Origin of the sequence: Fictibacillus sp. 5RED26 (genome assembly GCF_015903895.1) — a bacterium.
Taxonomy (GTDB): domain Bacteria; phylum Bacillota; class Bacilli; order Bacillales; family Fictibacillaceae; genus Fictibacillus; species Fictibacillus phosphorivorans.
In genome coordinates, this window is record NZ_JACZDU010000005.1 from 1 (window position 1) to 115,343 (window position 115,343).

Genomic DNA, 115,343 nt, shown 5'->3' on the forward strand with positions numbered 1-115,343 from the left:
AGCTCTTTAGCGCCGATGGTAGTTGGGGGTTTCCCCCTGTTAGAGTAGGACGTCGCTAGGCAAAGAAGGTGGGACGAACTTTATGTTCGTTCCATCTTTTTTTTGTTTGTTTAGTAAACAATAAATAAAATAGATCAATAAATTTAATTTAGGTACAAAATAGAACTAAGATGGATTGTCGGAATTTAGCGAATGGCCTTTATTTTTGATTTTAGACTTAATGAGGTTCGTCCCGACTTAATTCGCTCTCATTTAGACTTAATTTTTCTTATTTAGACTTAATTAGGGTCAGGAGATACCCAGTGTGGTATTCTCGGAACGCACGCTTAATGCTTCACTCCCCCCTCAAAACCCTCAAAATAGGAAGAAGATGGCCAGAGCCATCTTCCAACACGCGATATTCTTCAGCAAAAAATGATTGCTGATACTCCTAATAGCACACAAACAGCTAAATCAACACCATCAAACCATGAAAAAGGAAGTTTGGTGGCCACCAAACTTTCAATAGAGATATCCGCCAAACTTCCTACTAAACTCCCCTAAAAACATCAACTGCATTTGCATCAATTCTCCAGTTTCCAACTTGTCCAAAAAGTGTTATCCTTAACGAAGTATTTTTCACCTTGGGAGGCTTGCCATCATGTTAGATAATGCGTTCGTCATGGTTGGGATCATTTTATTGATCAATATTGTATATGTATCGTTTTTTACGATCAGGATGATCCTGACGTTGAAAGGACAAAGGTACTTAGCTGCCTTTATTAGTGTGTTTGAGGTCATTATCTATGTGGTGGGCCTCGGGCTGGTTCTTGATAACTTAAATGAGATTCAAAACTTGATTGCGTATGCGGTTGGTTATGGAATTGGTGTTTTAGTAGGAATGAAGATTGAAGAAAAGCTTGCACTTGGATATACTACTGTTAACGTAATCACGACAAATCTCGAAGGCGGCCTGCCGAACGAGCTTCGCAACAAAGGCTATGGAGTTACAAACTGGCTTGCTGAAGGTCGTGAAGGACAGCGTTTGATGATGGAGATCTTAACATCACGTAAATCAGAAATGAACCTATATAATACGGTTAAGGATTTGGATCCGAAGGCGTTTATTATTTCACATGAACCAAAAGCGTTTCATGGTGGATTTTGGGTTAAGGGTATCAGGAGGTAGCAGATGGAGAAGAAACCTTCTAAAAAGAAGTTTGCTGTTGAAGCAGGAGAAACGATCTCTGATTGTTTGGATCGTATGGCCAAAGAGGGCTATACACCAGTACGACGTATGGAGGAACCCGTTTTCCATGAAGTGAAGCGCAACGGCAGAATGGAACCAGAAGTAAAGGAACAACGAATTGTATTTGAAGGTAAACTCCTTCAATAGTGACCAAAACACGAACATTAAATGTAATATACAACTTAATGTTCGATTTTTGTTGACAAAACAACACAATCATTGCTACAATAAAACCAGAAGAATAAAGCCCTCATATAATTTCGGGGATATGGCCCGTAAGTCTCTACCTGATGACCGTTATTTCATCAGACTATGAGGGAAAGCATCTTTCTGTCTATTTTTATCGGATACGTATGTCCAGTTGGCTGCTTTCTCTCATATTAGGGAGAAGCATACTAACTGGACTTTTTTATATTTTCTGACAATAAGGAGGCTACCATGGCTAAAGTTGGCGTGATCATGGGAAGTGTTTCAGATTGGGAAACAATGAAAGAAGCGTGTGACCTATTAGATGAACTAGAAGTAGCTTACGAGAAGAAGGTGGTTTCGGCACACCGTACACCGGACCTCATGTTTCAATACGCAGAAGAAGCAGAGCATAGAGGGATTGAAGTGATCATTGCGGGAGCAGGCGGAGCAGCTCACTTGCCAGGTATGGTCGCAGCAAAAACGATCCTGCCTGTAATCGGTGTTCCGGTTCAATCCAAAGCGCTAAACGGCATGGATTCACTGTTATCCATCGTTCAGATGCCGAAGGGTGTTCCTGTCGCGACAGTTGCGATCGGGAAAGCGGGTGCAGCGAATGCCGGACTTCTAGCCGCACAGATGGTAGCTGTACATGATGAAGGAGTTAAGCAACGTTTAAAACAACGCCGTGCTACAGCACAACAACTGGCGATCGAAAGTAGTGAGCTTCTTGTTTAAGACGATAAGACCACAACAAACACTAGGTATACTTGGCGGAGGTCAGCTTGGCCGCATGATGGCATTGAGCGCTCGTGAGATGGGATTGAACGTTGTTGTTTTAGAGCCAGGTGAAAACTCACCATGCGGGCAAGTTGCGGATCATCAAATTACAACAGCTTATGACGACCGAGCAGGCATCAAGAAATTGGCGGAACAAAGCGATGTCGTCACATACGAGTTTGAAAACATAGATGCAGAGAGTGCGAACTGGTTGGAAGAGAACGCAAACTTACCCCAAGGAAGCCGCCTCTTAGCAGTCACACAGCACCGTTTGAAAGAGAAAGAGACGCTTCAAAAAGCAGGCGTTCCTGTAGCTCCGTATCGTCCTGTGACCGATCTTCGTTCACTACAACTAGCGGTGGCAGAACTGGGTTACCCTTCTGTACTAAAAACGTGCAGAGGCGGATATGACGGGAAAGGGCAGTTTGTGATCAAGCAAGAAAGTGATCTTGAGATTGCAGCAACACTTTTAGAGAAAGAGACAGATTGTGTGCTGGAAGCTTGGGTTGCTTTTGAAAAAGAAATATCTGTAATCATAACGAGAAGTGTGAGCGGTGAGGTTAAATCGTTTCCGATCGCAGAGAATATACACAAAGAGAATATCCTGCATCAAACGATCGCGCCAGCACGCATCACGAACACAACAGCGGATCAAGCAAAGCTCCTAGCGGGGTCAATCGCAACGGAATTAGAGCTTGTTGGTACGCTTGCGGTAGAGATGTTCGTCGCAAAAGACGGTACGATCTATGTGAACGAACTGGCGCCACGCCCGCATAACTCCGGACATTACACGATCGAGGCGTGTGAGACTTCACAGTTCGATCAGCATGTCCGTGCCGTATGCAACTGGCCACTCGGCAATACCGAATTAATAAAACCAGCCGTGATGATCAATATATTAGGTGAACATCATGAGACTGTGTTACGAGAGATAGGAAATCTAGGAGAAGCGAAACTTCATCTGTACGGAAAGAAAGAAGCGAAAGCGAAACGAAAGATGGGGCATATCACGGTTTTAGGTGATACGATTGAACAGGCACTAGAAAAAGCAGAAAAAGTGTCCGCATTATTTTTAAGTGATAACAAAACGGAGGTAACACAATGATTGAACGCTATACACGCCCTGAAATGGGAGCGATCTGGACGGACGAAAACAAATACCAAGCATGGCTTGAAGTAGAGATTCTAGCTTGTGAAGCTTGGGCAGAGCTAGGTGATATTCCAAAAGAAGACGTAAAGAAGCTTCGTGAAAATGCGTCTTTCGATATTAACCGAATTCTAGAGATTGAAGAAGAAACACGTCACGATGTTGTTGCATTTACGCGAGCGGTATCTGAAACGCTTGGCGAAGAGCGCAAATGGGTGCATTACGGACTAACTTCCACAGATGTTGTAGATACAGCTCTTTCCTACCTACTTAAACAAGCAAACGACATCTTAGCGAAAGATCTAGATCGTTTCGTTGAGATTCTTGCAGAAAAAGCAAAAGAACATAAATATACCGTGATGATGGGTCGTACGCACGGAGTGCATGCTGAACCTACAACGTTCGGATTGAAACTTGCTCTTTGGTACGAAGAGATGAAGCGTAACGTTGAACGCTTCAAGCAAGCGTCTGACACGGTTCGTTTCGGTAAAATCTCTGGAGCCGTTGGAACGTATGCGAACATCGACCCATTCGTTGAAAAATATGTCTGTGAAAAGCTTGGACTAGAAGCTTCGCCGATCTCAACACAAACGTTGCAGCGTGACCGTCACGCGCACTACATGTCAACGTTGGCACTTATCGCAACGAGCATCGAGAAGTTCGCAACAGAAGTTCGCGGTCTACAAAAGAGTGAGACGCGTGAAGTAGAAGAGTTCTTTGCAAAAGGTCAAAAAGGATCTTCAGCAATGCCTCATAAACGTAATCCGATCGGATCTGAAAACATGACTGGTCTTGCTCGTGTAATCCGTGGTTACATGATGACAGCATATGAGAACGTATCTCTATGGCATGAGCGTGATATCTCGCATTCATCAGCTGAGCGCGTGATCTTACCAGATGCAACGATCGCATTGAACTACATGCTGAACCGTTTTGGCAACATCATCAAGAACTTAACCGTGTTCCCAGAAAACATGAAACGCAACATGGAGCGCACTTACGGATTGATCTACTCACAGCGCGTTCTTCTAAAATTGATCGATAAAGGAATGGCACGTGAAGAAGCATACGACACAGTGCAGCCAAAAGCGATGCAAGCATGGGAAGAAGGCGTACAGTTCAGAACATTAGTAGAAGCTGAACAAAAAATTACTGAAAAATTAACACCTGAAGAAATCTCTGAATGCTTTGACTACAGTTATCATCTGTCACACGTAGACACAATCTTCGACAGATTAGGGCTTTAAAGGGTTTTATATAAGAAGAATTGCTTTTAAAAATGGTAAGTTTTTAAATCTTTAGCGTTTGCACATCATTGAAAAGTTGATTGAAGTGAAAGATGCGAGACTCCTGCGGGACGAGTGGGCAGGTGAGACACTCAATGGCGCATAGCGGCGAGGGGCTCACCGCACGCCCCGCGGAAAGCGAGTATCTGAAACGGAAATCAACCTCTTTCAAACTACGAAGATTAAACAAGCTTTTTTGCAGTACTTCAACTAAAAAGAGAGTGATTTATTGAGCTCTCTTTCTCTTTGCCTATTTTAAAAGATTGAATATTGGTAATCTTCATATAACGGAGGGGTCACGATGGAGAAGTTAGAGCAGCTATACGAAGGAAAAGCAAAACGCATCTACCGCACAACAGACGAAGAAGTCGTCTGGGTCAGCTACAAAGATTCAGCAACAGCGTTCAACGGCGAGAAAAAAGCCGAGATCGCAGGAAAAGGAAGACTGAACAACGAGATCTCATCCATCCTTTTTGAACTGCTCAAAGAGAAGGGAATTCACTCACACTTCGTAAAACGAGTATCCGAAACCGAACAGCTCGTGAAGAAGGTGACCATCATCCCCTTAGAAGTGGTTGTTCGTAACATCGCGGCTGGATCGTTATCAAAGCGTACCGGTATTCCTGAAGGACAGATCCTTCCACGCACGATCGTCGAATTTTATTATAAAAACGATGACCTTGGCGATCCGCTTATTACGGAAGAACATATCGACATCATGAACTTGGCAACGCGAGAGCAACTCAGCCAAATTTCAGAACAAGCGATTCAGATTAATGAAGTGCTCACGTCTTATTTTGTTCAAAAGAACGTAAAGCTTGTCGACTTTAAGCTAGAGTTCGGAACAGATGCTAACGGAAACCTTATGCTCGCTGATGAAATTTCTCCTGATACTTGCCGTTTATGGGATGCAGAAACGAACGAAAAACTCGATAAAGATGTATTTCGCCGAGGATTAGGAAGTTTAACAGATGCTTATGAAAAAATACTACAACGTCTAGGAGGCCTATCATGTACAAAGTAAAGGTGTATGTAACATTAAGAGAGAGTGTATTGGATCCACAAGGTAAGGCAGTAATGAGCTCGCTTCACAAAATGGGACAGTCAGAGGTTGAAGATGTACGTATTGGTAAGTATCTGGAGTTAACGCTTCAAAAAGGCGATTACGATCTAGATGAGAAAATCGTGAACATGTGCTCGAAACTTTTATCAAATCCGGTGATTGAAGACTACCGCTACGAGGTGGAGGAGGTTGTCGCACAGTGAAGTTTGCTGTAATCGTTTTTCCGGGATCAAACTGTGACACTGACATGTATCATGCTGTAAAAGATGAGCTCGGCGCTGAAGTTGAGTACGTCTGGCATGACGCAACAAACTTAAATCAATTTGACGGTATTTTATTGCCTGGTGGATTCTCTTATGGAGATTATCTACGCTCTGGCGCTATCGCACAATTTTCGAACGTGATGACAGAAGTGGTTAAAGCAGCACGTGAAGGAAAACCGGTTCTTGGTGTTTGTAACGGATTTCAGATTTTACTAGAAACAGGACTTCTGCCAGGAGCGATGCGCCGTAATGAATCATTGAAATTCATCTGCCAGCCAGAAGAGCTAGTCGTTGAGAACACATCGACGATCTTCACGACTCAGTACGAAAAAGGAGAAGTGATCTCCGTTCCAGTCGCACACGGTGAAGGCAACTATTATTGCGATGAAGAGACGCTGCAACAGCTAAAGGCAAACAACCAGATCGTATTCACGTATAGGAACAATCCGAACGGATCAGTTGAAAATATTGCCGGTATCACGAACGAAGAAGGCAACGTGCTAGGTATGATGCCGCATCCGGAACGCGCGGTTGATGAGCTTTTAGGTAGCAAAGATGGTCTTAAATTATTTCAATCTATTGTGAAGAGCTGGAGGGAACGTTATGTCGCTGCAACATGAACCAACAAGTTCACAAATTAAGAAGCAAAAATTATACCGTGAGATGGGTTTAAGTGATTCAGAGTTTGATCTCGTAGAAAAGATTATCGGCAGATCTCCTAACTGGACAGAAACAGGATTGTTCTCTGTTATGTGGAGTGAGCACTGTTCTTATAAAAATTCAAAGCCTGTTCTAAGCAAGTTCCCTACAAAAGGTGAGCGCGTCCTTCAAGGTCCTGGTGAAGGTGCTGGGATCGTGGATATTGGTGACGGTCAAGCGGTTGTTTTCAAGATTGAATCGCATAACCACCCTTCAGCGATCGAGCCTTACCAAGGAGCTGCAACAGGTGTTGGTGGAATCATCCGTGACGTATTCTCAATGGGAGCGCGTCCGATCGCGATGCTGAACTCGCTTCGTTTTGGAGAGCTAGAGTCTCCGCGTGTGAAGTATTTGTTTGAGCAAGTAGTAGCGGGGATCGCAGGTTATGGGAACTGTATCGGAATTCCGACGGTTGGTGGAGAAGTTCAATTCGATCCATCGTACGAAGGCAATCCACTTGTGAACGCGATGTGCGTCGGTTTGATCGACCATAAAGACATTAAAAAGGGTCAAGCGAAGGGTGCAGGAAACTCTGTGATGTACGTTGGGGCGAAAACAGGCCGTGATGGCATCCACGGTGCAACGTTTGCATCGGAAGAGCTTTCTGAAGCGTCAGAAGAAAAGCGTCCAGCCGTTCAAGTCGGCGATCCTTTTATGGAAAAACTCGTTATGGAAGCGTGCCTAGAGCTAATTCACAATTGTGATGCACTTGTTGGGATACAAGATATGGGTGCTGCTGGTCTTACAAGTTCGTCCGCTGAGATGGCAAGTAAAGCGGGCATGGGAATCGAGATGAACCTTGACCTTATTCCACAGCGTGAAACAGGAATGACAGCTTATGAGATGATGCTTTCCGAATCTCAAGAGCGTATGCTGTTAGTTGTTGAAAAAGGCCGTGAGCATGAAGTGGAAAAGATCTTTGCGAAATGGGATCTTGATTGCGTGACGGTTGGAACGGTTATTGAAGAACAAGTACTGCGTCTGACGCATGGAGGTGAGATCGTAGCAGATGTTCCGGTAGATGCTCTTGCAGAAGATGCTCCAGTTTATCATAAGCCATCAAAAGAACCTACTTATTATGGCGAGTTCCAAGCGCAAGCAGACTACTTCCCAGAGATTACTAGCTTCAAATCTACGTTGCTCTCTCTTTTGAAGCAGCCTACGATCGCGAGCAAAGAGTGGGTTTATAACCAATATGACTATATGGTGCGCACAAATACGGTCGTAGCACCTGGATCCGATGCAGCAGTCGTCCGCATCCGTGGAACGAAAAAAGCGCTAGCGATGACAACTGACTGTAACTCTCGCTATCTCTATTTGGATCCAGAAGTAGGTGGCATGATCGCTGTTGCTGAAGCAGCTCGTAATCTCGTATGTTCAGGAGCGCAGCCTCTTGCGGTTACAGATTGCTTAAACTACGGAAATCCTGAAAAGCCAGAGATCTTCTGGCAGTTAGAGAAATCAGCTGACGGTATGAGTGCGGCATGTAACAAACTCGCAACGCCAGTCATCGGCGGTAACGTATCTCTTTACAACGAAACGAACGGTGTAGCCGTTTACCCGACGCCCGTCATCGGTATGGTCGGGCTTATTGAAGACACGAAGCATATCATGACTCAGAGCTTTAAAGAAGCGGGCGACATCATCTATCTAGTTGGTGAAAGCAAAGCTGAATTTGGTGGAAGTGAACTTCAGAAGATGAAAGAAGGACGCATTTTTGGTAAAGCGCCTCACATCGATCTAGAAGTGGAAGAAACAAGACAGCGTGAGCTTTTAGCGGCGATTCAAAAAGGCTTGATCCAATCTGCGCATGACGTTGCAGAAGGCGGACTATCTGTCGCACTTGCTGAGTCTGTGATGGACGGAAAAGTAGGAGCGAGCGTGACGTTAACAGACGAGCCGATCGGAAGTCTTTTCGGAGAATCTCAATCCCGTTTCTTAGTCACAGTAAAACCTGAACATCAAGATGAGTTCCAACAGCTTGTAAAAGACGCAAAAATCATAGGTTTTGTACGTTCTGAGAGCGGTCTAGCGATCGATAATGAGCAGGGTGAAGAGTTGTTATCCTGCACGCTCCAGGAGATGCAAGACGCCTGGAAAGGAGCTATCCCATGCTTGCTGACATCAAAGGCTTAAACGAAGAATGTGGTGTGTTCGGGATCTGGGGTCACCCAGATGCCGCACAACTCACGTATTACGGTCTGCACAGTTTGCAGCACCGCGGACAAGAAGGAGCAGGTATCGTTGTAACAGACGGTGAGCGCCTGAGAACACATAAAGGAAGCGGACTTGTTAACGATGTGTTCAGCAAAGGGGAGCTCGAAGGATTGATCGGACATGGTGCAATCGGCCATGTTCGGTATTCCACGGCAGGAGGTAATGAGCTTGCGAACGTTCAGCCACTCTTGTTCCGTTCCCAAACAAGTTCACTTGCTCTTGCACATAACGGAAATCTTGTAAATGCCAACGCGCTAAAACATCAGCTGGAATCGCAAGGAAGCATTTTTCAAACCACTTCAGATACTGAAGTGCTTGCTCACCTGATCAAGCGCAGCGGTTATTTTACACTAAAAGAAAAAGTACAAAACGCTTTAACAATGCTAAAAGGTGCGTATGCATTCTTAGTGATGACAGAGAACGAGATGATGGTTGCACTCGATCCGAACGGTTTACGCCCATTGTCACTCGGTATGCTTGGTGATGCGTATGTGGTCGCATCTGAAACGTGTGCGTTCGATGTGGTTGGGGCAACGTACGTGCGTGACGTGCAGCCGGGAGAGCTTTTGATCATTAATGAAGACGGACTAAGAGTTGATACGTTCTCGACTTCTGTTCAACGCTCCATGTGCTCGATGGAATATATTTATTTTTCAAGACCTGACAGCAATATCGAAGGAATCAACGTTCATGCGGCTCGTAAAAGTCTTGGGAAAAAGATGTATGAAGAAGCGCCGATTGAAGCGGATGTTGTAACCGGTGTTCCTGATTCTAGTATCTCTGCTGCGATCGGTTATGCAGAAGCATCCGGTATACCATATGAAATCGGTTTGATTAAAAATCGCTATGTCGGTCGTACGTTCATCCAGCCTTCTCAAGAGCTTCGTGAACTAGGTGTGAAGATGAAGCTTTCACCGGTTCGAGGAATCGTGGAAGGTAAGCGTGTTGTGATGGTCGATGACTCAATCGTACGTGGAACAACGAGCCGTCGAATTGTGAAGATGCTGCGTGCTGCGGGCGCTACAGAAGTTCATGTGCGCATAACAGCGCCACCGATCGCGCATCCATGCTATTACGGCATCGATACGTCCGAACGCGCGGAACTGATCGCATCTAAGCATTCGGTTGATGAGATTCGTGAGATTATTGGTGCTGATTCACTATCGTTTATTTCCGTAGAAGGATTGATGGAAGGCATCGGACGTTCGAATGCTGAACCGAACTGCGGACAATGTTTAGCTTGTTTTACAGGACGATATCCAACAGAAATTTATCCAGATACTGTTTTACCATATGAAAAAGAGCTTGTTTAAAGGGGGAGAAGACGATGGCAGAAGCATATAAGCAAGCAGGCGTGAACATCGAAGCAGGATATGAAGCGGTCGATCGTATCAAGAAGCATGCACAGAGAACGAAGCGTCCGGAAGTATTAGCGGGTCTTGGTGGATTTGGGGCGATGTTCGATCTATCCGGATTCTCACATAAAGAACCGGTGCTCATTTCCGGAACAGACGGAGTAGGTACGAAACTGATGCTTGCGTTCATGGCGGATAAGCATGACACGATCGGTGTAGACGCAGTTGCGATGTGTGTAAACGATATCGTAGCGCAAGGTGCTGAGCCGCTTTATTTCCTGGACTATATTGCTTGCGGCACGCTTCACCCTGAAAAGATTGAACAGATCGTTAGTGGGATCGCGGATGGCTGTGAACAAGCGGGATGTGCGCTCATCGGCGGAGAAACGGCTGAGATGCCTGGCATGTACGACAGTGAAGAGTACGATCTTGCTGGGTTCACAGTCGGAATCGCAGAGAAATCAAAGCTGATTAATGGCGCTGCTATCTCTGAAAACGATGTATTGATCGGTCTTGCTTCAAACGGTCTTCATTCCAACGGCTTTTCACTCGTTCGTAAAGTTTTATTAGAAAACGCCGGTCTTGATCTGAATCAACACATTGAAAGCTTATCTAAAACATTAGGTGAAGAGTTGTTAACACCGACTCGCATCTATGTAAAACCGTTGCTTGAAGTGTTCAATCAGTTTGATGTGAACGGTGTTGCTCATATTACAGGCGGCGGTTTCATCGAAAACATTCCACGTATGCTGCCAGAAGGTCTTGCAGCAGAAGTAGATTATGGATCATGGCCGGTACCTGCAATCTTTGATCTGATCGAAGAAAAAGGAAACCTCACACGTAAAGAGATGTTCACAACGTTTAACATGGGAATTGGAATGGTGCTCTCGGTTTCAGAAGAAAATATGCTCCCGATCATCCGCCTTTTAGAAGAAACAGGCGAGAAGCCTTACATCATCGGTCGCGTGAAAAAAGGTGAAGGCGTGATCTTTGGTGGAGGAAACATCGAATGAGAAAAATAGCTGTATTTGCTTCTGGAAGCGGAAGTAACTTTCAAGCCATCGTAGATGCGGTTGAAGCAGGTGAGCTTCAAGCGGATATCGAGCTTTTAGTATGTGATAAACCGGGGGCAAAGGTGATCGATCGTGCGCGCCATTTTGACATTCCAACATACTCGTTCATGCCTCAAACGTTTGCATCAAAAGCTGATTTTGAAAAAGAAATCGTTTCTGAACTTCAATCCTATGGAGTAGAATTTATCGTTCTTGCAGGATATATGAGGTTGGTTGGTGAGGTATTATTAAAAGCGTATGAAGGTCGTATCATCAATATCCACCCATCTTATCTTCCTGCATTTCCGGGCAAAAATGCGGTCGGACAAGCACTGAAAGCAAACGTTGCCGAAACAGGTGTAACGGTTCATTATGTAGACAGTGGAATGGATACAGGACCTATCATCGAACAAGTAAGAATCCCCGTATTGCCAGGCGATACAGAGGATACCCTGCAGCAGCGCATCCAAAAAGCAGAACACCAATTGTACCCAGCTATCATCAACAAACTATTACAAAAAGACACCGTAGGAGGCATCTTACATTGACGATCAAACGTGCACTCATAAGCGTATCAAATAAAGAAGGATTACTTCATTTTGCAGAAAAACTAGCTCAACACGGCGTAGAGATCATCTCTACAGGCGGAACAAAAAAAGCTTTGCAAGACGCAGGAATTCCTGTAATCGGTATCTCTGAAGTGACTGGTTTTCCTGAGATCATGGACGGACGTGTCAAAACGCTACATCCAAAAATTCATGGCGGTTTACTCGCTGTTCGAGATAATGAGACACACCAAAAAGCGATGCAAGAAAATGAAATCTCTCCAATCGATCTTGTAGTCGTAAACCTTTATCCGTTCAAAGAAACGATCGCCAAAGAAGGAACTACATTCGCTGATGCGATCGAAAATATCGATATCGGCGGACCAAGCATGCTTCGTTCAGCAGCAAAGAATCATGCTTACGTAACGGTCGTTGTCGATCCGGCAGACTATGAGACAGTAGCGGGTGAGCTTGATGGTGCAGGAGCGGTGAGTGAAGAGACGCGCCGCAGACTTGCTGCGAAGACGTTCCGTCATACAGCGGCTTATGATGCGTTAATCGCAGAGTATTTAACAGCAGCTGTAGAAGAGGAGCACCCAGAATCCTACACGGTCACATATGAAAAGAAACAGGATCTTCGATACGGTGAGAACCCACATCAAAAAGCCGCGTTTTATTCGACGCCACTGAAGAACACGCTCTCTTTAACAGACGCTGAACAGCTTCACGGAAAAGAGCTTTCGTACAACAACATTAACGATGCTGATGCAGCACTTTCAATCGTAAAAGAGTTCGTTGATCCAGCCGTTGTTGCGGTTAAACACATGAATCCATGTGGAGTAGGTACAGGCTCAACCATTCTTGAAGCATACAACCGTGCATTTGAAGCAGACCCTGTATCGATCTTTGGTGGCATCATCGCTGCTAACACAGAAATAGATGAAGAAACAGCGCAAAAACTGAGTGAGATTTTTCTAGAGATCATCATCGCTCCATCTTTTACAGAAAAAGCACTAGAGATTTTAACGAAAAAGAAAAACATTCGCCTATTAAAGCTAGATTTTACAGAAGGTAAAGGGATCGCAAAAAAAATCACAACCGTTTCTGGCGGAATGCTCGTTCAAGAGGAAGACGTTTACGGTTTGGATGATGCGAACGTGACGATTCCAACAAAGCGCCAGCCGACTGAGCAAGAGTGGAAAGATCTAAAGCTTGCTTGGAAAGTGGTAAAGCACGTGAAATCTAACGCGATTGTCTTAGCGAAAGACGAAATGACAGTAGGCGTTGGTGCAGGTCAGATGAACCGCGTTGGCGCAGCGAAAATCGCGATCGAGCAAGCGGGGAAACGTGCACAAGGTTCTGCTCTAGGATCAGATGCATTCTTCCCGATGGATGACACTGTAGAAGCAGCGGCACGCGCCGGCGTAACAGCGATCATCCAGCCAGGTGGATCGATCAAGGATGAAGATTCGATTAAAAAAGCAGACGAGCACGGGATCACGATGGTGTTTACAGGCGTAAGACACTTTAAGCATTAATTCTTTACTGAAGGTTGTATAGCTGAAAGTAGTTGATTTCCGCTCCAGGTTGCACGCTTTCCATGGAGCGAACGGTGAGCCTCCTGTCTAGTTGCAGTGACTAGCCCCTCGAGGTCAAAAGGTAAACGGTCAAGAAGTCAAAGTGCGCCTTCCAAGCCCATTTCCCTTTTGCTTGTCGGGGCTGAACGAGTCACTTCCACTTTTCGGACTGCCGCTTTGCGCCCTTAGGAGTCTCCAACTGACCGCTCAAAGATTGTCTCTCTGCTCCTGCGTCTACAAGTTTATGCTAACGAAGTGAACTTCCTCGTCGCATGCCTTGCAAGAAGCTCATCATGTGGCAGGCAGGCAACCTTCCGCTACAATCAACTTGCTAGAGGAAAAAACATAGTAAAAAAAGCAAAAATCTTACAGATAAGAGTCTTTTCTTTTCTTCATTGAAGAGTTGATAGGAGTGCAAGGTGCGAGACTCCTGCGGGACAGGCGGGCGGGTGAGACACTTATACGTGAAACGTACGAATGTGGCTCACCGCCTGCCCCGCGGAAAGCGAGTACCTGGAACGGAGATCAACCACTATCAAGGACATCGTGAAAACACTGTTTAACATTTTAAGTAGGAGGTAGCAACCATGAACGTTCTTGTAATCGGCAAAGGTGGACGTGAACATGCGCTCGTGTGGAAATTTGCCAACAGCCCGAGTGTCACACAAGTGTTTGCTGCACCAGGAAACCCAGGCATGGCTCAACAAGCAACATGCGTTTCCATCAAAGAAACCAACATCGAAGAGCTTGTCACTTTTGCAAAAACAAACGAAATCGGATTAACTTTCGTGGGCCCTGAAGTGCCTCTACTAGAAGGCATCGTAGATCGTTTCACGGAAGAAGGCCTTGTTATCTTCGGTCCATCTAAAGCGGCAGCAGAGATCGAAGGCTCAAAATCGTTCGCGAAGGACCTTATGAAAAAGTACGACATCCCAACAGCTGCATCAGAAACGTTTACGAATCATGATGAAGCTCTAGCTTACGTTCGAGAAAAAGGCGCACCAATCGTGTTGAAAGCGGACGGGCTTGCCGCAGGTAAAGGTGTCATTGTGGCAATGACCTTAGAAGAAGCGGAAGAGGGTCTACATGAGCTGATGGTAGACAAACGCTTTGGTTCGGCGAGCGAAACGGTTGTTGTTGAAGAATTTCTTGAAGGGGAAGAATTTTCATTAATGTCTTTTGTGCACGATGAAATTTTCCTTCCGATGGAGATCGCTCAAGATCATAAACGTGCCTATGATGGGGATAAGGGTCCGAACACAGGTGGGATGGGGGCATATTCACCTGTTCCTCAAATTTCTGACGCTGATATTCAAAAAGCCATCAAAGAAATCGTTCAGCCAACTGTTGCTGCGATGAAAGAAGAAGGAACTCCTTTTACAGGAATTCTTTATGCAGGCTTAATCTTAACAAAGAATGGGCCGAAAGTGATCGAGTTTAACGCACGCTTTGGTGACCCTGAAACACAAGTGATTCTGCCTCGACTAAAAAACGATCTAGCTGATCTGCTTCTCTCTCTTTTAAACGGCAAAAAGCCGGAACTTCAATGGTCTGAAGAATCCGTCCTAGGTGTTGTTCTTGCATCCGAAGGTTACCCTGTTTCGTCTTCAGAAGCTCAAGAAATCAGTGGGCTAGAAAACATTCAAGGTGATTCAAACGTGTTTCACGCGGGTACGAAAAGAGAAGATGAATCTCTTCTAACGGATGGTGGCCGAGTATTATTGGTAGCCTCTAAAGGACGTTCACTAAATGAAGCTCAGGAGAACGTATATAAAGAAATGAAGAAAATCACGTGCGAAGGCTCATTCTATCGCAAAGATATCGGGTTTCGAGCTATTTCGCACGTCTCTTCTTAATAAACACAAACGAGATGGCGATGATTCCGCCAATCAGCAGAATGTAGAGAAAAGCTGTATCCATTAAATATTCGTAACTCATATGGCTAACCTCCTATATGGAATGTTGAAGGCTGAGGGACAATGGTTAATCAAAACCTTGTTCGTCAGCCTTCATTAATTGGATTTGGATGAGACGTGGCCGAGTCCGTGTTCGGAGCTGCGGTTGCCATGGGTTTGGGTGGTTGTATAATAGACAACGGTTTCCACCGCCGCAAGAGCTGCATCCCAATAAAGATGACAAAACCTGCTATCACGTACGTCACATAAGGAACAGCACTTTGTCCGCCATCTGCGACTTCAAACAATCGTCCTCCGATTGAATTTCCTATCGCTTCTCCTATCCCTGTAAAGACGCTTGCTAATCCAAAGAACATGCCAAGAAACTTAGCAGCCGCAAGTTGTGAGATCGATGTATCCAACGTAGGCATGATCAACATCTCGCCTGTGATAAAGATGATACCGGTAAAAACAAAGAAGAATAAAGTGTTCGCAAAATACAAACTTCCAAGAGCTGATCCGATACAGATTGCCCCTATACCAACAGAAGTGAGGGGATGGATGTTTCGGATAATATTTTTGGTAATGAGCGTTTGAGTCAATATGACCGTGATGCTGTTGATGGTCCAGATGATGCTTATATCTTTTCCGTTAGATAACACATTTTCAGCTCGAAGCGGGAGCACGAGTGCAAACTGTACGTAAAGAGCCCAAACAAAGATGGTAGCGATCACAAAAACGAGGAAGGGAATGTTTTTTAACGCTTGTCGATATTCACTCCACTTTACTTTTCGGCAGTTTTCGTCCCCACAGCCTGCAGGCAAGAAGAACCAGCTGATCACACTTGCTCCTAAATAGATAACAGCGGCGGTGATGAAGATTAGTTTTGAACTTCCTGTAAATAAAGCAAAAACAGTCAATCCTGCAATCGCCATTCCTATGTTGGCAAAGATTCCGCGTAATGAAAAAGCAGTAGATCTCATATCTGCTTGAACGAGAGACGAAATAAATGCTTTTGTGGAAGGTGCATTGAGCCCAAGACCAAGCCCGCTGATCGCAGCAGTTAACAATATGAGTGAATAACTTGAAAAATAAGCGAAACCTATCAGCCCGCCAGCCCGTATTAAAGCACCAAGCGCGATGATAAAACGTCTGCCTGTTCGGTCAGCGAATACGCCTCCGACTACACTTCCTACTTGCATGAAGATCGAGATAACAGCGAGAGTAAACCCAATCTGTGCTGCTGTTAGTCCGGTTTCCACTTTTAACAGGATGGGAAGGACAGGCAAGACAAGATACGAGCCAAGATGGGTAATAAAGACAACGACCAATAGACTGAACAGAGGTCTGTTGCCTTTTAATAAAGAATGAGTGGGCATAGTGCTGCCTCCTTCTTATTATGAAGGGTTGAACGGCGAACCTTCTTCCGCGATGTTACCAAGATCCATGTCGTTCATTTCTTTGCTTTTGTGAAGAAGGTCAGTCACTGGGCAGTAGCGAACGATTCCTTCTGCTACTTTCATCGCACCCATTAAAATCATAAGGATGTATGACTCTTTGTAAGGTTTTCTTGTCAGTTTTGCTGTATAAACAGAAAGCAGTGTCAGACCTGCAATAATACGAATCATGCTATTAACTAATCCAATATTTTGTCTCATTGTGATACTCCTTTCAATTTTCACCAATTTGCTTAGCGAATATGGTATTCTTGAAAAAACGAAATTTTCAGAGAGAAGACAGGTGATCCAACATGAACCAACACATTGCTTTTTGGACTAAAGCGCAAATGCGCAAACAAGTGGCCGTCATTCAAGGTGAATTGGCACCGTCGCTTGTCTTAACAAACGCTACTTATTTGAACACAGCTCTAAAAAAATGGGTAAAAGCAAACATATGGATTCTTCAAGACCGCATCGTCTATGTAGGCGAAAAGATGCCTGAACATACAACAGGAACGGAAATCACAGATCTAGAAGGTAAGTTTGTTGTGCCGGGATACATTGAACCTCATTGTCATCCGTTTCAACTTTATAATCCCCAGTCGCTCTCGCGATATGCATTGCAGCGTGGAACGTCTGTATTTTTAGCCGATAACTTTATGCTGCTTTTTGAAATGAATATTTCGAAAGCGCTTTCTTTTATGGAGGACGTGAACGATCTGCCTTCTAATTTCTTTTGGTGGTGCCGTTATGACGCACAAACTGAGCTCTTGGAAGAAGAGAATTATTTTTCGGAAAAAAGCGTGAGACAGCTGCTTGAAAGCCCCTATGTTCTTCAAGGTGGTGAATTAACGAGCTGGCCACGTGTTCTGCATGGCGATGATACGCTTTTGCATTGGATGCTGAAGACGAAGAAAGCGGGTAAGAAGATCGAGGGACATCTGCCAGGAGCTTCTGAGAAAACATTAACCGCGATGACGTTGCTCGGTGTGGATTGTGATCATGAAGCGATGACAGGTACAGAAGTGATGGACCGATTGAATGCTGGGCTTCAAGTATCGCTTCGTTATTCTTCCATTCGTCCTGATCTGCCGAAATTATTGCGTCAGATGAAAGAAGAAGGTATCACGAACTATGAACGAATCTTTATGACGACTGACGGTTCCACACCTGCTTTTTATGAAGAAGGAGTTACTGATAAGATGCTGCAGATCGCACTGGAAGCAGGGCTTGATCCAGTGGATGCGTATATGATGGTCTCTTATAACGTGGCTAGATATTATGGTCTGGATCACCTCTTTGGCATGGTTGCCGCAGGGCGGGTCGCTCATCTGAATATTTTAGATGATGTAACAAATCCGCTGCCTGAATCTGTTTTGGCAAAAGGAAAATGGATGAAACGTGACGGTAAGGATGTTAGTGACGATCGTGACTTTCAATTTGATTGGGAAGGTCATGGCATCAAAAAAAGAGAGATCACATGGGACCTCCAAGACGAGGATTTTCAGTTTTCAGGTCTCGTTGGAATAGAAATGTACAATAGTGTCATCACACGGCCATATAATGTATCGATCAATCCTTTTTCTGAAGAGATTAACGGAGAATCAGACGAGTGTTTCTTAATGCTAATCGATAAAGAAGGAAAGTGGAGAATCAATACAGTCGTAAAGGGTTTTGCGAAAAATCTGTATGGATTTGCGAGCTCGTATTCCAATACGGGAGATCTTTTGATCATCGGAAAAAGCAAAAAAGATATGGCTGTGGCGTTCGAGCGCTTGAAAGAAGTCGGCGGAGGCATCGTTCTTGCAGAGAGAGGCGAGATCGTCGCTGAGATAAAACTTCCTTTAGCGGGAGGAATGTCGAATCTTAGTATAGAAGAACTAGTGGTAGAAGAGAAAAGATTAACGAGTGCATTAAGAGAAAGAGGCTATCAATACGAAGATCCGATCTACTCGCTATTGTTTTTCTCATCCACACACTTGCCATACATCCGCATTACGCAAAGAGGCATTTACGATGTAAAAAAGAAAGGGTTACTCTTTCCTTCGATTATGCGTTAATATAGAAAAGGATTGGGCAAAATAATACGATACAAAGGTAGTGAGCCCAATGAAAAAGTGGTACGTCATCTTGATGTCGATCATGATGGTATTAACGCTGTCTGCATGTAAAGGCGCAAGAGATAAAGTATTAGAAGAAGGTAAAGTAGATAAAGCTGAAGCGACGGATTCAAAAAAAGAGGAGTTTTCTTCTATTTATCCACTCACTGGTTTGGGAACGAATGAAGAGGTAGATCATCGTGCGGTTTCGGTCATGGTGAACAACCATCCGAAAGCACGACCGCAATCTGGACTTCATAAAGCTGATATCGTTTACGAAGTATTAGCTGAGGGAGAACTTACACGCTTCTTGGCAATCTTCCAAAGTGAGATGCCAGAAGTAGTAGGACCGGTTCGAAGCGCGAGAGATTATTACATTGAGCTCTCACGTGGCTACCATGCACTATTCGTGGCACACGGATTCAGTCCTGAAGCGAAAGAGATTCTCGATAGCGGGACGATTGATCACCTGAACGGAATGGAGTACGATGGTGTTCTGTTTAATCGGGCTGATTTTAGAAAAGCGCCTCACAACTCTTACATCACTTATGAAAATATTCAAAAAGGGATGGAGAAGATCGGCGCTGAGCAATCAGATGATCTGGATATGCTTTCATTTTTAACAATTGAGAGTGCTAAAGCTATAGAAGGTACGCCTGCAAACGAGATTCAGATTTCTTATCCAGGTGGGGAAACAGTAGGATTCACGTACTCTATTAAGAAGAAGACGTACGCGAGAAGCAGCAACAATGAACCAACGATAGATCGTGAAACCGAAACACCCATTACGGTTAGCAATGTATTCATTGTTGAAGCGGCACACCGGGTAATCGATGATGCCGGCAGACGAGAGATCAATTTAACGTCAGGCGGAGATGCGATTCTGATTCAGAATGGTGTCGCACAAAACATTTCGTGGAAAAACGAAGATGGAAGAATCGTTCCGGACGGTGGAGCGTTTGTTCCAGGAAAGACATGGATTAACATTGTACCGGGTGGAATGAAAGATTCGGTTAAGATGCAATAAAAAGGAGTGCATGTTTCATGCAAATTGATAAATTACGAGGAAAAGCATTAGATCAGCTTTTTGAATCGGTTTTGTCGCTAAAAGATATGGAAGAATGCTATCGATTCTTTGATGATCTTTGTACGATGAACGAGATTCAATCTTTGGCACAGCGACTTGAAGTGGCGCGCATGCTTCGTGAAGGAAAAACCTATCACAAGATCGAGAGTGAAACAGGAGCGAGCACGGCGACCATCTCGCGTGTAAAACGTTGTTTGAACTTTGGTAACGACGCATACGCGATGGTCCTTGACCGCGTTCATGAAGAGGAAGAAGCGAAATAATGAGCCGAAAACCTGCCTGAGTGGTGGGTTTTTTTGTTCATTTTGAGGGTCGTGCAGCGGGATGAGTTTTGGGTTTGTCGATAAATGTCGAGGATTGTAGACTCGTGGATAAACTGTAAAAACTTTAGGATTCAACGCTAAAACTCGTGGATTGAGCAGCCAAACTCGTGGATTGAGAGCAAAAACTTTAGGATTCAGGCTGAGCACAGTAGTTTTCCTACTCTGTAAACCTCAAATTGTAAGCTTGGCGGCTGCCAAGCACCTATATATACTTAAAATATTGACAGAAATCACATTACAATTTATATTTGTATGTACAAACAACATTAACGATGTAAAAGAGGTGCTAAAATGCCCGAAAAGTATCTAGAAAACTGTTTATATTTTACCGTAAACAAGCTTTCTCGCGTTATTTCCAAAATGGCTGAGGAATCGTTTAGACCAACAGGAATTACACCTACTCATGGCTTTATGATGATGCTCGTAAACGACAAACCGGGAATCTCTCAATCGGAATTAGCAGAAGAACTTCACATGACACCGAGTACGATCACAAGATTCGTGGACAAGCTTGTTGTTAAGGGACTTGCAGAGCGTAAGGTGCAGGGGAAGATGTCACACATCCATCCAACACAAGCTGGAATTGAGATCCAAACAGATCTCGAAAAAGCATGGAAAGATCTTTATCGAACGTACTCCGATCTTTTAGGAGAAGAAGAAGGAAAAGCACTCACAAAAGCAACACATCTAGCAGGAGGGCAGCTCGAATCATAATTGAGCTCTCTTCTTTATCATTTAAGTTGTTTGTACAAGCAAATGTTATTTTATTAGTTTAAGGCTACTTTTCTGCAGCATTTGTTGCTTTTAAATCTTTATATCCTCGTCATTGCAAGTTGATTGTAACGCAAGGTTGCCGACTCCTACGGGACGAGCGGTTAGGTGGAGACTCCTAAAGGTGCATAGCGGCAGGAGGCTCACCGTACGCCCCGTGGAAAGCGAGCGACCTGGAGTGTAAATCAACTAATTACACAAGCTTCAATGCAAACGAAAAACAGCCTAATAAAGGAGACTCACACAAATGAAAAAAACACTCGTCATTATCGCACATCCTCATCTACAGAATTCTACAGTAAATAAAAGATGGGCAGAGAAAATAGAAGAACAAGATCATGTTACGGTTCGAAAACTTTATGACCTGTATCCAGATGGGAAAGTGAACGTTGACGAAGAACAACGTATGCTGTTGCAGCACGATCGAATCGTTCTTCAATTTCCGTTCTATTGGTACAGCTCACCTTCTCTATTAAAAGAATGGCAAGATCAAGTGCTAGCGTTCGGCTGGGCATACGGGCCAGGTGGCGACGCACTTCATGGAAAAGAATTAGTACTGGCGATCTCAACAGGCGGACCAGACTTCTCTTATCAAGCGGGAGGCTACAACCACTATACGATGAGCGAACTGCTTCGTCCGTTCCAAGCGACATCTAATTTAATCGGAACGCGTTATATCACGCCATTCGTCTTCCATAGTGCGATTCGCGCGTCAGAGGAAGCCGTTGAACAAAGCGCGCAGAACTATGTCTCATACGTTTTGAATCCTGAAATTTAATGAAATTCATTTTTCATCAAGCTCATTTGGACTTGGTCGCGGCAGTTTCCGCGAATCCATTCTGCCTGACGGACTACGCCTTCCGCTTGGAAGCCTAGTCGGCGGGCGAGCTTGATGCTTTTTTCATTTTGAACCGCAGCCCGCAGCTCAACGCGATTGAGCATCAACGTGTAATAGGCATACATCAACATTCCTTTTACCGCGCGCTGTGCGATTCCATGACCTTCGAATCCAGACCCTACCCAATAACCTAGCATACCTGACTGGTTGTGCCACTTAATATCATATAGAGCAACAGATCCTGCTACTTGTCCTCGATACCATATAAAAAGAACAACGTCTGTTTGTTCTTTCATCTTTTTGTTCACTGTTTTAATAAACTGCCGCATCTCACCGCTAGATTGAGTATAATCGACCCAGCTGATCCACGGTCCAAGATGTTGACGTGATTTTTCTAACAAACTATAGATGTTTTCGGATTCTTTAACGTCTGCTTGTTTTAGCATGATTTCGTCGTCGATATGCCACATAAGCATAGCTATTCCTCCTAAAAAGCAGTATGAACTTCACAATCTTTCCACATGATGAATCATAGAGTGAGAACCTTATTTTTGTTATAATGCAGAAGTACAGAACTGGCTTGTTAAAATAGCAAGCACGGGTGTTTCTAAACATGAAAGGAAGAACACAATGTTTGATTATCAAAAATGGAAGCATGTGTTTAAGCTAGACCCAGATAAAGAGATCAGTGACAGTGACCTTGAACGGATCTGTGAGAGCGGAACGGACGCTGTTATCGTAGGGGGATCTAGTGGCGTAACGCTTGATAATACGTTAGACCTTATGTCACGTATCCGTAGATATGCGGTTCCTTGTGTGCTTGAAGTATCTAATATCGAATCACTTACACCAGGGTTCGATTTTTACTATATTCCTACCGTATTAAATGCAAAGGATGCTAACTTCATTACGGGGCTTCATACAGAAGCATTAAAAGAATTTGGCGACATCATGAACTGGGAAGAGATTCTTACAGAAGGATATTGCATCTTAAATCCAGATTGTGCGGCTGCTGAACGTTCGAGTGCCGACACAGATCTCTCGGCAGATGATGTTGTAGCATATGCCCGCTTGGCCGAAAAAATGTTTAAGCTTCCGATCTTTTATTTGGAATACAGCGGCACGTATGGTGATGTTGATATCGTTCGCCAAGTAAAAGGAGTACTTGAAAACACGACTCTTTATTATGGAGGCGGCATTCATTCGGCTGAACAAGCAAAAGAGATGTCAGAGTTCGCGGATACAGTTGTCGTTGGGAACGTTATTTATGACAACTTAAATGCTGCGATTGAAACAGTTGAAGCGGTTAAGGGTAAAAGTTGATAAAATCTCAAAAATGAGTAAGAATAAAAATAAGAATATATGTTCGGGCGGTGAATGAAGAATGAGTATGCAACAAATGATTGAAAAGCTATTATCAGGATTGAATCCTGAGCAGAGAGCTGCAGTAAAACATACAGACGGGCCGTTGTTATTGATGGCTGGAGCGGGAAGCGGTAAGACGAGAGTATTAACACATCGTATCGCTTATTTAATGATGGAAAAAGAAGTGGCACCATGGAACATTCTTGCGATCACGTTTACAAATAAAGCAGCACGAGAGATGAAAGAAAGGGTCGCGAAGATTACAGGACCAGTAGCAGAAGAAATCTGGATCTCTACGTTCCACTCCATGTGCGTACGAATTTTACGCCGTGATATCGATCGAATCGGAATCAACCGTAACTTTACGATCTTAGATGCGACAGATCAATTGTCTGTTGTAAAAGCCGTATTGAAAGATCTGAACTATGATCCGAAAAAATACGAACCTCGCGGAATATTAAGCGCGATTTCCTCTTTAAAGAACGAACTAAAAACAGCAGCAGATTTTGCAAAAGTGGCGAACGGGCACTTTGAAGGTGTTGTTCAAGAAGTTTATGAAGGCTATGAAAAGCGACTGCGCAAGAACCAGGCGTTAGATTTTGATGATCTGATCATGACGACGATCCAACTTTTCGCAAAAGTACCTGAAGTACTCGAGTTCTATCAACGCAAGTTTCAATATATTCATGTTGATGAGTATCAAGATACGAACAGAGCGCAGTATATGCTCGTGAAGATGCTTGCTGATCGATTCCGCAACCTTTGTGTTGTAGGGGACTCGGATCAGTCGATCTATGGCTGGCGTGGAGCGGATATCGCAAACATCCTATCGTTTGAAAAAGACTATAACGATGCTGAAGTTATCCTTTTAGAGCAAAACTATCGTTCTACAAAAAAGATTCTTCAAGCAGCTAATAAAGTCATCGAAAACAACATGAACCGTAAGCCAAAGAATCTTTGGACAGATAATACGGATGGAGCTAGCATCACGTATTACCAAGGTGATGATGAGCAAGGTGAGAGCTATTACGTAACAGGTAAGATTCGTGAAGCTGTTTCATCAGGCAAACGTTCGTATAATGACATCGCGATTCTTTACCGTACAAATGCTCAATCTCGTGTAATTGAGGAAGTTTTGATCAAGTCCAACATTCCGTACAATATCGTCGGAGGCACAAAGTTCTATGACAGAAAAGAGATAAAAGACATCTTAGCGTATCTTCGATTAATTTCGAATCCGGACGATGATATTTCTCTTCAGCGTATCGTTAATGTACCGAAGCGCGGGATCGGTGCGTCTTCTATGGATAAAGTGGCACAGTATGCAGCAAACAATGATCTCTCCATGTATCAAGCCCTTCAAGAAGTGGAGCAGATCGGTCTTAGTGCTCGTGCAACGAACTCTTTAAGAGAGTTCTCTGAGTTTGTAACGAACTGGACGCGTCAGCAGGAATTTCTTTCTGTGACCGAACTAACAGAAGAAGTGCTTAGCAAGACGGGCTATCGTGATGCGCTAAAAGCAGAGAAAACGATCGAAGCACAAAGCCGTTTAGAGAACATCGACGAGTTTATTTCAGTTACACAAGACTTTGAAAAGAAACAAGATGATAAATCATTGATCGCCTTCTTAACTGATCTGGCACTTGTTGCAGACATCGATAAGCTCGATGAAGATGCAGCAGATGACAAGCCAAAAGAATCTGTTGTTCTGATGACGCTTCACTCTGCAAAAGGTCTAGAGTTTCCGATGGTCTTCTTGATGGGTCTAGAAGAAGGGGTATTCCCGCATAGCCGTGCTCTTTTTGAAGAAAATGAGATGGAAGAAGAACGTCGTCTGGCGTACGTTGGGATCACACGTGCAGAAGAAGAGTTATTCTTAACGAATGCTAGAATGCGCACCCTTTATGGACGTACGACGACGAATCCGGAATCGCGTTTTATCGCTGAGATTCCAGAAGATCTTATCGAGACAGAAGTAAAAGAAAAGCCATCTGTACCGTGGGGAGCAAGTGCTCGCTCAGGTGGAGGATCAACGCCATCGTTCATGGCACCGAAAAAGAAAATGGTTACACCTGTCTATCAATCTTCTGGTGGGGAGAAACTGGAGTGGAGAGTAGGCGACAAAGTCAAACACCGTAAGTGGGAAACAGGAACGGTTGTAAGTATGCGAGGTTCAGGAGATTCAATGGAACTCGACATCGCGTTTCCACAGCCTGTAGGTGTGAAAAGACTGCTTGCTAAATTTGCCCCGATTGAAAAAGCGTAAGAAAAGAAGGAGTGGAACGGGTTGAACGAAGAACAAGCGAAGGAACGCATCCTGGAACTCCGGGAAATGCTAGAAAAATATAATTACGAATATCATGTACTAGATAAGCCGTCGGTACCTGATGCTGAATATGATCAGCTTATGAAAGAGCTGATTGAACTTGAAAACAATCATCCAGAACTTCATGACGAGCACTCGCCTACCTCACGTGTAGGCGGTGCTGTTTTGGACTTTTTTGAAAAAGTGGACCATACCGTACCGATGCTGAGTCTCGGCAATGCCTTTAATGATCAAGATCTGCGAGATTTTGACCGCCGTGTTAGAGATGGAGTAGGTTCGAACGTATCGTATGTAGCTGAACTTAAAATCGACGGTCTAGCTGTATCCCTCACGTATCAAGATGGTCGTTTTGTTCGTGGAGCTACACGCGGAGACGGCACAATCGGTGAAGATATAACGAATAATTTAAAAACGATCCGGTCTATTCCATTCAAGTTAAAAGAAGATGTGATGCTTGAAGTTCGAGGAGAGGCATTCATGCCGAAAAAATCCTTCCAAAAGCTCAATGCACACCGAGAAGAAGAAGGACAAGAGCTTTTTGCGAATCCACGAAATGCTGCAGCGGGTTCTCTACGTCAACTTGATCCAAAGATTGCAGCGAGCCGTAACCTCGATATTTTTGTTTATGGTGTAGGAAAGCTTGAGGGTCATTCAGTTGATTCGCACGACGAAAGCTTAACGTACTTAAACCACTTAGGTTTTAAAACGAACTCGGAGTGGAAGAAATGCGCGAACATCGATGAAGTGATTGAATATGTGAACAGCTGGCAGGAAAAGCGTTCAGACCTTCCATATGAGATCGATGGGATCGTAATTAAGGTGAACTCTCTGTATCAGCAAGAGGAACTAGGATTTACGGCGAAGAACCCGCGTTGGGCGATTGCCTATAAGTTCCCTGCTGAAGAAGTGGTAACAAAGCTAGAAGGTATCGAGTTGAACGTCGGGCGTACGGGTGTTGTAACACCAACCGCGTTGCTTCAGCCTGTGTTAGTTGCGGGAACGACGGTAAAGCGTGCTTCGTTACATAATGAAGACTTGATTCGTGAAAAAGACATCAAGCTAGGCGACTATGTTGTGGTTAAAAAAGCCGGTGACATCATTCCTGAAGTCGTAAATGTAATCACGGAGCGCCGAACTGGTGATGAGATCGATTTTAATATGCCAACCGAGTGTCCAGAGTGCGACAGCAAGCTAGAGCGTTTGGACGGGGAAGTAGCACTGCGTTGTTTAAACCCGCAATGTCCGGCACAGATTCGAGAAGGATTCATTCACTTTGTATCGCGAAACGCCATGAACATTGATGGACTCGGTGAAAAAGTAGTCGCACAGCTATTCAAAGAAAAATTAATACAAAACTTTGCCGATTTGTTTAAGCTAGAGCGCGAGAAACTGTTAGAATTAGAGCGTATGGGTGAGAAGTCGGTAGATAACTTGCTTGCAGCAATTGAAAAGTCGAAAGAAAATTCATTAGAGCGTCTTCTGTTTGGGCTAGGCATTCGTCACGTTGGAGCGAAAGCGGCGAAGACGATCGCGCAGCGTTTTGAAAATATGGATGGTTTGATGAGTGCTTCTAAAGAAGAGCTTTTAGCTGTTGAAGAGATCGGTGAAAAGATGGCTGACTCTATCCTGCTTTATTTTTCAAAGCCAGAAGTGCACGAACTCGTAGCTGAACTTAAGACCCTAGGCATGAACATGGAATACAAAGGTCCGAAGCTTGTAAAAGTGGAAGATCTTGATACTCCTTTTGCAGGGAAAACAGTCGTGTTAACAGGTAAACTATCTATCTTGACTCGTAATGATGCAAAGGAACAATTGGAACGCTTAGGAGCGAAAGTGACAGGAAGCGTGAGTAAGAATACAGATATGCTGATCGCAGGAGAAGATGCTGGATCTAAGCTTGATAAAGCAAAGACGCTAGGCATTGAGATTTGGGATGAGCAAAAATTGGTGGACGAGCTAAACAAATAAGATTGGCGAGAGCTAACCAACAAACTAGAGGAGTGTCCGTGATGATGAAACGGGTTGGGCTCCTTTTCTTAAGTACTTTACTGCTTTTGACCGGCTGCTGGGGTGGCGATGAGCTGGAAAAAGAAGAAAAGATCGTGCAAGAAAAGGGCAAAAAAGATGAGAAAGCGATTATAACTGGGGAGATTAATACTGGTGAAAAGTACTACCGAAGTATTTTTCCGTTCGAACCAGGTGGTGCTCGTGGTGTAATTCGTTATGGCGTTGATAACCGGCTTGATATCAACGAGTTTGAGATGGGATTAATGCGCATCGCTCAAGACACATTCAGTACAGACAAGTACTTTTTCCAAGAAGGACAATTTCTGAATGAGCCTACGGTTACGAACTGGCTGAAGAGATCAGATGAAGAACCAGGAAAGAGCAAGAGTGAGCTAGACCAAACAGGATTGAATCCTAAGCTAGGTGTAAAAGTTGACGAAGGTGACCCAGGGTTTAAAGATAAGATGCTAGAAGCAAACAAAAACAATCCTAAGTATCTTTCTTATGTTCTTGAACACAATTATCTCGTTCAGAGTGGCGATGGTAAAGTAAAGCTTGGCGGTGTGGTAGTAGGTTTATCCTTTAACTCCACGTACTATTATGACGTTAACCAACAAGGCTTGATCTATCCTGGTGAAGTGAAGCTCCAGCGTGAAAAAGTGAAACAAGAAGCACAGAAAATAGCAGGACAAGTGGCAAGCCGATTGCGCACAGATTCAAAGCTTAAAGATGTGCCGATTGTATTTGCTCTCTATCAAGAAGAAGAACGTGATTCTGTAACGCCTGGAAACTTCTTTGCGTCAGGCGTTGTGAAAAAAGGAAGCAGCTCAGTAAGTTCATGGGAAGACGTAGATGAAGATTATGTGCTGTTCCCTTCAGACTCAGCTTCAAAAAAGAAGCGAAGTGACTACGAAAAGTTTACTTCTTTCAAATCAAAGGTTCAGGAGTATTTCCCTAACTATATCGGGGTAATCGGGAAAGGGTACTATAAAGACGGCAACCTAGAGCGATTGACGCTTGAGATTCCTGTTCAGTTCCGCGGTAAAGCGGAAATCATCTCCTTCACCCAGTTCGTCGCGACGTCCGCACTAGGCGAGCTACCGAACGTGCCGGTAGAAGTATATATCGGGTCAGCGGTTGATCAACCAGAGGCGCTCATCGTGAAGGACGAAACAACACAAGAAGAACCATTCGTGCATATTTATCGTAAATAAGGATTTTAGAAAGCCCACTACCGTTATGGTTAGTGGGCTTTTGTATTTTGTTTCGTTGTAGTAATAACTTTAGCTTTTGAAGGACAAGTTGATAGGAGCGCAAGGTGCGAGACTCCTGGGGGATCAGCGGGACAGGTGAGACCCCGCCAACGCAAAACGGTAGGGTGGCTCACCGCACGCCCCCCGGAAAGCGAGCAACCTGGAGCGGAAATCTACCACTTCCAAAAGCTTCTTTGTTATTTGGAAAAATATACTTCAAGAAGAACATAGAATTCATAATTATTCGCCCATCTCCTACGAAAATCACATAAACTCATACAAAACCTTATTAATCATTCAACATAAAGAAAAAAGATGCACAAAGTGGGCTTATCCCTTGAAAATAAAGAATTCTGACTATTATCAGTTTGTTTGAACAAACCGCTATGTTCATGTAGAATGAACGTGGGAAACCGAATAATGAAAACGCTTTAATAGGAGGGGAATTTATTATGACACGTGAATACCGTCATGAACCATTTATGGATTTTTCAGTTCCTGCAAACAAGGAAGCTTACGAAGCAGGGTTAAAAGTAATTAACTCAAAGCTTGGTACAGAGTTTCCGCTTGTTATCGGCAGTGAAAAGATCACGACAGACGAAAAGATTGTTTCTATAAATCCAGCTAACAAAGAAGAAGTGATTGGATCTGTTTCCAAAGCGACTCAAGATCATGCTGAGCAAGCGATGCAAGCTGCATTAACAGCTTTCGAATCTTGGAAAAAGTGGGATCCTGAACACCGCGCGAACATTTTGTTCCGTGCAGCAGCGATCATCCGCCGCCGTAAATATGAATTCTCCGCTATGCTTACAAAAGAAGCAGGTAAGCCATGGAAAGAAGCTGACGCTGATACAGCTGAAGCGATCGACTTTTTAGAATACTATGCACGCCAAGCGATCAAGCTTAAAGCTGGACAACCAGTTGTAAGCCGTGACGGCGAAATTAATAAATTTAGCTATATCCCACTTGGAGTAGGTATCGTTATCTCTCCATTCAACTTCCCGTTTGCGATCATGGCAGGTACTGCAGCAGCGGCGTTCGTTACAGGTAACACAGTATTGTTGAAACCAGCGAACTCAACGCCAGTTATCGCAGCAATGTTCGTACAAGTGATGGAAGAAGCAGGACTTCCTGCAGGCGTACTTAACTTCGTTCCTGGTAGCGGTGCAGAAATCGGTGACTACCTAGTAGATCACCCGAAAACTCGCTTCGTATCATTCACAGGTTCTCGTGAAGTAGGTTGCCGTATCTATGAGCGCGCAGCAAAAGTACACCCTGGCCAAATCTGGTTGAAGCGTGTAATCGCTGAAATGGGCGGAAAAGACACAGTTGTTGTTGACCGTGATGCTGATCTTGAATTAGCAGCAAGCTCGATCGTTTACTCTGCGTTCGGATTCTCTGGACAAAAATGTTCTGCTGGATCTCGTGCCGTTATCCACCAAGACGTTTACGACGAAGTTTTAGAAAAAGCAGTAGCGCTTACTAAAACATTAACGATGGGTAGCCCTGAAGAAGTTGGCACTTACATGGGGCCGGTAATCGACCAAGCTTCTTTCAACAAGATCATGAAGTACATTGAAATCGGAAAAGAAGAAGGCCGTCTGATGACTGGTGGAGAAGGCGACGACTCTAAAGGTTACTTCATCCAGCCTACAATCTTTGCTGATGTAGATGAAAAAGCTCGTCTGATGCAAGAAGAGATCTTCGGACCAGTTGTAGCGGTATGTAAAGCACGTGACTTCGATCACATGATGGAAATCGCAAACAACACTGATTACGGTCTAACAGGTGCACTTCTTTCTAACAACCGTGAGCACATCGAGCGCGCACGTGAAGAGTTCCACGTAGGTAACTTCTACATCAACCGTGGATGTACAGGTGCAATCGTTGGATACCAGCCTTTCGGCGGATTCAACATGTCTGGTACTGACTCAAAAGCGGGTGGCCCAGACTACCTAACACTTCACATGCAAGCAAAAACAACTTCAGAAACACTATAATTTTTGAAATTGAGCCCTTTCTCGCCTGAGAAAGGGTTTTTTTGTTCTGTGAGAATCTTCGTTTATAAGTCTTCAACAAAATTTATAAGTCTTGAAAAAATTTTATAAGTCTTCAAATTTTTTTATAAGTCCTCAAAAAAATTTATAAGTCTTCACACAACATGCAAACAAAAAAATGGATTGTACACGTCGCTTCAGGAGAAGTTAATCGTATACCGATATGGAAGCAGGTGTGAAGATGTCAAAAGAAAAGAGCAAAAGAAAGTCGATTTGGATGAAACGTTGCCTCATCAAATCAGTTCGCCTGATTTTAAAGGTACAGGTATGAAGATGCAAGCGCCGTTTGTAAACGAGCATGGTGTGGTAATCGGAGATAGCCTTTACGACTCGTCCAATTCTCCTCTCAACAACTGGAGTACAGACACAGATCCAGAAGTGATGGCAGGGGATGAGTGGGTGCATCCGACGAACGATATCGGCTGGAACACGAACATGAACCGCGACCTGATCGAAAAGAAAGCACCCCCGAAAGAAGGCATGCTTCGCCATCCAACGAAAGACTCGAGCTACGGAAAAGATTAAGACATCTGGTTTTTCTTACCGGATGTTTTTTCTTTTATGCTGAGAGCCCACTATAGTAAGATGAGAGTAATGATGAGGGAGGTAACACACATGGCATATTTTGCAGCAATTTTACATATGGAAAAACCAGAGCTCAATCAAGAGTTCCGTCAGGCTCACCTCGACTACCTAGCAGAGCTTGTTGCACAAGATAAAGTTCATCTAAAAGGACCATTCTTAGACGGAGCAGGCGGTATGGTCATTTATAAAGCTGAGTCATTAGACGAGGCGAAACAATTAGCGGAAGAAGATCCTTACGTAAAAGAAGGAGTACGCCGTTTAGAGCTTCATGAGTGGGGAATCTAAAGTATTTAGTATCAATAACGGAAGAATCTACCAAAAAGTAGATTCTTTTTTCTGTTTGAGAGCTATTTATGTGGCGTAAGTGATGCCTTCAAGTGAAAGCGGTGCGATCTTAGGTGGTTACACGCGTCACGACGGTGCTCACAGCACTTTTTCAGGTGGTAACTCGATACTCTCAGATGGAAACAGCCTATTCACCGGTGAACGCGTAAAAAAAATAAAAGCACGTACCGTAAAACGAGCGCACATGCCGCAACTAAACCCACAAATCCCACAAAAATAACTCAATTTCGTGAATGTTCCGTCCTCAAGTTGCTTATACAGCAAGCTTTTTGTTATCATCAGAATAATACTTTTCGTATAGAAAGTCTTGGAGGTGGCGAGCTTGTCTCGAATTTCGAAAGATCAAGTGAAGCACGTGGCGCATTTAGCCAGGTTAGCGGTTACGGAGGAAGAAGCCGAATTGCTGACTGAACAATTAGATAAGATTATCGGGTTTGCTGAAGAACTGAACGAACTCGATACAGATAACGTGGAGCCGACTACACACGTTCTGGAGCTGAAGAATATCCTTCGCAAAGACGAAGTAAGAAATTCTGTTTCAGTGGATGAGGCGATGAAAAATGCGCCTTCAGAAAGAGATGGCCAGTTTAAAGTTCCGAACATTTTGGAGTAGGAGGAAAGACCACGTATGTCGATTTTAGATAAAAAGATCTCAGAACTTCATCAGTTATTACATACAAAAGAATTGAGTGTAACTGACATTGTGGATGCGACGTTTGATCGCATTCATCAAGTAGATGGTAAAGTAAAAGCGTTTTTAACACTTAATGAAGAATACAGCCGAATCAAGGCTAAACAATTAGATGAGAAGCTTGTTTCCGGTGCTGACAGAGGACTGCTCTTTGGTATGCCGATCGGTATCAAAGATAACATCGTAACAAAAGGGATTCGTACAACATGTGCGTCTCGCATTTTAGAGAACTTTGAACCGATCTATGATGCAACCGTTGTGGAACGCTTGAATCAAGCGGACACGATTACGATCGGAAAATTGAACATGGATGAATTTGCGATGGGGTCATCAAACGAGAACTCCGGATTCCATCCAACTCACAACCCGTGGGATCTTTCTTGTGTACCAGGAGGTTCATCCGGCGCGTCTGCAGCATCCGTATCAGCGGGAGAAGTTCTTTTCTCACTAGGTTCTGATACAGGTGGCTCGATACGTCAGCCTGCTGCTTTCTGTGGTGTTGTTGGATTGAAGCCAACTTACGGACTCGTATCTCGTTACGGCTTAGTCGCGTTTGCGTCTTCACTGGATCAAATTGGTCCTGTAACGCGTAACGTCGAAGACAATGCATACTTGCTGCAAGCCATTGCAGGGAACGACCCGATGGATTCAACTTCTGCAAAAGTGGATATCCCAGATTACCTGGCTTCTTTTACAGGTGATGTAAAAGGATTGAAGATTGCGGTTCCAAAAGAATACTTAGGTGAAGGTGTAGAGCCTGGCGTAAAAGAGCGCGTGATGGAAGCTCTAAGAATACTTGAAGGACTTGGAGCGACATGGGAAGAAGTATCTCTGCCGCATTCTCGTTATGCCCTTGCAACGTACTACTTGCTGTCATCATCTGAAGCTTCTGCTAACCTTTCACGCTTTGATGGCGTTCGTTACGGACTGCGTTCAGATAACAGCGAGAACTTGATCGAGATGTACAAGCAGTCTAGAAGCGAAGGCTTTGGTGAGGAAGTAAAACGTCGCATCATGCTTGGAACGTTTGCGTTAAGCTCTGGATACTACGATGCTTATTATAAAAAAGCACAAAAAGTTCGTACGCTGATAAAAGAAGACTTTACGAACATTTTTGAAAAATACGATGTAATCATCGGACCAACAACGCCATCTGCTTCGTTTAAATGTGGATCGATGACGAAAGATCCGTTAACGATGTACATGAACGATATTCTAACGATTCCGGTTAACTTAGCTGGTGTGCCTGCGATCTCTGTCCCTTGTGGATTCTCAGATGGACTGCCGATTGGACTTCAGATCATCGGAAAGCATTTTGATGAGAGCACGATTTATCGCGTAGCACATGCGTTTGAACAAGCAACAGATCATCACACAGAAAAGCCGAAGCTGTAGGGGGTGCAGAAAATGAGCGAATTTGAAACGATAATTGGATTAGAAGTACACGTTGAATTAAAAACGAACACTAAGATTTTCTGCGGCTGTTCTACAAACTTTGGTGCACCGCCGAACACGAATGTATGTCCGATCTGCTTAGGCCATCCTGGCGTGTTGCCTGTAGTGAACCAGCAAGCTGTAGATTTTTCAATGCGTGCCGCACTTGCTCTTAACTGTGAAATCAATAAAGAAACAAAATTTGACCGCAAAAACTACTTTTATCCAGACAATCCGAAAGCTTATCAAGTGTCACAGTTTGATAAGCCGATCGGTGAACACGGCTGGATTGAGATCGAAGTTGGCGGAAAGAAAAAGAAAATCGGTATTACGCGTATCCATATGGAAGAGGATGCAGGTAAGTTGACTCATACAGCAGACGGATCACTTGTCGATTTAAACCGTCAAGGAACGCCGCTTGTAGAGATCGTCTCTGAGCCAGATATTCGTACGCCTGAAGAAGCTTACGCGTATTTAGAAAAGCTTAAAGCGATCATTCAATATACAGGTGTATCTGACTGTAAGATGGAAGAAGGTTCGTTGCGCTGTGACGCGAACATCTCGATCCGTCCGGTTGGTCAAGAGAAGTTCGGAACAAAGGCAGAGCTTAAAAACTTGAACTCGTTTGCTTTCGTACAAAAAGGATTAGAGCATGAAGAGAAGCGTCAGCGTGAAGTGGTTTCAGCTGGAGGAGAGATTCTTCAAGAGACTCGCCGCTATGACGAAGCGACGAAAACGACAATCCTCATGCGTGTAAAAGAAGGATCCGACGACTATCGTTACTTCCCAGAGCCTGATCTAGTATCCATTTTTATCGATGAAGAATGGATGGATCGTGTGAAAGCGGACATTCCAGAACTTCCGGATGCTCGTCAAAAGCGTTATGTCGGTGACTTCGGATTACCTGAATATGACGCAAAAGTATTAACGATGACAAAAGAGATGGCTGATTTCTTTGAAGCGACAATCACAGCTGGTGCAGATGCGAAGCAAGCATCCAACTGGATTATGGGTGAAGTGAGTGCTTACTTAAACAACGAAAATAAAGAGTTAGACCAGACTGCTCTAACTGCTGAAGGTCTTGCTGGCATGATTAAGCTGATCGCAGACGGAACGATCTCTAACAAGATCGCGAAGACGGTCTTCAAAGAGTTGATCGAGAACGGTGGCGACGCAGAGAAAATCGTTAAAGAAAAAGGTCTCGTGCAGATCTCAGACGAAGGAGCAATCCGCGAAATCGTTGTGAAGATCCTTGATGCGAACGAGCAATCTGTTGCGGATTATAAAGATGGAAAAGAAAAAGCAGTCGGATTCCTTGTTGGACAAGTGATGAAAGAAACTAAAGGGAAAGCAAACCCTCCACTTGTAAACAAGCTGATTGTGGAAGAACTTAAAAAGAGATAGATTTTGTATTCAAAAAGGGTAAGGCGACCTAGTCAATTGAGGTTGCCTTACCCTTTAATAGTTTCTTGGAATGAGTTCTTCAGACGGTGGGTGTATCGGGTTACAGTGCAGTTCTAAAACAAATCTACTTTGAATTACTGTATTTCATTCTCAACTTTGACAAGTTGATTGGAGCGTAGGGTGCGAGACTCCTTGGGGATCAGTGGGACATGTGAGACTCTTAAAAGCGCAGAGCGCTAAGAGGCTCACCGCACACCCCCAGGAAAGCGAGCGTCCCGGAGCGTAGATCAACACTTTCAAAGAGTTTTCTCTATACTTCCAGACAATCCTGAATCAAATAACCAATCTGCTTATATGCTGGGTGGTTATTCAGGTTTAAGATTAATCCTTTTACGATTGCAGGACTGAGACTCGGCTCAATCATCTGCTGTTTCAGGAGATTCAATGATTCTTTTAACGTTGAATCATCCACTTCCTCTATCTTTTGCTCTACCATCTCTAGCAGATGTTCTTTTGTTACATGAACATGAAAAGGTTCATTAATCGTGTGGTAAAGCTCTTCTGTGATAAACGTCGTTTCTGAATGTTTGGCGAGTAGTGCTGTTTTTTCCGCAAGTGAGCGACTCAATGTATGAAGATCCAGCGGAACGTTAAAGAACAGAATTAAATGTGAATACGTATGAATAAAGCCTTTTACACAATAGATCAAATCATAACGAGTCTGTGAGATCTCTTCGCTATAAATGCGGTCTAACATGCCTAATATGATGTTATCGATGAGTTTATCATAGTGATGAATCTTTGAGATCAGCTCTTCATTCGGTGTTTTTGATTGTTCTTTTATAAAAATTTTGGCAAAATCAGAATGCTTTTGAAAAGAATGAAACGCAGCTTGATAAAATTCGTATAAAAGATTAGCATCCGTTTCGTGATTTTTGACTACTTGGTCAATATCTGAGATCAAACTCAGCATAAAATGGTCGATCAGACCGTTGATCAGTTCGTCTTTTGATTTAAAAGATAAATAAAATGCACCCTTTGAGATGCCTGCGTGTTCAGTAATTTGTTGGACTGATGTGGCATCAAACCCTTGCTGTGCAAATAGTTCGAGGGCACTCTCCATAATTAGTTGTTTCTTACTCATTGTATCGCTCCTAAGTAATTCATTGACAAATGACCAATCAGTCATTAGTATAAATAATTGAGTTGGATAAGTCAATTAGGGGTTGGTGGATGAATGAAAGGTTTAGTTAATTTTGTCTTAATGAATAAATTAGCTGTATGGCTGCTTACCATTATTATAACAGTCTCAGGTATTTATTCAGGAACACGTATGAATATGGAAACGATTCCGGATGTTTCGATTCCTTACTTGATGGTGATGGACGTTTATCCTGGAGCTACGCCAGAGAAAGTAATGGAAGACGTATCGATGCCGATCGAGAAAGCGGTTGAAGGGCTTGAAGATGTTAAAGCCGTTTATTCAAATTCTTATTCAAACATGTCTAATCTCCAAGTGGAATATGAATACGGGATAGACATGGACGAAGCAAAGCGTGAGCTCCAATCTGCACTAGATGCAGTCGAATTGCCAGAAACAGCTGAGGAACCGACTGTGACAGCAATCAGTATGAATATGATGCCTGTTGCGGCACTTAGTGTAAGTAGTACGAAAGAGGATATCGTTGAATTAACATCAACGGTTGAAGAGATCATTCTTCCTAAGATCGAGAAAATCGATGGTGTGGCATCCGCTAAGATTACGGGTCAGCATATCGAAGAGGTAGATCTTACATATAAAAAAGATAAGTTGAAACAGTTTGATCTAACAGAAGATAAAGTAAAAGAAATGATTCAAGCAAGCAACATGGCTGTTTCATTAGGATTGTATGAGTTTGAAAAAGGGGAAGAAGCAGTTGCCGTTGATGGAAAGTTCATGACTTCAGATGAACTGAAGAACATGATGATCCCGGTAACACCATCTGCAACTAACCCAACACCTTTTGTAAAGCTTAGTGAGATTGCTGATATTAAAACGGTAGGTAAAGTGGAATCTGTCTCCCGAACAAACGGAGATGAAGCGATCGCCATTCAAATCGTAAAAGAACAGCAAGCCAACACGGTTGATGTTGTAAATGGTGTAAAAGAGCTGATTAAAGAAGAGAAATCTAAAGTAGACGGTCTAGTTATTGATGTGTCACTCGACCAAGGAAAACCAATTGAAGATTCAGTCGCAACCATGATTGAAAAAGCTTTGTTTGGTGGTTTGATCGCGGTACTGATCATTCTGTTATTCCTTCGTGATTTTAAATCAACAATTATCTCAATCATCTCTATTCCGGTTTCCATCTTTATGGCGCTACTTGTGCTCAACTGGATGGATATAACGTTGAACATCATGACACTAGGGGCGATTACGGTTGCGATCGGCCGTGTAATCGATGACTCAATCGTTGTTGTCGAAAATATTTATCGACGTTTGCATTTGAAAGAAGAAAAATTAAACGGACGTGCGTTAATTAGAGAAGCAACGATTGAGATGTTTAAGCCGATCCTTTCTTCCACACTCGTAACGGTTGCGGTGTTCGCTCCGCTTATCTTTGTGGGTGGTATGGTAGGCGAACTGTTCGCGCCGTTCGCGTTAACGATGACATTTGCGCTTGGAGCATCACTCATTGTTGCTATAACAATCGTTCCAGTGTTATCACACTTTTTGTTTAAAAAGAAGCTGTATAGCGAAAAGACAGAAAGCAGCCATAAGGAAACTGGTAAATTAGCAAAATGGTATAGAGGGATTCTTAATAAATCTCTTAATCATAAAATTATCACATCTATTTTGGCGGTTCTTTTACTTGCAGGAAGTTTAGCTTTAACGCCTATTATCGGTTTCAGCTTCATGGGCAGTGAAGAAGACAAAGTAATGTATTTAACATACACACCTAAAGCTGGGGAACTGAAGGAAGAAACTTTGAAGAACGTTGAAGCTCTAGAAGAGAAGATGCTAAAACGCGATTATATTGATATCGTTCAAATCTCTGTATCAGATAACGCAGATCCGATGATGGCTATGGCCGGCGGCGGAGAAGGCGGGGCACTCATGTACCTCATCTTTGATCCGGAAATGGAGAACTTCCCAGAAGTGCGGGATGAAATAGAAGACTATGTCGCTGACATTGGTCAATCAGGAGAATGGAAGAGTCAGAACTTCGCTGCATCAACAGGAGCTGAAAACGAAGTCAGCTATACGTTCTACAGTGAAGATCTGAATAAACTCAATAAAGCGGTGAAGATGGCAGAAGAAGCCATGAACAAGAACGATCAGTTAGAAGATGTTTCGTCAAGCGCAAAGGATGCGTTCGTCGAGCATACGTTTAACGTCGATCAAAATGAGATTCTAAAATACGGACTAACAACAGGTCAGATCGTGATGATGCTGAATCCGATGAAAGCGGATGAAGTCTTAACGACGATTGAAAAAGACGGAGATACACTAGACGTTATCGTTCAGCAGGAGCAAACGAAACAACCTAAGTCCGTAGACGATATTTTAGCAAGACAGGTTCCAACAGCTCTTGGCACGACAATGCCGTTATCTGAGCTCGTAACGGTTGAAAAAGGAACAACACTGAATACCCTTGCCCGAAGTAAAGGGGAGTATTATGCTACGGTGTCTGGTAAGGCAATTGGCGATGATATGTCAAAAGCAACTTCGGAAGTCCAAAAAGACATCGATAAACTGGATATGCCAAAAGGAGTTACAGTTGGAGTGGCGGGGGTTCAGGCTGATATGAACGAAACCTTCACACAGCTTGGAGCGGCTATGCTTGCGGCGATCGCGATCGTGTATTTCATACTTGTCGTAACATTCCGTGAAGGTGTTGCACCGTTTGCGATCCTGTTTTCACTTCCATTTGCTGTGATTGGTTCGTTTGTAGGTTTATTGATCGCAGGTGAAACCATCTCAGTATCCGTAATGATGGGGCTATTGATGTTGATCGGTATTGTTGTAACAAATGCCATCGTACTCGTAGACCGAATCATTCACATGGAACGTGAAGGAATGAGTATGCGTGATGCGATTTTAGAGGCTGGTGCTACACGACTTCGTCCGATCCTGATGACGGCTATCGCAACGATCGGAGCATTGATTCCGTTAGCAGTTGGCTCAGGTGGCGGCGGGCTGATCTCTAAAGGTCTTGGCGTTACCGTAATCGGCGGATTAGCAAGTTCTACATTATTAACGCTGATCATCGTGCCAATCGTGTATGAAGTCCTCTCCAAAATTTTTAAAAAGAATCGTAAAGAAGTAGAAGAGAATTAAGAAGAAAGCCCTGCAAAGTGATGTTTAGTCACTTACAGGGCTTTTTGTATTTAGTGCAGAATCTACCTATTGCATCAACTACTTCCGCATCCACTGCCGCAACTGCTTCCACAGCTGCTCCCGCTGTCACTGCTACAGCTGCTATCATGTCCGCCATTGTCGTCACGGTGGTTGCCACACCCACTTCCGCAAGCTGTTGTGTTACCTGAGTAATAGTTAGAAGCGGGACTCAATTTTGCCATGTGCATGTCATAGTCTTCATAATGATGATAGGAATAATAAAGCATCGCACCAGCTAAGATCGGTGCACTATCTATGGAGTATGGTGAAACCTTTAATCCTGTATAAGGATTTTTATCATGGGATACACGCTTTATATCTCCTTTGATTTTCGTAAGCAGAGCTGTAACAGTATCCTTATCTGCTGTTTCTCTGAAGTATTTTTTATTTAACTCTTCAATAGATAGTGAATTAAGCTCCTGTAAAAATCCGTTGTGAAGTGGATTTTGAAAGAAACTACCCCAAGCGATATGTGTAAAATCAGTAAATGTAAAAAGTTTTGCGTACAAAAGATCAAACCAAGCTCTTCCATGTGGATCGGGTTCTACAACATCATTCGGAGCATGATGAATATGCTCACCACATAGTTCAGCAGAAAATTTTTCATACTCCTTCGTATACATCAGCATCTCGTGCCAGATGTCATCCACCTTTTTACTGAACATCGGTACATTATTTAAAAGTGAACACATGATAAAGAAGCGTTGAAGCTCATAATATACAACCTCAAAGTACGCTTCTGTTGCCTTCGGGTGCTCTGAAAGATATCTGCGTTTTATTTTTTCTTTAAACTCACGAGGGAGAGCTTTCTCCATGTTTCTTACACTTTTTTGTAAATGTAAATCTTCACGAATACCTAAGTTCGGTGGAAGTTCAGTTTTTTCTGCCACCTTTTGATAATTCGGTTTAGTCGTGAATTTAATAACAAGGGGAGCAATTACGACTATGGCAAAAAATAAAAAAAATAGTTTAAACATCTATGGCGCCTCCTTTTACGTCTCCTACCAAATAGCTATATTCTAGTTCTCTACTTTAATGATAATATAAGATGAATTTATTGTAAAAAAGTGGGTGTTTTTTTGACGGTTTTATTGTTAGCTGGAATCTTGTTTACGTTAATCCTCATAATTAAACAAAGAGATATTGCCACTGTTGGGATTGTAAGAAACATTACCCATAAATTAAAGAGTCGTTCTTTAAGTACGAACTACTGGCAAGCAGGTATAACATTATTTGTTGCGAACGCTGCATTATTCGCACTAGCTTTTGTAATTCTTTTCTTTCTGCCTTACGGTGCTATGGTGGGGCTATGCCTGTGCATACCGCTCAGTCTTTTTACATGGATGCTATTTTCTGAAGTGTGGAGAGGATCGTGGAAGGATAAAGTGAGGATGGCGGTCATCGGAAGCACGTTTTTTCTCTTTTTCTTAGGGTGGATTTTTTGGTATTATGCAACACGTGAACCCGCTTATCCAGGAGACGATCTATTCATGGTATGGATTGGTGTGATCATTGCGTCTATTTTTACTATAGGAGCAATGAGCGTGAGTATGTTTGTGATTTTGCGAAAATAATTATTCAGTTTAAAAGAGAGACTGCTTAGAAAGCAGTCTCTTTTCATTTGCTCAATTACGAATGAGGTTTCTATTATTCTCAATCTCAAACTCTTTAATATTGATCATGTTCGCAGATACGTAATGATCGTTACCAACATGAATCAACTGTGGCGGATAGAGCGGTTTATCTGGCAGAATGATAGGTTCTCTGTATGCATTTCGACGCTCAGGATCTGCGATCGGAATGGATGATAAAAGAGATTTCGTATAAGGATGGATCGGATTTCGGTACAATTCATCTTTTGGGGCCAATTCGATCAGATGGCCAAGGTACATGACGGCAACTCGATCACTCATATAATGAACAACGCCAAGATCATGTGAGATGAACAAACAGGTTAGATCAAGTTCGGACTGAAGATCTTTTAATAGATTCAACACTTGTGCTTGAACAGATACATCGAGCGCTGATACGGGTTCATCTGCAATAATAAACTTAGGATCTAGCATCAATGCACGAGCGATTCCAATCCGCTGACGCTGCCCACCGGAGAACTCGTGGATCTTTTTTAGATAAGAAGTCTTCGGCAATCCGACTTTTTCTAATAGATTGTAAGCTTTCTTCGTACGCTCTTCTTTACTTAACATCCTCTGAATAACAAGCGGTTCTTCTAAAATTTCCCCGACCGTTAGACGAGGACTGAGTGATTCATAAGGATTTTGAAAGATCATTTGAAATTCTTTACGGTATGGCCGCAACTTTTTTTCGGGCATATGTGTGATATCCAGACCATCAAACATAATGTTTCCGTGCTCGGGTTTATATAATCGCATGATCGTTCGGCCAAGGGTCGTCTTACCAGATCCTGACTCCCCAACAATACCTAATGTTTCGCCCTTAAAAATATCGAGAGTAATTCCATCGATTGCTTTATGGATTCCTGTCTTCGTCATAAAATACTTAGAAAGGTTTTGGATGGTTATCAAGTGTTTATCCAACGATCGTCACCTCGCTCTCATCAAATAGACGAACGTAATGCCCAGGTTCCACTTCGATAAGAGAAGACGGAGCATGATAAACTTTGCTTTCCATGGAATAAGTCTCTGGTGCGAATTTTCTTCCCTTATATCCTGCTTCTTCAAACGAATAATCGTAAACGCTCTTTAAACGCTCGCTCTCGCTCTCCAAACTTGGAATGCAGCCGATCAAGCCTTTTGTATAAGGGTGGATGGGATTATTAAAGATCGTAAACACATCTCCTGATTCTACGATTCTTCCTCCAAACATGACATACACCCAGTCAGCATATTCTGCCACTACACCAAAATCATGTGTGATCATTAAAACAGAAGCGTCTTCACGTATTTTATAATCAGCGATCAAATCCAATACCTGCCTTTGAATCGTTACGTCTAACGCGGTCGTTGGTTCATCCGCAATTATCAGTTTAGGTCTACAGGATATGGCCATTGCAATTAAGATACGTTGTTTCATGCCTCCTGATAGCTGAGAGGGATATTGATCAAATATGTGTGCAGGATTATGAAAACCTACTTGTTCGAGAAGAGAGAGTGCCACGGTTCTAAGCTCTGATTTTGCTATCTGTTTATGATATTTCAAGCCTTCCGTGATCTGAATACCCACTTTCATAGCAGGATTCAGTGAGGCGATCGCGTCCTGAAAGATCATGGAGATCTCATTGCCTCGTATTTTTTGCATCTCTTTTTCTGTCATCTGCAAAATTTCTTTATCGTCAAAACGGATCGAGCCTGACTCTGCTCGACCATTGGCTGGTAGAAGTTTTAACACTGAAAGAGAAGTGACACTTTTTCCAGAACCTGATTCGCCGATAAGAGCGGCAGTCTGTCCTTTACTGACGGAGAGACTTAAATCAGTAACCGCATTAAATACGTTCTTTCCACTGCCGAAAGCTATGTTTAGATTGTTTATTTCTAAAAGTCTGTAAGACATGTTTCACACCTCACTTATGATTTGTTGGATTCGAGGCTATTCTGTATACCTTGTATCATGAGATTGATCGAGAAAATCATAAAAGCAAAGAATGATAGTGGCACTAAAATAATCCAAGGAGCCGTTAAGAGCTTCTGATATGATTGGCCGATGATACCAGCCCATTCGCCGCTTAATGATATGGTGGCTGGCGTTAAGTTAAAGATATCACCCATCATCACTGTTTTAGATCCACCGATAAAAACAGCAAGAACACCTAAGTGTGCTAACAAAATTAATGTTTGAATGGCTTGCTGAGCAAATAAAAGCAGGAGTTTTGAGCTCAGTTCAGGCAGGACATGCTTGTAATAGACATATGGCTTTTTCGATCCTAATGAAAAGGTGCTAACAATATAGTCTTTTGCTAGGATAGAGCGTATCTCTTCAGAAAACGTTGATACTAAAGGCGGTACACCAATACCAACGAGAATCAAGCACTGCACGACAATCAGAGTCATCATGCCCATCGGTTCAGTAGCGTCTTTTACAAAGAGCGGAACCATGAACATATAAGCTAAGATAGCAGTTGGGATATAGAGTGTGGCTTGTACGATATCGTCAAAGAACGTACTCTTCGATTTTCTATGAAACAAGGAAAAGAAAAGGGCGAAGAAAATTCTAAGAAAAGCAATGATTAAAGTGATCAGGATCGTATACTTTGCGCCTTCTAAAACAAGATACAATAAGTGCTTTCCGTTCATATCCGTTCCAAAAGGAGGCATGTCTTTCGGTGAGAAAGGAGCAACACCAACGATGACTTCATTCTCGTCATATAAAAACTTAGATTCCTTTTGAACATCCATGAGAGATGGATAAATAAAGCTTAATAAAATTAAACTCACGATAAATAGAAACCCGATTAAGAACTGCGGCTGTTTAAGCAATCGAACGATCATGCTGCATCCTCCTTTTGAACGTTTAAGCCTCCGCGGTAAGATTCCATGACCTCGAACAGGAAGGAGAAAGGAATCGCGATAAACAAGACCGTTATGATAAACGAAACACCTTGCGTGTTCAGCATGATGGTCATGATTCCGTTCAAGTTAAAGACGTATTCTAGAATGAATAAGTTCGAAAGCATGAAAACAAAGATGGTCTTGGAATATTGAAAGAGACTCGTCATAATATTACGGAACACATGATTGAGCGTGATGTAGAGGTTTCCGAGTCCCATCGCTCGTGCTACGGTTATGTATGGTTTGTTTTGCTCTTCTTTCATTAGTAGAAAGGTAATCTTAAAGAGTTGAATCGTTGGCAGGACAGAGAGTGTTAGAATCGGAAAAAAGTAGATGCGGTTGTCGTAGACGCCGGAAACGTTCGCTATTAATAATCCAGTCTTCTTAAAGATATATACTGCTGAAACTTGTAGCGCGATAACGATAAAAAGATCGGGTAATGATTCTAATAGTGTTAAAAATCCATAGACAGCGCGTTTTAATGGTCTTGGCAGCAGTGTCGCTAAGAACGTCAGCAATAACGCTACTAGGAGACCTAGTAGTAGTGCTGTAAAGAAAATCGTCATCGAGTAAAAAAACTTATCAAAAATATCCGGAAATAGACTATATTTTCGATTCTCAATGGTGTACTCCCAAAGCTTCATGCTTTGAAGTGGTGCGATGCCAAAGAAGATAGAAGGAAGAAAACTGATGATCAAAACGCCGATTAAGATCGACCGAAGCCTCTTCAGATAACTTGTAAATGAAAAGTTCATTTATTACACCTCTTTTTGTAGCTGTAGTTGACAGAATAATCTGTATGTAATAATTGTAAACGAATTGACATGTCTTTTGAATAGCATTATGTATTAAATTTCCAACAAAAAAATACTGAATGGAAATCCTCAGTATTTTTTCAGTAAAACCTCTTTTGCCAACCAGTCGATTCCTTCTTGAATAAATATTTCAGAAGGATTTGAGTGCGGTGTATGTTCGAATATCCAAATAAGATCGGGATAACTTGATAAAACGTGGAGGATTTCCTTAAGGGAATAATGTTGTCCGTTATCTTCATGTGATGGATGGATAGGAACCCATATGTATTTGTCATCCAGATATTCAATGTTGTGTAGATGGACAACTTTAATGTGATCTTTCCACTTCTGAATCATGTTTAGAGCCTTTTCATCTGCAGCTAATAGGTAATCACCAATATCAATGCACAGCTTCAGTCCGTATTTTTCCCATACTGTGATAGGAAAAGCATTTAGGTACTGTATTCCTTTCGGCGATTTATCCAATCCGAGCTTTGGTTCGCAGATGATCGGCAAGTTGTATGTTTGCTGTAGTTCAGATAATCGTTTCAGACCCTGCTCAATTAACGTATCGGGATTACATGCGCAGCCCTGAAAATAAGGGAAATGAACAAGGATATACTGAGCGCCTATTTCAACGAGACGCTGAATTTCCTTTTCGAACAAGGTCCATGCTTGTTCAGGTGTATATTGAAACTTCTCTAATAAATCATATTTACTTCCGTTTCTATAGATGGGAGAGTGGATGCCAAAGGTTTTGTTGCTATTCTTTAGAAGTAATAGAAACCTTTGAAAGGCATCTTCATTTTCGAATTCTCCAATCTCAATATGTGTGATCTGCTCATGAACTCGAAACAGATCGTTGAATTTTGTTTCATCAGACATGATGGTACTGCCAGAAATGCCGATTGTATGTGTCATCTTAACCTCCTAGATAATATAAAAAAGACAGGAAATGAGATCCTGTCTTTTAAAATCCTCCACCACCGCTACCACCCGAGTGGTGATTATGTTGGGATGCATTCCAGGCTGCTGCATTATTGATCTTGTTTTGATCACTAACATGCTCTTCAAGCTCGTATTTGTAGTTATACCTTCTGTACTTTAGCCTTGTTCTCCAGTTGACGATTGCGGCTAGTAAAGTCACCGCGGCGATAGGTCCTAAAATGTATAGCCAAAACATAGAAGCACCTCCTTAAATTGTGTTGTTACTCGTTACCGTATGTTGTTATTCCTTATATATGCGAATCAAGAAAGAGATGAAGCTTGTCCAGGCCCTAAGCTGCTTTAATTGTATAATTCTACAAAAAATGTAAGAAATCCTTTAAGGGGTCTGTCCCGGGGTCTGACCCCGGGACAGACCCCCTACAATTTAGACACAATTTTAACACATACTGGGAGATAACTGCTTTGCAATTTAAGACAGGTATCACTATAATATAAGAGGAATCGACAGAAGCAGTCCGGCAGTGGGCTGTTTTTTGCAGTTATACAACAAACAAATTTAGGTTAAAACTTTTAAAAGAAGTCAAACAATGAAGGTGAAAGATATGAAACGAGCTCGACTAATATATAATCCAAGTTCGGGAAGAGAAACGGTAAAAAAACAGCTTCCTTATATTCTAGACAGACTTGAAAATGCAGGTTATGAAACGTCATGTCATGCAACAACACCCGAAGAAGGTTGCGCGACTCGCGCTGCACGTGCAGCAGGGGAAAGAGGTTTCGACCTCGTTATCGCAGCTGGTGGAGACGGAACGATCTATGAAGTGGTCAATGGATTAGCAGGACTTGAAGATCGCCCCATGCTAGGAATCATTCCAGCGGGAACTACGAATGACTTTGCACGTGCAGTAGGTGTGCCGCGCACGATTGAAGGAGCTTGTGACGTTCTATGCGGTGGTGTACATATGCCTGTTGATATCGGTAAAGTAAACGACAGGTTCTTCATCAACATCGCAGGAGGCGGTCGTATAACAGAGCTAACGTATGAAGTACCAAGCAAACTGAAGACGATGATTGGACAGCTGGCGTATTTCCTAAAAGGAATTGAGATGTTGCCGTCGATTCGTCCTACATTTGTTGAGATCGAATTCGATGATAAAGAAAAATATGAAGGCGAGATCATGCTCTTCTTAGTAGCTAACACAAATTCAGTTGGAGGCTTTGAGAAACTTGCTCCATCATCAGAATTCCATGACGGTCTTTTTGATGTAATCATCTTAAAGAAAACGAATCTTGCAGAATTTGTACGTATTGCATCTCTTGCGATCCGTGGGGAACACATTCATGATGATCATGTGATCTACAAGAAGGCGAAGCGTGTAAAAGTAACGCCTCGTGAAAAGATGCAGATCAACCTAGATGGAGAGCTAGGAGGCATCCTTCCAGGTGAGTTTGAAAATCTACACCATCATTTTGAATTGCTTGTACCAAAAGAGCGACTTAAACCTTAAACCAACCATGTCAAAGAACACTGAAGCAAAATCTGCTGAGTGTTCTTTTTTATTAAAAAATGAGTAACGGGAGATGTTTATGACTTACCTATTTCAGGTTATTACTCAAGAACAAGCTGAGGAGATTGCGTTTCAATGGCACTATGATGGAGAGTATTCATTCTATAATATGGAGTCAGATAGAGATGATTTAGCAGAATTTATTAACCAAGAAAAGAGAGGGGAATCTGTGTATTCAGTCCTTAATAATAATGAACTAATTGGTTTTTTTAGCGTGAATAAAGCAGATGAACGGATATATGATATTGGTTTAGGAATGAGACCAGACTTAACGGGTAAAGGTATAGGCTTCAAATTTCTGAAATCAGGAATAGAGTTTGTGAAAAGTGAATACAAACCAAAAAAAATAACATTATCTGTAGCGACATTTAATCAAAGAGCGATAAACGTTTATGGAAAAATGGGTTTTAAAGAAATTAAGACTTTTATGCAAGCTACAAACGGTAGTGAATTTGAGTTTATCAAAATGGAATACGGATGCTAATTTAATGATACAGCTGTCCATAAAAGACATCTATTTAATCATAAAAAGACCTGTCATAGCTTTGTAAGTTGAAAAGTAAAATAGATTTCAGGGGGCATAACGCTCTATTTCATATTCCTTTTCTTCCAAAGGAGTTTTTAGAAGATGGATAGCAACCAGAATCTGTGCGAGCAGTTTGCCAAAATATTAAATGGTCGTTCACAAAATCACCAAGGTGTGTGTTCGGTCTCCCTGCACCGTACGTTTTCAGCTACTGTGCAAGGAAAACCAAGTAAAGCGGTACTTCCAGTAGGGGTATCGTTTGAGTCTTTGGATCAAAGCGGAAATGCTTTGAACCTATTAGAAATTGCTGTTCTACAGGAAGAAATACCACGTTTTATGTATGCCGTTGTTCAGCAGGGGCTCATTGTAAGTGCGCTTCATAATCACTGGCTATACGTTAATCCGCAGATTATGTACATGCATGTTCAATCCGTTGAACCGCCTTTAAATTTTGCTCAAAAGGTAAGCCGTTCTTTTTCTTATTTATCGAGTTACCCTTCTTCTTAAAAAATTCTTACGTCTGGGCCACATATAGGTGGTCCGTTTTTTTTTATGTAAGCATTTGGTGTCCACTAACAGTTATGCTACAATCAGAAAAGCATAAGAGACAAAAAGGGACGATGACAATGACAAAGGCTGATTTGCCTGTTCATAAAAATGAAAGTTATGAAGTAGATATAGTGGATTTAACCCATGAAGGAGCAGGAGTTGCTCGTGTAAATGGGTTTACTTTGTTTGTGCCGAATACATTGCCTGGCGAGCGTGCGAAGATCAAGGTTGTAGGTGTGAAAAAAGGATTCGGTTTTGGTCGTTTAGAAGAGCTGATCGAAGAGAGCCCTGAACGTGTTGAACCACCTTGTCCGATCTATAAATGGTGTGGAGGGTGTCAGCTTCAGCATCTATCCTATGAAGGACAGTTGGAATACAAACGAAAGCTTGTAGAAGACGTTCTAGCGAGAATCGGAAAGTTAGAAGACGTTCCCGTTCTCTCAACACTTGGCATGGGAGAAGAACCTTGGCGTTATCGCAATAAAGCGCAAGTGCCAGTTGGTGAACGCAACGGCCGCATCATCACAGGTTTCTACCAAAAGCGTAGCCATGAGATCGTAGAGATGGATAGCTGTATTATCACGGGGGATACGAACGACGACGCGGTACAAGCTGTGAAAGAAATCGTGAATCAGTATAACATCAGTGCTTATAATGAAGAAAAACATAAAGGTATTCTTCGTCATATCATTGCGCGATACGGGAAAACGACAGGTGATTTAATGATCGTACTCGTAACGAACGGTCAAGACCTGCCGCAGCGTAAGAAGATAGTAGAAGATATCCGAAAAGCACTACCTGAGATTAAATCAATCGTTCAAAATGTGAACTCAAAACGTACGAACGTGATTTTTGGTGAAGAAACACGCGTGCTTTGGGGTGCTGAATATATTTACGATTTTATCGGCGACATCAAGTTTGCCATCTCAGCGCGTTCGTTTTATCAGATCAATCCAGACCAGACGAAGGTGCTTTATGATCAAGCGTTACAATATGCGGAACTAAATGGTGATGAGACGGTCATCGATGCGTATTGCGGAATTGGGACAATATCACTGTTCCTCGCACAAAAAGCGAAAAAAGTGTACGGCGTAGAAATCGTACCAGAAGCGATTGAGGACGCGCGCCGCAATGCGGAGTTAAACAATCTCCATAACGCTGAGTTTGCTGTTGGTAAATCAGAAGATGTGATTCCCGAGTGGAAAAAACAAGGCATCACGCCAGATGTGATCGTCGTGGATCCACCACGAAAAGGCTGTGACGAGGAATTATTAAAAACCATCATTGAAATGAAACCGAAGCGTGTTGTGTATGTGAGCTGTAACCCAGCTACACTAGCACGTGATTTGCGCGTACTTGAAGATGGTGGATTTAAAACGCAGAAAGTCCAGCCGGTCGATATGTTTCCTCAGACGACGCATGTTGAAGCTGTTGCGTTGCTTGAGCTTAACTAATTAAAAAATAAAAATGGCTATCTATTACTTTTTTATACTTACTGTTCGAATTGTAAGGATGCCGTAGAGATAAAGACAATGACTTTGGCATTGTTTTGAAGGGAACGTATCAGCAGTGTGGGCAAGATGTGACCAGATTGTAAATGAATGAAAATGAGTATTAATAATTACAGGAAGTGAGCCTTCAAGAGGGCTCACTTCTTTTTTTATTTTGACTGTGAAGATGACTTTGCAGACTGCTCACGAAATGTGTGTCACAGTTAGGGCTGAAGTAGATGGTGCATTCCTAATTTTAACAGTTTGCAAGTGTTATTGTTTTTCAAAAGTCGATATGCTAGAATCATGCTTGGGAATGATAATTATTATCAATAAGAAACGCAATAATAGTTTGTACATGTTGTATAGTTCTTTTTAATAATTACTAACAATCCCGTAGTTTGTAGTAACTTTGACAGAAAAATTTTAATCTCCGAAGTTTCTGGAGATTTGGTTAGGTATATAGAACTTGTTTGGTCTTCAAATGAAAGGGTGTAAATGATGAGGAACATCGAAAAATATAGAAATGCCTTTATTAATGTGTTGGAACTAGAGGAAGATGAAGTAGTTGAGAATTTAGTCTTAGCAGAATCAGCAGAATGGGATTCAATCGCACATATGGCGCTCATTTGTGAGATTGAGGATGCATTTGATGTCTCATTAGATTCAGAATGGATGACGGAATTCAATTCTTACCAGTCTGGAATTGAGCTATTGGAACGTTCGGGAGTGAACATTATTAATGAATAACTTCAAAAAAATGGAGCAGTTTGGGAACCGCACAGCTGTATATGCAGACCGAGAATATTCATACTCAGAAATGGTAGAAATATCGGATGCCATCTGCGGTAATGTGGGTGAAAGAACGCTCGTTTTTTGTTTGTGCTCAAATAATAAAGAGTCTTTATTTGGTTACGTGGGCTTTATTAGAGGTGGCGTTGTCCCCGTTCTTTTGGATGCATCCATCCATATAGATCGGTTACGAAGACTGGTTCATCTTTATAAGCCTGCATACATCTGGGCAACTAGTAATAATCAAGATCTCTCAAAGACAATGGATTCTTCCTTTGTATATGGAGATTACACATTATATAAATGTCCTACCCATTTTCAACATAATCTTCATGAACATCTTGCTTTACTCTTAACAACCTCTGGAAGTACGGGGAGCCCCAAATTTGTTCGTTTAAGCTATGAAAATATTTTTGAAAACGCTGTATCAATAGCAAAGTACCTTGATATCCATGAAAACGAAAAACCGATCACTACACTACCAATGAATTACTCCTACGGGCTTTCAATTATTAACAGCCATTTCGTATGTGGAGCCACCGTCGTTGTAACGGGGGCTTCTATAATGAGTAAGGATTTTTGGAATTTATGTAAGGAACAGCAAGTCACAACTTTTGGTGGAGTTCCTTTTGTGTATGAGATGCTTGACAGGATGAAGTTTGAAGAGCTTAGTCTGCCAAGTTTAAAAAAACTAACTCAAGCAGGTGGCAAATTGAACGAAACGCTATCTCGCAAATTTGCTAATGTGTGTAATCAGAAAGGGATTCAGTTTTTTACCATGTACGGTCAAACGGAGGCGACAGCCCGGATGACCTATCTACCCTATGAGAAAAATCTTGAAAAAGCAGGAAGTATCGGTATTGCTATTCCAGGTGGAGAGCTAATCATTCAAGATGACAAGGGAAACAAAATTACAGCACCTCATTTGACAGGTGAATTGATATACAAAGGGCCTAATGTTTCCTTAGGGTATGCTGAGTCGTTATTCGATCTTTCTAAAAAAGATGAGAATAAAGGTGTTTTGCGTACAGGAGATATGGCTTACTTTGATGAGGATGGGTATTTCTTCATATCAGGACGCATTAAAAGAATGATAAAAGTGTATGGAAACCGCATCAGTCTTGATGATGTAGAATTGTTTTTACATGAGCATGGCCACGATTGTATCTGTGCTGGAAGTGATGACCAAATGTATATCTACACATTAAGAGATGATTATGTTCAGATAAAAAAAATAGTCAAGGAAAAATTAAACTTGAAGGGCTTTAAGATTATGAGAATTGAGGAAATCCCACGGAATCACTTTGGAAAAATCCTCTATTCAAACCTCCCTAAACTTGGCTAATTTATAGTTGGTGATTTTTATGACCGACCACCATCTGTTCAACGTGTTGCAATGCCATTTATGCATATTTTCTAGTTCGTTTTATCAGAAAAAAATATAAGGTAATTTTTTATCAGGTGATTGAATGACTTTTATATCAATTGAGTTTCTTCTATTTCTCGCAATAACCGTTTTGTTGAATTATATAATCCCCCATCGATTGAGATGGGTTCTTTTATTGGTTGCAAGTTATGTGTTTTACGCTAGTTTAAGTATTCAATTTATACTATTACTGTTAATTAGCACAGCTTTTACTTATTTCACTGGAATTTTCATTGAAAAACAGGAGACCAAAAAACAGAAGAAAAAAGCCATGATCGTTGGTATTTCTGTATTGTTGTTTTTTCTTGGTTGGTTTAAATATTTTAATTTTGTGAATGAATCGCTTCGGTCGTTGGCGACATCCATGGGTTGGAATTATGCGATACCCTACCAAGAGATTGTTCTGCCATTAGCCATTTCATTTTATACATTTCAGGCTGTAAGTTATCTTGTGGATATTTTCTATGGAAAGCAAAAAGCTGAAAGACATTATGGTTATTTTTCGGTCTATTTTGCATTTTTTCCACAACTGGTTGCAGGGCCGATTGAACGTGCCAAAAAATTAATTCCACAATTGAAAGTCGAACAGCGTTTAAACTATGAAAATTTAGTATATGGAATGAAGAGAATCGCATGGGGTTTTTTTAAAAAGACATTGATTGCAGATCGACTAGCTCCAATCGTTGCTAGTGTTTACGATAGTCCTAACCCGTCTGGTTCTGAAATCGTACTAGCTACTATCTTATTCTCGATTCAGTTATACGCTGATTTTTCAGCATGCAGTGACATTGCCATTGGTAGCGCCAGAATGTTGGGAATCAATTTAACTGAAAACTTTAAGCAGCCGCACTTTGCCGTTTCGATTGCAGATTTTTGGAGTAGATGGCATATAACGCTCTCCACATGGCTTAGGGATTATATTTTTTTCCCGTTAGGTAAGAGGAAAAAGAAGAGAAGCGAAATTTATTTTGCCATTGTGATTACTTTTTTAGTAAGCGGCATATGGCACGGAGCCGCTTGGACTTTTGTATTATGGGGTCTCATTCATGGGTTTTATCGCGTGTTTGGAGATGCAACGAAATCTTATCGTGAAAGTATGGCTTCGTTTATTCGATTGGATAGAACTCCAGTGCTTCATAGGTGGTTGAAGATTGCAATAACCTTCCTTCTAGTCTGCTTTTCTAGAGTTTTTTTTCGATCGGATACCGTAGCACAAGCATTTGATCACGCAAAACTTTTCTTGAGCATCAGCTCTTGGAGCCCGGTGGGAATGGTTAAAGCTTTTGAAATTTTTCCGTTATTTGATCTGTTACTTTTTATTTTTTTCTTTATTATTCTACAACTGTTTCAATATATAGAAAGAAACAATGGTTCTGCATGGGAATTTCTATCAAAGCGCTCCACATTTACTAGATTGGCATTTTATATTTTTCTTATTTTTTCAGTTCTTATATTAGGTGTTACAGAGAATGGATTTGTTTATGGTGGATTTTGATACAACAACTTCCATGTGTAGTTTAGGTGAAGATTTGATAAAAGATACACGGTGTTGAAAGGATTTGCTATGTTACGTTTATTCATCAAGTTAACAATTATCATCGGTGTTGTTATCCTACTTTTTATGCCGATCAATCAATTTGTTAAGGATTCATATGATTACAATATTGATCATGACATACTGGCATTTAAGAAACAACCACATCCTGTTGATCTCATCAATCTAGGTGCATCTCATTCGATGTATGGTTATTATTTTAAGCCCACTGGTTTGTCCCATCTGGACTTAGCGCTTCCTTCTCAGACCATTCAATACGACTCTAAATTGTTGAAAGAGTATGGTGAGCATCTTAAACCTGGTGGTGTCGTTCTCGTTTCCATCTCTCAAATGACTTTCGCCAATTCTGAGGCTAAGAACATTGGGAACTATTATAGAGTTTTAGATCGTAGTGATATTGAACCGTATAATATCATTGATTATTACACTTACTTGAATTTACCTGGGACAAATACTGGGAGTCTTAGCTCTGCAATCACGGGTAAACTAAAAGACTTAAGATGGAATTCTCATCAACCTTGGTCAAATAATGGTAAAGATTATTCAGAAAGAAAATATGAGAAAATAGAAGAACAGTACCAGGAAGCAATAGAAAACAATAACATTGAACCAAATGTAAAGCAGTTAGAAGAAATTGTAGATTATTGCAGCGATAAAGGCTACCAAGTCGTGTTGACCATGGAGCCTGTTCATCAGTCTTATCAAAAATATTTCAATAAAGAAGTTATGAATAGACTTGTTTTTCAGCATTTAGAAGCTCTAAATCTAGATGTTCCATTGTTAAATTATATGAGTGATCCAAGATTCGTAAACAAGCAAGAATATTTTATCGACCCCGATCATTTAAACAGTGAGGGCAGAAAAAAGTTCTCTTGGATCGTATACGAGGAACTGATGAGAATGGGCTATTTAAAAAAGGATTGAATCAAAGTTGAATTAAACATGAAACATTTAAATAACTTTAAAAGTTAATAAAGGTGCAGACCTGCAGGTTAGAAGGGCAGGGACGAAAAAGAAGACAATATATTTTTGTACGAATTGTATTGATATCATAATCATCGAGAGGCTTTTTTGTACATTTGTAAATTTCCATAAATTATAAATGTGCAGTGATTGATATTGAGTGAACAATCATGATATAAGAGTAAAAGAATATTTATTTTACCGGGATTTTGAAGTTGCATTATAGTGAGAGGATTTGAGCATCAATGATAGATAATTTTTGGCGTGATCTGCCGCGTCCGTTTTTTGTACTTGCTCCAATGGAGGACGTGACAGATGTGGTTTTTCGTCATGTTGTAAGTAAGGCTGGGCGACCGGATGTGTTTTTTACGGAGTTTACAAACTCAGATAGCTATTGTCATCCAGAGGGATTAAAAAGTGTTCGCGGCCGTTTGACGTTTACAGAAGATGAACAGCCGATGGTGGCACATATATGGGGAGATAACCCTGAATATTTCCGTAAAATGAGTATTGGCATGAAAGAGATGGGCTTTAAAGGAATCGACATTAACATGGGCTGCCCAGTACCGAATGTCGCACAAAGAGGAAAAGGAAGTGGCCTTATTCTACGTCCAGATGTAGCGGCTGAATTAATTCAGGCGGCTAAAGCTGGCGGACTACCTGTTAGTGTGAAAACACGACTTGGGTTTAAAGAGATCGATGAGTGGGAAGCGTGGCTTACGCATATTTTAGAGCAGGATATTGCAAACCTTTCTATCCATTTACGAACAAGAGAGGAAATGAGTCTTGTAGATGCTCATTGGGAGCTTATTCCTGAGATTAAAAAGCTGCGTGACAAAATTGCACCAGATACGTTACTAACGATCAATGGAGACATTCCGGACCGTCAAGTAGGGCTAGAGCTTGCTGAAAAATACGGAATTGATGGTGTTATGATCGGACGAGGAATCTTTAAAAATCCTTTTGCTTTTGAAAAAGAGCCAAGAGAGCACAGCAGCAAAGAATATCTTGATCTGTTAAGACTGCAGCTTGATCTCCAAGATCAATACGCGGAAGAAGTGCCGCGTTCTATCACAGGACTTCACCGCTTTTTCAAAATCTATGTAAAAGGATTCCCAGGAGCGGCAGAATTACGCAATCAGTTGATGAACACAAAATCAACGGATGAAGTGAGAGCGTTGCTAGATCAAATCAATCATTAATAACTTTTAAAAGAATAAAGAAATAGATTGAAAAACAGTATGAGACCTTGTGGGTACATGCTGTTTTTTTGATTTGAATCCATTAAATTCATCAAGAGGTAATTTATGTTAAGGTGAAGCTAACAATTGCTAGATCAAATACAAAAGGGAGGTACGTTCATGAAAAACAATCGGAAGTTGTTAATCATTGTTGTAACCGTTCTGCTCGTTATAGTATCTGCTTGCGGAAATTCAACTGATTCGTCAAATGGATCAACGGATAACGAATCAAAAAATGATAAATCAACTCAAAAATCAGGTGCAGATATTTCAAATAAAGATGATATTGAAAAAGCTTCAGGAAGTGATCATACTAATGAAAAGGTAGATATGTCTCAGAAAGATGCTTCTGAAAATAAGGAAAGTACAAAAGAAAAATATCTTCAAAAATGGGAAGAGATGAAGAATAAAGTAGCAGAGATGAGAAAGAATCCACTAGATGATACAACATTCGCTTTGAAGAAAGTGGAAGGCGATGCATACGAACTATTAGATGACTTGTTAAACGAAATTTATGGAGTACTAGAGAAGCAACTCAATAAAGAAGAGATGAACCAATTAAGAAAAGAACAACGTGAATGGTTAATCAATAGGGAAAATATAGCTAAAAAGGAATCTCTTAAATATGAAGGTGGTACATTGGAGCAATACGAATATGTAAGAACAATAAACAATCTTACAGAGAAGAGATGCTTTGAATTAATTGAGAATTATATGAAGTAATAACTGGGTCTAAAAGTAACTCCACCAGGTGTATAAGAGGAAGGTGACAGCTTCTGTAGAATTATAGAAACATTCATGGAAAAGCAAGGAGGAGTTACGTTATGAAATTACTGCTCACATCTGGAGGCGTGATTAACAAAAGCATACATGAGGCGCTCGTTAATATGTTGGACAAGCCAATTGCTGATTGCAACGCCCTTTGTATACCTACTGCCATGTACGGACATCCCTGGGTGGGACCAGGCGTGAAAGCTTGGGAGTTCATCACCGGGAAAGAGGAAAATCCTATGGTTAACCTAGGTTGGAAGTCAGTTGGTGTGCTCGAGCTTACTGCGCTGCCAAGCATAGACAAAGAACGCTGGGTACCCCTCGTAAAGGAGACCGACGTCTTTTTAGTTTCGGGCGGAGACGCTCTTTACCTGTATCATTGGATGCAGCAGTCGGGGTTAGCAGAGATATTACCATCGCTTCGCGCAGTATATGTGGGAATGAGTGCAGGTAGTATGGTGATGACACCTAGGATTGGGAAAGATTTCGTTGGCTGGACTCCACCGAGCGGTGAAGATCAAGCACTTGGATTCGTCGATTTTTCAATCTTTCCACATGTTGATCACGAGATGCTGCCAGAAAACACTATGGCAGCTGCAGAACAATGGGCTGCTGAGATTAATGGACCAGCATATGCTATTGATGATGATACCGCAATCAAAGTAATTAATGGTGAGACTGAAGTAATTTCTGAAGGACATTGGAAACTTTTAAGTAAAGTTAGTTCATAGGTCATATCATTCGGAAAATGAATCTGATAGGAATTAAATTTAAAGTAGAGATTTTTTTATGAAGAAGAAAGCAGGTGATACCTATGCTTTTTTCTTTTTTTTATGGGGCTGAAATCTAGTGAGAGATTCTCCTTTGAATTTTTGAACACGTTAGTCTTAATTAGTAGATTTCACCTATACGACGCTCATGCCCATAGTTAATATTTATATTTTTGTAAAATTAAGATAATTCTTATTGTTCATTCGGAATTTTTTCCTCTCCTATATAATGATAATAACCAATTAATAGGAGGTATCGTTTCGTGAAGAAAAAGCTTATAGGTTCCGTCATTTTGTCATCTACATTTCTATTAAGTTCCATTCCGGTTAATGTACTTGCACAACCTGTTCATTCAAGTGAAGTCAACCGTGTTCAAGTTGCTAAAGAATGGAATGAGAAAGCGAGTGTACCTTTCTTTGTGAAGGAAAGAAATGCAGAGAAGTTTTCCTCAAGCAGTTCTTCTAACGCACTAAATTATTTAAAGAAAAATCAAGATAAAACAGGTATTAAAAGTCCGGAAAAAAATTTAAAAGTAAAAAGTGTAAATAAAGATGAACTTGGAATGACTCACGTACGGTTTTCACAAGCAATCAATGGGATTCCTGTAGAAGGTTCTGAAGTCGTCGCCCATTTTAATAAAAATCATGAGATCGTTTCTGTGAATGGAAGAACGAATCAAACGATTGTCGATCAACTCGTAGATACACAAGCTGCCATCAGTAAACAAGCTGCGCTACAAGCTGCTTTATCATCGGTTAAAGCTCCTCAAGAGCTAACATATGAACCAACATCTGAGCTCGTTATCTATCCATTTGAAAATAAGAATCACACCGCTTATAAAATAAACGTTAACTTTATGGGTGAAGAACCTGGAAACTGGTTTGTATTTGTAGATGCTAAGACAGGAGAAGTCATCGATCAGTATAATGGGCTCATGCATGCTGATGAACATAAAACGCAAACAGGCTCTGGCCTTGGCGTTCATGGTGAACATAGAAAATTACATATTACACGAGTGAAAGAGCCGAAATCTGGTACAAGGTTTGCTTTAGCAGATTATTCTCATGAGAATCTTGAAGGAATCTTTACGTATGATGCTACGAGTGATTGGGATTCTAGTAATGATAAGATTTTTACGGGGAATTCAGCTTCCTTTACGAGTGACTATGACCGAGCTGCTGTTGATGCACACTATAATTCTGAAAAGGTCTATGAGTATTATTTGAATGAGCATGGCCGGAATTCTTTGGATGGAGAAGGTATGGCGATCAATTCTTATGTACACATGGGAGTCGATTACAATAATGCATTCTGGAATGGACGTTATATGGCCTACGGAGATGGTGACGGAGAATTTTTCATTCCATTATCTGCAGGTCTTGATGTTGCGGCACATGAAATGACACATGGTGTGATTACGCATACCGCAAATCTAGCTTACCGTAACCAATCGGGAGCACTTAATGAATCATTCGCTGACGTTTTTGGTGCACTCGTTGATGATAGTGATTGGGAAATGGGTGAGGACATCATGGCACCGGCTGCAAAAGCAGATGGCGTAACGAGATTGCGTAGCTTAAGCGACCCGAACAGTGTTGTTGTCAGCAACCCGCAAAGAGCGGCATATGGCAGTGGTGTCTATCCAGCACATATGGATGAATATTATAACATGCCGCTGAATGTAGATAATGGTGGTGTACATGTGAACTCTTCCATTACGAATCATGCTGCATATCTGATTGGTGAGGAGCTTGGTAGAGAAAAATTAGGTAAAATTTATTACCGTGCACTATCGGTATACTTAACATCGAATTCTAACTTTAGTGAAGCTCGTCAAGCCATCGTACAAGCTGCAACAGATCTTTATGGTTCAGGAAGTACTGAAGTAACCGCAGTTAACGCAGGCTTTGATGCGGTTGGTATTAATTAATCGAACCATTGGTAGCTGTAATACAAAATGAAAACCTCAGGAATAATATCCTGAGGTTTTATTTTAGTAAAACAAACCCGAATACTATCAAAATATTCTAATTATTACAACTTTTATAAATACATTGTATTAAGTCGAAATACTCACTATAATACTATTTAACAGAAGGACAATTGTCTTTTTCAGGTGGATTGAATTTGGTGGGCTTTCTTATTCCTACCTGTTAAAAGACGTAGGCTACAGGTTTATTCAGATAAACAGCTTTACAATTCTAACTAGATTGGTGATGACATCTATGAAACGTATACTGAAAAAGTGGAATCAGTTAAGTCTTGTTAAACAGATCATTATAGGATTGATTGTTGGTATTATCCTAGCTGTAACGATTCCGCAAGCAGCAAAACCTGTTATTATTTTTGGCACTTTATTTGTAGGTGCACTAAAAGCAATCGCACCTGTTTTAGTATTATTCTTGGTTATGTCGGCGATCGCGCAACATAAAGCGGGCCATCAGACGAACATGAAAGCCATTATTTTATTTTATCTTATAGGTACATTCTTAGCTGGATTAACAGCTGTTATTGCAAGTTTTATCTTCCCTGTAGGTCTGACTCTTGGTAAGGGAGCTGAAGGGGTTACCCCTCCGGGTGGTGTTGCTGAAGTACTAAAAACGCTGCTGATGAACGTTGTTGATAATCCATTCAACGCTTTGGTTAACGCGAATTATATCGGTATCCTGGCATGGGCAGTGCTTTTAGGACTTGCTTTAAGAAGTGCACAGGAAACGACAAAAACGATGATTTCAAACGTTTCGGACGCTGTAGCTAAATTGGTAACATGGGTCATTAAGTTAGCACCTCTAGGAATCATGGGACTAGTCGTTGAATCAATTACGTCAAACGGTATTGAATCATTATTGGGTTATAGCAAGTTGTTAGGACTTTTAATTGGTTGTATGTTATTTGTTGCCTTGGTTGTGAATCCACTTATTGTTTTCGCAGCAATCAGACAAAATCCTTATCCGCTTGTTTTCAAATGCTTGAAAGAAAGTGGAATAACAGCATTCTTCACACGTAGCTCCGCTTCTAACATTCCTGTCAACATGAAGTTATGTGAGAAGCTTGGTTTGGACAAGGATAATTATTCTGTATCCATCCCATTAGGGGCGACGATCAATATGGCAGGTGCTGCGGTTACGATTTCTGTTTTAACGCTTGCAGCGGTTCATACACTAAACATTCAGGTTGATCTCGGAACAGCTATTCTTCTAAGTGTTTTATCCGCTGTGTGCGCGTGTGGCGCTTCAGGGGTTGCTGGTGGATCGTTATTATTGATCCCTCTAGCGTGTAGTCTGTTCGGTATTCCCGGTGATGTGGCGATGCAAGTAGTTGGTGTTGGCTTTATCATCGGTGTATTACAAGATTCTTTTGAAACAGCATTAAATTCATCAACAGACGTACTTTTTACAGCAGCTGCTGAGTACAAAGAGTGGCGTAAAGAAGGAAAAGAAATTAACATTCAAAAAGCAGCATAATAGATGGCACCTGAGACGTTGTTTAGCGTTGAAGGTGCCTTTTTGTTGCCGTATTTTCTCGTTTAAAGGAATTACTATTATGTGTATGGAATGACTTAAGTGGTTTTATTATAAAAAAAAATCAGGAGGCTACTCATGGGAAGATTAGTGCATTTTGAAATTCATGTGGATGACATGGAGCGGGCAATGAAGTTTTACGGTGAGGTGTTTGGTTGGTCATTTCAAGATTGGAGTGAATTTGCTGGAATGCCTTATTACGGTGCAGTGACTGGGGACGACAAAGAAATGGGGATCAACGGTGCTTTAATGCAAAGACAGAGCCCGCCGCCTGAACCGAACCAAGCATTAAATGGATATGCATGTACGATGGGTGTTGAAAGCTATGATGAAACAGAAGCCAAGATTTTGGAGCAAGGCGGAAAAGTAGCGATGCCGAAGTACGCGCTGCCAGGAATGGCTTGGCAAGGATACTACATAGATACAGAAGGCAATATTTTCGGCATTCATCAGCCTGATGAGAATGCGAAATAGATAATAATGGTGAAGACAACGCTAGTATATTGGCGTTGTCTTTTTTTGCGGCTGTTAAAAACCCCCTTAGTTAAAAAAATACAGACGATGTTAATAAAGTGCTAATGATAGCGCTTTCATACCCTCTTTTTCGGTAGCTATAATTATCTTGTAAGTACTTTTTAAAGGGGGAACTAATGATGAAGAAAAGTAAATTACTATCTCTGATGCTTGCTGTTGTCATGCTTATGCTTGTTGCAGCTGGTTGCAGTGACAGCAATAGTGAGGTAAGCGTGGGGATCGTCTTACCTACGAAAGATGAGCCTAGATGGGTGCAGGACGAGCAAAGATTTAAGGATGCTTTAAAAGGAACGGATTACACGACTGAGATTCTGTTCAGCCAAGGATCTTCTGCAAAAGAAAAAGAAAACGTTGAAACATTGATCAACAAAGGAATCGATGTTCTTATCATCTGTCCACAAGACGGTGATGCAGCAGCTGCGGCAGTAGAAGCAGCGAAAAAGGATGACATCACGGTTATCGCGTATGACCGTTTGATCACGAATACAGACGCGGTTGATTATTATGTAACGTTTGACAGCTTGGCAGTAGGTGCTGCACAAGGTCAATACTTGATCGACAACGCTAAAGGATCTAACACACCGCTTTACCTTTATGCTGGAGCGGCTTCTGATAATAATGCATTTTTATTCTTTGAAGGAGCTTGGAAAGTACTTCAACCTAAGATTGCTGATGGGACATTCAAGATCGCTAACTCTAGTGAAGCTGAAGCTTTAAAAGATAAAGCTGAACTTTCTCGCGATGAGCTGAGCAAGATCATCGGCCAAGTAACAACGAACTGGGACGCAAACGAAGCGAAGAACAAAGCGCAAACACATTTGACAGCTGCTAAGGCAGACTTGAAAGGTGATGTTGCGATTCTAGCTCCAAACGATGGAACAGCTCGTTCGATCGCAGATGTATTTGGATCAGACAGCGCGGTTTCTAGCTACCTCGTAACAGGACAGGATGCAGAGAAAGCTTCTATCCAATATGTGATTGATGGCAAACAATCGATGACTGTATTTAAGGATGTTCGTACACTTGTTAAGGATGCAATGGGAATGGCAGTTGAGATCCTTGATGAGAAGAAGCCAGAAACAACAGGTTCATACGACAATGGAAACGTGGAAGTAAAAGCAAAACAAACGAACGTAATCGTTGTAAACAAAGACAACGTTAAGAAAGAACTAATTGATTCTGATTATTATAAAGCCGACGATTTTACAGGGCTTGAATAAGAAAATAGCAGGACGAGAAATAGTGATAGATTCTACGTCTATCACTATTTTTCACAATGAAGACAGTGGAGTGGCTAATTGGAGGGATCATGATGAGCGGATATATTTTGGAGATGAACGAGATCTCCAAATCGTTTACCGGAGTGAAAGCGCTCAGTAATGTAAATTTTAAAGTAAGAAAAGGCGAGATACACTGTTTGATCGGGGAGAACGGAGCAGGGAAATCCACGCTGATGAAAGTGCTAAGTGGGGTTTATCCTTATGGAACGTATGAAGGAGACATCGTGTTTGAAGAAAGTGTTCAGCAGTTCAATAAGATTAGTGACAGTGTTCAAACCGGCATCGTTATCATCTATCAGGAGTTAGCTTTATTTCCGGATCTCACGGTTTATGAAAATATTTTTGTTGGAAACGAAGTTAAACGTGGAAACTTGGTGGACTGGAATCAGACGATTGCTGAAGCAAAGAAAATGCTGAAACGGGTGGGGCTCGATGTTAATCCTGAAACACTTGTGAAGGACTTGAGTGTAGGAAAGCAGCAGTTGGTCGAGATCGCCAAAGCGTTAAGTAAGGACGTTAAGTTGCTTATTTTGGATGAACCGACTGCCGCACTGAATGAGGATGACAGCGAGAATTTGTTAAAACTCCTAGGTGAGCTTAAGAAACAGGGCATCACGAGTATTATGATTTCACACAAGCTAAAAGAAGTCATATCGATTGCTGATCAAGCGACGGTCCTGCGTGATGGCAAAACAATCTGTACGCTCGATGCTTCTAAAGGAGAAATATCAGAGAACATGATCATTAAAAATATGGTCGGACGGGATATTGATGATATTTATCCGAAGAGACCAGATAAAAAGATCGGTGAAACAATACTCGAACTGAATGATTGGTCTGCTTATAGTACCGAGCTTGGCAGACATGTGTTAAGAGACATCGACTTTCATGTAAAAAAAGGGGAAATCGTCGGAATCGCTGGGCTTATGGGCTCAGGACGAACAGAACTTGCACTAAGTGTGTTTGGAAATCCGAAAAATTACAAACTAGAAGGTCAACTAAAAGTCTTAGGTGTGGAAAAAACGTTCAAGCATACGAGTGACGCGATTAAGTCAGGCATCGCTTATGTCACAGAAGACCGAAAAGGTGATGGGCTGTTTCTCATTCAAGATATTAAGAACAACATAACGGCGGCAAATCTTAACGAAGTCGCTGATAAGGGCATCATCAACGAGAATGAAGAGGTAAAAAGAGCAACAGAATACAAGAGGTCCATGTATATTAAAGCATCCTCACTAGAGCAAACGGTCGGTAACTTGAGTGGAGGAAATCAGCAGAAGGTATCACTCGGAAAGTGGCTGTTCGTTGGGCCAAAGCTATTGATTTTGGATGAGCCTACTCGTGGTATCGATGTAGGTGCCAAATTTGAGATCTATACGATTATGAACCAATTAATCAGCGAGGGTATGAGTATTATCATGATTTCTTCTGAACTTGGTGAAGTGCTGGGAATGAGTGATCGTGTCTACGTCATGGCTGAAGGAAGAATGAAAGGCGAGCTGCCGATTGAAGAAGCCAATCAAGAAAACATCATGCAGCTTGCAACGCAATAGGGGGTTAACACATGGGATTTATTAAAGAAGCAAGAATGTTAGTGAAAGAGAATATCCGTGATTATGGGATGTATATCGCTTTGTTTGTGATTATGCTTACCTTCTCCATCATGACGGATGGGCTGTTCATGTCATCACGTAATATTAGTAATCTATTAGATTCTACTGGTTATATCGCTGTACTCGCAGTAGGAATGACACTTGTTATCGTTATTCGTCATATCGATCTATCTGTCGGGTTCGCAGCAGGATTTCTTGGTGCGATCGCGGCCATTCTTTTAACAAAGATGGGGCTGCCTATCTATGTGACAATACCGGTGATTCTGGTGCTTGGAATCGTTATTGGTCTGTTTAACGGTTTGTTGATCGCCAAATATGCAATCCCTTCGTTCGTAGCTACGCTTGCCGGAATGTTGATTTTCCGCGGTGCGCTTTTACAAGTAACGGAAAAAACAGGAACAATTATTATCAAAGACGATGCGTTCAACGCGATCGGCAACGGATTTATTCCTTCTCTTATGATCGTAAACGGCTTGCATCTTTTATCTTTAATTCTAGGTCTACTATCGATATTACTGTACATTTATAGCGAGATCTCTACTCGTCGGAACAAGATTAAATATCAGTTCGACGTTGTATCTAAAGGGATATTTACGTTTAAACTCATTTTTGTTTCAGCGATTATCGCCTATGTAACTTGGATCCTAGCAGGTTATAACGGCTTTTCTTGGACCGTTGTTATTATGCTTCTTGTCGTTGTAGCGTATCATTTCTTAACGACGAAAACAGTACTTGGCCGTCACATTTACGCAGTAGGAAGTAACCCAGAAGCTGCACATCTCAGCGGAATCAATGTAAATAAAATTACGTACATGGTGTTTGGTTCTATGGGAATGCTTGCTGCACTTTCTGGTATTCTTTTTACTTCGCGTCTTCAATCGGCTACAACAACAGCAGGAACGCTTTTTGAGCTTGATGCGATTGCAGCAGCATACGTGGGTGGTGTATCGTCAGCCGGTGGTGTCGGAAAAGTAACGGGTGCCATCATCGGTGCCATTGTTATGGCTTCCTTATCAAGCGGGATGAACCTTCTTGGGGTTGGGGTTTCCATGCAGTACATGATTAGAGGTGGAGTGTTAGTTGCAGCAGTATTGTTTGATGTGATGACACGTAAAAAGAGAGGATAAAACTTAAACTCGTAGTTCGTTAAAAGTGGAGACATCGTGATAAAAGATGTCTTCACTTTTTTAACTCTTATACGTTTAGCATATACCTATAATTGGAAAATAGGTAAGCGTTTGCATCAAGTATCTTATGATAAAATAAGATTAGTAAATTATCGGAAAAAAAGGGGATACTTCACTTGCGCAAAGCTGGGATAATCGTTCTAAGTTTCATATGTATCTTCCTCAGTTATTTAACGTTTACAACGGCACAAAAAGCGTTTCAATCTGATTGGAAACTACCTGTAGCTTCTTCTCATAAAGAAGATCGTTTTCGTATTGTTCTTATTACTCAAGAGTTAGATACGCCTTTCTGGGATAAGGTTGGAAAAGGTGCGGAACAACAAGCTCAAAAAAGTGGAGCAAGTCTTGAAGTATGGGGAAGCTACGGCAAGAACCAGGATGATTTTTTGAAGAAGCTTGAGATTGCTATTCAGTCAAAAGTAGACGGCATTATTGTACAGGGACTTGATACAGATCGTTTTAAAGAATTGACGAAGGTTAAAGCGGCGTTTTATGGCATTCCTATTATTACGGTAGGTAATGACGTACCTAAAGCAGAAAGCCTCCGAAAAACATACGTAGGTTCTAATCAGCACTTAGCAGGAATGATGATCGCTAAACTCATGTTGTCTGACATGGGGCAAGAAGGGCAAGTGATTTTATTAAGCGATAGCCAAAAGGAGTATTATCAGGAAGAGCGGCTTTCAGGCATTAAAGAAGTGCTTCAAAGCTTTCCTAACGTAAAGACGGTTTATGCAGAAACACCTGAGACGAGAGAGCAAGTTATTGCAAAAACAAGAGACCTTTTGAATCAGTATCCCGAGGCGGACGGCTTTATTGCCGTGAACGCTAATACGGCTGGGGCCATGATTCAGGAGATTGGTAGACGCGGACAAGTAGAACCCTATTTTATTTATTCTTTTGATGATGGATCTGAATCGATCACATTACTTAATCAAAAGAAGTTGGATGGTGTGATTGAGCAGTCACCGGAGATGATGGGAAGAAAAAGTGTAGATGTTTTGATGCAGTGGCTGAAGAACGAAACCGTTCCTCTTGATGCGGATGGTTATTCTAGTGAAATTCGAATGATAAAGGCGATGGATGAGAGATGAACAGAATACAGAAAAAAATATGGATGCTCGCATCAGTCGTTCTGATCATCATGGCTATTATTTGGATAGCGCTTACCTACTATAATCAACAAACGCAAAATCAATACAATGACATTCTGCAGCGATACTTGAGCATGAATGAAGTTACAAGCAGCAGTCAACAAGTGGTGACAGATCTCAATAATTACTTGCTGGATCCCTCTGAAGAAAATGTAGATAAACTCAATCAAAGCAAAGTAAAACTTAACGAGGCAAAAGGGGAAATCGGAAAGCTAAGAAACTCTGAAAATGAATTTGCACTCATGAATTATATGAATCTTATTGATAGTTTGATCGAAACAACAGACCGCTCTCTTATGTTCTACGAAGAATCTGACACCGAGACCTCAAACAAAGAATTCACCGAAGCGACGCGTCTCTCAAAATATATTTCAGAAATGACCCTTACCTTGATCGATACAGAGCTAAGGACTTACGACGTATTTTATAGAGGTATCATCGATCAGTCTGCAGAGTTTAAGAAATTAGGAATCTGGCTGATGCTTCTCATCACACTTGTGTTGCTCGTAATTACGTATTGGTTTAGTTTAAGTATCACAAGACCTGTGCAGCAGTTAACACGTGCAGCGAACGAGCTGTCTGCGGGAAAGTTTGATAAAGAGATCAAAGTTGAATCGAATGATGAGATCTCATTTCTTGCTCAAACCTTTAACCGAATGCGCATCAATATTAATAATCTGTTTCAGGAAATACAGCAGAAGGCGCAGCTTGAGCATGAATTGCAGCAAAACAAGCTTCTGTTGCAAGAGAGTCAGCTTAAGAATCTACAAAGCCAGATCAATCCGCACTTTTTATTTAATACGCTGAATACGCTCTCAAAAAAGGCCTACTTGGAAGGATCAGAAGAAACGAGTGATTTACTTGTAAGTGTGGCTGGTCTTTTAAGATACAACTTAAAGTGGTTAGATAAATCCGTTACGCTTCAAGATGAAGTGATGGTAATTCAGCAATATATGAACATTCAAAAAGCAAGGTTTACTGACCGGCTGACGTTGCACCTCGATATTGATCAGTCTTGTTTAGAGGTTCAACTTCCTGGCTTGACTCTGCAACCCATAATTGAGAACGCCGTGATCTATGCAGTTGAACCAAGAGAAGATGGCGGACAGATCTGGCTTCGAATTATAGATGACGATAACATGGTGATGATTGAAGTGGAGGACGATGGCCCTGGTATTCCTGAGAATATTAGGAGACAGATCTTAAACGGTGAGCTGATCGAGACGAATCGTGCTTCAACAGGTATAGGGTTTACGAATGTTGTGAAACGGCTCCGACTTTTTTATGGTATGGAAAACTTGATGGATATTCAAAGTGAGATGGGTGCAGGAACGAAGGTGTTAATAAGAATTCCTAAGACGAGGGGGATTGAACAGCATGCTCAAACTCTTGATCGTTGATGACGAGCAGATTGAACGAGAAGGGCTACAAGTGATTCTGCAGAAGGCATTTCCTAATCTCGAGATTCATGAAGCGAAAAATGGGAAGGTCGCTGTACAAGTTGCGGCGGAATTAAAGCCTGACTTAGTGATGATGGACATTCAGATGCCAGGAATGAACGGACTAGAAGCGATTCAGCAGATTACATCCACGAATCCTTTTATTAAATTTGTGATGATTACAGCTTTTGATATGTTTGATTATGCTCGTCAGGCGATCAAACTAGGGGTGAAGGATTATTTATTGAAGCCAAGCAGAGTGAGCGAGATTGAGGAAACGGTCGGGAAAGTCTTAATGGAAATTGCAGAAGAGCGCAGATCTCTCAAGGTTTTGGAAAGTACGTTACCGCTCGTGGAAACAGATGTTGTCACACAGCTGTTGTTTGATCATGTACATGACGTCCATCTGGATATGCTTGTTGATATGCTCGACATTTCTTCCACTCATGAATCATTTGTGATAAGTATTCTACTTCCACAAGGGGGAGAAAACCTTTATTCGTTGATCAAAGAAAAGGTTAGGAAATCGGCGAGTGGGTGGGTTGGAGCATTGTATGGCCACCAGCTTCCTATTATCGTTTTTCGTAAACCAGACTGTTCGTTCCGTTCTCAAGCCATTTCTCTTGCAAAAGATATTCTCTCACTGCAAAAAGTAAATTCAGATGATGGATGGTTTATCGGAATCGGAAATGTGTGTCATTCTTTAGATCAAGTTCGGCAGTCCTATCAAGAATCTCTTATTGCTACGATGGATTCCTCCTTGCCTGTTAAATATCGCTTTTATCATGATGTTCCAGTGCTTGGGAGTACAGAGGACAGACCTCAATCCAAGCAGCGTGAAAAACAGTTCTTGGATGAGATTAGGTTAGGAAAGTGGAATGAAGTTCATAAGAATGTAATGGATCTCATCAAACGGTGCGAAAATGATGCGGTGGATTTGCTCCAAACGCAGCAGCGTGTTCTCGAATTGCTCTGGGTCACAGCAAGAGTGATGAGCGAGATGGGAGTGGAGACAGAAACGCCTTTCTTTTCCTATCAATCTCAAGATTACCGTCAGCTTCGTTTTGAATCAGAACATTTATTAAAACAGATGCGGACTTCATACGAAGAGCATTATGAACAGCTTGAGGCGGATACGATTCATCAGATCAAACAATATATCGTAAAGCATTCGCATGAAGACATCTCTCTTGAGACGTTAGGAAGAAAAGTGGGGATGAGTCCTATCTATATCAGTAAGATGTTTAAAGAAAAACTAGGAATCAACTATATTGATTTTCTGACAGAATGCAGGATTGAAAAGGCGAAGAAACTGATGGCAGATCCAGAAAAAAGCTTAAAAGAAATCACGTTTGAGGTTGGATATCACGAACCTAACTATTTCAGCAAAGTGTTCAAAAAAATGGTTACGCTTTCACCTACAGAATATCGTAGAACTGTTCTTGGAAAAAAAGGATGAAGGTACGTAAAGGAGTATCATTCATGAGAAACATTATAAATTGTGTATGCCTCGTCCTGTTATTCATAGCCATGATATGTGCTTCCGGATGCGACAAAGTCAGTACGAGTAATGAGACACTTGGAAAAGCGATTTCTTCTAAAAATGAAAAAGTGGGCAGCGAGACAACGGAAGAGGAAAAGATTAGAATCGGTTTTTCCATGGATACGTTATTGGAAGAACGGTGGCTCAAAGACAAAGAACTCTTTAAAAAAGCCGTAGAGAACCTTGGGGCTGAAGTAGAGATTCTTGCAGCCAACGGTGATGATTCTTTGCAGATTGCACAGGCTGAAACACTCATCCAAAATGAGGTTGACCTTCTAGTCGTTGTTCCTCATAACGCTGAAGCTATGGCGGCGATCGTAAAAAAAGCACATTCAGCAGGGATTAAGGTGATGGCATACGACCGCCTAGTCAAAAATGCAGACCTTGATATGTACGTATCTTTTGACAACGAAAAGGTAGGCGAGCTTCAAGCTCGAGCGATAACAAAGCTCGTTCCGAATGGAAAGTACGTGTATATAGGAGGAGCTGAAACGGATAACAATGCTCATCTGTTTAAAAAAGGGGTTTTCCGAGTTCTGCAGCCTTTGATTGATAAAGGGGTTATCACGGTCGTGTACGATCAATGGTCCAAAGACTGGACGCCTGCTAATGCTTTTAAAAATATGGAGTCAGCGTTGAAAGCTAACAACAATGAGATTCATGCGGTAATTGCAGCAAACGATGCTACTGCGGGTGGTGTCATACAAGCGCTTGGAGCACAAGGGCTCGCAGGGAAGATTCCGGTAGCTGGACAAGATGCCGAACTTGCTGGCGTGCGGCGGATCGTGCTTGGAACTCAAGTGATGACGGTATATAAACCGATTCAGGCTTTATCAGAGAAAGCTGCAGAATTGGCAGTGAAGATGGCAAAAGGCGAAACGATAAAAGTAGAACGAAAGATAAACAACGGTAAAATGGAGGTTCCTTCTGTTTTGTTATCACCGATTGCGGTTGATAAGGGGAATCTTGAAGTAACGATTTTTCGTGATGGATTCCATTCTAAAAGTGATGTTTATGAGAATCAGCAATAAATCAGTCTCCGTGATTTTCATATGGCGCGGGGCTTTTTTGTTGAATAAAGATTGTGTCATTCTCGCCAGGTGCCCATAACATGTTAGTAAACGATATCTAAGGAGCATGTTATGTATAACCATTACAATTATAGAGTAACTCCGAGTGTTGTTGCGTTCGCTAAGGGAGATGTGACTGGAGATCGTGTACCAGACGATGTATATCTAACAGGTACGAAGAGTCAGGACAGCCCATTCATTGAGAACATTACGCTTTTTGTGAAGAATGGGAGAACAGGTGCACAGACAAGAGTACCTCTTTCTGACAATGCTGGATACAATCCAACTTTGTTTCTGGGAGATTTTACAGGTAACGGTGTTTCAGACGTGTTGGTCAGCATCAATTCTGGTGGCAGCGGAGGATTCATGTATCATTATGTGTATTCGTTTGTAGGGAACACACCGCAAGAGATGTTTAATTTCAACGCTTACAATGCTGCTTATGAATATGATGTGATCTATGAGAATAACTACAAAGTTCGAGTTGTTAGTAAACGTAATAAGAAAACGTATATCATTGATCTATCAAAACGAGACAAAGAGTATTTAATTGAAATATATGATGTGAACGGAAAGTTGAAGAAGCCAATTACCGGCTTTGTGAATCCATTAAGTGGTCTCTATCCAATCGATTTTGATTCCAATGGAATTTACGAACTTTCGGCTTATCAAAAGATTGCAGGCTTATATAACGCAGACGCTCTAGGGTATGTGGTGAACACGCTTGGATGGGAGAATAATCAATTTGTTCTTCAGAATCAATACGTAGCGATTTCTGGAACGTAATAAAGAGATCTAGCCTTTTCTTTTTAAAAGGCTAGATCTCTATTTGCTTATGCGTTCATGCTATAGATGGTCCATGATAAGTAGGTAGCAAACGAACTCCAGAGAAGATAAGGGATGAGTAGCCATCCTGAAACTTTCCTTAATCGACCGGCATATATGACTAAAAGTAAAGTCGTCACTGCGATCAATAGTGCGTCGATGCTCGCTGCGAACAAATCTTTTTGTGTAAATTGAAAATATCCGAAAGCTTGGTTGAATACATAGTTGACAGCGAATAAAATCCAAAAGCCGATTGGTTTAAAACCGTATTGATTGTAGATAAGTGTAGCTGATAGTGCGATTAAAAAGAACAAAACAGCCCATATAATACCAATTGTTTGTCCTGACGGCGTCCATGATGGCTTGTTCAGTGCATCATACCACTCGCGGTCGATTGGAAACAGAAAACTGGAAACATAGAACAGAGCAAAGATGATGACAAAGACTGCAATACTGGATTTTTTCATGCGTTACCTCCTGGGTTGTAGTGGGATTCGTGTAAGCAATTGTCTATATTTCTTAGAAGTATACTGTTCCCTTTTTAAATTATTCTTTAAACCAGAAGCGTATTTTTTGCATTTGGAAACAGAGGGTATTATTATAATAGTTACTTTAAAAAAGAAAGTCATAATTAGGGCTATTTCATAGATAGTAATGTATGTGGTTGCCTGCAAATCCCCCAGGAGTCTCGCATCTTGCACTCCAGTCAACTTTCATGGGAGTTTTAAGAAAAAGTGATAAAAGCACATTACTATTTGAAAAAGCTCAATAAAAATAATGAGGTGGTAGACAAACATGATGAATAAAAAATATGCACCATTGTTTGAATCTTATCGTTTTAAAAATGGAGTTGAACTTAAGAACCGTGTTGTCATGGCACCGATGACAAACTTTTCTTCAAATGAAGACGGAACTGTAACAGATGAAGAAATTCGCTACTACGAGCGCCGTTCTGAAGGTGTTGGAATGGTGATTACAGCTTGTACGAATGTTACGGCTAACGGTAAAGGATTTCCGGGAGAGTTCGCTGGAGATACGGATGAAATGATTCCGAGTCTTCGTCGTTTAGCTTCTTCCATAAAAGCAAAAGGATCAAAAGCGATTCTACAAATCTTTCATGGTGGTCGTGAAGTACCGCCTGAGCTTGTTCCGAACGGAGATGTTGTAAGTGCGAGCAATATTCCTTCAGCTGAAGGAAAACCTGTGCCACGCGAACTGACTTCAGAAGAAGTATCTTCTATCATTCGTGATTTTGGTGAAACCACTCGACGAGCGATTGAAGCGGGTTATGACGGTGTTGAGATCCACGGTGCGAATGGCTATCTGATTCAGCAGTTCTTTTCGCCACACGCTAATCGCCGTGAAGATCAATGGGGCGGCTCATTAGAAAAACGTATGGCGTTTCCTTTAGCGGTTGTAGATTCAGTGAAAAAAGCAGTAGCTGAATATGCAGATGACTCATTCATCGTAGGCTACCGTTTCTCACCAGAAGAACCTGAAACACCAGGAATTACGATGGCTGATACGTTAGCACTCGTCGATGCACTCAGTGCTAAGAAATTAGATTATCTTCACGTTTCGGTAATGGATTTCTGGTCTGAACCTAGACGAGGAGTTGAAGATACACGTTCACGCATTGAGATTATTAACGAAAGAGTGGGCGGTCGTGTACCTGTTATGGGAGTAGGTTCAATCTATACAGCAGATGATGCGATCAAAGCATTAGGATCAGGAGTACCTTTGATTGCTCTAGGTCGTGAATTAATCATCGATCCAGATTGGGTACAAAAGATCGAACAAGGGAAAGAGTCTGAAATCGTAACGAAACTTGATAAAACAAAGCAATATGAACTAGTAGTACCAGATCCGTTATGGAACGCAGTCTTAAATGCACCAGGTTGGTTCCCAGGAGTTTAATAAAAGATATAAGAAAAAGCAGGAGCTGATCCTGCTTTTTTTATTTTGTAAACACAACAAAGTTTACTTTCAACAGGTGTGGGAAGAGATAGAGTAGACATAAGACTGGGAGGCAGATTGAATGAGTAAAACTATATTTATAACAGGCGCAGGAAGTGGATTAGGAAAAGGTGCCGCAATCGGACTCGCTAAAAAAGGGCACGCAATCATCGCCACAACTGAAACGACATCACAAAAAACAGCCCTTTTAGAAGAATCTAAGGATCTAGGTCTTGATATTGAGGTGTTCAAACTTGATATTACAAATGAACGAGATTTAAAACAAATAGAGAAATATGACTTTGATATATTTGTAGCAAATGCAGCGATCAATGAGGGAGGCCCATTAGCCGAAGTTCCGATGGACCGTGTTCGTGCACTATTTGAAGTTAACGTATTTGCTACGCTAGAATCCGTTCAGCTAGCAGCGAAAAAATTCGTCGAGAAGCGTAGCGGGAAAATTATCTTTTTAAGTTCTATGGCAGGTATATCAGCGACACCATATGTTGGCCCGTATACGGCAACAAAGCATGCGATTGAAGGAATTGCTCAAACGATGCAGGCTGAGCTTCAAGAGTTCGGTGTAAAAGTGGCAACCATCAATCCAGGTGCTTATGCAACAGGCTTCAATGATCGAAGTGCAGAAGAAAAATACAAATGGTATGACCCCGAAAAGAATTTTACAAGAAGAGAAGATATGAAGAAGCAAGAAGAGAAGCTGAAGAATCAATATGATCCAGAGGACATGATCGAGAAAATGATTGACATCATCCCAGCTGAGCAACACCATTTCCGAACTGTTCACCCACAGGAAGTAGAAGAACAGTTAAAGAAAACGGAGAAAGAACGTTGGGAAATGAAAATATGAAGTAATCAACATCTGAGGAGACCCTGATGAAAAGTCAGGGTTTTTTGAGTTTTGTTTAAGAAAATACTATAGTTAGATACATATATAACGGGATAGTAGGGATGTTGGAATATGAAAAAAATAATTGTTATCGGGTCCGGAATTTTAGGAGCGTCTACCGCTTATCATCTTAGTAAATTTGATGTAGACGTTCTATTAATCGATAGAAAAGATAGTGGACAAGCGACAGATGCAGCAGCTGGCATCGTGTGTCCGTGGCTATCTCAGCGTCGTAACAAAGCTTGGTATCAGTTAGCAAAAGGCGGAGCGCGGTATTATCCTGAACTCATCAAGATGCTCGAGGAAGACGGTGAAATCGATACGGGATACAAACGGGTAGGCACACTGAGTTTACATGCAGATTCTGAGAAACTCGAAAAAATGGCAGAACGAGCTCTAAAACGTAGAGAAGAAGCTCCGGAAATTGGTGAGATCACGATTCTTTCTCCTGAAGAAACGAAGAAACGCTTTCCACCCTTATCCGATGATTTCGGATCGGTCTTCGTAAGTGGTGGTGCTCGTGTAAACGGAAGAGCGATGCGTGACGCTCTGTTGAACGGAGCTAAGAAAAACGGAGTGCAAATCCTCAAAGGAAATGCGCGCCTGCTTCATGAAGGAAACAAGGTTTCTGGTGTTTCTGTTAACGATCAAACCATTCTCGCTGATCAAATTATCATAACAGCAGGAGCATGGTCGAATGAGATCTTAAAGCCACTGGGAATTAACTTTAAAGTAACACCACAAAAAGCACAGATCATCCACTTGGGTTTGCCTAAAACAGATACAGCTGATTGGCCAGTGGTGATGCCGCCGACAAATCAGTACATCCTCACTTTTGATGATCGTGTCGTTGTAGGAGCAACACATGAAGATGAAGCGGGTTTTGATAAACGAGTAACGGCAGGTGGTATTCATGACATACTCTCAAAAGCCTTAGCTGTTGCACCTGGCCTTGCAGAAGGATCACTTCTTGAGACGAGAGTAGGCTTTCGTCCGTTCACGCCAGGTTTTTTACCTGTTATCGGGCAACTTCCTAATTTTGATAACATCTTGGTCGCGAACGGCCTCGGTGCATCAGGGCTTACAAGTGGACCATACTTAGGAGCTGAACTTGCGAAACTTGCATTAGGAAAGTCTACAGAACTAGATATATCTAACTATGATGTTTCAGGTGCTATTGAATAATTAAGAAAAGACAACTTTCACTTAAGTGAGTTGTCTTTTTATATGGTACTCCCAATCGGTTTTAGGCTGAAATACACCAGGTACTCATTGACAGCATCTATATCATAGATTTTTTTGTTAATGAAAAATTTAAAGATTAAGTCGTTTGTATCACTGTGAGATAGTGAGTATCCTGCACTTTCCAGAAGTTCTTCTGTATCATCTTCGTCCAATTCCAAACCAAGAGCCAGCGCAAGTATTGTAATTTTTCTTGGTCGATAATCTGATTTAGAGCGAATCTTAGAAAAATGCTTTCGATCTAAGCCAGCTTTCTTATATATATCTGCGTCGGTTACACCTTTTTCATCAATCAGTTGAAAAAGTTTTTCCTGCAGCGTTGGCTTTTTGTTGTGATGAATAAACGCATCTAACTCAAAACGGAGACTGTTTTCTTCTAAACATTCCTCCATCATTTTAGAAGACTGACAACCTTCTAATTCCATTATGAAATAATCATTCAGGTAGGTTTCTAATTCTAATAAAAGTTTTTGATCAAGCATATCCGACCAACTCCTAAAATGTCGCTTCACAGGCGACCATTTGCTGAATCTTTCTAGCTATGATTATAGCATGACAAATGTTAGGAGATGGTTAAGGATGAACAAAAAAATAACAGAAATCGTATTTTTACTTGATCGAAGTGGTTCGATGTCAGGACTGGAGAGGGATACTATTGGAGGGTTTAACTCGTTTATAAAAAGGCAAGTTGAACGTAAGGGAAAAACACTTCTTACGACCGTTTTATTTGATGATCAGTATGAAATTCTATGGAATGGTGTAGCTGCAGAACAGGCGCATCTAACGAGCGAGGACTATTATGTACGCGGAACTACAGCGCTTTTAGATGCTGTAGGCAAAACCATATTGGATGTGGGTTACAGGCTATCACGCACTGAAGAAAACGATAGACCAGGTAAAGTGATCTTTGTGATTACGACAGATGGAATGGAAAACGCGAGTTCCGAATTCACACACGAAAAGGTAAAGAACCTTATTGAACATCAGCAAGAGAAATACAATTGGGATTTTATTTTTATGGGTGCAAATATTGATGTGATTGCTGAAGCGAAAAATCTTGGTATTAAAGAAGAAGATGCATTTCGTTTTGAAGCTACCGATGAAGGTGTAGAAAATTTATATGCCATGATGAGTGAAGAAATCATACAGCGAAGAAATAAATAATCTGACCATCAGACAGTCTCCATATACAGGAGAGTGTCTTTTTTTATGTCATCATAAACAACATATTGCATATATTGGAAATATATAGTACATTACATATGTAATGCACTATAGTGGTAAGTTGGAGGTGAAGTACATTTGCTGCTAAATGCTGATAGTATGAAACCGATTTATGTTCAGATTTCAGAATGGCTCGAGAACGAAATCTTGAACGAATCGATTTCAGCAGATGAAAAAATATATTCGCAATATCAACTAGCTGAGATGTTTAATGTGAATCCGGCTACTGCTGGTAAAGGCATAAACTTATTGGCTGACGATAATGTTCTTTATAAGAAAAGGGGATTAGGGATGTTTGTTGCGGCGGATGCAAGAAAAATTATCCTCGGTAAAAGAAAGAGTTCTAAGCTGCATTCACTTGTAACCGAATTAACCCAAGAAGCCATTCAGTTGCAAGTCGAAGAAGAAGAACTGATAACAATGATCAGAGATATGCACCAAAGAATAAAGGAGGAGCAATCATGAATGTTGTCGTTTGTCATGATCTGACTAAGCAATATGGTCGATCCAAAGCGATTCAAAATATGAACTGCCGTATAGCAGAAAACAAGATTACTGGTTTGATCGGAAGGAACGGAGCAGGAAAAACAACATTATTAAAAATAATGGCAGGTTATCTTCATCATTCTGCAGGTGACATACAAGTCTTTTCTGAAAATCCGTTTAATAATCTTAAGGTTTCGGCAAATACAATCTTCATCGATAACGAGATGAGTTTTTCACAAGGGTTAACATTAAAAGAACTGCTTGAAACAGCGGGGAGCTTCTACACAAATTGGAACCATGACTTAGCTTTAAAATTATTTGATTATTTTTCTTTAAATCATAATCAATATCACGGAAATCTCTCAAAGGGCATGAAGAGTACGTTTAATATGATTGTTGGTTTAGCTGCCCGCTGTCCACTGACCATCATGGATGAACCAACAAGCGGGATGGATTCTGCGACACGTAAGGATTTTTACCGAGCGTTATTAAAAGAATACATCGCATATCCGAGAACGATCATTCTTTCAAGCCATCTATTAGATGAAGTAGAAGATCTGTTAGAAGAGGTACTACTCATTAAGTCTGGTGAAAAATGTCTTCACCTACCCATCGATCAACTAAAAGAGTACGCGATTGGCGTGAGAGGAAAGACGGTTAACGTAGAAAAGTGGACTGAGAAAATGGAACCCATTTCCATGCAAGAGATCGGCGCAAATATGTCATATGCGGTCATAAGAAACGATCGTTCATTACAAGAGTTAGAGGATGCTAGACAGTTAGGGTTAGAAGTTACGCCAGTTTCTGCAGAAGATATTTGCAGTTATCTAACAAGTAAAACAAAAGGTGGGATCGATCATGTATTTAGCAGAGGTTAAGGCTTGGGACATCGTGAAGAAACAATACCGCTATAAGCTGAAATCATACTTTGGTGTTTTTACATCATTAATCGTGATCCAGCTGCTGGCCATTCTTTTTTCTTTTAATGGAACGGGGTCGGGAAGTGGCTCCTCAAATTCAATACAATATGATTTTTACTATTACACAAGTGACATCATCCTCATTTTTATGATGATTTGGGCGTTCATAACAGCCATCATCATAACAACGAGAGCGTATCGTTATGATGATTTTTCGTTTGTGACTAATCGTACCATCAGTCAAGTTTCAAACATTCTATTTCTTTTAACGGCTAGTATTTTTGCAGGCATAACGGTATATCTTTCTACTCATCTATTTCAGATCTTAGCGTTTTACTTCAAAGATAATTATTCAATCATCGTTGATTCATTAACAGTTACTGAATTTGTCATGGGAATGATTACGTCCATTCTTTATATTTTTCTGTTTGCTTGTGCAGGGTATCTTGTTGGTATTTTAATTCAGCTTCATAAAGGTTTCTTGTTAATTATTCCTACTATCTTGTTTGGCGGTTTAATTTTGGATGGAATTGGTGGCGATCCAGAATTATTTGTAAATATAACAAGGTTTTTTGGAGAAGAAACATCATTTATTCTGTTCATTTGTAAAATTACTCTCGTTTCGTCCCTTTTACTGCTAGCTAGCCTTGGGATTTCTAACAGAATGGAGGTAAGAAAATGATAATTATATCTTTCTTGCCAATTTTAATTGTGTTTATTATCGTCGCTTTTGGAATTGGAATCATGAGATCAAACACTAAAGTAAGCTTAGGAACAAGAAAAATTCGCGGGATCCTTGGCGGATATACATTTATTCTAGCGATTGCTACAGTTATTTCACTAAGCATCCTTCCAGACCACAAGAATGATCAAAAGGTAGCTACAGCAGCTGAAATGAACAAAATAGAAAACGCTCAAAACAGGGCAGTAAACAATTTGTATTCAGGAAATCTAGATGACCTTGATAAAGCATTTTTTGAAAAGAAGAAGTGGTCTTTCTCTACTGATAAAAAATCGTTAGACATTGTTTTAACAGAGGGGGAAACAGGCATTATGAGTGTTTTTGCTGAGCGAAAAAGCGCAAATGATGGGGAGATTGAAGCCACTTACTATGTAGGAAAATCTTATATCGATGGCGTAGATTTCACAGACAAAGTGCATTCGCCAGAGCTTTTGTTGAACGAACAACAGCTAACCATAAATAATCCCACTTTAGTGACAGTTAGTTTCTCTAGGTTTTCACCAGGCTTTGCATACAGCCAGTTCTCTAAAGGTGGACACTTTAGTCAAGAAAATCGTAACTCTGTGATCGGCCGTGATTTTATTCTTTTAAAAGTACCTAAGGATATTGAGATAAATGGTGATATTAGCTGGATAAACGAATAGAGGGGAGCTTGTTACGTTGAAGAACCAAAATACATTACTAGACGCCTACAAAAATGCAAAATACCAAGTAACCGGACACGGAAAAAGAGACATTTCTGTTCTGTTAGATTCTCTTTCAAATCAAACCGGGCAGGAAGAAAGTGATATGTATGGCAGTGGCCACATCATTGATAGCTTTCAAGAAAAGATGGCTGCTTATTTAGGAAAAGAATCTGCTGTATTCTTCCCGAGTGGGACGATGGCTCAACAGATCGCCATGCGTATTTGGTGTGATGAAAAGGGTATCCAAAAAGTTGCGTATCATCCACTATGCCACATGGAGATTCACGAAGAAGATGGTTTGAAAGAACTTCATCATATTGAACCCTTGCTGCTTACTGATGCTAATAAGATCATCAAGCTCGATGACGTTGTCAACATGATGGAGGACGTTTCTTGTTTACTACTGGAACTTCCTCAACGAGAAATCGGGGGGCAGCTGCCGAGTTTTGAAGAATTACAAGCTATTTCTGATTACTGCAGAGAAAAAGGAATTAAACTGCATCTTGACGGAGCAAGATTGTTTGAAATACTTCCCTATTATAAAAAGACGGCAGCTGAAGTTTGTGCACTTTTTGATAGTGTATATGTTTCTTTTTACAAAGGGATCGGTGGAGTTGCTGGTGCAATCTTAGCTGGGCCAAAAGACTTTACTGAAACATCAAAGGTTTGGAAAAGACGACATGGCGGTGACTTGATCAGTCTATATCCATATATCTTAAGCGCAGATTTTTATTTCGATCAGCGGGTTGGAAAAATGGAAGAGTACTATGAGGGTGCAAAGGAATTGGCAACGCTCTATAACGAGTGTGAAGGTGTACGTACACTCCCGATAACGCCAGTTTCAAACATGTTTCATGTCCATGTCCAAGCACCACAGAATGAAGTGGAACGCATTTTTGCAGACACTTATGGTGAAAGTGGAGTTGGATTAACAGGACATCTTCGAGAGAATGGTGAGAATAGCTGTTTCTTTGAAGTAAGCATAGGTGACAATTATTCTACAGTACCTAAAAGTAATTTAAAACAGACGTTCACACTGCTAAACAAGAAGTTGAAGACAAGAGCTTCAGTATAAATAATAACGTTGTAACTAAGGATAAAACAGCAAAGAACTGCTAATCATAGCAGTTCTAGCTTGTTCTAAAACTTAGTTATTCTCTGGATCCGTATCGTCGTTATAAGCACCTGGTGCTTGTTTCGCGTTAAACGTCCAATCCACTTTAAGCTTGTCTCCTTGGAACTGGTTTTGATCTTCGCCATTATTTACGAACTGGAACAATACGAACATTTTTTCTTTCTCACCTGGAGGAATACCATCAGGACGCTGAACTGTACCAACGAATTCATCAATTGCTGTTAGATCAGGTTGTTGTTCTTTAAGTTGGGCTAATGTTGTCTCAACAACAGGAACAGTTGCACTGCTCGTGTTGTACATGATTGTAATCTTAATGTGGTTTGCTAGATCATCTGTATTATCTGATTTTGCATCTTCAACTGTATATTTCGTATCTAGTAGTACTTGATAGATGTCTAGTGAACCCTTATTCTCAAACGTAAATTCACGGTACACTTCATCGCCTGGTTTGATGTTGTCAATGTTAACCACAGCGTTTGGATTGATGGAAAGATCTAACGTACCTGCAGCGAAAGTGTTCTTCGTTTCAAACGTGTCACTAAAGTAAGCGAACGTTCCTCCTCCCATTAAAGATAAACCTAGTGCAGCTGTCATAACGCCTTTGCTAATTGTCTTCGTAAACCCCATTCTTCTCAACCTCCATAGATATGTAATATAAATTTATTAAACTCGTATGTATGATTTAAATACATAGAGAGCTAACCCAAGTTTATGCTTTTTCGACATCTAGTTTTCTAGCTGCTTTCACTATAGAAAAGACAGCTGAACTTAATAATAAGAACCCTGGAATAAATAACAAAAGTGCAGATGCTTCCTTAGATTGAGTTACATTTAATGCATATCCGGCATAAGGAATCGTAAATCCTGTGTAGCTTCCAACCACATCATTTGAAGGAACTGACCACATATCAGGTCCGTCATTGTTATCGCCCTTTGTGTGATAGAAAATTTGTCCGTTTTTATTTTCAACATCAATAATTCTATGAGTAATCAGCTTATCTTCCATTTGAAAAGTGATAATGTCGCCTTTTTCAAAGGTAGTGTTATCGTCTGTCTGTTTAATAGAGATGATAGACCCTGTTTGAAAGATAGGCTCCATCGATCCAGATAATACCGCTTTAATCTGATAGTTAAAAACGGAAGGTTCTGATCCTGAAACACGGGACGATAGGATGATAAAAGCAAGCAAGCAGAGCAATACAATAAAAGAGGTACTTGCTAGTTTAGTCGTGAATTTCAACAGTCTTTTCGTCATGTTTTGTTTCTCCTTCACTTTGAATAGAATCATCAGCAAATTCGTTTTGTTCTATATGATCAGTAGCATTCTTCATCTCTGCTGAATTAATGGGACCTTCAATCTTCTCAGCATCTTCTAACTTGTTGATACGAACTTCAATAGAATGGTGTAATTGTTTAATAGGTTGTAAGTTCACTGTTTCTTTTATTTTTTTGCTCAATTCGTTTGCCTCATTACACCCTTCATAGACAAATTGGTATGTCTTTGAATCCAGATTCTTTACCTGTTTCTCATAGTTCAAGAGCTCATTATGTATGTCTTGAAAATCATTGAGAAGTGAGTGAAGTGCTTGTTCTATTCTTGTAATCTTCTCGATCGTTTTTTTTAGCTCCTGTAAACTTGCATCATCAGCGGCGTTCGGAACGGTATTGTATAGAGAGAGTATGTCCGAATAAATGATCATAGCTTTTCCATTAAGATCTCCCACTGTGTCTGGAAAGACAATTGCAGCTGAAAGTTCAACCGGTTTTATTTGAGCTCGGCTTGAAAAGGCAGCTTCAGTTTGACCGGTAATTTGAGCACCACAATAAAAAGATAGAGAGCACAACCCCAATAGAACAGTTCCTTTATGAAGCTTGCCTTTCATATCAACCCTCCTCGTCTAGTGATTTGACCCTATTATTGCAGAATGTGTTCGAGATTGTTATTGGGTTAATTATTCAAGAAATATGGACATTTTTTGTCGAATGAAGTCCTTAAAAGCTATTAACCCTTGAAAAACTAAGGATAAATTAACCCAATTGACCATATTTGTAATGTTCTTAATAATTGGAATTATTCCGGAAGCACAATTTGATGAAGAGGTGAATGGGTTGAAAAAGAAAAGACAAAAACGATTGAACAAAAAAGTGGTAATTCCAGCAGTTCTAGCATTGTCCGTTACACTTGGAGGATTTTCATTACCTGGATCTAATGCACACGCGAATCCTACAACTGTTTTATTCCAAGCTCCTGAAGGGTTGAGTAAAGCTGAAATCGTTAAAGCGTATCTTCAATCACAGGTCGTTTCCGAGGTTGGAGCGAAATCAGCATCTACAATAGGAGAGCAGTTTAAGATCGTAGAAGAGTTTACAGATAGTAGCACAAATACATACCACGTGCGTACTATTGAGCAATACAACGGGATTCCCATCTACGGCAGTGGACAAACCGTTGCATTAGATGCAAACAACAATGTGTACGCATCATTTGGGAAGGTAACTCAAAAACTAGGTCGATCGATCATTTCGACAGATCCGTCCATATCGAAGAAAGCTGTAGAAAGAACAGCGAAAGAGCAAGTAGTTGCTAAGATTGGAGAAGTTAAGCAGTATGACGGAGTAGAAACCGAATTAACAATCTATCCGCATGAAGGAAGAAACTACTTAACATACTTAGTCAAAGTTTCGACTTCTGTTCCTGCACCTGGGTATTTTCATTATTTTATTGATGCAACTACTGGAGAGATTGTTGATCAGTTTAACGCGGTACATGAAGCAGATGCTCCAGCAGTAACACCGATAACAGGAAGAGGACTAGATTTATTCGGTAAAGTTCAAAATTTTATCGCTGTAAAAGATAGTACATCCGGGAAAAGCTATCTGCATGGTGCGGCAATAGGAGGAGGAACAACGACGAATCCGAACATCGTCCCAGTTCATACGTACAAAGCGAACCGCATGGGTGAAACACCTTTCATCCTACTATCCGGACTTTTTGGGTTCTCAGGTTTTGAAGTAGAAACAGGTACGTCTTTCTTTGCTGATCCAGCAGCGGTTTCAGCTCATACGAACTCTATCAAAGTAAATACGTATTACCAAAATATCCACAAACGTAACAGTATCGATGGAAACGGAATGCCGGTCATAAGCACGGTCCACATTGGGTCTAAATGGAACAATGCAGCATGGAACGGAAAGCAGATGCTTTACGGAGATGGTGACGGTATTCTGTTCAGTTCATTAGCAGGTGCGATGGATGTTGCAGGTCATGAGATGACACATGGTGTAATCTCAAAAACAGCAAACTTAACCTATCAAGGAGAATCAGGTGCGATTAATGAATCACTAGCTGATATCTTCGGTGCGTTGTCTGAGATGCATTCACACGGATTAACAAGTCCATCTGAGTGGGAGATGGGTGAAGACATTTACACACCAAACGTACCTGGTGATGGCGGACTTCGTTCCATGAGTAATCCAAAGTCCAGAAAGCTATCTGCAGCTTATGGATTGAAGGATAATGCATATCCTGATCACTATGAAGACCGTTACTTAGGTGAACTGGATAAGGGTGGGGTTCATATTAACAGCTCCATCAACAATAAAGCAGCTTATCTCATCTCTGAAGGAGGAGAGCACCACGGAGTTAAAGTCACGGGTATCACACGTTCGAAAACAGAGAAAATCTTTTACCGTGCGTTAACGAACTATCTTGTACCGTCATCAGGATTCAAAGAGATGCGTGCTGCAGCGATTCAATCCGCTCGAGATCTTTATCCAGACCGAAATGGAGCTCCATCTGCCGAAACAAAAGCGGTAATGGCAGCATACGATGCGATTGGTGTACCGGCTCAATAAGCAATGTGATCCACGAGAGAGTATTCTTTCGTGGATTTTTTATGGAAAAATGGTGAGCATTAAGACTCAAAAACATGACTTTAGAAGGAAAAAAATAATTTAGAAAGAAACTTTTATCATTAAACATTTGTTCATGAGGAGAGACACGTATGATCGAGGGAGAAATTATTAAATTTTATCGGAAAAGAAGAGGACTTTCTCAAGAGCAACTGGGCAAAGATATTTGTACGACAACACATGTTAGTAAAATTGAGCGGGGGCAGACGAAGTATTCAACGGAGATTATAACCTTATTCTCAAAACGGCTAGATATCGACATACAGAAGGAGATGCAGTTCTTTCAAGATATGGAGAAGAAACTTCATCAATGGCACAACTCTATTATCATGCAAAGAATGAAGGAAGTAGAGAAAACAAAAAGTGAATTAGATCAATTTCCGATTGTTAAATCCTCAAAACATGCAGCACTTTATCAGCTAGTGCTTGCTCGTTATTATCTTTTAAAAAAAGAGCCACAAAAAACAGCAGAGATTTTAAACCGAATAAAAACTGAGCATCTGACTCCTTTTGAATACAACATGTATAAGCATGTAAAAGGAATCTATTATTTGGAGAAGTACAACAATTTTTATGTTGAGAATCGCAAGAAAGCGATCGAGCTCTTGAGTACGATTGATAAGATTGCCTATGGAAATGAAGAATACTGTTATCATTTAGCGATGGCTTATCAATGGGTTGAATCAAAAACGATGGCTTATATCAATGCCAAAAAAGCAGTGGACTATTTTAAGAGAAACAACAACTTCTCAAGAGCCATCCAAGCAGAATCAGTCATGCTGCTTCAAATAGAATGCGCCACTCAGCATGAATTTGAACAAAAAGTTAACCGTTACCTTCAGTTGATTCAGGATAGTGAAACGCTAAACGAAATTGGTATTATCGGAATGCTTCTGCATAATCTAGGGCTTGAATTTTTCAAAAGAAAAGATTATGAGAATGCGCACATCTATTATCGAAAAGCGTTAAAGATGGCTGATAAAAAAACAGCAATCTATTTAAATCGATTGTATAATTTTTTGGACAATAGTATCGATGGAAAACTTCAGTCTCAAAGGCAGAATTTAAAAAGTGCAGAAGAAGGATTAACAGCAGCCAAAATGGTAAAGCACCAGTTATATTTGCATTTGTTTCAACTTCACCTGTATATCTTAAAGGGCGAGATGGAGGCTTATTTCAGTTACTTAGAAAATATAGCAATGCCATTTTTTCAAGCTCATAATCAATTTAGCAGGATCGATAAGTTTGGAAAACAGCTATACCACTATTATGCCGATACGAAGCAGTACGAGAAAGCAATTGAAATTTCCTCTCTGTTTCTAGCTAGAGATTAAATAAAGTCATGCAAGATAGGTTGGATAAAAAGTCCCCTGTCTTTTTTTGTTCGAAAAAGTTAGAAAATTTATATTGAAAGTTATTTTACTGTCAGTTATAATTTTTATTAACGAAAGCGCTTTCGGTAAAGAGGAGATAACAATGGCTACAATCTATGATATTGCAAAAAAGACGGGTTTCTCAACGACAACCGTCTCAAAGGCACTCAATAACTATTCTGATGTGAGTGAAAAAACGAAGCAGAAGATTCTACAAGCAGTCGAAGAAATGGGATATCTGCCTAATGCACATGCCCAATCGCTTTCTACAAAAAAGTCTTGGACGATTGGTGTGATGTTTTCTGAATCGAATGAAGTAGGAATGAAACATCCTTTCTTTAGTGCCATAATAGAAAGTTTTAGAAAGAATGCAGAACGAGAGGGATATGATCTGATCTTCGCTTCAAGAAATCTGCGTAATCGGGATATCAGCTATTTAGAACACTTTTCTTACCGTGCCGTTGATGGCATTGTAGTAATCTGTTCTGATCCACAAGATCCGCAAGTACAAGAGATGATAAACAGCACGATTCCTATCGTTGTTATAGATATGAACAAACAGAACTGCAGTCTTGTCTTCTCGGATAATATTGAAGGTGGAAAGCTGGCAGTTAACTACTTGCATTCACTTGGTCATACAAAGATCGCTCATATCGCTGGCGATGCTTTAACTGATGCAGGTGCAGAAAGAATTAAAGGATTTAAAAAAGCGATGAATGAGTTGAACCTGCCGATTCATGAAGGCTACCTTATCAATGGTGGATTGTTCTCAATCGGTGAAGGCAAAGCGGCCATGGAAAAGCTGTTGATGTTAGATGATGTACCTACAGCGGTATTTGTTGCAGGAGATCATATGGCTATCGGTGCAATTGAGGCCATAAAAGAGAAGGGTTTATCTGTACCCGAAGATATTTCAATCATCGGTTATGATGATATTGAAATGGCAGCATACATTACACCGAAGTTAACGACGATTAAGCAAGATACGGATATGATTGGATACCAAGCAGCAAAGTTGTTGATGAAACAAATTATCCAAAAGAAAAAACTGATTACATCCAAACGTATTCCAGTCGAACTAATCATTCGAGAATCATGCTCACAAAAAAAATAAAAATTTTTTTAGGATAATTCGAAAGCGGTTTCGAATATTTATTTTGAAACAAAACGAAACCGCTTTCGCTCTATAAATTTTAAAGAAGGAAGGGGTTTATACATGAAAAGGAAGTTAAGTATCTTTTTGGTATCAATTTTGTTGGTGGGATTATTTGCAGGTTGTTCAAGCGATTCGAAAACATCTGGTAATGGCAAGAAAGATGTTGATCTAAGAATCTGGTCGTTTACAGATGAATTAAAGAAACCGATCAAAACATTTGAGGAAAAGAATGGCGTAAAAGTGGAGTTAACGATTGTTCCGATCGCTGACTACCCGACAAAATTAAAGCCAGTACTTGAGAGTGGTGTTGGAGCTCCTGACGTTTTCACGGGCGAGATCGCATTCTTAAAACAATGGGTTGATGCAGGCTATTGGGAGAACTTATCTGAAAAGCCTTATAACGCAGATAAGCTTTCTGATAAGTATGTACCTTATGTATTTGACCTTGGTAAAGATAAAGATGGCGATGTACGCGCTCTTTCTTGGCAAACAACGCCAGGAGGCATCTATTATAAGCGAAGCATTGCAAAGGAAGTATTAGGAACAGACGATCCAACTCAAGTTGGTGAAATGATGAGCTCTATGGATAAGGTGTTTGAAGTAGCAGAAAAGATGAAGTCAAAAGGCTATAGCATGTTCCCAGATGAAGGTGCGATCCGCTGGTTCACACAAGGTGACAATCCACAGCCTTGGGTAAACGACAAGAATGAGCTTCAGTTAACGGAAGAAAAAATGGAGTACATGGATTACTCGAAAAAGCTTCGTGATAATCAATACACTGCTCTAGCACCTGAATGGTCACCATCTTGGTTCGAAGGCATGGATAAGCCGATCAAGGTAAAAGAGGGTGGCAAGGAAAAAGAAACGCAAGTGTTTTCATATGTTCTTCCTACATGGGGATTACATAGCGTCCTGAAAACCAATGTTAAGGAATCTGTTGGTGACTGGGCGGTAACGAGTGGTCCGAGTCCTTATTTCTGGGGTGGAACATGGCTTGGTGTATACAACAAATCGGATAATAAAGAACTTGCTTATAAATTTGTAAAAATGATGACACAAGACGATGAGTTCTTAACATCTTGGAGTAAAGAAACAGGTGATGTCCTTTCTTATCTACCTGTAACAGAGACAATTAAAGATGACTTTAGCGACAAATTCTTAGGTGGACAGAACAACTATCAATTCTTCCTAGATCAATCTACTAAGATTACACCTGGGATCGTGACGAAGTACGATCAGCAGCTAGATACGCTTTACGGAAATGCCGTTCAGCAATATGTAACAGGTAAGAAATCTAAAAAAGAAGCGATTAAAGAATTTTATCAAAAAGCACAAAATGCTTATCCAGACATCAAAGTACCGAAAAAATAAGTTTTATGGACGGTGGCGGGAAACTTTTTCTCGCCACTGACCTATCTATTGAAAGGGGGAGGAGAGATGAAGAATTTAAACCGTTATGGCTATTTTTTTATTGCTCCGTTTTGGCTCGTCTTCTTAGTGTTCAGTATATATCCCGTCGCCCTAACCTTTTATTATAGCTTTACAAATTATACAGGCAGTGGTGAAGCACAGTTAGTAGGTCTAGCAAACTATAAACGACTCCTTACAGACACATATTTTGTTGAAGCTTTTTTTAACACATGGAAGATATGGGGTGTGAACTTCGCACTTCAAATGGGACTTGCTCTTATCCTGGCTATGATCTTTTCAGATATGAGAGTGAAATTAAAAGGTATCGCATTCTTTCGAGCGATCTTTTATCTACCAAATTTAATTACGATCAGTTCGGTTGCTCTTCTGTTCGGGATTTTACTAGATTGGCAGCACGGTTCATTAAACATGATGTTGATGAAGGTAGGAATCATTTCAGATCCAATCAACTGGCTTAACGAACCAACGAGTGCACAGTTATCGATCTCATTGATTTTAACGTGGATGTGGTTTGGGCACTCTTTTATCGTTGTGATGGCAGGCGTATCAGGTATATCGAAAGACTACTACGAAGCAGCATTGATCGATGGTGCAAATCGCTGGCAGACGTTTTCTAAGATTACGATTCCGCTATTGAAGCCTATCCTGCTTTATATCATGATTACCTCGCTCATTGGAGGTCTTCAATTGTTTGATCTACCGATGCTTTTAACAGATGGAATAGGATCACCAGACGGCTCATTGAATACGATGGTGCTCTATTTATACAATCAAGCCTTCAAGTATAACAACTACGGATATGCTGCAGCAGTCGCATACGGATTATTTGTTATAACGCTCATCTTCTCTGCTTTCATTTTCAAAGGGATGTATGGGAAAGAACGTAAACAACCAAGGCAGGTGTAAAGCATGATAGGAAAAACAGCGGTAGATAATAGCCTTTCAAATTCTGTTGAAAAGAAAAGTGTTATAGAAACAAAACCGAAGCGAAAAGTCAGCATACCAAAAATTCTGATCTATACCGTATTGATCGTTATGGCAATCGTGTGTTTCATTCCGTTCTTAATGATGCTTGTTAACGCCACACGCTCAAATGAAGCAATTCTTTCAGGCTTCACCTTGCTTCCAGGTAGTGCAATCGTTGAAAACTATCAAACGATGATGAGCTATATCAATATTTGGGCGGGTTTTAAGAACAGCTTAATCATTTCCGTTCTCGTGACATTATTGTCGGGTTACTTTTCAGCATTAACGGCTTATGGTTTTGCGTTCTACGTGTTTAAGGGCAAGAATGCGATGTTCGTTTTCATGTTAGTGATGATGATGGTCCCAGGCCAGTTAGGGTTGATCGGCTTTTATGAGCTTTGTAAGAACTTAGGGATATTGGATACGTATATTCCATTAATCATTCCCGCAGCAGCGAGTCCTTTCGTGGTATTCTTCCTGCGCCAGTACATTTTAACAACGCTGCATCCAAGTTTGATTGAGGCAGCAAGAATCGATGGTGCAAGTGAATTTAAAATCTTTCATACGATCGCGATTCCAATCATGATGCCAGCGATCGCGACGATGTCTATCTTTACGTTTATCGGGTCGTGGAACAACTACATCATGCCTTTAGTTGTATTATTCTCACCTGAAAAGTTCACGCTTCCTGTGTTGATGGGCTTCTTAAAAGGTTCACAAGTGGCTCAAAACTTGGGGTCTATGTATTTAGGTATCGCGATCTCCGTGGTGCCGATCATGGTAGCGTTCCTATTTTTATCAAAATATATCGTTAACAGCATTTCAGCAGGTTCTATCAAAGAATAGAGGAGAGAAACAGTTATGCATTTTAATAAGTCATTCGTGTTTGGTACAGCAACATCTTCTTATCAAATTGAGGGAGCTCGTCTTGAAGGAGGCAGAACACTTTCAATCTGGGATACGTTCTGTGATACGCCTGGAAAAGTATATCAACAGCATAATGGAAGCATAGCGTGTGATCATTACTACCGATTTGAAGAAGATATTCAGCAGATTAAGAAGCTTGGCGTAGAAACGTATCGCTTCTCAGTTTCCTGGCCTCGTATTTTTCCTGAAAAGGGTGTTTTGAATGCAGAGGGAATGGACTTCTACAAGAAATTAACGCAGCGTTTACGTGAAGAAGGAATCAAACCTGCGATTACGCTTTACCACTGGGACCTCCCACTATGGGCCCATGAAGAAGGCGGATGGGTAAACCGTGAGTCAGTCGATTGGTTTATGGAGTTAGCAAAAGTTTGCTTCCAAGAGCTTGATGCAGAGGTGGATTCTTGGATTACGCATAACGAGCCGTGGTGTGCTGGTTTCTTAGGTTATCATCAAGGATTTCATGCGCCAGGACATACGAACATGGACGAAGCTGTTAAAGCGGTACACCACATGCTTCTTTCTCACGGAAAAGCTGTACAATATTTAAAGAACGAGCTTCAATCCAAAACGCCGATCGGTATTACGTTAAACCTGTCACCGATCTATGCAAAAACAGATTCTGCGAACGATCAGCTTGCAGCGAATAATGCTGACGGGTATTCCAATCGCTGGTTCTTAGATCCTGTTTTCAAAGGGCAGTACCCTGTTGATATGATGAACTTGTTCTCTAAATACGTTCATTCGTATGATTTTATTAAAGCAGGGGATATGGAAATCATCTCAACGTCTTGTGATTTCTTTGGCATCAACTATTATAGCCGAGGGATTGTTGAGTTCTCTGCAGCGAATGACTTCTTACATAGAGGGGCTCATTCTGATTATGAAAAGACCGGCATGGGATGGGACATAGCGCCAGAAGAATTTAAAGATCTGATCAGAAGATTGAGACAGGAGTATACGGATCTTCCTATCTATATTACCGAGAATGGTGCAGCCTTTGATGACGTACTAGAGAACGGACGCGTCCACGACTCTGGCCGTGTGGATTATATTGAAAAGCATCTTCAAGCGGTTTCTGATCTGAACGATGAAGGCATGAATATTGAAGGGTACTATCTATGGTCTCTCATGGATAATTTTGAGTGGAGCTTCGGATATGACAAACGATTTGGAATCATCTACCTAGATTTTGATTCTCAAGAGCGAATCTGGAAAGATAGCGCATACCGTTATGCAGAAATCGTGAAAAACAGAGGAACCAATAACAGCAACAAAGAAACAGATGCTATTTCAGTAAGCTAATTTATTTCTAAGATAATAATAACCATTGAAGTCCCTGACATAGGTTAGGGACTTTTTTGTTTTGTGTAAAATTTTCCTGAGTGGAGAAGCTAAAAACGTATAGGAGGGATAGACATGAAGGATAAGAATGAGGAACGAATCGATGAAGAAACATCGGACGGAATGAATGAGTTAGTAGAGATCATCAATGCAGAAGGTGATACGGGTGAATTGAAGGAAATCGTTGAGAGCTATGATAATAAAAAGGAACATTCCCCTTTATGCAATGATGATTTTTTCTATGCAGACCTTCGGGCCATTGCGGAAGATGGTGCTAAAGAAGATTGAAGTATTTAGAACGGGCAGAACCGCTGATGATAGCGACTCTGCCCGTTTATTTGTTTGAAGTGCGCGTGTTAAAGCATGGGTGCATTGAATGAGTTAACTTTGCTTCGCGATGTTGAGGTAGGGGGTATAGAGCTAGTGTTTACTTGTCGTGATATGTCGACTCGCCGGTTTATGGGTAAAAATCGCCGGAATATCACAAAAACACGCCGGAATAAATCAGAAATTTCTAGGATTAATTCTAAAAGTTCTCGAAATAATAGCCTTGATACCACGCCCGGTATAAATGGATTCCAGGGTTTGAGTGCCTAAATAGCACCTAGAGGCCGATTATGGTCAATTAAACAAAGCATTTTATCAGAAGCTATATCCATCAATAGCTACTTAACGTGTAATTTGAGTTAGCTGTTGTATATCTTCAACAGCATAATCAGCAATCAATGAGGAAGAGTGAGATTTATGAATGAGTTCTAAACTTTTCTGCATGTTACATAATAAAGTTTCGTTATTAAATAGCCTCTGAACATTCTCCACAATTTCGTCTGCGGTATGAACAACTATTGCAGCACCTTTTTCTTCAAAATACTTAGCATTTTCTCCTTCTTGGCCAGGAACGGGCTTATATAGAATAAGTGGCACTCTTACAGCAGCAGCTTCAGTAATGGAGATGCCACCTGGCTTGGTTACTACGCAATGTGAAATCTTTAAGACTTCATGAAGTTCGTCTACGTAACCGAATAATCGGAATGAACCTGGATGTTGTTCGGCTAGTGGTGTTAATTTCTCATACAACGTTTTATTCTTGCCACATACTACAATTACTCGCAGAGAAGGATCGTTTAAAAGACGCTGAGCTAGAACCTTAACATTTTTCAGCACACCTTGAGCACCAGCTAGGATCGTCACGACACGTTTACTTGGCGTAACTCCGTATTTAGTAAACACTTTCTCTTTATGAATTGGGCGATAAAAGTCTGAACGAATGGGAATACCGCTAACAGTAATTCTATATTCTGCCACACCATGTTTGATCAGTCCGTTTGTGACTGAATCAGATGCAACAAAATAATGATCAATCGCTGGATTGATCCAAAATGGATGAGCGAAATAATCAGTGATCACGGTATAGATGGGGATGTTAAACCGTGATTTTTTAATAAGAAATGGCGCAGCGTGAAAGGGAAAGGTTGTTATTACAAAACGGGGTTGATGTTCTTTAATCAATTCTAGAAATCTTTTTCTTCCTAAATAACGAGAGAATTGTGTAATCGTATTGGCATTCAATTTGTTTGTTCCATAATAAAACCATTTATAAAAAGAAGAGCCGTGTGAAAAGCTTTTGATAAATATGGATTGCGTAACTTGGGACATGATGGGGTGAGCTTCACCAAATAAATCAGATATGACAGGTTGAAATCCTTTACTCTTCATTTCTTCAGCGAGGACATTAGCCACTTGAACATGACCGCTGCCATAGTTAGCTGTAAGGATTAATGCTGTTGGACGTATCATTAGAAAACCTCCCCAGTCTTTTGAGATAAGAATAGCAGGAGATTTTAAACGTGATATGAAGAAGATTAAAAGGTTTTGTAAAAAGTAAAAATTGTTAGTGGTACAATAAGATAGATTCAAAATTTCATAAGATCCGATAATTATGGTGTCTGTTGCAGACTTAATAGGGAATCTGGTGTGAGGCCAGGACTGTACCCGCAACTGTAAGTGCTGACGAAATAAGCAAAACCACTGTCTATCTGACGGGAAGGGCTTAGAGTAGGCTGATGCACGAGTCAGGAGACCTGCCATCTTTATAGCGTTGATCTTCTTCGGGAGTTGGGAAGATAGGACGAGGGATATTTAATAGATCATTCTTTCTGTTATGTATTCTTACGTACCCGTCTTTCGTGATGGGTATTTTTCTTTGTTCACTAACTCCCTCAAAATAAGGGGAGCTTTCAAGCTTCAGAAAAGAGGGTATGGTATGGAACAGCAGTTATCAGCAAACATCTCAAGAACGATTCAAACAAAGTTGGTATTGCCGCCTGACACGAATCACATGGGAACGATATTCGGTGGTACCGTTTTATCGTACATTGATGAAATCGCAGCGATTGCCGCCATGAAGCACAGCAAGAAAGTGGTTGTCACCGCATCCATTGATAATGTAAACTTCTTATCGTCAGCTAAAGTGGGAGACATCCTCATATTAGAAGGTGTAGTGGTCTCAACGGGAAGAACGTCTATGGAAGTATACGTAAAAGTGGAGTGTCAAAATCTAGAGACGGGGAACAGGACGTTGAATACCACGTCAATCTTAACGATGGTGGCCATTGATCAAAACGGTAAGCCGTTTCCGGTACCGAGTGTCATTCCTGAGACAGAAGAGGAAGAAGCACTCTTTAAAGGTACTCCACTAAGGAAAGAAAGGCGTTTGTTATATAAAAATGTAAACAAAATTTAAGGTTTCTTTAAAAGTTATAGTTGTAGTTTTTTTCTTTCTTCTTTGTAAGTTGGTTGTAGCGGAAGGTTGCCTGCCTGCTACATGAGAAGCTTCTCGCAAGGCATGCGACGAGGAAGTCCACTTTCTAGCATAAACTTGTAGACGCAGGAGCAAAGAGACAACTTTGAAGCGGTCAGGTGGAGACTCCTAATGGCGCAAAGCGGCAGGAGGCTCACCGTTCGCCCCGTGGAAAGCGTGCAACCTGGAGCGGAAACCAACAACTAACAAAAGCAACAATGTATACAAATAAACCTATTTTAAAAGGAAAAGGAAGTGAGAATCCCAATGAAAATTAAAAATATCATATTTGTAGCATTGGGGTTCTTTTTCCTAGGTTTAGGCGTTATCGGTATCGTCTTGCCGTTGCTTCCTACCACACCTCTTTTATTATTGGCATCTTATTTCTTCGTAAAAGGTTCAAAAAAGTTTGAAGTGTGGTTTAAAGGAACCGACATTTATAAAAAACATCTAGATGATTTTGTTAGGAATCGTTCGCTCACTAAAAAGAAAAAGATCATGATCAGCCTGTTTTCAGATTCGATGATCTTGATTACTTTTATCCTTACAGACAGTATGATTGCAAGAGTGATTTTGATTCTTGTGGTGATGTATAAATATTACTATTTTATTGTTAAAATTAAAACGACATAGAGAATGTGTGGAGATAAAGAGAGCAGCCTAATCAAAGGCTGCTCTCTTTATCTATCATGAAGAGGCTTTGTACATAACCACCAATCGTAGCACTCGATCTCTCCTGCTTGTGCTTGTTCTGCCCGTTTTTTAGCTTCTTGTACTGTGGCAGCTGGAGGAACGATAAGACGGTCTCCAACAAGCTCGTTTTTCGGCCAGTTTGCAGGTGTTGCTGCTTTATTTCTATCTGCTGTCTGCAGCGCCTTAACCGCTCTTAGGATCTCGTTGATATTACGGCCAACATTTTCAGGATACGTAAGGATAAGACGAATCTTGCCTGTCGGATCTACGATATAAACACTCCGTACTGTTCTTGTTCCCATCGTAGGGTGTATCATTCCTAGTCTAGTAGCAATCCGGCCTAGACTATCCGCGATGATCGGAAAAGTAATCTCTACTTTTAAATTCTGCTGTATCCATTCGATCCATTTTAAGTGTGAGTATACTTGTTCTACAGATAATCCGATTAAGTAAGTGTTGAGCTTTGTAAACTCAGGCATGAGCTTTTGAAACGCAACAAACTCTGTCGTGCATACGGGTGTAAAGTCACCCGGATGGCTAAAGAGGACAAACCAATGACCTTGATAGCTTGTTGGGAGGACAAGTTCCCCAAGGGTTGTATGAACCGTCATCTCCGGAAATTGATCGCCAATAAAAGGCTTTGAAAATGTTTGTGTAGATTCCATCCCTCTCTTCTCCTATCTTCCTTGGTTTCCCATCATCTTGCTCTTTTTCAACAGCTGAGACTCTCCTGTTTTTTCCCACTCTTCTACCTGTTCAATAGCTTGTTGAGGTGTAAATCCTTGACCAACAAGAACACCAGATAAAATAAATTCCTGATAGAGATGAGTTAAGTTAATGCCTTCTTCGGTCTCTTTTAATGCTCTTTGTACTAACGGATCAATGTACGAAACCCATTGGTCTGCTAAGCTCTCCGTTTGAGGCATTCTGTGTTCTTGATGAAAAGAACGAGGAGCACTTGATGTACTGTTTAACGTGAATAAATAGTTGTACTTAGCGCTGTGCTTGATCTCATCTGTAATGATGTTAAAGAGAATATCTCGATAATACGTATTAGGAAGTCCTTGGCGAATAACGCGATATTTCTCTACGGCAGCAAGTTCGCCAAACAGAGCTTTGACAAGTCCGTCTTTATAGGTTTTCGGTTTCTGAAACTCTTCTCCGTTCATTGGTGGAACTTCTTGGCCGGTAAGATCTTTGTAGATCATTCTAAAGAGTTTATTATGCCTTTTCTCATCATCTCGAATAGATGCGATGATTAATTTTTGTTCGTTTGTGGGTGCCTCAGAAATTAAATAGTCGTAAAATAATTCATCTTCCCTTTCGCCAGCAACAGCTTCCCTGATAAGTTGCAGAGATAGTTGAAGTGCTTGCTGCTGACCATCACTTTGCTGTTGTCCGGTGTCTTGTTGCTGTTGTTGTGGGTTCATATAGCTCATAAGATAACCTCCAAAAAAATGATTGTCGCATTAGTATATGCACACGCCTAAATTTTGTTTATACACAAAGATTTAAACACCACATGTCCGATGCATGAATAAGAATGAGCATATAGCTCGTTGAAAAATAAGGAGTGTTTATAGTGGATGAACTCATGTGGCTAGCGATCGGTGCAGCCGCAGTTTTTATAATAGAAGCGGGTGGTTATTTATATTGGAGGTTTTTGGGAAGTGGCTCACTTAAACTCTATATAAATGATGGTCAGAGACCCGAAAGAGACTTCAAACTGATTCAGACGTTCAAAACGTTGACACAAAGAATTGCACTAATCGATGTCTCAGGAGAAGTATGGGTCTACAGCAATGGTGAAATCATGTTTGGCACGAAACAAGATGAAAATGAGTATGCAGAAGTGATCGTACATGTTCCGATGGCCGCAGCGAAAGAGACTAAACGCATCTTAATCATCGGTGGCGGAGGCGGAATCAGTGTGCGAGAGGTTTTGCGTTATGAGAACGTTGAGGAAATTATCGCTGTAGATGTTGATGCGGAGATGATGGATCTTGGAAAGAACTTCGATCGTTTAGTTACATTCAATGAGGGTTCTTTAAATCATCACAGAGTGAGAACGGTGATTGAAGATGGCAGACATTTTGTAGAAGAAAGCCTAGAAACTTGGGATGTGATCATTGTAGACATACCAGAACCGACTGAAAGATGTCCAAGTCTATCCCAATTGTTTTCTTTAGAATTTTATCATCAATTAAAAGAACACTTAAACCCGGGTGGTGTTGTATCCATTGCTTGTTCAACCGTCAACCTGATGCCAGAATATATGTGGAGCATCGAAAAGACGTTAAAAGAATGTGGACTTTTCACAATTCCCTTTCATAATTTCTCTAACAAGACGGGTGTGGATTGGGGTTATGTCCTCGCTTCGACATTACCGGTACAGCGAGATGACATCCGATTAAAAGTTACCGTTCCATTCTTAACAGAAGGAAGACTGAAGGATGTGTTGGAACTACCGTACTACTTGAAGAACCTTGAAAACAAAGGTGATATCCAGACGGATCAGAACACCGTCCTCTTAGATATTGTAAGAAGAGAATTGAATAATTGACATAGATAGCACTTGTGTAACTTACAAGTGTTTTTTTAATGATTAATATTATGGATTAGGAGTAACTAGCATTTCTAATAAACTGAACGGTAATTATTTTTGTTATTCATGAAGCTGAGTGTGCAACTTGGTAACGGCTTGTGACAGGTTGGTCAGAAGTGGATTTACGATGAGAAGATCATGACATATACTGGTTAAAAATAAAGTGAAACACATAAAGGGGGCGTGAGATGAAGCTAACAATACTTGAAAGTGATGATCATGAAGGCTTGGAAATCATTGTGAAATGCAAAATGTTAAATGATGAAGTTATTAAAGTTCTAACTTCGTTGAGGTCCCTTGAAAGAAAAGTATTGGGTACAAAGGATGGAAAGGTCTATCTTCTTTTACCAAATGATATTTATTATTTTGAGTCAGTTGATAAAAAGACATTTGCTTATACCGAAAAATCGGTCTATGAGGTGTCATTAAGGTTGTATCAAATTGAAGAGCTCTTCGGTGATGTGAATTTTTTTCGTGCTACAAAAGCAAGTATATTGAATCTCGATCGATTACAATCCATTTCCCCACGAATTGGAGGCAGGTTAGAAGTGAAAATGGAGAACGGAGAGAACCTATTAGTGTCCCGTCAGTATGTGCCTGTTTTAAAGGCAAAGTTAGGTTTTTAAATTAAAGGAGGCGATGATATGTTTAAAAAAGTAATGGCGTATACGGTAGCATTTAAAACAATTATGAGCTTATTCTTTTCGGCAGGAATCATCATCTATGTTGTGTTCGGCTATATGCTCGGAAAAAGGGAGATCGCCTTCGAGATGATCGTTCAAATCTTTTTTATCAGTATTCTGGTTACTGGTTTGCATTACTTATTTTGGACGGAGGACACTAAAGTAAAGTTAACAAATAGTTGGAAACTGATCATACAATATTTTATTCTCGGCTTCGTTTTAATAGGGATGTCCCAAGTATTTAACTGGTTCGAGTGGGGAAGTAAAACATTTTATATGATGTTGGTTCTGTTTCACATTCTTTATCTGGGCGGCATACTTGGGTTCACTATCTATTTTAAAGTGCTAGGATTTCAATTCAATCAGAAGATGCAGCATTATCGAAAGCAGAATCAAGTTCGCTAGTTTATAAAATTTTTTTTAAGAGTATAGTGGGGTAACAATCATAATCGCAGCGACTTCGTTGCGATTATTCTTTTTCTGTAAAAAAACAGAAAAGTATTAAAAAAGTGTGTCGATATTATCGTCTCCTCTTCGTCGTATAAGTAAATCAGCTTAAAAAACAATTGAAATGCTAAGGAGAGATTCATATGAATACTGTAATTTCAAAAGATGGAACAAAAATTGTTTATGACAAGGTAGGAAATGGACCTTCACTCATCTTAATCGGAGGCGCATTCAGTTATCGAAAGTTCCCAGGCATGGTTAAACTTGCAAAATTATTATCAGACCATTTTACAGTTTACACATACGACCGACGTGGCCGTGGTGATAGCGGTGACGCAGAACAGTATGAACCCGTACGAGAGTATGAAGATCTGGATGCAATTATCTCAAAAGCAGGAGGAACGGCATTCGTTTGGGGGTTATCATCAGGAGCTGTTCTTGCTTTACAAGCAGCTGCTCATGGAGCGAGCATTGCAAAATTAGCGCTCCACGAACCGCCATTTATCGTCAATGACAAAGATCATGTACCACCAAGGGATTTTTCAAAAAAGGTTAGTGAACTTGTTTCTGATGATCGCAGTGCCGATACGATTAAATATTTCATGACGAAGGGCATGGGGGCTCCTTCATTCGTTGTAACTATGATGCGTATGATGCCTGGTGTTTGGTCCAAGCTTATGGCGGTTGCACATACCCTTCCGTACGATGCGACATTATTAGAAGGATATATGGAGGGAAAGTCATTGCCTGAAGATTTTTGGAATAACGTTACAGTGCCAACAATTGTACTTAAAGGCACAGAAAGTCCTTTAATGCTTCGTGACGGAGCAGATGCTTTAGTAAAAGTGCTTCCTAATGCTGAATTAATAAGTAAGAAGGGGCTTGGACATACGAAACAGCTTAATGTTAAAAGTATTTCTTCTGAGCTCGTCTTATTTTTTTCTGCTGTATAAACTAGAGAAAATTACTAAAGGATTTTTTTAACAAATACCGAAACCTTTTTATAGATTTATCGTGCAGATCATTAAAATGAAGAGTTAAAAATGAGGAGGCAACTACACATGAGATTTATGATGATCGTTAAAGCGACAGCAGATTCAGAGGCTGGGGTTATGCCGAGCCAGGAATTAATAGATGCCATGCAAAAATATAACGAGGAATTAGTAAAGGCAGGTGTGCTACTTGCTGCAGACGGCTTACAACCTAGTTCAAGTGGTATACGAATTTCTTACCCGGAACGGGGCGGTCGTCCTAAAGTAATTGACGGCCCGTTTACAGAAGTAAAAGAACTAATTGCAGGCTATACGCTCATTGAAGTGAAGTCAAGAGAAGAAGCAATCCAGTGGGCTCTGCGTATGCCGGATCCACATGGGTATGGGCATGGTGAGATTGAACTGCGACAGGTTTTTGAAGCGGAGGAAATAATGGAAAACCCTATTCATTTAATGAAAGAAAGAGAACTTCGAAAAAAGGCTGAGGAGCAGCAAAAAGCGTGACAGTGGTGGATGTAAATCGAGGGATCGAAGAGATATGGAGAATAGAATCTGCGAAGTTGGTCGCAAGCTTAACGCACATGCTGCGAGATGTAGGTATCGCTGAAGATATTGCTCATGATGCATTAATCGTCGCATTAGAAAAATGGCCAAATATCGGTATTCCAGATAATCCGGGGGCATGGCTGATGACTGTGGCCAAAAGGCGTGCGATTGACTTAATAAGGCGTACAAAAAAACGTGAACAAAAATATTCCGAGCTGGCCAGAGGAACTGATCTTTACACGGAAGAAGATGTTGATCATGTGATAAACGAAGAAATTGGAGATGAACTTCTTCGTTTAATCTTTATGACCTGTCATCCGGTGTTATCACAAGAAGCTCGGGTTGCACTAACATTGCGTTTATTATGTGGTTTAACTACTGATGAGATCGCCCGTTCTTTTCTTTTGTCAGAATCTACTGTAGCGCAACGAATTGTACGTGCCAAAAGGACACTTAAATCTGAAAATATACCTTTTGAAGTTCCAGCAAAAGAAGATCGAAAAGAACGTCTATCAACGGTGCTTGAAGTTATTTATCTGATGTATAACGAAGGGTATGCGGCAACATCAGGCGATCATTGGGTTCGTCCTTTATTGTGTCAGGAGGCATTGAGATTAGGGCGCGTTCTTGCTGAGCTCGCCCAAAGTGAATCAGAAGTACATGGTCTAGTAGCATTAATGGAAATACAATCTTCACGGTTGAAGACTAGGATAAATGCAAAAGGGGAACCAATCTTACTCATGGATCAAAATCGAGCACAATGGGATCGTTTACTGATTCGTCGTGGATTAGCTGCACTCGAGCGAAGTAAAAGGATAGGTGTACCACTCGGACAATATGCGATTCAAGCGAAAATCTCTGCTTGTCATGCAGAGGCTCATTCCGTTGAAGAAACGAACTGGGTAAAAATAGCTGCGCTTTATGAGGCGTTATACAGGGTATCTCCTTCACCTATCGTTGAATTAAACCACGCTGTTGCCATCTCAATGGCATTTGGTCCTTCTATAGGACTTCAACTTGTAGATGAATTAAGTGGGGAATCCTCTTTACAGGAGTATCACCTTCTTTATAGCGTGCGTGGAGATCTTCTTTTTAAATTGAAAAGATTTGATGACGCTCGTATAGAATTTAAACGCGCTGCATCTATGACTAAGAATGAAAAAGAGAAAAGCCTTCTGATGACCAGAGTAAAAGAATGTGAGTCTTGAACGAAGTTTTTTTTCAAACCTAGTCGATTATAGATGTTCAGTTTCGTAGTAAAGGTAGGAAAGCTGATCACAATCCAAAGGAGGAAACGATGGATGCGATATCAGAGAGGTAAAGTAGAAAGCAAGGGACATCATTCATTACGTCGAAAGCCACCACTTTCGAGTCCAAGTAAAGAAAGTCTGAAAAAGGACTTAGAAGAACATATATTTATGTTGCAAAAGGCCGATAGGACAAAAATAAAGGAGACAGTAAACGATGAATAACGATGTGACCCAATTTATTGACGAATTAAAAGAATCCTGGCAGGTAGAGTTATCTACGAATCTACGCGGAGTTGTTCACCAGGCGATACCTGACGTTCATGAGCGGATTCAGTATAAAAAGCCTCACTTCTTAAAAAACGGAAAATACGCTGCAGTGATCTCGACATCCAAAGATGCCGTAAGTTTTACGATTTTTAATGCAAATTCATTAAAACTTCCAGAAGGTCTCTTCAGTGGCCCGCCAGAACGTAAAACTATTAAGCTGCGGAAAGGTGACACGATTGATTCCGAACAACTGGCTTCTTTCGTCAGTGAAGCATCAAGTTCTCTATGAGCTATAAAAGCGTGAGTCCAAACGATTTGGACTCACGCTTTTTTGTTATGCTCCTTTTCGTACAAGTTGTTCTTCTTTTGATGACTGATCAAACAAGTATTTCTTTACAGCGTTCGAGGAATGCTTCGCTTTTTTAACGAAGAAAGGGTTCAACCCAACTACCGTTATAAAGTTAGCCATCAATCCCCAGAAACCTTCATAGATTCCAAGGCTTGTACCTGTTGAGTAGACTGTGAAGGTAACCACGAGTCCGACAATCAGGCCAATAATGGTAGCTTCTCTAGATTGATTTCTCCAGAACAAGCTGATAACGATTGCAGGGAAAATCTGCACCATTCCTGATACACCAAGCAACTGTAGGGAAACGAGCGCTTGTGGAAACACAAGACCGAACAATAACGCAAGTCCGATAACAACGAAAACCATGCCGCGAGTGATCATCGTTAGTTTCGGTCCTTTTACTTTCGGATTGATGAGGTCACGATAGATGTTGTTTGCAAATAGGTTCGATGCACCGATCGCCATGATGGAACAAGGAATGAGTGAAGCCAGTGCGATTGTTGAGTACGCTAAACCCTGACCGATTCCACCATAAGACGTTTGAATCAATGCAAGAAGAGCAAACCTAGGGTCCGTCCCATCTGGTAAAACAAGAAAAGCGATGAATCCAAGGAAAACAACAAGAATTAAAACGATATTATAAAGCGGCAGAAACAGTGCATTTTTTCGAATGGCATCTGCACTTTTTGCTGTGAAAACGCCTGTTGCCGCATGTGCCCACATAAAAAGAGCGAGTGATGATACAAAAGCTGCTGTAATGAACCATGTAACACCTTTTGGCCCAGAGTCTGGAATCGTTAAGAGGTGAGGAGCTTCCGTTACGATTTTATCAACCATAGGATTCCAGCCACCAAAGTGCATGATTGGAAGAGACACGACCATGAATAACATGATTGCCCACACTAAAACATCCTTAATAATCGCTGTATAAGTCGGTCCTTTGATCCCACTGAAAAAGGTATAAAGTGCAACAAGCAAGAAAGAGGTGATCACGACCACTTTTACATTGATAAAGCCTGTCCCAGCAACCTGGAGCGTATCTTGAATACCACTCAGCTGCAAACAGATATACGGAATCAGCATAAGTACGCCGACGATGGCGATGAGTGAAGATAATAACTTAGAGTCAAAACGTTCGCGAGCATAGTCTGCTAGAGTGGTTAACTTATGCTCATTCGCCACTTTCCATAACTTCGGAAGGAAAAAATAAGAGATAAAATAGGCTAGAACCGAGTAGGGAATCGCGAAGAAGGCGAGACTTCCTGCTGTGTAAGCGGTACTTGTTAATCCTAGGAACGTATAAGCTGTGTAAAGATCTGCACCGACTAGAAACCAAACGAGTAAGCCGCCAAAGCGTCTTCCGCCAACAGACCATTCTTCAACTGAGCTTCGGGTAGCTTTGTCCCTTCCGGCAAGAAAGCCGATCAGAACGACTGTTAAGATAATAAAAATCGTGATAGATAGTGCTGTAAGATTACCTTGCTGCATTTAGTCCAGGCTCCCTTCTGATTTCTGAAGTTGATAGATTCCTAATGTGCAAAAAGGAGTTAGCACAATCCACAAAAACAACCAAAACTGAAGAAACGGTAGTCCGAAAATGATAGGATCGATCCTGTTTACGAACGGTAGAACGACCAGTTGTGCGATAAATGGAGCGGAGATCAATACGATCAATAATAATTTCTTCATGCTGCATGTGTCCCTTCTGTGGTGTTTTTAGAAAGATAATGTTCACAATCATAACAGCTTAAAAAGATAGGGACAAGGGGAATTATATAAATTTTTTAAATATTTAATATTATTAGACAAAGAAAGGGTTTTCATTAGCTGTGAAATTAAATACTGTGTTACCTAAGCGAAAATCGGAGACTAGCATATAGTAGAAGTAACCGTATAAGAGGGAGGTGGGAAACAATGATTCATTCATGTGTTTGTCACACGTTAAAATGCTTAATATACGGACAAGTCGTTGTGTTAGTAGTGGGTGGTAGGCAAGTTCCTTTTATTTTTCAAGGGATTAGAGGGAATTGTGTCGTAGGAATCACGAGTGGTAATCAAGTGCTAGCTTTAGACTGCGGATGTATAACAGCCATTATCTGTGGAAGGACTGCAGTAAACACAAATCAGTTTGCTAATCCTACCGTCATTACAATTCCTGATAGCGGAGCAGCAACACCGTATCCATCGATTATTAATGTATCAGGTTTAAGTGGGACAATTACAAATGTAACGGTAACTCTTCGTAACCTTACACATTCATATCTATCAGATCTGCAGGTACTACTTGTCGGTCCTCAAGGACAGAATGTCATCTTAATGTCTACTGTTGGAGGCACTAATCCTGGAGTTGTAAATGTTACGTATACGTTCAGTGATACAGCAGTAAATTCAATGACAGAAAATACAATTCCTCCACCAGGCATTTATAAACCAAGCACTTTTCCTCCAGTTACAGCATTACCAGGTGCGCCAGGTCTTCCATATGGAACGACGCTTAGCGTTTTTAATGGTACGAATCCAAATGGCGCATGGCAACTGTATGTATATGATCAATTTACTCAAGACGTAGGAGCCATTAACAGAGGTTGGGAACTGACTATAACAACACGAGATTCATTGTAACCGTAAGGCCTCCAACCAAAGGAGGTTTTATTTTTTGTTACCAATCTTTTCGCTGATGTTTACCTTCTATTCTTTCAGAACCATCCGGCATGCTAAGACCGTGCTGTCTCACAGTTTATTCTATTATAGAGAGGCGAATTTCTTCTTACATAGGCGGCCATTTCTATGCCAGCTGGACACCGAGATAATGAATCCACAAAAATAGCTTCTGAATCCAGAAATTTGCATGCTTAATCCAAAAGTTTAGCTGTTTAATCCACGAGTTTTAGGCTCCAATCCACATTTTTTGTCTACCAAGTTAAATTTGTCCACTCCATATGGACGCAACGAAAAAAGCCGCACCCTCACAACACAAGGGTGCAGCTTCCGCCAACCTATCCAAACCACAAATATGGTTTTCCGACCATAAACCAAAGCATAATCATCAATAATCCGAGGTATATCCAAACGGCACGCTGCAGTTTTTGAGCTAGCGCCGTTTTATCATGCGTTTCATCATCAAACTTTCTAAGCGTCGGTGAAAAGGCGCGCGCTAAAAAGAACAGTGAGCAAAACAAGATGATTAGTGTCATGAGAATCCATGGTGTGTCCCACGTCCAAGGTCCTGTGAACACGAGCAATAAACCTGACAATACTAAGACGTGACCCGCGTGTTTAGCCAGCCAAACGACAAACCGAAATGTGCCGAGGTGAGCCTGCATCTCCTCTCCACTAGCGGTTCGCAGCTTTTTAATCAGTGGGAACAGGATAAAAAACGGTCCAACTGAAATAATCACGCTTAAAATATGGATATACAAGAAAATAGGATACAAAACATCCATGGAGTTACGATCTAGCCTTTAGCAGGACTGAATTCGTGAACCCATACTTGCATATGAGGAAGCCACGGCATACCAGGGTGGTATGAAAGAATAGCGTTCTTATACTCTTCAACCGTTGCAAAGCCTTCGTCTTCGGCGTGTTGGTCAGTTAGTTCACCAAGAGATTGTCGGTATACGTTGTTCACTACGAACGAATGCCCTTCTAATTCCATGATTTCCCCAATGTCAGCATAGCGTCCGTTTCGGCGAGTTGCCGTTTTCTTGCCTTCTAGAACTTTAGCAACATCAGCTGGCATCGTTACGAGTCTTTCAATTGAACATGTTTTTGGTGGTAAATTGTTGTTTTCTTGATTTGTCATATGTAAAAACTCCTTTTCCATTTCTCCAATTCCTAATGTATCACACTTTATTAAGTAGTCTGTCTATTTTTATCGGAAGAAAACGGTAAGATGTGTCTTTGCTATGTTGAGTCAGTACCTTTATAATCAAGAGATGACTCTACCTGAGGGAGGCTAATTTAAGTTTTGATAGAAAAAGCAAAGCAAATGCTGAATTTGCATTACGGTTATTCTTCATTCAGAAATGGACAAGAGCAAGCGATACAATCGGTTTTAGCGGGTGACGATACACTTTGTGTTATGCCTACAGGTGGTGGGAAATCGATCTGCTATCAAATACCTGCCCTTGTTTTTGAAGGAACAACAATTGTTATTTCTCCTTTAATTTCATTAATGAAAGATCAGGTTGATACATTATTGCAGTTAGGTATTTCCGCGGCCTTCATCAATAGTTCACTTACAGCAGCAGAGGCGAGAGAACGAATTGAAAAGGCGAAAAGCGGTGAGTATAAACTTTTATATATTGCACCAGAACGCCTAGAATCCTATGACTTTATGGATCATTTGAGACAGATCGATATACCTTTAATCGCGGTAGACGAAGCCCACTGTATCTCGCAATGGGGACACGACTTCAGACCGAGCTACCAACGTATTCAAAGAATGATCGGGAATCTGCCGAATCGTCCGGTAGTGCTCGCGTTAACGGCAACAGCTACACCACGTGTTCGCCAGGACATCTGTTGGTCGCTCGATATTGATGAGAACAAGACGGTATTAACAGGATTTGAACGTGAAAACTTATCTTTTTCTGTGATTAAGGGACAAGATCGTCTTTCTTACTTAAAAGATTTTCTCAAAAAGAACGAGAAAGAAGCGGGAATCATATACGCAGCAACACGTAAAACGGTTGATCAGCTTTATGAAACACTCCAAAAAAATGGTATCAACGTATCTCGTTATCATGCAGGAATGAATGACAACGAGCGTATGGAACAACAAGAACAATTTCTTCAAGATGAGTCATCAGTCATGGTGGCTACTTCTGCGTTTGGGATGGGTATCGATAAATCGAATATCAGATATGTTATCCATTTTCAGCTTCCTAAAAACATGGAGAGTTATTATCAAGAAGCCGGTCGTGCTGGCCGTGATGGACTTCCGAGTGAATGTATCCTGCTATATTCATCACAAGACGTTCAGGTACAGCGTTTTCTGATCGATCAGTCTAGTGAACAGGATCGTATGGCGCAAGAGCTGGAGAAGCTTCAGCTCATGGTGGACTATTGCTACACAGAAAGCTGTTTGCAGCAATCAATCGTCCGTTATTTTAGTGATGAAGAAATACCACTATGCGGCCGGTGTGGCAACTGTACAGATAATCGCGATAGCATCGATGTAACAAGAGAAGCGCAGATCGTATTGTCCTGTATCGTGCGGATGGGACAGAAGCGGTTCGGTAAGACGTTGATTGCGCAAGTACTGACCGGGTCTAAGAATAAAAAGGTTCTAGAGATGAGATTTAATAAGCTGCCAACATACGGCATGCTGAAAAATAAAAGCACGAAAGAAATTACAGATCTCATCGAGTTTTTTATCTCACAAGAGATCATCGCTGTTGAGCATGGGACGTTCCCAACTCTTTATATAAAAGAAAAAGGGAAAGACATCCTGCTCGGAAAAGAACAGATCATGCGTAAAGAAGCGGTCGTAACGAAACAAGTGGCTGCAGATGATCCGTTATTTGAAGAGCTTCGAATCGTGCGTAAGACGATAGCTGAACAAGAGAACGTTCCACCGTTCGTTATATTTGCAGATACCGCATTAAAAGATATGTGTGTGAAGCTGCCTGAGTCAAGAACTGAATTTTTGAGTGTGACGGGTGTTGGTCAAAATAAGCTTGAGAAGTACGGAGAGCAGTTTATCTCTGCTATTTCTACTTATTTGGCTGAGCATCCAGAGCGAAGAGAAAGTACGGATCAGAGCACCGTTGCAAAAGAGCCTGCCAAAAAGACAACACCTGATTCTCATCTTGAAACATACACTCTCTATAAAGAGAAGATGTCAGTCGATGAGATTGCTGAACACCGCAATCTAGCCGTGAGTACGGTCGAGAGTCATCTCGTTCAATGCATACAAGATGGAATGGACGTTCATATGGAGGATCTCATTCCAGATGAATATGTCTCAGAAATCGAACATGCCATTCAACAAGCTGGCGGAGAAAAGTTAAAGCCGATCAAAGAATTACTTCCTGATGAAGTAAGTTACTTTATGATTAAAGTGTACTTGCTGCAAAACGAAAATAAGAAACGGGTGACAAGATGAAGAAGAATGTCCGATTAAAAGTAAAACCATCTTATGTTAAAGGGTTAAAAACAGGCTTTCCATTGATCACGGAAGATGCTGTTCAAAATATAAGCAACGTAAAAGAAGAAGGAACGATCATTGAACTGTTTGATGAAAAGAATGTGTTCCTCGGTAAGGGATACTACGGTAAACAGAACAAAGGTCGTGGATGGGTACTCACGCAAAATTCACAAGAACTCATCGATCAAGAATTTTTTGAAAAGAAAATAAAAAAAGCGATCAACCATCGCCAAGATCTTTTTAACAATTATGAAACAACAGCATTCCGGGTTTTTAACGGTGAGGGAGACGGAATTGGTGGGCTGACGATCGACCACTATAACGGCTACTACGTTCTAACTTGGTATAGTGAAGGCATCTACTCTTTTAAAGAGGAAGTGATCGCCTCTCTTAAAGAACTTGTTAAAGTAAAAGGGATCTATGAAAAGAAGCGTTTTGCTGTAAAAGGAAAATATATTGATGATGACGATTTTGTTGAAGGTGAACAAGCGCCGAGTCCACTGATCGTGAGAGAGAATGGCATCCACTTTGCCGTTTATCTAAATGATGGTGCAATGGTCGGTGTGTTCTTGGATCAGCGTGATGTGCGAAGAACCATTCGTGATCAATATGCGAAAGGGAAAACCGTTCTGAACACGTTCTCTTATACAGGTGCGTTTTCAGTTGCGGCAGCTCTTGGTGGTGCTCTGAAAACGACAAGCGTTGATTTAGCGAATAGAAGTCGAAGCAAGACGCAAGAACAGTTCAGTGTGAACGGTCTGAACTATGAGCACCACGACATCATTGTAGAAGATGTATTCAACTACTTTAAATATGCTGTTCGAAAAGAGCTGTCGTTCGACCTAGTAATCTTAGATCCTCCGAGCTTTGCACGTTCTAAGAAACACACGTTCAGTGCTGGGAAAGATTATCCTGATTTATTAGCACAAGCGATCCAGATTACAGAAAGAAACGGTGTAATCGTAGCCTCTTCTAACTGCTCAACGTTTGGGATGAAAAAGTTTAAAGAGATGATATCATCAGCTTTTAAACAAACAGGCGGCACGTATAACATTTTAGAAGAGTTTAAGCTTCCACAAGATTTTAAAACACACAAAGAGTTCAAAGAGGGTAACTATTTAAAAGTAGTGTTCATTGAAAAATTAAGCTAACCGGCGAAAGGGGATCTTCATGTCGATGAATAACGAACGCCGTATTTTAATTATGACTTCTGTAGCTGCTGAAAAAGAGGCAATCTTAAAAGGAATTGGCCAAACGTCTTCCGTTGATGTGGTATTAGCTGGAGTTGGTCCGATATCAGCTGGTATCCAAACAACAAAAGCTTTATTAACAAAAGACTATGACCTTGTCATTAACATGGGGATTGCTGGAGGCTTTCGTGATAAAGCAGATGTTGGGACAGTTGTGATTGCAGATGAGATGATTTCAGGAGATCTTGGGGCAGAATCTCCTGAAGCGTTCATCACATTAGAAGAGCTTGGTTTTGGTGCTTCAACGCGCATAAAAGCAGACAGCGAACTGGTCATGCACTGTTTAACGTCATTAAAACTCGCAGGAGTACCTGTTCAACTCGGTCACGTTCTAACGCTATCTACTGTGACAGGAACTTCTGAAACAACGAAGAATCTTCAGGATCGTGAGCCTGATGCTGTAGCAGAAGCGATGGAAGGCTATGGTGTAGCGCTTGCGGCACAAGAATTTGGAAAGCCGGTACTTGAGATACGTTCCATATCAAATCCGATTGGTCCGCGAGATCGTTCTTCTTGGCGTATGAAGGAAGCGTTCGATACACTGGAGAGAGCTAGTAAAGTTATCGCGGAGGTTTTGTTATGAGTAAAATGAGTATTGCGTTTTCACCTTGTCCCAATGATACGTTTGTTTTTCATGCATTGGTTCATGGGCTTGTCCCTGGTGCTCCAGAACTTGATGTTACATATGCAGATATAGATATCACAAACGGATTAGCTGCTGAGTCAGATGAGCTTGATATATTAAAGATCTCATACGCAGCGCTTCCTTATGTTTTGGATAAATATGCTCTGATTCCATGCGGAGGTGCACTCGGTCGAGGATGTGGTCCGTTAGTTCTTGTAAATGAGCCAGGTGATGTTACGCCTGACTTGCTATCTGGAGCAAGGGTGGCCGTTCCAAGTGAACGTTCTACAGCCTACATGCTGTTCCGTTTATGGGCGGCTCAAAATGTACCAGGCGGAGTAGGCGAGATCATTGTTATGCCGTTTAATGAAATCATGCCTGCTGTAAAAGACGGCAAGATTGATGCAGGTCTTGTTATCCATGAAGCTCGCTTTACGTATCAAAATTATGGACTAAATCTGTTGGCTGATATGGGTAGCTGGTGGGAAGAAGATACGGGTCTGCCCATCCCACTTGGAGCGATTATCGCGCGCCGTTCACTAGATTTAGAGTCTATTTCAGGATGGATTCGTGAATCAGTAGAGTATGCGTGGCGTAATCCTGAGGCATCTAAAGATTATGTGATGCAGCATGCGAGCGAACTCTCTGAGGATGTAGCGAAATCCCACATCGATCTGTATGTGAATGATTTTACCGCTGATCTTGGAGAGAAGGGCTTCGAGGCCATTACGACTCTATTGAACCGGGCTGGAGAAGAAGGCATCGTACCGAAGAAGGATTATACGAAACTTCTGAAAATTTAAGAGTGGACAAATTAATTCTTAGATTGGATAGATTTTTAGGGACATTGGACAGATTAACTCCTAGATTGGACAGATTACCTAATAAAATCTGCATGATAAGGAATTAACCACTCTCCACATCAGCGCATACCTTATAACGAGAAGAAAAACTGTTATAAGGAGGCGCAATATGTCTAATACAAATGTATTAACACTGATTGGGGCTTTGTTAGCTGGTTATTTTCTACTTGCACTTCCACTAGGCGGCACGTTTTTAGCTGCATTCGGTCCAGCTGTTAAAATTATCGCGATTTTAACGGTTCTTGTTTTTGGAGCTGTATTAATTTATAAAGGGCTCAAGGAAATATTAAGAAAATAGACATGAAGAAACCCGCTGAAACTTAAGCGGGTTTCCTTGTTTTTATTTAGGAAGCAAATCACGAAGCTCTTCTGTCATCTGATCTAAAAGCTCAGGACGTCCGTGAAATTGAGCAGGTGTGTTTTGAAAAAGTTTAATGAACCATTTACCCTCAACTCTAACGGCAATTACCGTATGATGTGTGTTTAACTCTTGAGATAGTTCCGTTTTCCCTACTGGTATCATGCCAGCAATAGCGCGAACCATGACAGCCTCATCGCTTAAGAAAGATACGTTCTTCACTTTTGCGTAATAAGGTGGAGTTGGGAAGCTGCTAAAAATGGGCTCGAGATGAGCATGAATCTCTTCAGGACCGAATGCCTGACTCCCATCATATCCAACCATCTCACCGTCTTCAGTAAAATAATCAGCCATAGCACGTGAATTCCGCTCGTTCCACGCATGTAAGAAGTTAAAATATAAATCTTCAACAGCTTTTGTATGTTCTGTTTGCATCACTCAACCTGTCCTCCATATGTAAAAGTGTCTTATGTTCATCATAACAAAACAGCCACCATCCTCAAAATAGTGGCTGCATCAAATATTATTTTTGTTGTTGTGCAGCGGTTAGTTTTTCGATTTCTAGATCAATCTTCTTATGAATTTTGTCGATTCTTGAAAAATTCATCGCTGCAATATAAATCTTTTCTAAATCATCGTGCTTACTTTTTGCGTCTGCTAGATATCCGATCGCTTCTTTCATCTTTTTTGAATAACGCCCACTGATCTCTTTTAAATTATCAAAGAATTTTTCATCCGTACCCTTTTTGATCGTCTTTTCATACATGTCTATGATGGAGTCACCTTTACGTTCAGGGAAATACTCATGAGGTGCTGTACTGTCAAAAATCGCGAAGCCGAGCTCTCTCACGATCACCATATCCAAGCTGTTGGGATCGAACCCACAATGATAAATCTCAACATCATAACCTGAAGCTTCTGCATTTGCGGCCAGCTTTTTTAATAAAGTTGATTTTCCAGACCCAGGTCTTCCCTTAATAAAATATCTCTTTTCCAGACCTTCAGTTAAGTTAGGCACAAAATCGACAGCACCTTTTGGGGTAGCTGCACCTAGAAAACGGTGATAAACATTAGCGGGTTTATTTACTTTCTTAGAAAAAAATTGATGCATCAGTTCATCCGTAAGGTCGTTTGCTTTTTCATAATTCATGTTCATAATATAAATTTCTTCCCATTCATCATGGATAAGGAGCGCTTCATGGAAAGTCGCATATGCTTTTTGATAATCAGCAGAAATGGAATCAGTAATCTTTAAAATTTCCGCCTTTTTGTTGGCCAGCTTTTTAGAATCCCACGCTTCACCTAAATTTACGTATTCCTCGATTGCCCCAGGTGCTTTTGGTTCAATAACATGTGGAGAAGTACCATCCACTATTCCTATTCCTAGTTCTCGGATAATCACGCCATCAATGGATCCGTTGTCTGAAGCGCAATGGATGTATTCGATATCGTAGCCTTCCTTGTTCCACTTTTCCCCGACCGCTTTCATGAGTGTAGACTTACCAGTGCCAGGTCCGCCCTTTAAAATAAAGAGGCGATCAAGACCTTTAAGATTTGATGTAAATAAGTTGTGAAAACCTCTAGCTGTATTGCCACCAGCATAATAATTCAGAATTTTTCCAGTCAAGGTTCAAAACACTCCTCTTTTTTGTAGTTGTGTTTCTACATGCATGTTATGTTGGGAAGCTGGAATAGGTGAAAGCCTAAAAAACACATTTATTATTTAAATTGTTGAAATATGATGAAATAAAAAGAAATTTTACGAATGAAGGAGTATGGCTTAAAAAAGTGGAATAAATACACCCTAAATCACATAATATTGATTATTCTGAATATTTAAATAAAATTTAGAATGGGTTAATATGTAGTTAACAAAGAAACACTACTTCAAATAAAGGAAGGCGTGATTCCAATGAAATAAGGAAGCGAAGCATATCAAATCACATCCAGTTAGAGATCAGCCAGTGAAAACTGATTTCGAGATGTGTGGATATGTGGGAACGCGCAAATACACATAACGAAAGAGGATGATTCCAATGACGTATGTGAGCGAAGCATGCTAAGATCGTGTTGCAGATGGAAATAGCCGGTGAAAACTATTTTCGCAGCATGTGGGCGTGTGGGAATTTACCAGAAGTAGAGGAAAAATAAGATCTAATGCAAGGCAATTGATTGAACGAACAATTAATTGAAGTCTAGTTAGGGACAATAACTAGCATTTGTGTATTAGTAAGAAAGGAAAGAACGTTTAAGTGAATAAAGTGATTTTAAGCTAAAGGCGCTGTTTATGTGATGTATACATATTCAGCGTCTTTGTTTTGTTTATATCCTAAATTTGAATACTCAGCTCCATTATGAGTTTTTATATATACGCCTCAAGTCTTAGAACACATTACTTCTTAAAGCCATGGTGATTTTAGGAAGGTTTCGATAAGGTAATAATAGAAACATAGTATAGATGAATTTTTTATTTAAACGAAACTCAGAAACCGTTACATCCGTATGAATAGTAAAGAGTTTATGTCAGGAGTCGATTACAATGAACGGATTTTTAGCTTTTTTTATCCGCATGTTTGTTGCTATCCCAGCTTCAGTAGGAGTATGGCTGGCAAGTATTATCGGGTATGACCAGACCTACCTTTTGTCGTCAGGAATCGCAGTAGCTGGAGGAGCTGCCGCATACACAGCAACAGGACTTCTTCAAAAACAGAGATTTCTAAGTGAACATCACTTATCTAGAAGAGAGTATAAATACATCAGAAAAAATTTAGATGAAGCAAAACCTAAAATTTACAGACTACAAAAAGCAATGTTTTCAGTCCGTGACCTGCCAACTTTAAAACAAAGAGCGGATCTTGTACGTGTAGTTAGAAAGATCCAGAGTTTAACCCAAAAAGAGCCAAGACGTTTTTATCAAGCTGAACAGTTCTATTTTTCTCATTTGGATTCAGCCGTAGAGCTCACTGAAAAATATATGTTTCTATCCTCACAGCCAAGAAAATCGAGGGAATTGACACATTCTTTAGTAGAAACGAGAAGAACTCTAGACGAACTGATCGTTCAGATCGAAAAGGATTTATACCAAGTATTGTCAAATGATATAGATGACTTACATTATGAGATCGATGTAGCGAAGTACTCAATTAAATCTCAAAATGACTCCCAATCCATAAAAAAGGCAGGAGATATAAATGAAAGAAAATAATGCACCACTTAACCATTCAGATGAACCGACAAATCTAATGGATGACTTGTTGGCAAATCCTTTTGGCGAACAGC

115 protein-coding genes and 2 riboswitches (1 of these 117 running past the window's edge) are annotated in these 115,343 nt (G+C 41.0%); of the genes, 89 read left to right on the forward strand and 26 right to left on the reverse strand.

The window, feature by feature from the left end; all coding sequences use genetic code 11:
* Nucleotides 1-640: 640 nt before the first annotated feature.
* The 14 genes from IHV10_RS16855 (at nucleotide 641) to purD (ending at nucleotide 15,254) form a co-directional block, all read left to right on the forward strand.
* A complete protein-coding gene (locus tag IHV10_RS16855) occupies nucleotides 641-1,168 on the forward strand; it encodes a DUF2179 domain-containing protein (RefSeq protein WP_066390813.1) in 528 nt (175 codons plus the stop codon).
* 3 nt (nucleotides 1,169-1,171) lie between these two features.
* Complete coding sequence (locus IHV10_RS16860; protein WP_197132199.1) at nucleotides 1,172-1,375, forward strand: NETI motif-containing protein; 204 nt, start codon at nucleotides 1,172-1,174, stop codon at nucleotides 1,373-1,375.
* 83 nt (nucleotides 1,376-1,458) lie between these two features.
* A riboswitch (purine riboswitch) is annotated at nucleotides 1,459-1,561 on the forward strand.
* Nucleotides 1,562-1,666: 105 nt separating this feature from the next.
* Nucleotides 1,667-2,152, forward strand: a complete 486-nt coding sequence (gene purE, locus IHV10_RS16865) for a 5-(carboxyamino)imidazole ribonucleotide mutase (protein ID WP_066390815.1) — start codon at nucleotides 1,667-1,669, stop codon at nucleotides 2,150-2,152.
* Nucleotides 2,145-3,299, forward strand: a complete 1,155-nt coding sequence (gene purK / locus IHV10_RS16870) for a 5-(carboxyamino)imidazole ribonucleotide synthase (protein ID WP_197132201.1) — start codon at nucleotides 2,145-2,147, stop codon at nucleotides 3,297-3,299. Before purE ends, purK begins: the two co-directional genes overlap by 8 nt.
* A complete protein-coding gene (gene purB / locus IHV10_RS16875; RefSeq protein WP_066390818.1) occupies nucleotides 3,296-4,588 on the forward strand; it encodes an adenylosuccinate lyase in 1,293 nt (430 codons plus the stop codon). Before purK ends, purB begins: the two co-directional genes overlap by 4 nt.
* A 340-nt stretch (nucleotides 4,589-4,928) precedes the next feature.
* Complete coding sequence (gene purC, locus IHV10_RS16880) at nucleotides 4,929-5,651, forward strand: phosphoribosylaminoimidazolesuccinocarboxamide synthase (RefSeq protein WP_197132203.1); 723 nt, start codon at nucleotides 4,929-4,931, stop codon at nucleotides 5,649-5,651.
* On the forward strand, nucleotides 5,639-5,893 hold the full coding sequence (gene purS / locus IHV10_RS16885; protein WP_137791366.1) for a phosphoribosylformylglycinamidine synthase subunit PurS: 255 nt from the start codon (nucleotides 5,639-5,641) through the stop codon (nucleotides 5,891-5,893). Before purC ends, purS begins: the two co-directional genes overlap by 13 nt.
* Entirely contained in the window at nucleotides 5,890-6,573 is a 684-nt protein-coding gene (gene purQ / locus IHV10_RS16890) for a phosphoribosylformylglycinamidine synthase subunit PurQ (RefSeq protein ID WP_197132205.1), read from the forward strand. Before purS ends, purQ begins: the two co-directional genes overlap by 4 nt.
* Complete coding sequence (gene purL, locus IHV10_RS16895) at nucleotides 6,557-8,788, forward strand: phosphoribosylformylglycinamidine synthase subunit PurL (protein WP_197132207.1); 2,232 nt, start codon at nucleotides 6,557-6,559, stop codon at nucleotides 8,786-8,788. The genes purQ and purL overlap by 17 nt, the downstream gene beginning before the upstream one ends.
* Nucleotides 8,764-10,182, forward strand: coding sequence for an amidophosphoribosyltransferase (gene purF / locus IHV10_RS16900; protein ID WP_137791368.1), 1,419 nt, complete (start codon nucleotides 8,764-8,766; stop codon nucleotides 10,180-10,182). The genes purL and purF overlap by 25 nt, the downstream gene beginning before the upstream one ends.
* A gap of 14 nt (nucleotides 10,183-10,196) precedes the next feature.
* Complete coding sequence (purM, locus tag IHV10_RS16905; RefSeq protein WP_197132210.1) at nucleotides 10,197-11,237, forward strand: phosphoribosylformylglycinamidine cyclo-ligase; 1,041 nt, start codon at nucleotides 10,197-10,199, stop codon at nucleotides 11,235-11,237.
* On the forward strand, nucleotides 11,234-11,824 hold the full coding sequence (gene purN / locus IHV10_RS16910; protein ID WP_197132213.1) for a phosphoribosylglycinamide formyltransferase: 591 nt from the start codon (nucleotides 11,234-11,236) through the stop codon (nucleotides 11,822-11,824). Before purM ends, purN begins: the two co-directional genes overlap by 4 nt.
* Nucleotides 11,821-13,359, forward strand: a complete 1,539-nt coding sequence (purH, locus tag IHV10_RS16915; RefSeq protein ID WP_197132216.1) for a bifunctional phosphoribosylaminoimidazolecarboxamide formyltransferase/IMP cyclohydrolase — start codon at nucleotides 11,821-11,823, stop codon at nucleotides 13,357-13,359. The genes purN and purH overlap by 4 nt, the downstream gene beginning before the upstream one ends.
* 626 nt (nucleotides 13,360-13,985) lie before the next feature.
* Nucleotides 13,986-15,254, forward strand: a complete 1,269-nt coding sequence (gene purD, locus IHV10_RS16920) for a phosphoribosylamine--glycine ligase (protein ID WP_197132219.1) — start codon at nucleotides 13,986-13,988, stop codon at nucleotides 15,252-15,254.
* Here purD and IHV10_RS23135 read toward each other — a convergent pair.
* The 3 genes from IHV10_RS23135 to IHV10_RS16930 form a co-directional block, all read right to left on the reverse strand.
* Nucleotides 15,232-15,336, reverse strand: coding sequence for an EYxxD motif small membrane protein (locus tag IHV10_RS23135; protein WP_328086095.1), 105 nt, complete (start codon nucleotides 15,334-15,336; stop codon nucleotides 15,232-15,234). The genes purD and IHV10_RS23135 overlap by 23 nt on opposite strands.
* Nucleotides 15,337-15,400: 64 nt before the next feature.
* A complete protein-coding gene (locus tag IHV10_RS16925) occupies nucleotides 15,401-16,672 on the reverse strand; it encodes an MFS transporter (protein WP_197132222.1) in 1,272 nt (423 codons plus the stop codon).
* Nucleotides 16,673-16,690: 18 nt separating this feature from the next.
* Nucleotides 16,691-16,951, reverse strand: a complete 261-nt coding sequence (locus IHV10_RS16930; protein ID WP_082861228.1) for a YgaP family membrane protein — start codon at nucleotides 16,949-16,951, stop codon at nucleotides 16,691-16,693.
* Nucleotides 16,952-17,043: 92 nt separating this feature from the next.
* On the opposite strand from IHV10_RS16930, the gene IHV10_RS16935 reads away from it, so the two are divergent.
* The 5 genes from IHV10_RS16935 (at nucleotide 17,044) to IHV10_RS16955 (ending at nucleotide 21,790) form a co-directional block, all read left to right on the forward strand.
* A complete protein-coding gene (locus IHV10_RS16935) occupies nucleotides 17,044-18,792 on the forward strand; it encodes an adenine deaminase C-terminal domain-containing protein (protein ID WP_197132225.1) in 1,749 nt (582 codons plus the stop codon).
* A 49-nt stretch (nucleotides 18,793-18,841) separates the two neighbouring features.
* A complete protein-coding gene (locus tag IHV10_RS16940) occupies nucleotides 18,842-19,858 on the forward strand; it encodes a DUF3048 domain-containing protein (protein ID WP_197132228.1) in 1,017 nt (338 codons plus the stop codon).
* A gap of 17 nt (nucleotides 19,859-19,875) precedes the next feature.
* Entirely contained in the window at nucleotides 19,876-20,181 is a 306-nt protein-coding gene (locus tag IHV10_RS16945; protein WP_066242834.1) for a YerC/YecD family TrpR-related protein, read from the forward strand.
* Nucleotides 20,182-20,532: 351 nt separating this feature from the next.
* Complete coding sequence (locus IHV10_RS16950) at nucleotides 20,533-20,955, forward strand: MarR family winged helix-turn-helix transcriptional regulator (protein ID WP_197132231.1); 423 nt, start codon at nucleotides 20,533-20,535, stop codon at nucleotides 20,953-20,955.
* 304 nt (nucleotides 20,956-21,259) lie between these two features.
* Nucleotides 21,260-21,790: an NAD(P)H-dependent oxidoreductase gene (locus tag IHV10_RS16955; protein WP_197132234.1), complete on the forward strand. Its 531-nt coding sequence runs from the start codon at nucleotides 21,260-21,262 to the stop codon at nucleotides 21,788-21,790.
* On the opposite strand, the gene IHV10_RS16960 is transcribed toward IHV10_RS16955, so the two are convergent.
* Nucleotides 21,787-22,326, reverse strand: a complete 540-nt coding sequence (locus tag IHV10_RS16960; RefSeq protein ID WP_197132237.1) for a GNAT family N-acetyltransferase — start codon at nucleotides 22,324-22,326, stop codon at nucleotides 21,787-21,789. The two genes, IHV10_RS16955 and IHV10_RS16960, sit on opposite strands and share 4 nt — an antisense overlap.
* Before the next feature lie 154 nt (nucleotides 22,327-22,480).
* Here IHV10_RS16960 and IHV10_RS16965 point away from each other — a divergent pair, with 154 nt between their 5' ends.
* From IHV10_RS16965 to gatB, 11 genes are all read left to right on the forward strand, one after another.
* Entirely contained in the window at nucleotides 22,481-23,173 is a 693-nt protein-coding gene (locus tag IHV10_RS16965; protein WP_197132240.1) for a heptaprenylglyceryl phosphate synthase, read from the forward strand.
* A 67-nt stretch (nucleotides 23,174-23,240) separates the two neighbouring features.
* Nucleotides 23,241-25,481, forward strand: a complete 2,241-nt coding sequence (gene pcrA, locus IHV10_RS16970; protein ID WP_197132679.1) for a DNA helicase PcrA — start codon at nucleotides 23,241-23,243, stop codon at nucleotides 25,479-25,481.
* Nucleotides 25,482-25,502: 21 nt separating this feature from the next.
* Nucleotides 25,503-27,509 (forward strand): NAD-dependent DNA ligase LigA, encoded by a 2,007-nt coding sequence (gene ligA, locus IHV10_RS16975; RefSeq protein ID WP_197132243.1) that lies wholly within the window; start codon nucleotides 25,503-25,505, stop codon nucleotides 27,507-27,509.
* Nucleotides 27,510-27,550: 41 nt separating this feature from the next.
* Entirely contained in the window at nucleotides 27,551-28,762 is a 1,212-nt protein-coding gene (locus tag IHV10_RS16980; RefSeq protein ID WP_197132246.1) for a CamS family sex pheromone protein, read from the forward strand.
* A gap of 491 nt (nucleotides 28,763-29,253) precedes the next feature.
* Nucleotides 29,254-30,801, forward strand: coding sequence for an L-glutamate gamma-semialdehyde dehydrogenase (gene pruA, locus IHV10_RS16985; protein WP_197132249.1), 1,548 nt, complete (start codon nucleotides 29,254-29,256; stop codon nucleotides 30,799-30,801).
* A 270-nt stretch (nucleotides 30,802-31,071) separates the two neighbouring features.
* The gene (locus tag IHV10_RS16990; protein ID WP_255552047.1) at nucleotides 31,072-31,383 is read left to right on the forward strand and encodes a DUF3905 domain-containing protein; all 312 of its coding nucleotides are present in this window, start codon (nucleotides 31,072-31,074) and stop codon (nucleotides 31,381-31,383) included.
* Nucleotides 31,384-31,473: 90 nt separating this feature from the next.
* The gene (locus IHV10_RS16995; protein ID WP_197132252.1) at nucleotides 31,474-31,728 is read left to right on the forward strand and encodes a YciI family protein; all 255 of its coding nucleotides are present in this window, start codon (nucleotides 31,474-31,476) and stop codon (nucleotides 31,726-31,728) included.
* An 82-nt stretch (nucleotides 31,729-31,810) separates the two neighbouring features.
* Nucleotides 31,811-32,008: a hypothetical protein gene (locus tag IHV10_RS17000; RefSeq protein ID WP_197132254.1), complete on the forward strand. Its 198-nt coding sequence runs from the start codon at nucleotides 31,811-31,813 to the stop codon at nucleotides 32,006-32,008.
* A gap of 102 nt (nucleotides 32,009-32,110) precedes the next feature.
* Nucleotides 32,111-32,401, forward strand: coding sequence for an Asp-tRNA(Asn)/Glu-tRNA(Gln) amidotransferase subunit GatC (gatC, locus tag IHV10_RS17005; RefSeq protein ID WP_066390841.1), 291 nt, complete (start codon nucleotides 32,111-32,113; stop codon nucleotides 32,399-32,401).
* A 15-nt stretch (nucleotides 32,402-32,416) separates the two neighbouring features.
* Entirely contained in the window at nucleotides 32,417-33,874 is a 1,458-nt protein-coding gene (gene gatA / locus IHV10_RS17010; protein ID WP_197132256.1) for an Asp-tRNA(Asn)/Glu-tRNA(Gln) amidotransferase subunit GatA, read from the forward strand.
* A gap of 12 nt (nucleotides 33,875-33,886) precedes the next feature.
* Nucleotides 33,887-35,317 (forward strand): Asp-tRNA(Asn)/Glu-tRNA(Gln) amidotransferase subunit GatB, encoded by a 1,431-nt coding sequence (gene gatB / locus IHV10_RS17015; protein WP_197132258.1) that lies wholly within the window; start codon nucleotides 33,887-33,889, stop codon nucleotides 35,315-35,317.
* Between the two features lie 310 nt (nucleotides 35,318-35,627).
* Here gatB and IHV10_RS17020 read toward each other — a convergent pair whose 3' ends face one another.
* Complete coding sequence (locus tag IHV10_RS17020) at nucleotides 35,628-36,461, reverse strand: TetR/AcrR family transcriptional regulator (protein ID WP_197132260.1); 834 nt, start codon at nucleotides 36,459-36,461, stop codon at nucleotides 35,628-35,630.
* A 93-nt stretch (nucleotides 36,462-36,554) separates the two neighbouring features.
* On the opposite strand from IHV10_RS17020, the gene IHV10_RS17025 reads away from it, so the two are divergent.
* Complete coding sequence (locus IHV10_RS17025; RefSeq protein WP_197132262.1) at nucleotides 36,555-39,638, forward strand: efflux RND transporter permease subunit; 3,084 nt, start codon at nucleotides 36,555-36,557, stop codon at nucleotides 39,636-39,638.
* A 74-nt stretch (nucleotides 39,639-39,712) separates the two neighbouring features.
* Here IHV10_RS17025 and IHV10_RS17030 read toward each other — a convergent pair whose 3' ends face one another.
* Nucleotides 39,713-40,675, reverse strand: a complete 963-nt coding sequence (locus tag IHV10_RS17030; protein ID WP_197132265.1) for a hypothetical protein — start codon at nucleotides 40,673-40,675, stop codon at nucleotides 39,713-39,715.
* Nucleotides 40,676-40,777: 102 nt separating this feature from the next.
* Here IHV10_RS17030 and IHV10_RS17035 point away from each other — a divergent pair, with 102 nt between their 5' ends.
* Nucleotides 40,778-41,272, forward strand: a complete 495-nt coding sequence (locus IHV10_RS17035; RefSeq protein ID WP_197132268.1) for a hypothetical protein — start codon at nucleotides 40,778-40,780, stop codon at nucleotides 41,270-41,272.
* A 51-nt stretch (nucleotides 41,273-41,323) separates the two neighbouring features.
* On the opposite strand, the gene IHV10_RS17040 is transcribed toward IHV10_RS17035, so the two are convergent.
* The 6 genes from IHV10_RS17040 to IHV10_RS17065 all read right to left on the reverse strand — a co-directional run bounded on the left by IHV10_RS17040 (nucleotide 41,324) and on the right by IHV10_RS17065 (nucleotide 46,198).
* Nucleotides 41,324-42,253 (reverse strand): ABC transporter ATP-binding protein, encoded by a 930-nt coding sequence (locus IHV10_RS17040; RefSeq protein WP_231619601.1) that lies wholly within the window; start codon nucleotides 42,251-42,253, stop codon nucleotides 41,324-41,326.
* Entirely contained in the window at nucleotides 42,246-43,226 is a 981-nt protein-coding gene (locus tag IHV10_RS17045; RefSeq protein ID WP_197132271.1) for an ABC transporter ATP-binding protein, read from the reverse strand. The genes IHV10_RS17040 and IHV10_RS17045 overlap by 8 nt, the downstream gene beginning before the upstream one ends.
* 14 nt (nucleotides 43,227-43,240) lie before the next feature.
* A complete protein-coding gene (locus IHV10_RS17050) occupies nucleotides 43,241-44,161 on the reverse strand; it encodes a hypothetical protein (RefSeq protein ID WP_197132274.1) in 921 nt (306 codons plus the stop codon).
* A complete protein-coding gene (locus IHV10_RS17055) occupies nucleotides 44,158-44,976 on the reverse strand; it encodes an ABC transporter permease subunit (protein ID WP_197132275.1) in 819 nt (272 codons plus the stop codon). The genes IHV10_RS17050 and IHV10_RS17055 overlap by 4 nt, the downstream gene beginning before the upstream one ends.
* A gap of 129 nt (nucleotides 44,977-45,105) precedes the next feature.
* Complete coding sequence (locus IHV10_RS17060) at nucleotides 45,106-45,936, reverse strand: sugar phosphate isomerase/epimerase (RefSeq protein ID WP_197132277.1); 831 nt, start codon at nucleotides 45,934-45,936, stop codon at nucleotides 45,106-45,108.
* 49 nt (nucleotides 45,937-45,985) lie between these two features.
* Nucleotides 45,986-46,198, reverse strand: coding sequence for a hypothetical protein (locus tag IHV10_RS17065; RefSeq protein WP_197132279.1), 213 nt, complete (start codon nucleotides 46,196-46,198; stop codon nucleotides 45,986-45,988).
* 367 nt (nucleotides 46,199-46,565) lie between these two features.
* Here IHV10_RS17065 and IHV10_RS17070 point away from each other — a divergent pair, with 367 nt between their 5' ends.
* The 22 genes from IHV10_RS17070 to IHV10_RS17175 all read left to right on the forward strand — a co-directional run bounded on the left by IHV10_RS17070 (nucleotide 46,566) and on the right by IHV10_RS17175 (nucleotide 71,742).
* The gene (locus tag IHV10_RS17070; RefSeq protein ID WP_144704382.1) at nucleotides 46,566-47,471 is read left to right on the forward strand and encodes a diacylglycerol kinase; all 906 of its coding nucleotides are present in this window, start codon (nucleotides 46,566-46,568) and stop codon (nucleotides 47,469-47,471) included.
* 79 nt (nucleotides 47,472-47,550) lie between these two features.
* Complete coding sequence (locus IHV10_RS17075) at nucleotides 47,551-48,015, forward strand: GNAT family N-acetyltransferase (RefSeq protein WP_197132281.1); 465 nt, start codon at nucleotides 47,551-47,553, stop codon at nucleotides 48,013-48,015.
* A gap of 144 nt (nucleotides 48,016-48,159) precedes the next feature.
* Nucleotides 48,160-48,564 (forward strand): DUF1259 domain-containing protein, encoded by a 405-nt coding sequence (locus IHV10_RS17080; RefSeq protein WP_197132284.1) that lies wholly within the window; start codon nucleotides 48,160-48,162, stop codon nucleotides 48,562-48,564.
* A 119-nt stretch (nucleotides 48,565-48,683) separates the two neighbouring features.
* Complete coding sequence (rlmD, locus tag IHV10_RS17085) at nucleotides 48,684-50,060, forward strand: 23S rRNA (uracil(1939)-C(5))-methyltransferase RlmD (protein WP_197132688.1); 1,377 nt, start codon at nucleotides 48,684-48,686, stop codon at nucleotides 50,058-50,060.
* Nucleotides 50,061-50,597: 537 nt separating this feature from the next.
* The gene (locus tag IHV10_RS17090; protein WP_137791400.1) at nucleotides 50,598-50,846 is read left to right on the forward strand and encodes a phosphopantetheine-binding protein; all 249 of its coding nucleotides are present in this window, start codon (nucleotides 50,598-50,600) and stop codon (nucleotides 50,844-50,846) included.
* A complete protein-coding gene (locus tag IHV10_RS17095) occupies nucleotides 50,839-52,233 on the forward strand; it encodes an AMP-binding protein (RefSeq protein ID WP_197132287.1) in 1,395 nt (464 codons plus the stop codon). Before IHV10_RS17090 ends, IHV10_RS17095 begins: the two co-directional genes overlap by 8 nt.
* 124 nt (nucleotides 52,234-52,357) lie before the next feature.
* On the forward strand, nucleotides 52,358-53,809 hold the full coding sequence (locus IHV10_RS17100; protein WP_197132289.1) for an MBOAT family O-acyltransferase: 1,452 nt from the start codon (nucleotides 52,358-52,360) through the stop codon (nucleotides 53,807-53,809).
* Nucleotides 53,810-53,878: 69 nt separating this feature from the next.
* The gene (locus IHV10_RS17105; RefSeq protein ID WP_197132291.1) at nucleotides 53,879-54,793 is read left to right on the forward strand and encodes a hypothetical protein; all 915 of its coding nucleotides are present in this window, start codon (nucleotides 53,879-53,881) and stop codon (nucleotides 54,791-54,793) included.
* Between the two features lie 284 nt (nucleotides 54,794-55,077).
* The gene (locus IHV10_RS17110) at nucleotides 55,078-56,034 is read left to right on the forward strand and encodes a tRNA dihydrouridine synthase (protein ID WP_197132293.1); all 957 of its coding nucleotides are present in this window, start codon (nucleotides 55,078-55,080) and stop codon (nucleotides 56,032-56,034) included.
* Nucleotides 56,035-56,193: 159 nt separating this feature from the next.
* Nucleotides 56,194-56,796, forward strand: a complete 603-nt coding sequence (locus IHV10_RS17115) for a lysozyme inhibitor LprI family protein (RefSeq protein ID WP_197132295.1) — start codon at nucleotides 56,194-56,196, stop codon at nucleotides 56,794-56,796.
* 101 nt (nucleotides 56,797-56,897) lie between these two features.
* On the forward strand, nucleotides 56,898-57,575 hold the full coding sequence (locus IHV10_RS17120) for a Type 1 glutamine amidotransferase-like domain-containing protein (RefSeq protein WP_197132298.1): 678 nt from the start codon (nucleotides 56,898-56,900) through the stop codon (nucleotides 57,573-57,575).
* Between the two features lie 302 nt (nucleotides 57,576-57,877).
* Nucleotides 57,878-59,545, forward strand: coding sequence for a M4 family metallopeptidase (locus IHV10_RS17125; RefSeq protein ID WP_197132300.1), 1,668 nt, complete (start codon nucleotides 57,878-57,880; stop codon nucleotides 59,543-59,545).
* A 295-nt stretch (nucleotides 59,546-59,840) separates the two neighbouring features.
* A complete protein-coding gene (sstT, locus tag IHV10_RS17130; RefSeq protein WP_197132302.1) occupies nucleotides 59,841-61,079 on the forward strand; it encodes a serine/threonine transporter SstT in 1,239 nt (412 codons plus the stop codon).
* A gap of 135 nt (nucleotides 61,080-61,214) precedes the next feature.
* Nucleotides 61,215-61,610, forward strand: a complete 396-nt coding sequence (locus IHV10_RS17135; protein ID WP_197132305.1) for a VOC family protein — start codon at nucleotides 61,215-61,217, stop codon at nucleotides 61,608-61,610.
* A 176-nt stretch (nucleotides 61,611-61,786) separates the two neighbouring features.
* Complete coding sequence (locus tag IHV10_RS17140) at nucleotides 61,787-62,890, forward strand: sugar ABC transporter substrate-binding protein (protein WP_066390871.1); 1,104 nt, start codon at nucleotides 61,787-61,789, stop codon at nucleotides 62,888-62,890.
* A 92-nt stretch (nucleotides 62,891-62,982) separates the two neighbouring features.
* Nucleotides 62,983-64,503 (forward strand): sugar ABC transporter ATP-binding protein, encoded by a 1,521-nt coding sequence (locus tag IHV10_RS17145; RefSeq protein WP_197132307.1) that lies wholly within the window; start codon nucleotides 62,983-62,985, stop codon nucleotides 64,501-64,503.
* Nucleotides 64,504-64,514: 11 nt separating this feature from the next.
* A complete protein-coding gene (locus IHV10_RS17150) occupies nucleotides 64,515-65,690 on the forward strand; it encodes a sugar ABC transporter permease (RefSeq protein ID WP_197132309.1) in 1,176 nt (391 codons plus the stop codon).
* Nucleotides 65,691-65,866: 176 nt separating this feature from the next.
* Entirely contained in the window at nucleotides 65,867-66,844 is a 978-nt protein-coding gene (locus IHV10_RS17155) for a sugar ABC transporter substrate-binding protein (RefSeq protein ID WP_197132311.1), read from the forward strand.
* Nucleotides 66,841-68,304, forward strand: coding sequence for a sensor histidine kinase (locus IHV10_RS17160; RefSeq protein WP_197132313.1), 1,464 nt, complete (start codon nucleotides 66,841-66,843; stop codon nucleotides 68,302-68,304). The genes IHV10_RS17155 and IHV10_RS17160 overlap by 4 nt, the downstream gene beginning before the upstream one ends.
* On the forward strand, nucleotides 68,282-69,802 hold the full coding sequence (locus tag IHV10_RS17165; RefSeq protein WP_197132315.1) for a response regulator: 1,521 nt from the start codon (nucleotides 68,282-68,284) through the stop codon (nucleotides 69,800-69,802). Before IHV10_RS17160 ends, IHV10_RS17165 begins: the two co-directional genes overlap by 23 nt.
* 23 nt (nucleotides 69,803-69,825) lie before the next feature.
* A complete protein-coding gene (gene xylF / locus IHV10_RS17170) occupies nucleotides 69,826-70,917 on the forward strand; it encodes a D-xylose ABC transporter substrate-binding protein (protein WP_197132317.1) in 1,092 nt (363 codons plus the stop codon).
* A gap of 111 nt (nucleotides 70,918-71,028) precedes the next feature.
* The gene (locus IHV10_RS17175; RefSeq protein ID WP_197132320.1) at nucleotides 71,029-71,742 is read left to right on the forward strand and encodes a VCBS repeat-containing protein; all 714 of its coding nucleotides are present in this window, start codon (nucleotides 71,029-71,031) and stop codon (nucleotides 71,740-71,742) included.
* Nucleotides 71,743-71,789: 47 nt separating this feature from the next.
* Here the strand turns inward: IHV10_RS17175 and IHV10_RS17180 are convergent, their stop codons facing one another.
* Entirely contained in the window at nucleotides 71,790-72,248 is a 459-nt protein-coding gene (locus tag IHV10_RS17180) for a TspO/MBR family protein (RefSeq protein WP_197132323.1), read from the reverse strand.
* Nucleotides 72,249-72,576: 328 nt separating this feature from the next.
* On the opposite strand from IHV10_RS17180, the gene IHV10_RS17185 reads away from it, so the two are divergent.
* The 3 genes from IHV10_RS17185 (at nucleotide 72,577) to IHV10_RS17195 (ending at nucleotide 75,829) form a co-directional block, all read left to right on the forward strand.
* A complete protein-coding gene (locus IHV10_RS17185) occupies nucleotides 72,577-73,698 on the forward strand; it encodes an NADH-dependent flavin oxidoreductase (RefSeq protein WP_197132326.1) in 1,122 nt (373 codons plus the stop codon).
* A gap of 121 nt (nucleotides 73,699-73,819) precedes the next feature.
* Nucleotides 73,820-74,605 (forward strand): SDR family oxidoreductase, encoded by a 786-nt coding sequence (locus tag IHV10_RS17190; RefSeq protein WP_197132329.1) that lies wholly within the window; start codon nucleotides 73,820-73,822, stop codon nucleotides 74,603-74,605.
* 111 nt (nucleotides 74,606-74,716) lie between these two features.
* Nucleotides 74,717-75,829, forward strand: coding sequence for an NAD(P)/FAD-dependent oxidoreductase (locus IHV10_RS17195; protein ID WP_197132332.1), 1,113 nt, complete (start codon nucleotides 74,717-74,719; stop codon nucleotides 75,827-75,829).
* Between the two features lie 38 nt (nucleotides 75,830-75,867).
* On the opposite strand, the gene IHV10_RS17200 is transcribed toward IHV10_RS17195, so the two are convergent.
* Nucleotides 75,868-76,368, reverse strand: coding sequence for a hypothetical protein (locus IHV10_RS17200; RefSeq protein WP_197132334.1), 501 nt, complete (start codon nucleotides 76,366-76,368; stop codon nucleotides 75,868-75,870).
* Nucleotides 76,369-76,465: 97 nt separating this feature from the next.
* On the opposite strand from IHV10_RS17200, the gene IHV10_RS17205 reads away from it, so the two are divergent.
* The 6 genes from IHV10_RS17205 to IHV10_RS17230 all read left to right on the forward strand — a co-directional run bounded on the left by IHV10_RS17205 (nucleotide 76,466) and on the right by IHV10_RS17230 (nucleotide 81,019).
* Complete coding sequence (locus IHV10_RS17205) at nucleotides 76,466-77,050, forward strand: vWA domain-containing protein (protein ID WP_197132337.1); 585 nt, start codon at nucleotides 76,466-76,468, stop codon at nucleotides 77,048-77,050.
* Between the two features lie 138 nt (nucleotides 77,051-77,188).
* Nucleotides 77,189-77,575, forward strand: a complete 387-nt coding sequence (locus IHV10_RS17210; RefSeq protein ID WP_197132340.1) for a GntR family transcriptional regulator — start codon at nucleotides 77,189-77,191, stop codon at nucleotides 77,573-77,575.
* Nucleotides 77,572-78,474: an ATP-binding cassette domain-containing protein gene (locus tag IHV10_RS17215; protein ID WP_197132343.1), complete on the forward strand. Its 903-nt coding sequence runs from the start codon at nucleotides 77,572-77,574 to the stop codon at nucleotides 78,472-78,474. Before IHV10_RS17210 ends, IHV10_RS17215 begins: the two co-directional genes overlap by 4 nt.
* Nucleotides 78,455-79,198, forward strand: a complete 744-nt coding sequence (locus tag IHV10_RS17220) for a hypothetical protein (RefSeq protein ID WP_197132346.1) — start codon at nucleotides 78,455-78,457, stop codon at nucleotides 79,196-79,198. The genes IHV10_RS17215 and IHV10_RS17220 overlap by 20 nt, the downstream gene beginning before the upstream one ends.
* Nucleotides 79,195-79,902 (forward strand): hypothetical protein, encoded by a 708-nt coding sequence (locus IHV10_RS17225; RefSeq protein WP_197132349.1) that lies wholly within the window; start codon nucleotides 79,195-79,197, stop codon nucleotides 79,900-79,902. Before IHV10_RS17220 ends, IHV10_RS17225 begins: the two co-directional genes overlap by 4 nt.
* Before the next feature lie 16 nt (nucleotides 79,903-79,918).
* On the forward strand, nucleotides 79,919-81,019 hold the full coding sequence (locus tag IHV10_RS17230; protein ID WP_197132352.1) for a threonine aldolase family protein: 1,101 nt from the start codon (nucleotides 79,919-79,921) through the stop codon (nucleotides 81,017-81,019).
* 72 nt (nucleotides 81,020-81,091) lie between these two features.
* Here IHV10_RS17230 and IHV10_RS17235 read toward each other — a convergent pair whose 3' ends face one another.
* The 3 genes from IHV10_RS17235 to IHV10_RS17245 all read right to left on the reverse strand — a co-directional run bounded on the left by IHV10_RS17235 (nucleotide 81,092) and on the right by IHV10_RS17245 (nucleotide 82,962).
* Complete coding sequence (locus tag IHV10_RS17235; protein WP_197132355.1) at nucleotides 81,092-81,706, reverse strand: TasA family protein; 615 nt, start codon at nucleotides 81,704-81,706, stop codon at nucleotides 81,092-81,094.
* A gap of 82 nt (nucleotides 81,707-81,788) precedes the next feature.
* Nucleotides 81,789-82,334, reverse strand: a complete 546-nt coding sequence (gene sipW / locus IHV10_RS17240) for a signal peptidase I SipW (protein WP_197132358.1) — start codon at nucleotides 82,332-82,334, stop codon at nucleotides 81,789-81,791.
* On the reverse strand, nucleotides 82,303-82,962 hold the full coding sequence (locus tag IHV10_RS17245) for a DUF4047 domain-containing protein (RefSeq protein WP_197132361.1): 660 nt from the start codon (nucleotides 82,960-82,962) through the stop codon (nucleotides 82,303-82,305). Before IHV10_RS17245 ends, sipW begins: the two co-directional genes overlap by 32 nt.
* A 226-nt stretch (nucleotides 82,963-83,188) precedes the next feature.
* Between IHV10_RS17245 and IHV10_RS17250 the strand changes: the two genes are divergently transcribed.
* From IHV10_RS17250 to IHV10_RS17285, 8 genes are all read left to right on the forward strand, one after another.
* Nucleotides 83,189-84,934 (forward strand): M4 family metallopeptidase, encoded by a 1,746-nt coding sequence (locus IHV10_RS17250; protein ID WP_231619602.1) that lies wholly within the window; start codon nucleotides 83,189-83,191, stop codon nucleotides 84,932-84,934.
* A 149-nt stretch (nucleotides 84,935-85,083) separates the two neighbouring features.
* The gene (locus tag IHV10_RS17255) at nucleotides 85,084-86,325 is read left to right on the forward strand and encodes a helix-turn-helix domain-containing protein (protein ID WP_197132364.1); all 1,242 of its coding nucleotides are present in this window, start codon (nucleotides 85,084-85,086) and stop codon (nucleotides 86,323-86,325) included.
* 142 nt (nucleotides 86,326-86,467) lie between these two features.
* Nucleotides 86,468-87,478, forward strand: a complete 1,011-nt coding sequence (locus tag IHV10_RS17260; protein WP_197132367.1) for a LacI family DNA-binding transcriptional regulator — start codon at nucleotides 86,468-86,470, stop codon at nucleotides 87,476-87,478.
* Nucleotides 87,479-87,580: 102 nt separating this feature from the next.
* A complete protein-coding gene (locus tag IHV10_RS17265; RefSeq protein ID WP_197132370.1) occupies nucleotides 87,581-88,891 on the forward strand; it encodes an ABC transporter substrate-binding protein in 1,311 nt (436 codons plus the stop codon).
* 66 nt (nucleotides 88,892-88,957) lie between these two features.
* A complete protein-coding gene (locus IHV10_RS17270; RefSeq protein WP_137791430.1) occupies nucleotides 88,958-89,857 on the forward strand; it encodes a carbohydrate ABC transporter permease in 900 nt (299 codons plus the stop codon).
* A 129-nt stretch (nucleotides 89,858-89,986) separates the two neighbouring features.
* The gene (locus IHV10_RS17275; RefSeq protein WP_225218915.1) at nucleotides 89,987-90,763 is read left to right on the forward strand and encodes a carbohydrate ABC transporter permease; all 777 of its coding nucleotides are present in this window, start codon (nucleotides 89,987-89,989) and stop codon (nucleotides 90,761-90,763) included.
* A gap of 15 nt (nucleotides 90,764-90,778) precedes the next feature.
* Nucleotides 90,779-92,146: a GH1 family beta-glucosidase gene (locus tag IHV10_RS17280; protein ID WP_197132375.1), complete on the forward strand. Its 1,368-nt coding sequence runs from the start codon at nucleotides 90,779-90,781 to the stop codon at nucleotides 92,144-92,146.
* A gap of 114 nt (nucleotides 92,147-92,260) precedes the next feature.
* On the forward strand, nucleotides 92,261-92,473 hold the full coding sequence (locus tag IHV10_RS17285; protein WP_197132377.1) for a hypothetical protein: 213 nt from the start codon (nucleotides 92,261-92,263) through the stop codon (nucleotides 92,471-92,473).
* A gap of 381 nt (nucleotides 92,474-92,854) precedes the next feature.
* Here the strand turns inward: IHV10_RS17285 and IHV10_RS17290 are convergent, their stop codons facing one another.
* Nucleotides 92,855-93,982 carry an MGDG synthase family glycosyltransferase gene (locus IHV10_RS17290; RefSeq protein ID WP_197132379.1) on the reverse strand — a complete coding sequence of 376 codons (1,128 nt, stop codon included), beginning with the start codon at nucleotides 93,980-93,982 and terminating at the stop codon, nucleotides 92,855-92,857.
* A gap of 126 nt (nucleotides 93,983-94,108) precedes the next feature.
* Nucleotides 94,109-94,288, forward strand: a riboswitch (cobalamin riboswitch).
* 160 nt (nucleotides 94,289-94,448) lie between these two features.
* On the opposite strand from IHV10_RS17290, the gene IHV10_RS17295 reads away from it, so the two are divergent.
* Nucleotides 94,449-94,928, forward strand: a complete 480-nt coding sequence (locus IHV10_RS17295) for an acyl-CoA thioesterase (protein ID WP_197132381.1) — start codon at nucleotides 94,449-94,451, stop codon at nucleotides 94,926-94,928.
* A gap of 324 nt (nucleotides 94,929-95,252) precedes the next feature.
* Complete coding sequence (locus tag IHV10_RS17300) at nucleotides 95,253-95,618, forward strand: YbaN family protein (protein WP_197132383.1); 366 nt, start codon at nucleotides 95,253-95,255, stop codon at nucleotides 95,616-95,618.
* A gap of 47 nt (nucleotides 95,619-95,665) precedes the next feature.
* On the opposite strand, the gene IHV10_RS17305 is transcribed toward IHV10_RS17300, so the two are convergent.
* Nucleotides 95,666-96,343: a peroxiredoxin gene (locus tag IHV10_RS17305; RefSeq protein WP_197132385.1), complete on the reverse strand. Its 678-nt coding sequence runs from the start codon at nucleotides 96,341-96,343 to the stop codon at nucleotides 95,666-95,668.
* 12 nt (nucleotides 96,344-96,355) lie between these two features.
* On the reverse strand, nucleotides 96,356-97,117 hold the full coding sequence (locus IHV10_RS17310; protein ID WP_197132388.1) for a ferritin-like domain-containing protein: 762 nt from the start codon (nucleotides 97,115-97,117) through the stop codon (nucleotides 96,356-96,358).
* A 143-nt stretch (nucleotides 97,118-97,260) separates the two neighbouring features.
* Here IHV10_RS17310 and IHV10_RS17315 point away from each other — a divergent pair, with 143 nt between their 5' ends.
* From IHV10_RS17315 to IHV10_RS17350, 8 genes are all read left to right on the forward strand, one after another.
* Entirely contained in the window at nucleotides 97,261-98,241 is a 981-nt protein-coding gene (locus IHV10_RS17315) for a spermidine synthase (RefSeq protein ID WP_197132391.1), read from the forward strand.
* A 230-nt stretch (nucleotides 98,242-98,471) separates the two neighbouring features.
* Nucleotides 98,472-98,909, forward strand: coding sequence for a LytTR family DNA-binding domain-containing protein (locus IHV10_RS17320; RefSeq protein WP_197132394.1), 438 nt, complete (start codon nucleotides 98,472-98,474; stop codon nucleotides 98,907-98,909).
* An 18-nt stretch (nucleotides 98,910-98,927) separates the two neighbouring features.
* Nucleotides 98,928-99,371: a hypothetical protein gene (locus tag IHV10_RS17325; protein WP_197132397.1), complete on the forward strand. Its 444-nt coding sequence runs from the start codon at nucleotides 98,928-98,930 to the stop codon at nucleotides 99,369-99,371.
* A 185-nt stretch (nucleotides 99,372-99,556) separates the two neighbouring features.
* On the forward strand, nucleotides 99,557-100,366 hold the full coding sequence (locus IHV10_RS17330) for an alpha/beta fold hydrolase (RefSeq protein WP_197132400.1): 810 nt from the start codon (nucleotides 99,557-99,559) through the stop codon (nucleotides 100,364-100,366).
* 108 nt (nucleotides 100,367-100,474) lie between these two features.
* On the forward strand, nucleotides 100,475-100,909 hold the full coding sequence (locus IHV10_RS17335; protein ID WP_197132403.1) for a YciI family protein: 435 nt from the start codon (nucleotides 100,475-100,477) through the stop codon (nucleotides 100,907-100,909).
* Entirely contained in the window at nucleotides 100,906-102,159 is a 1,254-nt protein-coding gene (locus tag IHV10_RS17340) for an RNA polymerase sigma factor (protein WP_197132406.1), read from the forward strand. The genes IHV10_RS17335 and IHV10_RS17340 overlap by 4 nt, the downstream gene beginning before the upstream one ends.
* A 93-nt stretch (nucleotides 102,160-102,252) precedes the next feature.
* Nucleotides 102,253-102,423 (forward strand): hypothetical protein, encoded by a 171-nt coding sequence (locus IHV10_RS17345; protein WP_197132409.1) that lies wholly within the window; start codon nucleotides 102,253-102,255, stop codon nucleotides 102,421-102,423.
* Entirely contained in the window at nucleotides 102,416-102,757 is a 342-nt protein-coding gene (locus tag IHV10_RS17350; RefSeq protein ID WP_197132411.1) for a DUF1801 domain-containing protein, read from the forward strand. Before IHV10_RS17345 ends, IHV10_RS17350 begins: the two co-directional genes overlap by 8 nt.
* A gap of 45 nt (nucleotides 102,758-102,802) precedes the next feature.
* Here IHV10_RS17350 and IHV10_RS17355 read toward each other — a convergent pair whose 3' ends face one another.
* Nucleotides 102,803-104,305: a sodium:solute symporter family protein gene (locus IHV10_RS17355; RefSeq protein WP_197132414.1), complete on the reverse strand. Its 1,503-nt coding sequence runs from the start codon at nucleotides 104,303-104,305 to the stop codon at nucleotides 102,803-102,805.
* Nucleotides 104,306-104,506, reverse strand: a complete 201-nt coding sequence (locus IHV10_RS17360) for a DUF3311 domain-containing protein (protein WP_137791444.1) — start codon at nucleotides 104,504-104,506, stop codon at nucleotides 104,306-104,308. It lies immediately after the preceding gene.
* Nucleotides 104,507-104,731: 225 nt separating this feature from the next.
* Between IHV10_RS17360 and IHV10_RS17365 the strand changes: the two genes are divergently transcribed.
* Nucleotides 104,732-105,439: a proprotein convertase P-domain-containing protein gene (locus IHV10_RS17365; protein WP_197132417.1), complete on the forward strand. Its 708-nt coding sequence runs from the start codon at nucleotides 104,732-104,734 to the stop codon at nucleotides 105,437-105,439.
* Between the two features lie 374 nt (nucleotides 105,440-105,813).
* Here the strand turns inward: IHV10_RS17365 and IHV10_RS17370 are convergent, their stop codons facing one another.
* Both IHV10_RS17370 and IHV10_RS17375 read right to left on the reverse strand, forming a co-directional pair.
* On the reverse strand, nucleotides 105,814-106,260 hold the full coding sequence (locus IHV10_RS17370; protein WP_197132420.1) for a DUF2269 family protein: 447 nt from the start codon (nucleotides 106,258-106,260) through the stop codon (nucleotides 105,814-105,816).
* A gap of 11 nt (nucleotides 106,261-106,271) precedes the next feature.
* Complete coding sequence (locus tag IHV10_RS17375) at nucleotides 106,272-106,619, reverse strand: ASCH domain-containing protein (RefSeq protein ID WP_197132423.1); 348 nt, start codon at nucleotides 106,617-106,619, stop codon at nucleotides 106,272-106,274.
* 165 nt (nucleotides 106,620-106,784) lie between these two features.
* Between IHV10_RS17375 and recQ the strand changes: the two genes are divergently transcribed.
* The 5 genes from recQ (at nucleotide 106,785) to IHV10_RS17400 (ending at nucleotide 112,004) form a co-directional block, all read left to right on the forward strand.
* Nucleotides 106,785-108,926 carry a DNA helicase RecQ gene (gene recQ / locus IHV10_RS17380; RefSeq protein WP_197132426.1) on the forward strand — a complete coding sequence of 714 codons (2,142 nt, stop codon included), beginning with the start codon at nucleotides 106,785-106,787 and terminating at the stop codon, nucleotides 108,924-108,926.
* Nucleotides 108,923-110,119 carry a class I SAM-dependent rRNA methyltransferase gene (locus IHV10_RS17385; protein ID WP_197132430.1) on the forward strand — a complete coding sequence of 399 codons (1,197 nt, stop codon included), beginning with the start codon at nucleotides 108,923-108,925 and terminating at the stop codon, nucleotides 110,117-110,119. Before recQ ends, IHV10_RS17385 begins: the two co-directional genes overlap by 4 nt.
* 19 nt (nucleotides 110,120-110,138) lie before the next feature.
* On the forward strand, nucleotides 110,139-110,801 hold the full coding sequence (locus tag IHV10_RS17390; protein WP_197132433.1) for a futalosine hydrolase: 663 nt from the start codon (nucleotides 110,139-110,141) through the stop codon (nucleotides 110,799-110,801).
* Nucleotides 110,802-110,806: 5 nt separating this feature from the next.
* Nucleotides 110,807-111,646, forward strand: a complete 840-nt coding sequence (locus tag IHV10_RS17395) for a 1,4-dihydroxy-6-naphthoate synthase (protein ID WP_197132694.1) — start codon at nucleotides 110,807-110,809, stop codon at nucleotides 111,644-111,646.
* 169 nt (nucleotides 111,647-111,815) lie between these two features.
* Complete coding sequence (locus tag IHV10_RS17400; protein ID WP_066390930.1) at nucleotides 111,816-112,004, forward strand: hypothetical protein; 189 nt, start codon at nucleotides 111,816-111,818, stop codon at nucleotides 112,002-112,004.
* A gap of 42 nt (nucleotides 112,005-112,046) precedes the next feature.
* Here the strand turns inward: IHV10_RS17400 and IHV10_RS17405 are convergent, their stop codons facing one another.
* Both IHV10_RS17405 and IHV10_RS17410 read right to left on the reverse strand, forming a co-directional pair.
* Nucleotides 112,047-112,499 carry an SgcJ/EcaC family oxidoreductase gene (locus tag IHV10_RS17405; RefSeq protein ID WP_197132711.1) on the reverse strand — a complete coding sequence of 151 codons (453 nt, stop codon included), beginning with the start codon at nucleotides 112,497-112,499 and terminating at the stop codon, nucleotides 112,047-112,049.
* An 88-nt stretch (nucleotides 112,500-112,587) separates the two neighbouring features.
* Nucleotides 112,588-113,691, reverse strand: a complete 1,104-nt coding sequence (locus tag IHV10_RS17410; RefSeq protein WP_197132436.1) for a PRK06851 family protein — start codon at nucleotides 113,689-113,691, stop codon at nucleotides 112,588-112,590.
* Nucleotides 113,692-114,603: 912 nt separating this feature from the next.
* On the opposite strand from IHV10_RS17410, the gene IHV10_RS17415 reads away from it, so the two are divergent.
* Nucleotides 114,604-115,269, forward strand: a complete 666-nt coding sequence (locus tag IHV10_RS17415) for a 5-bromo-4-chloroindolyl phosphate hydrolysis family protein (RefSeq protein WP_197132439.1) — start codon at nucleotides 114,604-114,606, stop codon at nucleotides 115,267-115,269.
* Nucleotides 115,256-115,343, forward strand: the start of a protein-coding gene (locus tag IHV10_RS17420; protein ID WP_197132441.1) for a toxic anion resistance protein. It continues 1,085 nt past the right edge of the window; the window shows 88 of its 1,173 coding nt (coding positions 1-88); the start codon lies at nucleotides 115,256-115,258; the stop codon falls past the right edge of the window. The genes IHV10_RS17415 and IHV10_RS17420 overlap by 14 nt, the downstream gene beginning before the upstream one ends.

What these genes read in the sequence shown, in the direction of transcription:
- IHV10_RS23135 (WP_328086095.1), bottom strand. Translation starts at nt 15,336, where the DNA reads ATGAGTTACGAATATTTAATGGATACAGCTTTTCTCTACATTCTGCTG.
- IHV10_RS17235 (WP_197132355.1), bottom strand. Translation starts at nt 81,706, where the DNA reads ATGGGGTTTACGAAGACAATTAGCAAAGGCGTTATGACAGCTGCACTA.
- IHV10_RS17255 (WP_197132364.1), top strand. Translation starts at nt 85,084, where the DNA reads ATGATCGAGGGAGAAATTATTAAATTTTATCGGAAAAGAAGAGGACTT.
- IHV10_RS17215 (WP_197132343.1), top strand. Translation starts at nt 77,572, where the DNA reads ATGAATGTTGTCGTTTGTCATGATCTGACTAAGCAATATGGTCGATCC.
- IHV10_RS17110 (WP_197132293.1), top strand. Translation starts at nt 55,078, where the DNA reads ATGATAGATAATTTTTGGCGTGATCTGCCGCGTCCGTTTTTTGTACTT.
- IHV10_RS17115 (WP_197132295.1), top strand. Translation starts at nt 56,194, where the DNA reads ATGAAAAACAATCGGAAGTTGTTAATCATTGTTGTAACCGTTCTGCTC.
- IHV10_RS17400 (WP_066390930.1), top strand. Translation starts at nt 111,816, where the DNA reads ATGTCTAATACAAATGTATTAACACTGATTGGGGCTTTGTTAGCTGGT.
- IHV10_RS17140 (WP_066390871.1), top strand. Translation starts at nt 61,787, where the DNA reads ATGATGAAGAAAAGTAAATTACTATCTCTGATGCTTGCTGTTGTCATG.
- IHV10_RS17360 (WP_137791444.1), bottom strand. Translation starts at nt 104,506, where the DNA reads ATGAAGAAATTATTATTGATCGTATTGATCTCCGCTCCATTTATCGCA.
- IHV10_RS16940 (WP_197132228.1), top strand. Translation starts at nt 18,842, where the DNA reads ATGAAAAAGTGGTACGTCATCTTGATGTCGATCATGATGGTATTAACG.
- IHV10_RS17100 (WP_197132289.1), top strand. Translation starts at nt 52,358, where the DNA reads ATGACTTTTATATCAATTGAGTTTCTTCTATTTCTCGCAATAACCGTT.
- IHV10_RS16980 (WP_197132246.1), top strand. Translation starts at nt 27,551, where the DNA reads ATGATGAAACGGGTTGGGCTCCTTTTCTTAAGTACTTTACTGCTTTTG.
- xylF (WP_197132317.1), top strand. Translation starts at nt 69,826, where the DNA reads ATGAGAAACATTATAAATTGTGTATGCCTCGTCCTGTTATTCATAGCC.
- IHV10_RS17145 (WP_197132307.1), top strand. Translation starts at nt 62,983, where the DNA reads ATGAGCGGATATATTTTGGAGATGAACGAGATCTCCAAATCGTTTACC.
- pcrA (WP_197132679.1), top strand. Translation starts at nt 23,241, where the DNA reads ATGCAACAAATGATTGAAAAGCTATTATCAGGATTGAATCCTGAGCAG.
- IHV10_RS17095 (WP_197132287.1), top strand. Translation starts at nt 50,839, where the DNA reads ATGAATAACTTCAAAAAAATGGAGCAGTTTGGGAACCGCACAGCTGTA.
- IHV10_RS17310 (WP_197132388.1), bottom strand. Translation starts at nt 97,117, where the DNA reads ATGAGCTATATGAACCCACAACAACAGCAACAAGACACCGGACAACAG.
- IHV10_RS16995 (WP_197132252.1), top strand. Translation starts at nt 31,474, where the DNA reads ATGGCATATTTTGCAGCAATTTTACATATGGAAAAACCAGAGCTCAAT.
- IHV10_RS17245 (WP_197132361.1), bottom strand. Translation starts at nt 82,962, where the DNA reads ATGAAAGGCAAGCTTCATAAAGGAACTGTTCTATTGGGGTTGTGCTCT.
- IHV10_RS17345 (WP_197132409.1), top strand. Translation starts at nt 102,253, where the DNA reads ATGCGATATCAGAGAGGTAAAGTAGAAAGCAAGGGACATCATTCATTA.
- IHV10_RS17000 (WP_197132254.1), top strand. Translation starts at nt 31,811, where the DNA reads ATGCCTTCAAGTGAAAGCGGTGCGATCTTAGGTGGTTACACGCGTCAC.
- IHV10_RS17415 (WP_197132439.1), top strand. Translation starts at nt 114,604, where the DNA reads ATGAACGGATTTTTAGCTTTTTTTATCCGCATGTTTGTTGCTATCCCA.
- IHV10_RS17275 (WP_225218915.1), top strand. Translation starts at nt 89,987, where the DNA reads ATGGCAATCGTGTGTTTCATTCCGTTCTTAATGATGCTTGTTAACGCC.
- IHV10_RS17020 (WP_197132260.1), bottom strand. Translation starts at nt 36,461, where the DNA reads ATGAGTAAGAAACAACTAATTATGGAGAGTGCCCTCGAACTATTTGCA.
- purM (WP_197132210.1), top strand. Translation starts at nt 10,197, where the DNA reads ATGGCAGAAGCATATAAGCAAGCAGGCGTGAACATCGAAGCAGGATAT.
- IHV10_RS16950 (WP_197132231.1), top strand. Translation starts at nt 20,533, where the DNA reads ATGCCCGAAAAGTATCTAGAAAACTGTTTATATTTTACCGTAAACAAG.
- purC (WP_197132203.1), top strand. Translation starts at nt 4,929, where the DNA reads ATGGAGAAGTTAGAGCAGCTATACGAAGGAAAAGCAAAACGCATCTAC.
- IHV10_RS17070 (WP_144704382.1), top strand. Translation starts at nt 46,566, where the DNA reads ATGAAACGAGCTCGACTAATATATAATCCAAGTTCGGGAAGAGAAACG.
- IHV10_RS17395 (WP_197132694.1), top strand. Translation starts at nt 110,807, where the DNA reads ATGAGTATTGCGTTTTCACCTTGTCCCAATGATACGTTTGTTTTTCAT.
- IHV10_RS17190 (WP_197132329.1), top strand. Translation starts at nt 73,820, where the DNA reads ATGAGTAAAACTATATTTATAACAGGCGCAGGAAGTGGATTAGGAAAA.
- sstT (WP_197132302.1), top strand. Translation starts at nt 59,841, where the DNA reads ATGAAACGTATACTGAAAAAGTGGAATCAGTTAAGTCTTGTTAAACAG.
- IHV10_RS17305 (WP_197132385.1), bottom strand. Translation starts at nt 96,343, where the DNA reads ATGGAATCTACACAAACATTTTCAAAGCCTTTTATTGGCGATCAATTT.
- IHV10_RS17225 (WP_197132349.1), top strand. Translation starts at nt 79,195, where the DNA reads ATGATAATTATATCTTTCTTGCCAATTTTAATTGTGTTTATTATCGTC.
- IHV10_RS17375 (WP_197132423.1), bottom strand. Translation starts at nt 106,619, where the DNA reads ATGACAAATCAAGAAAACAACAATTTACCACCAAAAACATGTTCAATT.
- IHV10_RS16930 (WP_082861228.1), bottom strand. Translation starts at nt 16,951, where the DNA reads ATGAGACAAAATATTGGATTAGTTAATAGCATGATTCGTATTATTGCA.
- IHV10_RS17135 (WP_197132305.1), top strand. Translation starts at nt 61,215, where the DNA reads ATGGGAAGATTAGTGCATTTTGAAATTCATGTGGATGACATGGAGCGG.
- IHV10_RS17105 (WP_197132291.1), top strand. Translation starts at nt 53,879, where the DNA reads ATGTTACGTTTATTCATCAAGTTAACAATTATCATCGGTGTTGTTATC.
- IHV10_RS17180 (WP_197132323.1), bottom strand. Translation starts at nt 72,248, where the DNA reads ATGAAAAAATCCAGTATTGCAGTCTTTGTCATCATCTTTGCTCTGTTC.
- IHV10_RS17355 (WP_197132414.1), bottom strand. Translation starts at nt 104,305, where the DNA reads ATGCAGCAAGGTAATCTTACAGCACTATCTATCACGATTTTTATTATC.
- IHV10_RS17370 (WP_197132420.1), bottom strand. Translation starts at nt 106,260, where the DNA reads ATGGATGTTTTGTATCCTATTTTCTTGTATATCCATATTTTAAGCGTG.
- IHV10_RS17165 (WP_197132315.1), top strand. Translation starts at nt 68,282, where the DNA reads ATGCTCAAACTCTTGATCGTTGATGACGAGCAGATTGAACGAGAAGGG.
- IHV10_RS17185 (WP_197132326.1), top strand. Translation starts at nt 72,577, where the DNA reads ATGATGAATAAAAAATATGCACCATTGTTTGAATCTTATCGTTTTAAA.
- IHV10_RS16955 (WP_197132234.1), top strand. Translation starts at nt 21,260, where the DNA reads ATGAAAAAAACACTCGTCATTATCGCACATCCTCATCTACAGAATTCT.
- IHV10_RS17270 (WP_137791430.1), top strand. Translation starts at nt 88,958, where the DNA reads ATGAAGAATTTAAACCGTTATGGCTATTTTTTTATTGCTCCGTTTTGG.
- IHV10_RS17175 (WP_197132320.1), top strand. Translation starts at nt 71,029, where the DNA reads ATGTATAACCATTACAATTATAGAGTAACTCCGAGTGTTGTTGCGTTC.
- IHV10_RS17150 (WP_197132309.1), top strand. Translation starts at nt 64,515, where the DNA reads ATGGGATTTATTAAAGAAGCAAGAATGTTAGTGAAAGAGAATATCCGT.
- IHV10_RS17285 (WP_197132377.1), top strand. Translation starts at nt 92,261, where the DNA reads ATGAAGGATAAGAATGAGGAACGAATCGATGAAGAAACATCGGACGGA.
- IHV10_RS17390 (WP_197132433.1), top strand. Translation starts at nt 110,139, where the DNA reads ATGTCGATGAATAACGAACGCCGTATTTTAATTATGACTTCTGTAGCT.
- IHV10_RS17075 (WP_197132281.1), top strand. Translation starts at nt 47,551, where the DNA reads ATGACTTACCTATTTCAGGTTATTACTCAAGAACAAGCTGAGGAGATT.
- IHV10_RS17120 (WP_197132298.1), top strand. Translation starts at nt 56,898, where the DNA reads ATGAAATTACTGCTCACATCTGGAGGCGTGATTAACAAAAGCATACAT.
- IHV10_RS16935 (WP_197132225.1), top strand. Translation starts at nt 17,044, where the DNA reads ATGAACCAACACATTGCTTTTTGGACTAAAGCGCAAATGCGCAAACAA.
- purD (WP_197132219.1), top strand. Translation starts at nt 13,986, where the DNA reads ATGAACGTTCTTGTAATCGGCAAAGGTGGACGTGAACATGCGCTCGTG.
- pruA (WP_197132249.1), top strand. Translation starts at nt 29,254, where the DNA reads ATGACACGTGAATACCGTCATGAACCATTTATGGATTTTTCAGTTCCT.
- IHV10_RS17045 (WP_197132271.1), bottom strand. Translation starts at nt 43,226, where the DNA reads ATGTCTTACAGACTTTTAGAAATAAACAATCTAAACATAGCTTTCGGC.
- IHV10_RS17265 (WP_197132370.1), top strand. Translation starts at nt 87,581, where the DNA reads ATGAAAAGGAAGTTAAGTATCTTTTTGGTATCAATTTTGTTGGTGGGA.
- IHV10_RS17025 (WP_197132262.1), top strand. Translation starts at nt 36,555, where the DNA reads ATGAAAGGTTTAGTTAATTTTGTCTTAATGAATAAATTAGCTGTATGG.
- IHV10_RS17295 (WP_197132381.1), top strand. Translation starts at nt 94,449, where the DNA reads ATGGAACAGCAGTTATCAGCAAACATCTCAAGAACGATTCAAACAAAG.
- IHV10_RS17050 (WP_197132274.1), bottom strand. Translation starts at nt 44,161, where the DNA reads ATGATCGTTCGATTGCTTAAACAGCCGCAGTTCTTAATCGGGTTTCTA.
- IHV10_RS16945 (WP_066242834.1), top strand. Translation starts at nt 19,876, where the DNA reads ATGCAAATTGATAAATTACGAGGAAAAGCATTAGATCAGCTTTTTGAA.
- purN (WP_197132213.1), top strand. Translation starts at nt 11,234, where the DNA reads ATGAGAAAAATAGCTGTATTTGCTTCTGGAAGCGGAAGTAACTTTCAA.
- IHV10_RS16855 (WP_066390813.1), top strand. Translation starts at nt 641, where the DNA reads ATGTTAGATAATGCGTTCGTCATGGTTGGGATCATTTTATTGATCAAT.
- gatA (WP_197132256.1), top strand. Translation starts at nt 32,417, where the DNA reads ATGTCGATTTTAGATAAAAAGATCTCAGAACTTCATCAGTTATTACAT.
- IHV10_RS17335 (WP_197132403.1), top strand. Translation starts at nt 100,475, where the DNA reads ATGAGATTTATGATGATCGTTAAAGCGACAGCAGATTCAGAGGCTGGG.
- purF (WP_137791368.1), top strand. Translation starts at nt 8,764, where the DNA reads ATGCTTGCTGACATCAAAGGCTTAAACGAAGAATGTGGTGTGTTCGGG.
- IHV10_RS17300 (WP_197132383.1), top strand. Translation starts at nt 95,253, where the DNA reads ATGAAAATTAAAAATATCATATTTGTAGCATTGGGGTTCTTTTTCCTA.
- IHV10_RS17330 (WP_197132400.1), top strand. Translation starts at nt 99,557, where the DNA reads ATGAATACTGTAATTTCAAAAGATGGAACAAAAATTGTTTATGACAAG.
- IHV10_RS17280 (WP_197132375.1), top strand. Translation starts at nt 90,779, where the DNA reads ATGCATTTTAATAAGTCATTCGTGTTTGGTACAGCAACATCTTCTTAT.
- IHV10_RS17205 (WP_197132337.1), top strand. Translation starts at nt 76,466, where the DNA reads ATGAACAAAAAAATAACAGAAATCGTATTTTTACTTGATCGAAGTGGT.
- IHV10_RS17080 (WP_197132284.1), top strand. Translation starts at nt 48,160, where the DNA reads ATGGATAGCAACCAGAATCTGTGCGAGCAGTTTGCCAAAATATTAAAT.
- sipW (WP_197132358.1), bottom strand. Translation starts at nt 82,334, where the DNA reads ATGACGAAAAGACTGTTGAAATTCACGACTAAACTAGCAAGTACCTCT.
- IHV10_RS17160 (WP_197132313.1), top strand. Translation starts at nt 66,841, where the DNA reads ATGAACAGAATACAGAAAAAAATATGGATGCTCGCATCAGTCGTTCTG.
- IHV10_RS17030 (WP_197132265.1), bottom strand. Translation starts at nt 40,675, where the DNA reads ATGTTTAAACTATTTTTTTTATTTTTTGCCATAGTCGTAATTGCTCCC.
- IHV10_RS17220 (WP_197132346.1), top strand. Translation starts at nt 78,455, where the DNA reads ATGTATTTAGCAGAGGTTAAGGCTTGGGACATCGTGAAGAAACAATAC.
- IHV10_RS17195 (WP_197132332.1), top strand. Translation starts at nt 74,717, where the DNA reads ATGAAAAAAATAATTGTTATCGGGTCCGGAATTTTAGGAGCGTCTACC.
- IHV10_RS17290 (WP_197132379.1), bottom strand. Translation starts at nt 93,982, where the DNA reads ATGATACGTCCAACAGCATTAATCCTTACAGCTAACTATGGCAGCGGT.
- IHV10_RS17090 (WP_137791400.1), top strand. Translation starts at nt 50,598, where the DNA reads ATGAGGAACATCGAAAAATATAGAAATGCCTTTATTAATGTGTTGGAA.
- IHV10_RS17385 (WP_197132430.1), top strand. Translation starts at nt 108,923, where the DNA reads ATGAAGAAGAATGTCCGATTAAAAGTAAAACCATCTTATGTTAAAGGG.
- gatB (WP_197132258.1), top strand. Translation starts at nt 33,887, where the DNA reads ATGAGCGAATTTGAAACGATAATTGGATTAGAAGTACACGTTGAATTA.
- IHV10_RS16960 (WP_197132237.1), bottom strand. Translation starts at nt 22,326, where the DNA reads ATGCTTATGTGGCATATCGACGACGAAATCATGCTAAAACAAGCAGAC.
- IHV10_RS17405 (WP_197132711.1), bottom strand. Translation starts at nt 112,499, where the DNA reads ATGCAAACAGAACATACAAAAGCTGTTGAAGATTTATATTTTAACTTC.
- IHV10_RS17350 (WP_197132411.1), top strand. Translation starts at nt 102,416, where the DNA reads ATGAATAACGATGTGACCCAATTTATTGACGAATTAAAAGAATCCTGG.
- IHV10_RS17055 (WP_197132275.1), bottom strand. Translation starts at nt 44,976, where the DNA reads ATGAACTTTTCATTTACAAGTTATCTGAAGAGGCTTCGGTCGATCTTA.
- IHV10_RS17260 (WP_197132367.1), top strand. Translation starts at nt 86,468, where the DNA reads ATGGCTACAATCTATGATATTGCAAAAAAGACGGGTTTCTCAACGACA.
- rlmD (WP_197132688.1), top strand. Translation starts at nt 48,684, where the DNA reads ATGACAAAGGCTGATTTGCCTGTTCATAAAAATGAAAGTTATGAAGTA.
- purS (WP_137791366.1), top strand. Translation starts at nt 5,639, where the DNA reads ATGTACAAAGTAAAGGTGTATGTAACATTAAGAGAGAGTGTATTGGAT.
- IHV10_RS17060 (WP_197132277.1), bottom strand. Translation starts at nt 45,936, where the DNA reads ATGACACATACAATCGGCATTTCTGGCAGTACCATCATGTCTGATGAA.
- IHV10_RS17325 (WP_197132397.1), top strand. Translation starts at nt 98,928, where the DNA reads ATGTTTAAAAAAGTAATGGCGTATACGGTAGCATTTAAAACAATTATG.
- IHV10_RS17065 (WP_197132279.1), bottom strand. Translation starts at nt 46,198, where the DNA reads ATGTTTTGGCTATACATTTTAGGACCTATCGCCGCGGTGACTTTACTA.
- IHV10_RS17320 (WP_197132394.1), top strand. Translation starts at nt 98,472, where the DNA reads ATGAAGCTAACAATACTTGAAAGTGATGATCATGAAGGCTTGGAAATC.
- IHV10_RS16965 (WP_197132240.1), top strand. Translation starts at nt 22,481, where the DNA reads ATGTTTGATTATCAAAAATGGAAGCATGTGTTTAAGCTAGACCCAGAT.
- purL (WP_197132207.1), top strand. Translation starts at nt 6,557, where the DNA reads ATGTCGCTGCAACATGAACCAACAAGTTCACAAATTAAGAAGCAAAAA.
- purB (WP_066390818.1), top strand. Translation starts at nt 3,296, where the DNA reads ATGATTGAACGCTATACACGCCCTGAAATGGGAGCGATCTGGACGGAC.
- IHV10_RS16925 (WP_197132222.1), bottom strand. Translation starts at nt 16,672, where the DNA reads ATGCCCACTCATTCTTTATTAAAAGGCAACAGACCTCTGTTCAGTCTA.
- IHV10_RS17365 (WP_197132417.1), top strand. Translation starts at nt 104,732, where the DNA reads ATGATTCATTCATGTGTTTGTCACACGTTAAAATGCTTAATATACGGA.
- purE (WP_066390815.1), top strand. Translation starts at nt 1,667, where the DNA reads ATGGCTAAAGTTGGCGTGATCATGGGAAGTGTTTCAGATTGGGAAACA.
- IHV10_RS16860 (WP_197132199.1), top strand. Translation starts at nt 1,172, where the DNA reads ATGGAGAAGAAACCTTCTAAAAAGAAGTTTGCTGTTGAAGCAGGAGAA.
- IHV10_RS17200 (WP_197132334.1), bottom strand. Translation starts at nt 76,368, where the DNA reads ATGCTTGATCAAAAACTTTTATTAGAATTAGAAACCTACCTGAATGAT.